The sequence below is a fragment of the Paenibacillus sp. cl123 genome, assembly GCF_900101595.1.
In the GTDB taxonomy this organism is placed as follows: Bacteria; Bacillota; Bacilli; order Paenibacillales; family NBRC-103111; genus Paenibacillus_G.
Genome location: NZ_FMYY01000001.1, coordinates 557,927 through 672,587 on the forward strand (window position 1 = coordinate 557,927; position 114,661 = coordinate 672,587).

Consider the following 114,661-nt stretch of genomic DNA (forward strand, 5'->3'; position numbering starts at 1 on the left):
TGGCGAAGTCGCTCGGGTATCACCGCACCCACCTGTCCAAGATGTTCAAGCAGCATACGGGCCTGTCGCCCATGCAGTATTTGCTGAAGGTGCGGATGGAGCGTGCGAAGCTGCTGCTGCAGGAATCGCTGACCGTGGAGCAGGTTGCGTCCTCGATCGGCTTTGCCGACCCGCTGTATTTCTCCAAGCAGTTCAAGAAATGCTACGGGCTAACGCCTTCCGAATACCGGCAGGACCTGCATAATCCGTATAATTGCTGAGCGGTCAATAGTCGATATGTAGAAGATTACAAGGAGGGATGAATGTGGCTTTCGGAGCGCGCATGCTCAAGACCGGCCTTGCCGTCACCTTGACCCTATATTTCAATTCATTCTTCCTGCATTTCCCGTCTCCGGTGATCTCCGCGGTAGCGGCGATGTTTGCCATACAGCCTACGATTTACCGCTCGTGGCGCCATTTTCTCGAGCAGCTGCAGGCCAATACGTTGGGCGCCGTTCTGGCGATGCTGGCCGGGATGTATTTTTCCAAGGACCCGTTCGCGATCGGGCTGATCTGCATCATCGTCATTATGATATGCCTGAAGCTGAAGATGCAGGACAGCATCGGACTGACCCTGGTGACCGTCATTGCGGTGATGGAAGCCTCGGGCCAATGGGAGTTTGCCCTCAGCCGCTTCGCCCAGATCCTGGTCGGGATCGGCACGGCGTCGCTGATCAATATCTTTTTTCTCCCGCCGCGTCCCCGCGAGCAGTTCGTCGCGCAGATTCAGAGCGTCTTTACGAAGCTGTCGCTTCTGCTGCGCACCGCAATCTCCAATGAGATCAAGGAAAATATTTTCCGGGACGAGAAGAAGGCGCTGGAGGATTCGCTCAAATCGCTGGCCGACAAGTTCAAGCTGGTCGAAGAGGAATACAAGTCGCTGAGAGGCAATCACTTCGGCAAAATCCGCGACCTGGTCGTGTACCAGCAGATGCTCGTCGCCCTGCGCAAAGGAGCCGATGTGCTCGACGCGGTAGAGGAGCATTACTTCCAGACGGACCGGGACAGCCGGCCTGACAGTGAATTTGACCGTCACCTGGAGACGCTGTGCAAGTTTCACGAGCATGTGCTTCTGAAGTTCGATGAGAAGCTGAAGGAAACCGACCCGCCGGAAGCCGAGCTGATGGAGGCGAAGAGCGCCCGGTTTCTGCGCGATATGATGGGCAGCGTCCATACAAGGGAGGAGGACGAGCTGCGGATCAGCATCGTTGCGTCCTCCATGTTCGAGTACAGCTACCATATCGCCCGGCTGGACAAGCTGGTTGAGCAGTATCATCGGGGCGAGGAGAAGAAGTGAGCGGAGGCGTTTTGTAGCCGTACCGGGTCCAACCGGTGCGGCTGTTTGGCGTTTCTCTTGGATGGTTGCTTTTACCCGAATCCCCCGCAAAGTTTGTATGAAATGGTCGGTGTTTGGAGTAGACGGCATCTTCGCCGCCGCGGTACAATAAGTGCGAACCCCAAGCTCACATGAAATCCCTGAAGGATTCGCACCACAGACGGGGCAAGGGATTGCGGATTGAACCCGTGGCGAGTCGGCCGATGGGTCCAACAATATGACCTTTAGTAGTTTATTCCATCTATCCGGCCGGCTTCTGTCTTGCGCAAATACGCGCCTGTAATCGAATGCTCGGCGGCAGCCAGTTGAGCGGGTGTGCCCTCGAAGACGATTTGCCCGCCCCTGTAGCCGCCCTCGGGGCCCATGTCAATAATCCAGTCCGCACGTTTGATCACATCCAGATTGTGCTCGATGACCACCACCGTGTTGCCCCCGTCGACCAGGCGGTTCATAATGTCCATCAGACGAGAGATATCGGACATATGCAGTCCGGTAGTCGGCTCGTCCATGACATACAGACCGCCTTCCTTGCGAAGTTCCCCGGCCAGCTTGATGCGCTGGCATTCCCCGCCCGACAAGGTGCTTAGAGGCTGGCCCAGCGTCATATATCCGAGGCCCACATCCTCCAGCGTCTGCAATTGGCGAAGCAGCTCCTTCCCGCTGAAGAACGCCGAAGCTTCCTGAATCGTCATGGCGAGGACGTCGCTTATGGATTTTCCATTCAGCTTGTACTCCAGCACTTCATCGTTGAACCGCCTGCCTTCGCATATTTCACAAGTCGTCCTTACGGGCTCGAGAAAAGCCAAATCCGTGTAAATCATCCCGAGCCCCTGACAGTTGGGGCAGGCCCCCTTGGAATTGAAGCTGAACAGAGAAGCGCTAACCTTGTTGGCTGATGCGAACAGCCGGCGGATCTCGTCCATCATCCCCGTGTAGGTAGCCGGATTGGAACGGATGGACGTACCCACGGCCGACTGGTCAATGACAATCGCCTCCGGATGCGCCGGCAGGAATGCTCCGTTAATCAATGAACTTTTGCCTGACCCGGCTACCCCCGTTACGACGGTCAGCACGCCTGCGGGTATATGGACGGTGACATCCTTAAGGTTGTGAAGGCTGGCGCTGGCTGCGGTCAGCCAACCTTTGGGCGCCCTGGTCGCCGTTTTCAAGGGCAGACTTTGCTTCAAGTACCGTCCAGTCAGGGTATCCGCGCGGAGCAAGCCCGCAAAATCGCCTTCGTAGACGATTTCTCCGCCGCGGGTTCCCGCATGAGGTCCGACATCGATGATGTAATCGGCGATCTCCATGACTTCGCGGTCATGTTCGACGACGAGTACGGTATTTCCTTTGTCCCTAAGCTGCCGCAGCATGCCGTTTAGACGGTGGACATCCCGCGGATGCAGCCCCACGCTCGGCTCGTCGAAAATGTAAGTCATATCGGTGAGACTGCTGCTCAGATGGCGGACCATCTTGATGCGCTGCGACTCCCCGCCCGATAAAGTTGCGGTCTGTCGGTCCAGACTCAGATACTCCAGCCCGATGGAGACCAGGTGGTTCAGCCGGGTCAGAAGCCCGTCGATCATGGGGCCGGCAATGGGATCCCTAATGGCTTCGATCATACGTACCAGCTCGCTAATCTCCATAGCCGCGCATTGGGCAATATTGTAGCCGTTAATCCGGCAGCCCAAGGCCACTTGATTGAGCCTGCTTCCCCCGCATAGGCCGCATTCGCTATAGGATAGGAAGCGGTCGAGAGTTTCGCGTTTGGCATCCGACATCTCGCTGCTGTCCCGCTTGATATACAGGCGGGTGAGCTTGGAGAGCAGACCTTCATAATCCGATTCGATATCGCCGCCTTTGGAGTGGTAGACGATCTTGCTTTCCTTACCGTGGAGGAGGGTGTTCCATTCGTCCGGCGTATAATCGGCCAGCCGCTTGTCGTTGTCGAACAAGCCGGAATAGGTATACGTATTCAGATACCAGCTTCCCACTTTAAATAAGGGGAACAGGACCGCGCCTTCATTCAGCGACTTGGACCTGTCAAGCAGCTTGTCTACATCGAACTGCACCACCTGCCCGACTCCGGAGCATTCCGGGCACATGCCGGCCGGGTCGTTAAATGAGAAAACATGCGAATTGCCGGCGAAAGGTTTGCCGATTCTGGAGAACAGCAGCCGAAGCATGGCATAAATATCTGTGACGGTGCCGACCGTCGAACGGGAATTGCCGCCGAGCCGTTTCTGGTCGATCACAACCGCCGTGGACAGGTTCTCGATGAGATCGGCATCCGGCTGGCTGAACCGGGGCAGCCGGTTGCGGATGAATGCGGTAAATGTTTCATTAAGCTGCCTCTGCGCTTCTGCGCTTATGGTGTCGAATACCAGGGAAGATTTTCCCGAGCCCGAGACGCCGGTGAAGATTGTTATTTTTCGCTTCGGTATCCGGACATTCACGTTTTTCAGGTTATTCTCGCGTGCTCCTTTGATGATGATAGCTTCCACGTTCACAGACTTCACCTCGGAATTTCATTTTCTTAGCTTTCACAGTATAACGGATTAATCACGACAACCTATGTCATAATTAGATGGCTATTTGTAGAGAGACTTCAAGGTCGCGGATGCGGTTTGTTCTGTTCGACAAACAGCCGGGGATGTGAGTAAAATGATGTTATTTCGGCCGGCCTCCGGCGAGGGAGAGATGGTGGTTCCCTGAGCGTATACAGTATGGTTTGACTGTGAGCAAGAATCGTCGATCCAAGTACCGGCAAGGCGGACTGATGACATGCAAAGAAGCTGGGCCGCAGGCGTTAAGGCCGGGAACAATTGTGATGCTCATACATCAGTAGATGGGAGGGGGTTATTGAAATGGCTAAACTGATCTACGCTGGTAACGTATCTTTGGACGGGTATATGGAGGACGGGAGCGGCCATATGGATTGGACGATCTCCGATGACGAGACGTATGCGTTCTGGACCGACTTCCAGCGGGCGATTGGCACTTACGTCTACGGGCGTCGTATGTATGAAACGATGGTGTACTGGGAGACGGCTGGCGCCAGCGGCGATCAACCGGAGGTAAAGCGGGAATTCGCGCAGATCTGGCGAGCGGCTGAGAAGATCGTGTATTCCCGGACGCTTCAGGCGGTGTCAAGCGCCAGGACTAGGCTCGAGCGCGAATTCGATCCCGATGCGATTCGGAGGCTGAAGGAGTCTTCAGAAGCTGACATTACGATTAGCGGTCCTGAGCTTGCCGGCCAGGCGATGAGCGCGGGACTGGTCGACGAATGTCATCTGCTTCTTAATCCGATCGTATTGGGTAGAGGTAAGCGAGCATGGCCGGAAACCCTCTGTATGCAGCTCGAGCTGCTCGGTGAACGCCGCTTCCGAAGCGGCATCGTTCATCTGCACTACCGTGTGATCGTCTGACCGCGGCGCACCTTCAGAATGGTGAATGTGACGCTGGACGGTTGCTGTGACCACACGCAGGTGATTGAGGTTAAGGAGCTCCACCAGTATACGGAGGAGCTGATGGACCAGGCTGACGGTCTGCTTGTCGGACGTGAAATCTACCAGCTATTTGTCGGCTGCTTCGTTTATAAATTCAGGCGCCTTCGGCGCGGCCGTCGTCCCGCCAATGCGCAGCTCGCCCTGGATGCGGATGTGCTCGCACGGCAGCGTCGGATTGGCGATACGCCAGAGCATCCGGTCAGCGGCGCGGTACCCCGTCTCGCGTACGGCGAGCAGCGGCCGGGTGAACGCCGGCAGAGAAGCGGGCTGGTCGTTGAGCATGCCGATAAGCGAAATATCCTCGGGCACGCGCAGACCGAGCTCGGCGCACAGCCGGTACACGGCCGGAACCTCGCCGTCCACGCCGCAGATGATAGCCGTAGGCGGGTCGGCCAACAGCTTCGCGCGCAGGTCGTCCAGCCAGAACGGATTGGCGATCCGCTCGTCGATCGAGTGCCTGGCGGGATCGACCGGCGCACCGAACTCGTTCATGGCGTGCTGGAACGCCTGCCAGCGGAGAATAAACCCCCGTTGGTGATGCGTATCTCCAACGTACATGATATCGGCATGACCGATTGACCGCAGATAGGCGACCGCCTGGTACGTGGCTTCATAGATGTCCCAGATGACGCTGTCGACTCTTGTGCCGAGCGGCGGGTAGCTCAGCAATATTTTCGGAACCGGCAGCTTCAGAAGCTCATCCTCCCACGACTTGGGCGTAAGACTCGGCGCAATGAAGATGCCGTCCGTGTAAGCAAGGGCGTGCTCCTCCAACCAGCCGGACATCGCCCCCTCCCGAATGGAAGTAGGCAGCAGGCACGCCTCAATATGGTGGCCGAAGGAAGCAAAGCGATCGCGCAGGCCGCCGATCAAACGTTCGTTATAGCTGACGGAGGCTTCGGTTTGAACGAGCAGGAACCTCATTTTTTCTACCGGATAAGGCGCGATGTGCTCGGCGCGTAAACTGCGGATTTGATCTTTCGTAAAATAACCGCGCTGCTCCATCGTTTCCAGGATCAGCTGCCGCGTCGATTCCGACATGCCGGGTTTGCCCTTCAGCGCTTTGGATACGGTTTGCACGGTTAAGCCCAGTTCTTTGGCGATCGTTTTCTGCGTGACTTCTTTGCGTATAGGCATTGACGGCTCACCTCTATTCAACAGGATCGGTGCATTCGTGCGATATGCTGTATCGTACCACGAACGGTTTTTAGATTAAACTAAAATTAAACTGGTTTCATCCGAAAACCGGACTATAATGAAGGTATCCGATCATGTGGAGGATGAGCTAATGGGTAACGAAGCAGGAAAAGCAGGTAAGCAAACGATTACAATAACATCTGAGCTTCCAATATCATATACGCCGGATGTCGTCGTTGTAGGCGGCGGCGCGTCAGGCGTTGCCGCTGCGATGGCGGCAGCCCGCAACGGGGCGGACACCCTGCTCATCGAGCAGCGGGGATATTTGGGCGGCATGGGTACAGCCGCATTGGTGCCGGCCTTTTGCCCCTACTCGGACGGTGAGAAGCCGATCATTCGCGGAATCGGACTCGATCTGCTGAATGAAATGAAGCGGGAGGCCGGAGAGGCGTTTCACCGGCGTTTCCAGGAGCAACTGGACTGGGTGCCGATCGATGTGGAGACGCTCAAGCGGGTTTACGATCAGCAGGTGCTGGACAGCGGGGCGAACATTTTATTCCACACGGTAGCCGATCAAGTGCTGCTGGACGGAGACCGCATCAGCGGACTGGTGATCAGCAATAAATCCGGCCGTTCGGTCGTTCAAGCCAAGCTGTATATTGACGCGTCGGGAGATGCGGATTTGGCGGCGCTGGCCGGCGTTCCGTTCCAGACGGGCGGTGAGAATGGCGAGCTGCAGCCGGGGACGATGTGCTATTTGGTGACAGGGGCGGATAAGGCGCGCTTCGATCAATTTTGCCAAGAAACCGGGCAATCCAAGCAACTGGACAAAACGATCGTGGAAGCGCAGCAGAACGGCGACCTGCCGGAAGGGCGCAAACGCGTATCCGGCATCGCATGGATAACGGATTCGATCGCCGGCTTCAACTTCGGACATATTTTCGGCATTGACGGCACGAAAGCGGAGGATTTGACCTATGCCGCTATTGAAGGGCGCAAGCTGATCGATACGCAGATCCGATTCCTGCGCAAATATGTGCGGGGCTTCGAGAACGTTCACCTCGTACACTCCGGAGACCAGATCGGCATCAGAGAAACGCGCCGCATCGCCGGGGATTATACGCTGGTCGTGGATGATTTCCTTTCCATGCGGACGTTCGAGGACGACATCGCGCGCAATGCGTATTTTATCGATATTCATCTGGCGAATGCGAGCAGCACGATGGTCATCAAGCATTTGCCGAAAGGCAAATCTCACGGCGTTCCGTACCGCTGCATGCTGCCGCAAGGCAAGTCCAACCTGATCGTCGCCGGGCGCTCGGTTTCGTCGGACCGTCCTGTCCAAGGCTCGCTGCGCGTCATGCCGAACTGCTTCGCCATGGGCCAGGCGGCCGGTACGGCTGCGGCGATGGCTAACGCCGCGGGCGGGGGCTTCCGCGAGGTGAATATTCCCGAGCTGCAGCGCAAGCTGATCGAGCAGGGAGCATGGCTAGGCGAGCATCCGGGTCAAGCGGAGGCTGTCACCGTCGCTTCCGGTCCCATTCACTACGACGAGGAAAGCAAATAACCGAGCTCAAGAAGATCGTCCTGACCCGCTGCTTGCGGTGAGGCGGTCTTCTTTTTTCCCTATCAGACGTTTACAGAATCTATGAGCATAAGGGGGCTGTGCCGTATGTTTCGACTCGTCATCATTGACGATGAACCGACTGTCCGTCATGGGTTAATGACTTATTTTGAATGGGATAAATATGGCATTGAAGTTGTAGGGGAAGCGGATGACGGCGATGTAGGGCTGGAGTTGATCGAGCGGCTCAAGCCGGATCTGGTGCTGACGGATGTCCGTATGCCGCATATGGATGGCATCCGGCTGTCCCATGAGATCAAAGCGCGCTTCCCGGCGATGAAAATCGTTTTCGTGAGCGGGCATGACGATGCGGATTATTTGAAATCGGCGCTGAAGGTCAATGCGGTCGATTATATTTTCAAGCCCGTGGACCGATTGGAGCTGGCTGCCGTTGTGGAGCGCGTCGTGAACGAGCTGCAGGAGGCGGAGCAGGAGCGCACCTATATCGTCGATATGCAGGTGAAGCTGACTGAAAGCATGCCGCTTCTGCGCGAGAAGTTTCTTATGTCCTTAATTCGCGACGGCATTAAGCACCCCGGCCGAATTCAAGACAGGCTCGACTTTCTTGGACTGGATCTGCCCCTCGAAGCGGTGTATTGGACGATCGTCGTGAAAATCGACGATAGCGCGCAGGTCGCGGCCGCCCGGAGCGAGCGAGATCAGCAGCTGTTGTCCTATTCCATATTAAATATTGTCCAGGAGCTCATCGGCAAGCATATGCGGGGTTATGTGTTTGAGAACCGGGGCGGGGAGTTTGTAGGGATTTTGCGGATGGATGAGGAGGATGCGCAGGAAGAGCTGCTGCTTGCCGTGGCCGAAGACATTCGGGACAGCTTGTTGAAATGGCTGAAAATCAGCGTAACGATCGGCGTCGGCGAGCGTATAGCCGAGCTGGCGTCTTTGCCGCAATCGTATTACCAGGCCCAGGAGGCTGCCGACCAACGATGGTATTTGGGCAAAAACCATGTCATCTCCATTGACCATCTGCAGCATGACAATGAGCATGTGTATCGTTTTGAAACCGCTCAAGCCGAACGTATTTACTCGCTGATCAAGTCGGCGGACCAAGAGGCGCTGCACGCGGAGCTGGACGATGTGTTCACCTCGCTTGCCCGGAACCGCATGATGGGGTTCGCCTATGGCCGCAACGTAAGCCTGCAGCTCATTGTACAGACGAACAGACTGCTGCAGGAGTTTAATATGCTGGGCGCGGAGATGGAGCATAAGGAGAGAGACTTATGGGAGCGTATGTTCAAGCAGGAACGGATTGCGGATTTAAGAGCGATTGTCGAAGAGCATCTGATGCAGGTGTGCAAGCGCATTGAGGAGAAGCGGAGAGGGAAACCTAAAAACGTCATCGAGCGCATCCGCGCCCTTATCGAGCAGCGCTATGCGGACAATTTGCAAATAAACGATATTGCCAAAGAGGTGTTTCTGTCCCCGACTTATATGTGCCTCCTGTACAAGCAGGAAACGGGCGAAACGATCAATGAGTTCATGACGAAGGTCCGCATCGAGAAGGCGAAGGAATTGCTCAGCGATCCCCGGAATAAGTTCTATGAGGTTTGCTTCCAGGTCGGATACGCCGACCCCAGCTATTTTAGCAAGCTGTTCAAGAAATATGTCGGACTTACGCCAAGCGCATACCGCGATCAGATGATATAAAAGAAGGGGCCAACCTCCATGAAACGGCTGCTAACGAATGGCTGGAATTACGTGCTGCTGCTTGCGAACGGAATGATGGCGGCCAAATACTGGCTGCTTGGCTACGTGCTGTTCATTCTTATTCCGGCAGCCGTGCTGCTGATCGCGCATACACAGAAATCTTCGCAGATTTTGGAAGACGAAGTCACGAACACGATGCTGCAAACGCTTAAGCAGGCGAGCATCAATTTGGATTTCCAGTTCGACTCGGTTCGCGATACGTCCAATACGCTGTTCATGAATCCGAAGCTGGGCGAATATTTAAACCGACAAGCGACGCTCGAGCAGCAGCTGGAAGCTCTGAAAGAGCTGCGGTATCTGGTGGACAGCTCGGAAGCGAATACGAACGTACACCGGGTTCGGCTGTTTGTGAACGGAGACCGGATGTTTACAGGCGAGAAGGTCAACTTTTTTACACAGGAAAGCTTGAAAAATTGGCCGTGGTACGAGAAGGTGATGAATTCGGGCGGCGCCATCGTGTGGTCGGGCGCTTACTTGGAGTCGTATATCGACCGGGGGCCGGCTTATATTTTCTCGGCAGCGAGAATGCTGAGGGACTTGCATGATTACGATCAAATTTCGGGCGTGCTGCTCATCGATGTGGCCGAGAAGACCATTACTGATATTTTGAATAAAATTAAGTTAACCAAAGAAGGCACAATTTATTTGCTTGGCAGCGACGGTTCGGTTATTTCGCACAGGGATAAGTCGCTGCTCGGCAAGAAAATGATGACGGACGAGCAGCGGGAGACAATTGCCCGCCATGATGAAGGCGTGATCAGGATGGTGGATGAGAAAGATCAGCGGTTCGCGATCTATACGAAGGTGGCTTCGACGGGATGGAAGCTCGTGGCTGAGGTGCCGCAATTGGAGATCAGCTCCCGGGCTGTCGCCCTGAACCAGTTCTCGGGCATCGCGACGATCTCGACCGTGACGATTCTGTTCCTGCTGCTCGTGTTTATTTTGCTCGCGATGATCGTGCGCATCATGAACCGGCGCATCCAAACCGTCATCCGCACGATCAAACGGGGCGGGATCGAAAGTCTGGACGATCGTGCGCTGCACGCCGGCGGCGACTTCAAGCTGCTGGAGAATAGCGTCGACCATCTCATTCACCGGGTTCACGGTTTGATGGAGGAAACGTATCAATCCAAGGTGCAGGAGCGCGAGGCCCAGCTGCGGGCTCTGCAAGCGCAAATCAATCCGCATTTCTTGTACAACACGCTGGATACGATCAATTGGATAGCCATCGGGCATAACGTGCCGGATATTTCGAACATGATCAACGGTTTGGCTAAATATTTCCGGCTCAGCTTAAACAAAGGCAGAGATTTGGTCAGTGTGACCGACGAGCTGAATCTGGCCAAGGTCTATTTGGAAATCCAGCTGAACCGTTTCCCCAAATCGTTTCAAGTCGTCTTCGATATCGAGGAGGGACTGGAAGAAGTGGAAATGCCCAAATTAACCCTTCAGCCCATCGTTGAGAATGCGCTCCTGCACGGCATCCGCAAATCCAAAAGCAAGACAGGGACGATCTATATCGGAGCCCGCAAAGAAGAAGATGTGCTGATCCTCTCCGTTACGGACGATGGGATCGGCATAGAGGAGGAGCTGGTGCAAAGCCTGCTCACAGAACCGCGGCCCACGATGAAATCCGACGGATCCGGAAGCTCCTACGGACTGTACAATGTCAATGAGCGCATCAAGCTGTTCGCCGGGGATTTGTACGGCTTGCAGATTCAGTCCACGCCCGGCGAAGGAACGACGGTTACGGTCCGGATCGGCTATCCAGTCTCCTGAATGCAAACACCGGCTTATCGCAGAAAGCGCTGCAGATGAGGCGGTGTTTTTTTTAGAACACGATAAGATTCCACCAGAAACAGAAATTTTACCACCTACATTTCATGTTGGCCACTCGATATAATTGTCCTACAAGAACACGGAGGTGAGCCATTCATGAGTACACCGCGAGCGGAGCTGGAGCTGCAAAAAGCTCACGCCAAACCAGTGGCTAAAAGCAGGGGCAGGTGGAAGCTGGTCTTAAGCAACTATGATTTGTATTTGCTGCTGGTGCCCGGATTAATATTCCTGTTGTTATTCAAATATGCGCCGATGTACGGCATTATTATCGCCTTCCAGGACTTCAATATCTTCGACGGAGTTATGGGAAGCCGATGGGTCGGACTGGACCAGTTCGAGAAGCTGATGCATTCGGAGCAGTTTTATCAAGTCTTCATCAACACGCTGCTGATCAGCTTATACAAGATCGTGCTGTTGTTTCCGATTCCAATCATCATTGCGTTATTCCTGAACGAAGTGCGCAAAATATTTTTCAAGAAAGCGATCCAGACGATCATTTTCCTCCCGCATTTCTTATCCTGGGTCATTATTTCCGGGCTGTTCATCAATATTCTGTCCCCGTCGGGCGGACTGGTCAACAACGTGATTCAATGGTTCGGCGGTGAGCCGATTTCCTTTTTCCTGGACAACGAATTTTTCCGCAGCGTCGTCGTCTTCACGGCCGGCTGGAAGGAATCGGGCTGGAACGCCATTATTTTCATTGCCGCCATCGCCGGGATCGAGCAGGAGCAATATGAAGCCGCTTCCATCGACGGTGCGGGACGCATTCGGCAAATGCTGTATATTACACTGCCGGGGATCGTGCCGACGATCATTCTCATTTTGATTCTGCGCCTCGGGTATTTGCTGGAGGCGGGTACGGAGCAAATTTTGACGATGTACAACTCGGTCGTTTATGAGACAGGGGATGTCATCGGGACCTTCGTCTATCGCCAAGGTCTTGGCCAGCAGGACTACAGCTTCAGTACGGCTGTCGGCTTGTTCAACTCCGTTGTCGGGTTCATCCTGATCGTAGGCGGCAATGAATTGAGTAAAAAGCTGATCAAGCGCAGCATCTGGTAGGAGGCGAAACTATGCATAAGAAAACCATTGGCGACAGGGTATTGGACTTCATTATTTACCTCTTTCTCATCGTTGCCGGTCTGGCTACCTTACTGCCGCTCGTCAATATTTTATCCAAAGCGGTTTCCGATGAATCCGCCGTTATCTCGGGGAAGGTAGGGATCATTCCCGTAGGCTTTCAACTGAATACGATGAAATATGTTGTGTCTTCATCCCAGTTTCTGCACTCTATCGGCATTTCGCTGCTGATTACGGTTGTGGGAACGTTTCTGGCGATTCTCCTTACCGTGCTTACGGCCTATCCGTTGTCCAAAAGATATTTGCCGGGCATTTCGTTCATCATGATCCTGTTCATTTTCACGATGATGTTCAATGGCGGCATCATTCCGAACTATCTGCTCATGAAGCAGCTGCATCTTATCAACAGCCTTTGGTCGCTTATGCTTCCTGCATTAATCAGCGTTTTCAATATGCTCGTGATCAAAAGCTATTACGAATCTTTGCCGGAGGCGCTTGAGGAATCCGCCAAAATGGACGGAGCCCGCAACTTCACGATTTTGTTCAAAATCATTATCCCGTTAAGCGTGCCTGTAATCGCCACGATCGCCTTGTTCTATGCCGTATACTTCTGGAACGATTATTTCCATCCGATGCTCTATATTAACGATGCCGGGCTTAAGCCGCTGCAGCTGTACTTGCGCGACATTGTGATGGATGCGGACAGTTCCAATGCCGTGAACAAAAGCGTGGACGATATGATGAACATTTCACCGGAAGGGATCCGCGCAGCGACTGTCATCGCGTCGATCATACCCATGCTGCTCGTATATCCTTATTTGCAAAAACATTTTGTCAAAGGCGTTTTAATCGGTTCCGTCAAAGGGTGAGTGTGCATTAACGCCCTTGCGATTAGCTGTCTCAGGGCTTAATGATATAGGATATACAATTAATCAGGGAGGTTTGCACATGTTAAAAAGACACAATAAAGCGGTGCTTTTAACGCTCACAGCAAGCTTATCGGTCACTTCTCTTGTCGCATGTTCTTCCAAAAATGAGACGCCTGCCGGCGGCGCAGCTCCGGCTAGTCCTGCACCGGCAGCGACGGCGAACGAACCGAAGCCTCAGTTGAAATCTTTGCAAATCTGGCAGAAAGACGATTACAACACCTATCCGGTCGCGAAATACCTCGAGCAGAAGACGGGTTATAAAGTGCAGTACGACATGCTGCCTCAAGACAAAGCGGCGGATAAACTGAACATCCTCATTGCTTCCGGTGAACCGTACGATGCGGTAACGACGGGCGGAGGAACTGATTTTAAAGCGTTGTTTGCAGATTATGCGAAAAAAGGCGCCTTGACGGACCTGGGACCTCTGATTGATAAATATGGACCGAACATCAAAGCAGCCGTAGATCCAGCCGTCCTGGAAGCGGCCAAGGTAGACGGCAAGCTGTACGCCATCCCGACCAAAACGATTTCCTTCGCCAGTGAGAGCTTGTATATCAGGCAGGACTGGCTCGAGAAAGTGGGCATGAAAACTCCTACTACGCTGGATGAACTGGTGGCTGTTTTGAAAGCGTTTAAAGAAAAAGACCCGGGCGGCAACGGCGACAAAAATATTCCGCTTACGATTAGAGGCGACGCGATGTTCATCAGTAACATCGTCGGTGCATTCGGCATGACCACTTTCTGGAATGATGTGAATGGCAAGCTCACGCCACGCGTATTGGACCCTGCATACAAGGATTACGTGACTTTCGCCAATGACCTCTTCAAGCAAGGACTGCTGGATAAAGAGTTCGCCGCGAACAAAGATGCAACGGCCAAAGAAAAGTTCTCCAGCGGGAGGGCCGGCATGATCATGCTGCACTGGGCTGACGTTCCGGCTGTGAACGATGCGCTGGTGAAAAACAATCCGAATGCCAAAGCGGGCTTCATCCCGGCCTTGAAAGGAAAAGACGGCAAAGCCGGCTTGAACGCAGCGGCAGGCTTCGACCGGATCACGTTTATTCCGAAAGCGTCCAAGCATCCGGAGGATGCGATCAAATGGATGAACGCCAAGCTGGAACCCGAAACTTTCAAAACGATGGCGATCGGTGAAGAAAACAAGCACTATACGCTAAAAGACGGCGCCTACTTGCCGATTCAGCCGATTTTCACCGACGAGCGAAATCAGGCGAACAACTTCTTAATGGGTACGGATGATAAAAATTATCCGACATATTGGCAGGCTCGCGTTCGTAAAGACCCTCGTCTGTTTGAGGCTTGGAATTTCATGAATACGGTTGAACCGGCTAGCACAAGAATTAAAGATCCGTTAGGCTTGGCGCCTTACTTGCCGGAATTCTCTAAAAACTTCCAACAATTGAATACGATGGTTGGAGATTATACGACGAAGCTGATTTTCGGAGCGGAACCGATTAGCGGTATTGAAGCTTTCCAAGCGAAATTCAAAGCCGCCGGCGGAGATGCAAGCTATAAGGAAGTAAACGACTGGTACGCCACAGTGAAAAAGTAAGTTGGTTCCGAGGAGAACGTGCCTGCTAGGCAGCGCATGTTCTCTTTTTTTAAGAGTAAACTCGCCGGATGGATGATTTGCCGATTGTGTTCAGGTTAGATAAAATATAGTCATGATGTATGGGTAGGGAAGGTGCAGCAAAGATGACAGGTTCATTGAAATGGCAGGGAAAAAGCTGGTGTACGCTCGGAGACAGCATTTCGGCGGCGGGCGGCTATCAGCCCTTGGTCAGCGCGGCGCTTGGCTTCGCCACTGTGCTGAACGAGGGACGAGGCGGGTGTCCGCTCACGGCTGGCAGCGACCGCGATGAAGGGGCGACGGTCCACATCGGCCGGCAGCTGGAGCCCGTGTACGATTGTGTCACCGTTTTCGCGGGAACGAACGATTTCCGGCTGGGGATGCCGATCGGCCGAATGGGGGAACGGGATATTCATACGTTCTATGGGGCGTATGCAACACTGGTAGAGGATATTCTCACCAAAAATCCCGCATGCCGTCTCAACCTGTGGACGCCGCTTCAACGGGACAAAGACGGCTACGACATTCATTCCGTGAATGCGGAAGGTCACCGGCTGGCGGACTATGTGGAGGCGATTGGGGTCATTGGCACCGAATATGCGCTTCCGGTGCTGAATTTGTACGGGGAAAGCGGATTTAACCGCTTCACGCTTGATTTTCTCAGCAGCGACCGGCTGCACCCGAACGAGGAGGGCTTTAAGCGGATTGCCGCGATGGCGATTCCTTTCCTGGAGCGTATATGACGGAACCGCCATAAGCGGAAGCTTGAAGATATGTCGTGCGTCATTTATGGAAGTAAGATCAAAGGTGTTCGTGTGAGAAGGCTCACACGAACACCTTTTCAATTGCATATGGATGAAGCGCACGGCTTTCATCCACATGCACGAAGGCGTCGTACCGCTGCGCCATAACAGAGGGAACGTAGTTCCCGCGCTCATGCGCCGGGTGGTACACGACCCCGATGGCACGATGCCCCAGCGCCTCGCGCCCGAGCAGCGGATCCTCTCTGTTCAGCATGAGGATCTGATCATACGCGCCGGCGCGATGCATGAGCTCCTCCCAGCTGCCCGGCTGGGCAGCCGGGATTTGCATCGTCGCCACCGGCGCGCCCCAAGCATTTGCGGCCAGAACCGTGCCGCGGTAGGTGCCGAAGCCGATGGCGAACACATCGGCTTCCCCGTGCGCTTCGCGCACAAGCTGGCCGACGTTGACCATGCCGTCTTCCAGCATATCTGTCGCACGCGCGTCGCCGATGTGCGTGTTATGCTCCCAGACGATGACCTTGGCGTCTGGGCCGTGGTATTCGGCGAGGCGGCGGAGCGCCTCGGTCATATGCCGGTCGCGGACATTCCACGACTCCGCGTTGTGGCGCACCATAGTACGGTAGTAGTCCTCCGCGTTCACGGCCACCAGCGCATTGAGCTCCGCGCTAAGGGCCGCTTCGCTGTCTTCGTCGTACTGTACCCTTGCGGCATGAAGCTCTTTCAGCAGCTTCACGACTTCGTCTTGACAGCTTTCACCGTAGAAAGCGGCGGATACGCCGTAATTTTGCCCATCCTTGTTGTAGGCGTCAAAACATGCGAAAGCTTTCCGCGCCAAGTCAAGCTGTTCAGGGGTGCCGCTCTCCTGCAAGTAGCGCTCGATTTCGGCCAGGGACTCCCACAAGCTGTAGACGTCCAGGCCGTAAAAGCCGACCCGCTCACGGAGCGGCTTGCGGGCGTTATGCCCCTTGAGCCAGTCAGCCAGTTCTTCGACTTCTTCATTGGCCCACATCCAGGTCGGCCAGCGGTTGAAACTTTCCAGCGCCGCGCGCGCGCTTAACTTGGCGCCTTTGTATTGCTTCACATAGCGGTTGACCTCATAGCAGGAGGGCCAGTCGCCCTCAACGGCGATGAAAGCGAAGCCTTTGTCTTCGATAAGTTTGCGCGACAGCTCCGTACGCAGCTTATAAAATTCCGATGTTCCATGCGTCGCTTCACCGAGGAGCACGTATTTCTTATCGCCGATCGCTTCGATTAGCATATCCAAATCATCATTGGAGTTAAGCCGTACAGATTGCTGCTTGATTTGTTCCACGACGGCTTCCTGCATATCGGTCTTCATATTCGTTTTTTTGTACACTTGGGCAGCTCCTATTATCAATTTTACTTTTGTAGTATGTACAATTGGCAGAAAAAAGTGTTTTGCTCAGCCCGGCGTGTCTGCGCTAATCTCGTATTTTGAGTTGGACGAAAAATGGTTATTAATTAAGGTAAGAAAATCTTAGAGAAGGCGCCCATTGCGCGGATGCCGAATTACTTATAGAAGGGGGATTGACATGGGTTTAAGCAGAAGAAAAGATTTTGTCAACGACTGTTTTGAGCTGGTGTTGTATGCTGCCACCGTTATCAGTCTCGTTTATTTCCTCTTACAAGGCAATTCGGCAAAGCTCATGCAGGCAGTTTTTATTGTAGGAACATTGCTGCTGCTGAGGATCATTTTGAAATTGACACACACCGAGTTGTTTCCCGTACTGCGGTTTTCGGTCTTGACGTTTATTTTTATCACGATGATTTTCGCCAATTTTTGGGGATTTTATGGAGTCATCCCTTACTTGGATAAGATCGAGCATTTACTCTCCGGATTCATTCTTTGCTTTGTCGGGCTTGTGATCTTCAAGAAGCTGGCAAAGAGCGAACTGCCGTCACCTCTATACGCTTCATTAGCTTCTTGGTTCAGTCTATTCTTCGCGGTAGGCATGGCCGGCTGCTGGGAAATTTTCGAGTTCACCGGGGACCGGCTGCTCGGATTTCATTCTCAAGGGGGGAGCCTCGTCGATACGATGGCCGATATCATTTGCTGCACCGTCACTGCCATTCCTGCCGCACTCTATATCCGCCTACGAGGAGCCGTAAAGGAGCCGTAATCACAATTTGTGGTAAGAGTCCATCTTGCTAGAAGAAGGGACAAATGGTTGATTAAGTGAGAAGAAGGAGAAAAGGCATTCCGTTGGGAATGCCTTTTTCTAACAGATGTTTTCTTTATTGGCAATATCCCCCACGACATCTTCCATAGTAACATTTCTTAAAACGTTCTCCATGGCTAATTGCGCGGCTGTAAATATGGGCTCAATTGTATGTTGGATGTTCCTGCCAACGAAGCAATCCGGGTGCGGACTTCCATGTATGCTAAACAACTCTTTCTCCTGCACGACATTCACTGCCTTATATACGTCGAACAGGGTGATCCGAGATAATTCCTTTGCGAGCTTAGCACCTGCGATTCCCGGCTGTACCTCTATCAAACCGGCCTTTTTTAGCATCCCCATCAGTTTTCTTATAACGGCTGGGTTCGTGTTAACACTCGCAGCTAAAAATTCAGAAGATGTTACCCCTTCATTATTTAATTCAATTAGAGCTAATATATGAATTCCCACTGAAAATCTGCTGCTGATGGACATGTTCCAACATCCCCTTATTCACTGATCTTTGTATCATTTTATTTCTTTATCATGTAATTGTTTTGATTACAAGTTTATTATACCAAAATGTGACCAAAATAATATATCATATTTAACTTGTTGACAAAGTGGTTACATGTAATTAGAATGAATACATGTAATTGAAAATGTTACAGATGAAATTTAACTGGAGGGAACGTAAATGAAAATTTTGGTAACCGGGGCAACAGGGAAATTAGGTTCAAAAATTGTAGAAACATTATTGAAATCAGTACCTGCGAGTAACTTGGTGGTGAGTGTCCGCAATCCAGAGAAAGCAGAAGGACTTCGTAATCGTGGGGTGGAAGTTCGTCAAAGTGATTATGACCGTCCAGAGACATTAGATCATGCTTATAAAGGGATTGACCGGATACTACTTATTTCTGCCGACGGTGACAATGAAACAAGAATCCAACAACATACGAATGCTGTCCAAGCCGCTGAACGTGCAGGGGTAAAATTTATCGCTTATACAAGCTTAGCCAATGCAGCAGAAAGCAAAAATTTAATGGCGCCGCCTCATGTTGCCACAGAAGCAGCTATCATCAAAACCGGGATCCCTTATTCCCTTTTACGTAACAATTGGTATTTGGAAAACGAACTTGGAAGCATTCAGGGTGCTATTGCAGGAGCTCCATGGGTAACTTCTGCCGGAGATGGGAAAGTAGGCTGGGCCCTGCAGCAAGATTACGCAGACGCTGCAGCAGCAGTTCTGGCTGGAGAGGGTCACGAAAATACAGTGTATGAGCTTTCTGGTCCACTTCTAACTCAAGAGGAATTGGCATCTGCTCTTGGCAAGGTATTGGGTAAAGAAATACCTGTACAGCAAGTTAGCGACGAAAAATATGCAGAGATCATGACAGGCTTAGGGCTGCCTGATTTTGTGATTCCGATAGTAGTAGGCATTCAAGAAAGCATTCGGAACGGTTCCCTGGAAGTCGAAAGCAATGATTTTGAGAAAATTCTTGGTCGCCCGGTTACGCCAATTAACGAAGCACTCCGCCAACTTGTTCATGTAATTTCACAAAATAAATAAAATACACGAGAGCGTGTTGTAACAGACTAAGCAGAACGCCGTACTTGTAGATGCCCTGCTGAATAACACCGAGTATCCTTCTCGGCCTTCGGTGGGGCGGAACACGGCGGCCACGACCGCGTCCCATGTATAAGTGCACGACCTCCTCCTTTGTTCTCATACTTCCGCTACAGTCGAACGACCTGCCGCTCCGTCAGCCCCAGCGCTGCTGCTCCTTCCTTGTTTGTCATGTGTCCCCTCGAAGATCTTTCCCACCGCTCTTTTTCAGTTATGCTTTCGGCAATGTCAATGTCTCCGGTCCTATAGTGACATTATCACAGAACAACGACAAGAAATGGATAATACGGTTGAAATATATCGAAACTTGTAGTAATATCGTATACTAAACCGATTTAGTAAACCGGTTTATTATACGAGGTCGCAAATAATGGGGTCCATGAGTGCGCTTTCTATCGTTCGCATTTCAATTTATTGACGGTTGAGATAACAAGACCCGAAAGCGCTCTTCCAAGTTGGCGAGTTGTTGGAGGTGGTTTCTGAAGCTTTAACATGTAGTTAGCGTTCTTGGTTGTTGAAATTATTTATCGTATTCATTAAAGGGAGGATATACAAAGAATGAAAATGTCCAAATTGGCAAAACCGCTCGTCCTGATGACAGCGTTATCCATGTTTCTTGCCGCATGCGGCGGCGGAAATAGTTCAAGCGGCTCGGCGGGTCAAGCATCTGGCGGGAATGCCGATGATTCGAGCAAGCCGGTTAAAATTACGTTTTTGAATTCAAAAGGGCAAATCCAAGCGGCAGCTGAGGAAGCTGCAAAAACGTTCACTGCGGCAAATCCTAATATTACAGTGGAAGTATTAACGGTAGCAAGCGGTCAATCTCCCTTTGAGAGAGCGTCGGTGTTATATGCTTCAGGGAATCCTGCGACACTGAATATGCTTGATGCAGGAGACATTGTTAAATTCAAGGATAAGGCACTTGATTTGTCCTCTGAGGCATGGGTAAAAGACCTCGCGCAGCCTAATCAGCTTGACGGAAAAACATTAGCTTTCCCGTTCGCAGTAGAAGGCTACGGACTTGTTTACAATAAAAAGATTCTTGATAAGGTAGCTGGCGGCACATTCGATCCGTCCACAATCAATACTACCTCTGCACTGGAGGAGCTTTTTAAGAAGATTGAGGCAGACGGAACTGCGCCGTTAATCATCGGATCCATGCCATGGTCATTAGGCAATCATTTTCTGCCGATTGCATACGCTTCTCAACCGAAAGGCGACGTCAGCGCGTTTTTGAGCGGTTTAAAAACCGGCGAGGTAAAACTGGCAAGCAATGCTCCGTTCAATGGCCTGATTGACACTCTGGAAATGATGAAAAAATATAACAAAGGAAAAAATGATCCTCTTGTTGTAACGGCTGATGATATTGCAGCGGCAGTGGCGAAAGGCGAAGTCGCGGTCACCTTTAACGGGAACTGGATGATCAGCCAGCTGGATAGCGTTCAACCGAAAGGGGAATACGGTTTCATGCCGGTTCCAATTAGCAACACTGCAGACGATAAAAATAATGCTTCAATTCCGGTAGGAGCAACCAAACAAATATTTATAGACAAATCGGTAGCTACGGAAGCTCAACAGGAAGCAGCTAAGAAATTTTTGAATTGGATCGTTTATGAGGCGGCCGGGCAAGATTTCTTGGTAAATAAAGCAAGCATCCTTCCAGCATTCAAAAATATTAAACTGGAGCCGACAGATTCGCTCGCCAAATCAATCAAAACCTATATGAATGCGGACAAAACGCTTCCATTTGCCGCCAACTATATACCGGGTGATCATTCCAAAATGATTGGTGCTTCTATGCAAAAGTATCTTGGAGGACAATCTGATCGAGCCGGGTTGGTAGCTGAAATTGAAGGGTACTGGAAGAATGTAAAGTAGTTGGCTTTTCAATTTTTAAAACGATGGATGAGAGGCGGGTTGCTTCCATCCATCTGCTTTTTGCAGCTCATATAGAAGAGGAGTAGAGTCCAATTGATCTCCGAAAAAAGCTTGGCTCGCAAAATAGGTAATCAACTTTTTTATACGGGACCTACGGTCTTGATCTTTTTCATGGTCATGATTGTCCCATTTTTGTATGGCATTTATTTAACGTTTTTTAAATGGGACGGTATTTCTTCCGATATGCCGTTTGTCGGATTGGACAACTATCTCGGAGTTTTTCGTGACGCGAAATTTTGGAGCTCGATGACAATTACGATAAAATATGTGATCGCGACCGTGTTTCTAATAAATGCAGTCGGCTTTTTACTGGCTTTTTTGGTAGTAACAGGAATCAAACGTCAAAATTTCTTTCGTGCGGCATTTTTTACGCCCAGCTTGATTGGCGGTTTGGTTCTGGGATTTCTGTGGCAATTTCTATTCAATAACTTTTTCGTGAACATCGGTAATCAATACGGAATCGCCATGTTAAGCAAATCCTGGCTAGGTAATCCGGATAAAGCGTTTTGGGCCTTGGTCGTAGTAACCGTATGGCATTATGCAGGCTATATGATGGTCATTTTTATCGCAGGTCTCATGAATGTTCCCCAAGATATTTTGGAGGCGGCTACGATCGACGGTACAAGCAACTGGCAAAAGCTCATCCACATGATACTGCCCCTGATGGTTCCTTCATTTATTATAACGATCTTCCTTTCTTTGCAGAGAGGCTTTATGGTTTATGATTTGAACTACTCCTTAACGGGAGGCGGGCCTTTTGAAAGCACCGTGTTTGTTTCTATGCATGTATTCGATAAAGCCTTCAGAAGCTATGATTACGGCATGGGACAGGCGGAGGCGATTGTGCTGTTTGTCATTGTTGCTTCTGTTACGATGCTGCAGGTGTATTTCAGCAAGAAGAAGGAGGTCGAAATTTAATGGGGTTCCGTCTTTTTGTTCGGAAGACATCGGTTTACTTCATCATGATAGCGGCGCTGATTTTGAGCATGTTTCCTTTTGCTATGCTTCTAATCAACTCCTTCAAAACGAATGCGCAAATTTTGGCTTCGCCCTTTAGTCTGCCTGGAACTATAGATTTCACGAATTTTAAAGTGGCCATTCAACAAATGAATTATTTTAGAAGCTTTATCAACACAATCATCATTACTTTCAGCAGTGTTGCCATCATTTTGCTGTTTTCGTCTATGACCGCCCATTATTTTGTAAGAAATAAATCCAAGCTGAATAACCTGTTATTCATGCTGATGGTGTCGTCGATGATTATTCCATTTCAATCGATTATGATACCACTGGTCAGTGTTTATGGAAAAATGCTGGGCTGGATAAATGTAATGCCTCAACCCACTTTAATATTCATGTATATCGGATTTGGGAGTCCGCTGGCTGTATTCATTTATCATGGATTTATCAAAAGTCTCCCGTTTGAGCTGGAACAAGCCGCGTATATAGACGGATGCAGTCGCCGTCAAACGTTTTTTAAGATCGTATTGCCTATCCTGAGTCCAACTTCAGTGACCATCGCAATCCTGCATATTTTATGGATCTGGAACGATTTTTTATTGCCGTTGATTGTTCTTCAAAATGCTGGAAAAGAGATGCTTACTTTGCCGCTGGCAATTCAAGTGTTTAAAGATATTTATTCTACCGATTACGCCAAATTTTTGCCTGGAATCTTATTAATTACACTGCCTGTGTTACTCATTTATGTATTTGCGCAAAGATATATCATTCAAGGAGTTACGCAGGGGGCCGTTAAGTAAAAGTAAAAATCAAGAAGCTACTGTACGACAATTTCGCATAGAAGAGAGAGATCATCTTGGATAAGAGCTTGGATGTCATAACAATAGGAGACGCCATGGTGACGATGAACCCTAAAAGTAAAGGGCCGTTGCGCTATGTTGCCGAATTCGAGCGCAGGGTTGGCGGAGCCGAATTGAATCTGGCAATCGGTTGTGCTCGATTAGGGCTGAGAACGGCATGGATCAGCCGGCTTGGAGATGATGAGTTCGGCAGATTCGTGTACAATTTTGCAAGAGGCGAAGGTATCGATGTATCCAATGTCAAGCTCATGGAGGGGTACGCGACATCCGTCAATTTCAAAGAGATACGGGAAGATGGTGCGGGACGAACGTTCTACTACAGGATGAATTCACCTACACTTACGTTAAATGCGGAGGATTTACCGGCGGATGATATTAAGAAATCCAGGATTCTTCATATAACCGGCGTATTCTCAGCAATCCGTCAAAACGATATGTCCGTCATTCACAAGGCGATAGAGATAGCGAAAGCAAACAATGTTTTAGTAGCATTCGATCCTAACATTCGGTTCAAATTATGGTCAAAAGAAGAAGCAAAGCACTGCCTTACGCATTTGCTGCCCTACGTCGACATTATGCTTACCGGGGAAGAGGAAGCGGAATTTTTGCTTGGCGTCCGTGATTTGGATAAAATGATATCGAAATTTACCGAATATGGTATAGGTTGCGTCGCAATTAAACAAGGATCTCAAGGCAGCGTAGGTTATTATGAAGGACGAAAAGTAAGCAAGCCTGCCATAAAAGTAAGTACGGTCGCAGATACGGTTGGTGCTGGTGACGGATTTGACGCAGGCTTCCTGCATGGAATTATTAATGGCTGGCCGCTTGAAAAAACGCTAACCTTTGCGAATCTGGTAGGCTCGATGGTTGTCAGCGTAGCGGGAGATAACGAAGGTCTTCCCTACTATGAAGAGGTTATGCAAAAGCTTGGGGTAAGCGAGTTTATCGAAAGATAAGAGGGTGCTAACATGAAGCTGCAATTGGCATTGGACCGGTTGACGCGGCAGCAATGTGTGGAGATCGTCGAAGAGGTGAAGGATCTCATCGACATCATCGAGATTGGAACCGGAGTTATTAAGCAATACGGAGTAGGACTCATCTCGGATATGAAGGAAAGATACGGCGATAAGTTAATTTTGGCTGATATGAAAACATGTGATGCCGGAAGACACGAGACGATACAAGCATTATCCGCGGGAGCCGACATTTCGACGGTTATGGCATTTTCAGATGCAAAGACGATCAAGGATGCATTGGAAGCAGCCGGTTCAATGGATAAACAAGTGATGGTCGATTTATTAGGGATCGAAGACACGAACGCCATCGCCCGGTTATACGATCTGGGAGCCCGTCTTTTCTCCGTACACATTGGAAAGGATATGCAAGAGCATCAAGGAGCAGGACTAAAGGCGGCAGAAATCATCTCGTTCCTGCATACGCTCCATGGCGTCGAGTTCGCATATGCGGGGGGAATAAATGCGGATTCGATAGGACAAGTCGTCGCCTATAAACCAGATATTGTCATTGTTGGGAGTGCGATCACGGGGGCCGTTCATCGAAGAGAAGCAGCTCATACTATCAGAGAGAAGATGATTTGATATCATGAAAAATTTGTTTGTTCAAATGAATAACGAGGTTGCCGCTGTATTGAACCGGGTGAGTGAAATCGAATTTACGGCTTTTGGTGAAGCAATTAAAGGAGCTTCACGGATTTTCGTTGCAGGCGAAGGCCGGTCCGGGCTAATGGGAAAAGCTTTCGCCATGCGTCTTATGCATGCGGGTTACAGCGCATTTGTGGTCGGAGAAACGATAACGCCGAGTATTGGAGCTGACGATGTGCTGGTGGCGATTTCTGGTTCAGGAACTACTGAAATCGTTCATTTATACGCCAATCAAGCGAAAAAAGTCGGAGCATCCGTCGTGCTTATCACCACCAATCGGAACTCGAAAATTGCGGAGTATAGCGACCTAACCCTAAGAATTCCCGCTGCAACCAAGCTTAGGCTGGAAGATGAGCCGCCAACGATTCAGCCGCTTGGCAATCAATTCGATCAAAGCTTGCATATGCTGCTTGACGCCGTGATTATCGGCATTTTAAATGAAACGGACGAGGACTCTTTTCAAGAGATGACTCGACGTCATTCGAATTTGCAATGAGGTGAACAGATGAAACTATATAATAATATAGAGTTACCGGAAGAGTGGCCGCCCAACTACAAAGAGACCACGCTGGATAAACCGCTGCCTTCCGATTACAAGGCTTACTGGCCGGAGACTGTAAATATATCGATAGGAAGACAATTGTTCGTTGATGAGTTTGTCGTTGAGGACACCAATTTAACAACAAAATACCATCAGCCTGTTCTTATGGATCAACCCGTATTTGAACCGGAAACGCCGCTTGAACTGAACGATGGTTATTGCACGTGCGCATGTCCTTTTAATGACGGCATTTTTTACGATGATACCGACAAGAAGTTTAAAATGTGGTATCAGGCAGGGTGGTTCGATGGGGTCGGATGTGCGGAAAGCGAGGATGGAATCCACTGGAAGCGGTTGTCAGAGCTTTTTCCGGACAGACAGGATGACAGGGTGATTCCCTATGAAGCCGGCGCGCTCCGCGACGGATCTGCCGTTTGGATCGATTACGAGGCTGCAGATATAAGCGAGAAATATAAAATGTTAGTATTTTTTCGAAAATACGATTTTGAAGTGAAATATTATCACCGGATGCCGAAGCATTTTCATGACATTCCGGGATCTGTTCCGCCGCTTGAAACCATCAAATTGTATAAATCGGCAAACGGCATCGATTGGACCGAGATAGGGGAAACGACTCTCGCCGGAGACAACTCCACATTCTTCCACAACCCATTTACAAAAAAATGGGCTTTCAGCTTGCGAACATTCTCGACTTTAGATAGTCGGGTAAGGACAAGAGGTTATATTGAAACGGAAGACTTTTTCAAAGGTTCAAAGTGGAAGAGTGAGGATGTCCGCTTCTGGTCACGAACCGATATTTATGATTCGCCGGATCCGAAGTTAGGTTTCTATACCCAGTTATATAATCTTGACGCAACCCCCTATGAAAGTATTATGTTAGGCGTATTCAGCGTATTTATGGGTCCGCCAAACCCCATTTGCGAGCTTACAAAAATGCCCAAAGTTAATGACTTGAAATTGGCTTACAGCAGAGACGGTTTTCATTGGGATCGACCGACTCATGACAATTTTATTTCGTCATCCCGTGAAGCGGGGAGATGGGATTATGGATATGCGCACTCACCGAACGGCGTCTGCCTCGTTGTAGGAGATGAACTATTTTTTTACGTTTCCTTTTTCTCCGGTCAATCGCCTAATTTCGGGACCCATGAATATTCGGGAGGCAGCTTAGGGCTGGCCAAGCTAAGAAGAGACGGTTTTGCCTCATTGACCGATGAAGGGAAGGGCGGGTATGTTGTAACCAAAAAGCTTGAATTTAACGGTAACTATTTGTTCGTGAACGTTGATTCGAGTGAGGGTGCAATCTATGCTGAAATCTTGGACGAAGAGTCCAACGTCATTCCTGGGTTTTCCAAATCGGAGTGCATCCCGGTTGCAGCTGACAGCACAAAAATACAAATCAGGTGGAACAATCGACAATTGGAAGAGTTGGACCTCAAGGTCATACGGATTCGTTTTCATTTGGAGAATTCGCACTTGTACTCTTTCTGGATTTCGGAGGATCCGGAAGGGCACAGCAAAGGTTATATGGCTGCCGGCGGCCCCTTTTTTCATCATGGGATCGATAGAAAAGTAGATTAAGAAAATGAATTATTGTAAGATTGGATTAAAAATTTGAATCAGGAATCTATCCGGAAAATGGATTTCAGGGGGTGACTGCCATTACTAAAAGCAAGAAAGCTACACTCCAAGATGTTGCGAATACCGCCAAAGTATCGAAAAGCACCGTGTCGCAGTATCTCAATCAAAGATACGAATATATGTCGACAGAGACAAAAATGAGAATTGAGCAGACGATAGAAGCACTCGAGTACCAGCCCAATATTATAGCAAGAAGTTTAAAACAAAAAACAACAGCAACGATCGGAGTTATTGTAGCCAATTTGCTGCATCGATTTTCGACAGAGATAACCAGGGCGATAGAAGACTACTGTCATGCGCATGATTATCATGTCATTGTTTGTAATACGGATGAAGACCCGTCCAAGGAAAAGAAATATATCGACATGTTAAAAGCTAAGCAAGTAGACGGATTGATTATTATACCTACCTGCCAGAACGATGAGGTTTACCGCCAGCTCGTGGACGAACAGTACCCTGTAGTTTTTTTAGACCGAAAAGTGGATGGTCTGCCGATCAACATGGTTGTGATGGATAACGTTCATTCCGCATACACATGCACTTCTCATCTTATAAGTCAAGGCCATAAAGAAATTGCCATCATCACGCCACCTCTTAATATAAGCACGCGTTCCGAACGAATTCAAGGATACAAAGCCGCTCTTCTGGACCACGGAATTAAGTTTTCCGACCAGTATGTAAGAAGCGTGAATCTAAGTGAAGTTGCTCGTCAGATGAATGAGCTGTTTCAAATGAAAAAACCTCCAACGGCTTTGTTAGCCGGGAACGACTTGGTTCTGATGGAGGTTTTGCCCTATCTGTTAAAAAACAACATTCGTATTCCGGATGAATTGGCGGTAGCTGTGATCGATGATGTCAGCTTTGCCGATTTTGTCAGCCCTCCTCTGACCACTTTCAAGCATCCGGCAGTAGAAATGGCCAATAAAGCCGCCGAATTAATGCTTGGCCAAATCAAATCGAGAGAACTGCCGGAAATAGGCTCGAATATCATTTCCTTTAATGGGAGATTACAAGTAAGAAAGTCGAGCGGGGGTTAGCTACGATAAGATAAACAAGTGAGCCGCAGTTTCCTTCTATTGAAGGAGGCCGCGGCTTTATGTTTTGTCTAAGAAAGTATATGAGATCCGCATATTCGTGCATGGACAGAAGCGGAAAGTTTAAAGTATCATTTAAGAATGATAATCATTATTAATTGTAATAAATCAACTAGATTCGAGGGGGACGATTTTCAATGTGTGTTGAAAGAAAGAGGCTGAGCGGTAGATCATGGTTGTATGTGGCGATGGCCGCCGTTATGCTGATGATACTCGCCGGTTGCGGCGGCAAGTCGGCAGAACCAGCTTCCGCCGGCAGCAAGCAGGATAACAAGATTGCATCTGCAGCGGATGCGGATACCCGTACGATCACAGACGCTTACGGTGAAGTTCAGATTCCGGCGCAGGCAAGCCGAATTGTTGTTCTGGACATCGGTGCCCTGGATAATCTGCTGGAGTTGGGTATCAAGCCCATCGGAGCGCCGTCTATCCTAACGGCGGGCGATCCGTTCCCGGCCTATTTGAAGGGAACGGAAGGAATCAAGAACATCGGTTCCGTCAATGAGCCTAATTTGGAAGCAATTGATGCGCTGAAGCCGGATCTGATTATCGGGAACAAAGATACGCATGACGCCATACATAAACAGTTAAAACAAATGGCTCCGACCGTCTTCGTAAATACGTTGGGGACTACATGGAAAGAAAACCTGCAGCTTCATGCCGAGGCTGTCAACAAACATGAAGCTGGCAAAAAGCTCCTGGAAACCTATCAAAAGCGTACCGATGAGCTGAGGTCCAAATACGCTGGCTCGGCTTCCAAAGAAATTTCCCTATTTCGTCCTCGGAAAGATAAACTCCAAATTTATTTGAAGAAAAACTTTTCCGGTATCATTATGGAGGATGCGGGTATCGTTCGTCCGGCAGCCCAGCGGGGGACGGACTTCTCCAAAGATATAACGGAGGAGCAAATCGCTGATTTGGATGGGGATATCATCCTTTGGTTCAACCGTGAGCCGGATGCTTTCGCCAAGCTGGAGAAAGGTTCGTTGTGGGGAACGTTGAAAGGCGTGCAGAAGAAAGCGGTTTACCCTGTAGATTGGGAATACTGGCTTAGCGGTCTTGGTATTCAAGCTGCGAATAAGGTTGTGGATGATCTGAACACGTTTGCGGCTAAGTAAGGCGGGGAGCAAGCATCCTTGCTTCATTATTAAGGATAGGGCTGATGGAGAGATCGGATCGTCACTTGTGGCGATCCCATTTGCCTGTAAAAGAGCAATGGAGGGTTAACTTTTGAGCCTAAGCACCAATGGTAAATTCGCCGGACTTATCCTAACAGGCTTGTTAGTTTTGGCTGCATTTGCAGGCAGTATCATGTTCGGCGTCGTACCTGTTTCCTTTCAATCTGTCCTCAAAGCCTTCTATGTATTTGAGGAGTCACGCGAGTATCTGATTATTCGCGACGTTCGGCTGCCCAGAGCGGTTATTGCAGCGGCAGTCGGAAGCTCGCTCGCCGTGGCAGGCTGCCTTATGCAGGCGCTGAGCCGCAATGCCCTGGCAGGACCGGAATTGTTCGGAATTAATTACGGAGCTGCGCTTACGGCTGTAGTCGCTTCGTATTGGTTCGGAACCGCGTCACTGCCATTATACGCTTGGTCCTCGCTCGTCGGGGCTGCGGCTGCAGGGGTTTTTGTATTTCTGCTCAGTTCCCGAGGCGGTGGGCCTCTATCTTCCGTCAAGTTTGTACTGGCCGGTTCTACGCTGAACCTGTTGTTTGCCTCGATGACTCAAGGTATTCTCATCGTCAACGAGCAGTCGCTTGATACGATGCGTTTTTGGCTTGCCGGTTCGCTTACGGGCAGAGATCTAAATTTATTCTTTCAGGTTCTGCCTTATTTAGTAATAGGATGGACCGGTTCGCTAGCGCTCAGCAGTCACCTGAACATTTTCGGCCTGGGGGATGAGCTTGCGCAAGGTCTGGGTCAGCGCATTCGGATGATTAAAATTCTATGCGTGGTTTTCACGGTCCTGCTAGCGGGCAGCGCAGTCGCTCTTGCCGGTCCTATCGGGTTTCTAGGGATGGCCGTTCCCCACATAGCAAGGCTTGTGACAGGCAGCAATTATCGTTGGATCGTACCGTACTCCGCCTTGCTGGGGGCGTTATTGCTGCTTGCGGCAGATATAGGAGCACGATTTATACTGATTCGTCAAGAGATGCCAGTGGGCGTTGTCACCGCCTTTTTTGGCGCGCCGTTTCTTATCTATCTGGCCCAGAGAAAGGAGAGATAACCATCGTCTCCGCTCGTAAATACAGTCGTTCGATCGCAATTATGGTGATCCTGCTTATTCTGAATACATGTATGCTTGTTCTGAACGTCATGCTTGGAGAGCGGACGATCCCCTCTGCGGAGGTTTTCCGGAGCTTGGCGGGAGTAGGAGATGAGGCATACCGGTTTACGATTCATCAACTGCGGCTTCCTCGCGTATTAACCGGGTTCCTGGTCGGATGCGGTCTGGCGCTGTCCGGCACGATTTTGCAGGTCATCACACGGAACCCGCTTGCATCTCCCGGCGTAATCGGTCTAAATTCGGGGGCCGCCGCCGCAGTAGTTGCTGTTATGGTACTGGTTCCTTCTTTTCCTATAAGTCAGTTCCCCTGGGTTGCTTTCGGCGGAGCGCTCATCGCTACAGCGGTCGTGTATACGCTCTCCTGGAGAAAAGGAGGGGGAAGCTCTGTTGTGCGCCTGCTGCTTATTGGAGCAGGTATATCGGCTATGGCCGGTGCGCTCATTACTTATTTGTTAACCCTCGGGGAGATATTTCGCGTATCTCAGGCCACCGTATGGATGGCGGGAAGTTTATATGGCAGGACGTGGGAGCATTTTTGGCCATTGCTGCCCTGGCTGCTTATTTTATTTACTTGCTTGATCGGATTGGCCCGATATTTGGATATATTCCTGCTGGATATGGAATCGGCTGCCGGCCTTGGGCTTCGTGTGGAGCTGATGCGAGTTCTGTTTATTCTGATGAGCGCGGGTCTGGCCGGATCGGCTGTTGCCATGGCGGGAACGATTGCTTTTGTCGGTTTGATGGCTCCGCACATGGCTAAGCATCTGGTCGGCAGCCGAAGCCTTGTCCGTTTGCCTGTGGCCGCATTGCTAGGAGGCTTGATCGTGATGGGCGCAGATCTTACAGGACGGAATGTGTTCTCCCCTTTTGAAATTCCGGCCGGCTTGATTACTGCTTTTATCGGCGCGCCTTATATGGTTTATTTGTTGTTGCGCCGCCGAGCGATATACTAGTAGAAGATGCTCGTTGTTTCCGGAAAGGCTGGTGGAACTTTTTCATGTCGTCTCAAGAAAACATAACCTATCTTCTATCATCAGTCCGCAAAAGGACGTTTTCCAAGCGCGGAGTCAGGCATATCCGTATTCCTGCTTACATCCTCTGCTTTATTACAGAGGGGGAGGGGGTTATCGTACTCGATGGCGAATTGCATAAAGTTCGCCCTTTTCAGCTTTATTTGCTCGCTCCTGGCATGCATATGGAGGTTCCTGAGCAATATGGGGAATTTGACTATTATGCCGTTTTTTTCGAGTCAATCCGGCTTAAGAAAGTAAGAGGGAGCTATGAGGCCATGCCCGCAATGTCTTTGTCCGGTCTGCTACCCACAGGGTTGATTATGGTGCATCATCCGCAGCAGCTGCTGCAGCGGATGATCAGGCTCTACGAACATAGCCAACAACCGCACAGTAAGGGAGCCTTGGCGCTGCGGCTTCAGTTCGAAGAGCTTCTTCATGATATTTCCAGCAATGAACCTAAACCGCCTCTTATGCGGGATGAACGTGTAGAGAAAAGTATCACATATATCGAACAACATTATACGGAAAAAGTAAGCATTGAGAAGCTGTCGGAAGTGGCCGGCGGCATGCCGGCAGTCGCTTTTTCGCGTTTGTTCCGCGATGAAACGGGCATGCCGCCTTTGGAATATGTGGCGAATGTCCGTGTGAACCAGGCGAAATTGCAGCTCGACCGGAAGAACAGCCGGGTGAAAGAAGTCGCAGCCGCGGTCGGCTTTCGCAGCGAGTTTTATTTTAGCCGCATATTCCAGCGGCTGGTAGGCGTCTCTCCGACCTTATACATGAAGCGTGGCACATTAAAGGTTGCGGTGGCTTCCTCTCTTGGTTTTGAGGATCATTTGAAGTCAATAGGACTAGAGCCCGTGTGTGTGGTCGATTTATTCCATTATCCCGGACAGAGCAAGGAGCAACACAGACAGCGTCTTCACAGCCAGCTCCTGGAACTGAAGCGATCACGACCTGATCTGATCATAGCGGATGAATATCATTCCGAATTTAGGGATCCGTTCAAGGGGATCGCAGCGTCAGTATTTTTAGATTTCTCCGTATGGGACTGGAAACGCAATTATGAGAAGATTGCCGAGCTGGTTAACCGGGAACATGAGGCAGCCGAGATGCTGACACGTCTCGAACTTCAAACCGAAACAACCGGCCAGAGGCTGCGCCGGGTGCTGGGTCAAGAGCGGGTTGCCGTTATGCAAGTCAGCCACCGGGCGATTGGCCTACAGGGGATAGCTAATCATCCGCTGAATGAACTGCTTTACAAAGAACTTGCTTTAAGGCCGTGCGAGCAAGCTCCGGCAGAGCAATGGCGAATGGAGGTGCAGCCGGAGTCACTGCCCGTGCTGGAGACCGAGCATCTGTTCATCCACCAGCATCATATTCAAGCAGGCAGCGAGCGGCTTTATCGTGAAATGACCACTCAGAGCGTTTGGCGGCAAATTCCTGCCGTAAGAGACGGCAGGTACAGGTTAATTAACAACTGGTGCGCCATGAGCTGGACGCCTCTAGGCCGATTGCTTATTATGAACGAGCTGCTGGCTGCAACCGGTGATTCGCAGGCTGTTAGCAGGCAGTATTAAGGTTTATTCCGAATAAATAGGTTATCTTTCAAAATTTTCCATAATACAATGTAACAAACACCAATATATTCCTTTTAAAGGCAATGATGAGAAAGAGTAATTGGACTGCACCCGTTAAAGTGCTAGGGGATAAGCCACAAACATAATTTTGTTGCCGTGCCTGAAATGAGACCGATAGGCAGTCATTGGCGAACTTGGGTGGTAACACGGAGTATTAACTCTCGTCCCTTTACGGGCGGGAGTTTTATCTTTTATTAAACCATATAGGGAGGATATTTTAAATTTCACGGCTGGCGAAACATATAAAGATAAGCCAACTGTCAAAATAATTAATTCGGCGTTTGAAACATGGCAAAGTGAGAGGAGAGATTTCGATTTAGCAATATCAGGAACAGCCTTTCATTTCATTCAGACGCAAGAAAACGGCTATCTCAATTTTTGACATATGCTCCACAGCTGGATGACTCAAAAAATCCTTCTATTGAACAAATTATTACCGAACGGTCACATCTAACTTTAAAGGATGGCTTGTTTAAAGAATTAGAGGTAAAGCAATACAAATGGGGGGATACTTACAAAGCCGATGAATATATCTCTTTGTTAAACACTAATTCCAGACATAGACTGATTCCCGAAGAAGTACGTTGTAAATTATTTGGGGAAATCAAAGAAACAATAGAACAACATGGTGGAGCGGTTATTAAGCCTCAAGCTGTCATATTGTACCTTGCCAGAAAAAATAAAAAGTAACTATTTTTTCGTTGAAGGAGGGTTGGCCGCGTATACACTGCTGTCTTATTCATATGAAAAATCCGACTATGTATCCTATTTACTCGAACAAGCTAAGGACAGTATGGCATAGGGGGCGGACAGAATAACAGTAGTATTAAACTATAAATTTCAGCCATGTGCCATCGCGCCGGGTACGAGGTGCGAGATGGCCGCGTCTATCGCGTTGGCATCAGCCGGCAGTGACGATCGCCGCGGCAGCGACAAGCCCGGAGGCGACGCCATAGGCGGCGATCGACTTTGCGAAGGAAAAGTTGAAGGGACTGATCGCCGGGGCAGCATACGCGGTGGATGGAGTCGGCAAGTCGGCCATCCGACTATTCCTGTCAACCAAATACGGCTTCCTGCTGGAACGCTCGTCATCGTAATCGTTTTTAGAACAGTCGCAGCGGCAACAATGGGAATCGCTGAACTGCCGGAAGTATTCGGTTTTCTGATACCTGAAACTGTTGAAAAATACCAGTGGCCCCGGTAGGTCCGGTGGCTCCGGTCGCTCCGGTTGCCCCAGTTGCTTCATGGCAATGACAACAAGAAAAATGCGAATCGGCGACATATATTTTCCTCGTCATAAAAGATCACCACCTTTAAGTGGTTTATTTATTATTAGATGCCGAAACTATTAGTTTGGGACACGCACTAGTACCAAGAAATTAGCATATTTTTATCGGTCGGTTATCCGATGCAAGTGATAAGGCAATAACCGTCAGCAATATTAATCGGCGAGAGCAAACTAGACGAGAGGGAAAGCTAATCGATGAACGATACTTCATCCCGTTAAGCTGTTGAGCAGGCTTCTATAAACATCGTGCGGAATATATTTACTTTAATCGAATATCGGTAAGGAGGCTGTTATGAAAGTTAGGCTAAGTGAGTTCAATGAGGATTGGATTAGGCTTTTTCACGAGGAAGCTAATTTCCTGAAAACTATATTTAACGACGAGATTATGCGATTTGAGCATTTTGGAAGTACCTCGGTTCCTGGAATGAAAGCTAAACCTGTAATTGATATGATGTGTATGGTAACAAACATCAGTAAGATTGATTTGTTTAACGACAAATTGCGTTCCCTTGGTTACGATGTTGCCGGAGAATGGGGGATCCCGGGTAGAAGGTTATTCCGCAAGGGCGGAGAGAACAGAACTCACCACATCCATTTCTATGAAATGACTCATCCCCAAATCGAACGGCATCTCGTATTCAGAGATTATTTAAAAGCTCATCCCCAGGAGGTTGTAAGATACAGCAGCTTTAAGGAAGAATTAGCTCATCACTTTGAAAATACAAGCGAATATAGCCCAGCCAAGAAAGCGTTTGTGAAGGAGATGGAGCAGCTTGCTCTTGCATGGTTTACAGATGTTCAACAAAAAGGTCATGCGCCCTAATTCATGCAGCAAAATAGATTGACAACGTTTATGTCCTTTTCATAAAGCAGAAGAATTTATGAAGATAGAAGGTGCTGCCTCTTGCAAGTGCCTACCGATAATACTGTTAGGGTGTGAGGATATCTCGGAAGAACGTATGATCGAAGATTGCCAGGCCATGCACATTCATGACTTTATCGCAGGACTGTCGGAAGGATATGAAGTGCTCATTGGCGAACGGAGTTTTACGCTGACAAGCGGGCAGAGGCAACGGTTGGACCTTGCGAGAGCCTCTGAACGAGGGGATCTCCTCGCTTGACCTGGAGACGGAGCGCCAAGTGCGAGAGAGTCCGGATCAGCTTCAAAGAAACCGAAAGTACTTGTACAGCCACGAGGATCTGATTAAGGCATCCCTGGCCATCATCCAGGCGGACCTTCAAGTAAAGGTGCTGGACCGGACGAAGCGTTTGGAGAGGTGATGGAGTACAGTTGAGTATACTAAAGTGAATACATGTCTGACCCGGTATTCACGTCGTTCTCGGCGAATATGGGGTCTTTTGGGTGCGTAACGAGCATTGTGCTGCTCCCTTGTTCGTCGCAGTACATCTTGGGATTCAGTTGTGTTAAACTCATAGATACAAATAGCGCTACCCGTGTGGGAGGGTGGATTTAAACACAGCGCGGGCACGTTATTTCTGGAATATTATCCATGGTGGATTGGATGGAGGAGGGAACATTGCGTATGAAACGAAAGCTGCCCATTGGTCTCAGTGATTTTAGGGAGGTCATTGAAGACGGATATTATTATATCGATAAAAGTTTGTTTATTCGCGAGCTTATAGATATCGGAAGCAAATCCATTCTCCTGCCTCGTCCCCGACGTTTCGGAAAGACGTTAAACCTTTCCATGCTGCGTTATTTCTATGAACGAACCACTGAGGATACTAGCAAACTCTTTCAACATTTGAGCATTTGGCGTGAAGGCGAGGCTTATACGGCTAAGCAAGGCAGGCATCCCGTTATCTTCCTGACCTTTAAGGATGTGAAGTGGGAAACCTGGCAGGCATGTGCGAATGAAATGAATCGAGTGATTGGGGAAGAGTACCGGAGGCATCGTGCCATACTTCAAACAGACATGCTTGACTCGGATGAGAGGGAAAGATATCTCGCCATTATTGAGCAGAGAGCGGATATGTCCTCTTATAGCAACAGTCTCAAGCAATTGTCACTATGGCTGAACCGGTTTTATGGCGAGAAAACCGTCATCTTGATTGACGAATACGATACGCCTATCCAACAGGGCTTTCTGCACGGCTACTATGACGAGGTAATTACCTTTATGCGCAATTTGCTGAGCGGAGCGCTTAAAGACAACGTCAGTCTGGAAAAGGGCGTTCTCACGGGGATTCTTCGGGTTGCCAAGGAAAGCATCTTCTCTGGGCTGAATAATCTGGAGGTATGTACGCTTATTCAGAAGCCCTTCAGCACCAGGTTTGGGCTAATGGAGGGCGAGGTTGAACAGCTATTGGCCGATTGCGATGTGGAGACAGAAGCCGATGAAGTGAAAAGCTGGTACAATGGCTATCGTTTTGGCGGGACTACCATATACAATCCGTGGTCGATCATTAATTTTTGCTCTAAGTGGAGAGAGGGCCTGCAGCCTTATTGGATCAATACGAGCAGCAATGATTTAGTTCGTCAGCTCATCACAGAAAGCAACGGAGAGTTGAAGGAAGAGTTGGAGCAAATGCTTGGCGGAGTACCGATCCGGAAACCGATTGACGATAATATGGTATTTCGGGACATTCATCTCCGTTCACACTCTGTTTGGAGCTTTCTGTTATTTAGCGGATATTTGAAGGTTGAGCGGCAGGACTTGATTGAAGGCATTCACTATGGGGAGTTGATGATCCCTAACAAAGAAGTTGAGGTGCTGTACAAGCAAATTATCTCAGGCTGGTTTGAGACGGGCTTGACGGAACGCAGCCATCAACAGATGCTGAATGCTCTGGTGGGCGGCGATATGATGACATTTGAAAGTATTTTCCGCGACTTCGTTACTCATGCCTTTAGTTTGTTCGACACCGGCGGTGGAGAGCCTGAGAAGGTTTACCATGCTTTCGTGCTGGGCCTGTTGGTCAGTCTTCGGGATTCGTATGAAGTGAAATCGAACCGAGAGAGCGGATACGGACGGTATGTTGTGATGTTGATTCCCAGATCACCGCGGCGGCAAGACCGGGTTCAGAATGGGGTTATTATTGAGTTCAAGAAAGCCCGCGGTGGAGAAACGCTGGAGCAAGCTGTAGCTGCAGCCTTGAAGCAAATTGAGGACAAGGACTACGCAAGCGAATTGCGTGAAAGAGGCGTCCAGCATGTGATCAAGCTGGGGATTGCGTTTGAGGGGAAACGGTTGTTTATGAAGGCGGAGTAGGGCGTGTTGTGCTCCGCTGGCTTAGTTGATGTGGGAGAGTAAGATTTATGAACAATAGACACAGCCTGTATCACTTAGCACATCGGTTAGTTCGATGGTTCGATTATGGCTTGGATAGGATAAGTATATAGATGAATGGGAAACAACGAAACGTCTCCCGACCCGAAAGGAGTGATTCATTTGACACCAATATCGAAAAAACTCATTCAGTTCCTAGCTGTGATCTTTTTATTTGTGCTTATTTATGTAAGTGTACATATTTGGGGATTTTTCGCTATTCAAAAGAAAACGGAAAGCTTTCTGGCTGCTGTGCAGGCATTGGAGTTTGAACGAGCGGCACAGTTGTATAGCGGGACAGAGGATAAGCAGGCATGGGTTCGCGGAATGGAGCAGCTGCATGAAGAGGGACAGTTTCGTCTGATATCTTACGCAAAGGTGAAGCCTTATTATAATGACGGAGGTTTTCATACCGGACATGCGGAGCTAAGCTTTGATATGGAAGGAGAGCAATTGAACGTAAACGCGGTCCTCACCTTCGGTGAGAATGATCAGCCCGGGCAGGTGTGCGCCATTCACCCACCCGAGGTTCCGAGAGGCTCGATTCCGGGGCTTGTTTCCTGGAACCGGCTAACCTGCGGCGGCTCCTTCTAAGCTCAATTCTCCCCCTGACGCCCCGCAAATACAATATACCTCTGCCCCGCATAATTCAGCAGCGTATACAACCCGTTCCCCAGCACGACAGCGAGCGTATGGCCCAGCTCCGCGGACAGCGCGGGGAAGAAGCCGCCCAGCAGCTTCGCTGCCAAGCCGCTCGCAGCATAGGCCAGCATATAGCAGCAGGCGAGCACGGCGACAAATTTCAGTACGGCGGTTCCGTGGGAGCTGCTGCTGCGGAATGTAAAGGTCCGGTTAAGCAGGTAGCTGACGCAAGCCCCGATCACCGTCCCGGCTGCTGTGGAGAGCCAGTAATTCAGCCCGGCCGCGTGGAGCAAGAGCAGCATGATCGACAGACCGATCAAGGTGTTTAATACGCCGACCAGCAAAAAACGGGCCAGGCTGGACCGGGCCCAATTCCGCATAACTTCGATCATTCCAACTCCAGCCTCCTATAAGGAAGAAATCTTCCGGCTATGTCCCGCATGCTCTGCCCGTTCGTCGAGCAATTGGTTGACCTCAATGGTGTACAAGGGCCTGCCCTTGACTTCCAAATATATTTTGCCGATGTATTCGCCGAGCAAGCCAATGCTCATCAATTGCACGCCCCCGATAAACCAGATGGACAAAATAAGCGAGGTCCAGCCGGATTCGGTATGGCCCGACAGATGAACGACCAGGGAGTAAATCGCGGCTACTATGCTTAGAATAAAGATAATAAACCCTGAGGCGGTAACCATGCGAATCGGAGTTACGCTGAACGAGGTTATACCTTCCAGGGCAAATAAAAGCATTTTGCGCAGATTATATTTCGAATCTCCGGCATACCGTTCATGACGGTCATAACGGACGATTGCCGATCTGAAGCCGACCAGCGGCATGATGCCCCGCAAAAACAGATTGACTTCCTTGTAATCCGCGAGGGCAACGAGCGCCCGGTGACTGAGCAGCCGATAGTCCGCATGGTTGTAGACGATATTGACGCCCAGCAGCTTCATCATCCGATAGAAAGCGACGGCGGTATTTCTTTTGAAGAACGTATCCGAGCGCCGGTTCTCCCTGACCCCGTATACCACATCATATCCTTCGTGAAACTTATATATAAAGGAGCGTATCGCCGTTACATCGTCCTGAAGATCGGCATCGATGGAGATCACGCAGTCGGAGCAGGCACGCGCAGCATGCAGTCCCGCCAGCAAAGCGTTCTGATGGCCCGCATTGCGGGAAAGCTTCAAGCCGCGAACGAACGGATGAGCGCGGCTCAACTCGTCGATGACCGTCCATGTGCCGTCCTTGCTTCCATCGTCCACATACAAAATGATGCTGGATGGCGCAATCCGTTGTTCCTGAACCAGCCGGTCGAAGACAGCGGCCAGCCTTGCGGTCGTTTCGTGAAGTACGCTCTCCTCATTATAGCAGGGCACGACTACCGTCAAAAAAGGCGCTTCTCCTCCGAATGTATACATAAATAACCTCCTGAGAGAATGAACCATTATGGTAAACTAGCATTATAATCTACGATAACATAGCTTTTGCAAGATGTCGATTAAAATCGACAAGATTCTCTTGACATAATCTTAACTTGTAGTCCTTCTGGATTGGGTATAAAGTACTATTACATTCATCTTTCCTTGTTCAATCTGCAGCATTACATTCAGGGGGATGTGCATGAATGCCAACGACCAAAAGCTATCTTCTTCTATTAAACCATTTCATCCTGGCTGCCGCGCTGACGGCCTGCGGAGCTAAGGAGATGCCGAAGTCCTTTGACGGCATCGCTCTCCTTTCCCAGCACGATTATGGTGATGAAGCTCAGACGACGGATCGCCGCAGCTCTTTGCTGCAATTTATCGAGACACGGTTGACCGGAACGAGCGGCGTTTATACCAATCTGCGGGATACGGCTCAAGCTGCTGCCGAGGCTACCGGGCATGAGATTCTGAGCGAATCGGCGGGACTGCTGATGCGCTACTATGCGCTCACCGGGCAAAAGCAGAGATTTGACGAGGAGTGGAGGCGAACAAAGCAAATTTTTGAGTTGTCGACCGGCTTCAGCTACCGGTACAGTCCCAAGCATAACCGGAAGTATTCGGTGAACGCGGCGGTCGACGATCTTCGCATCATACGCGGCTTGTACGAGGCGGGCAAAGCCTTTGACGAGCCAACTTATACCGAGGAGGCGAATTTATACGGACGGCGGTTTTACGAGCATAATGTCAAGGATGGATTTTTGTATGATTTTCACGACGCAGAGTACCGGACAACCAATGACTTCATCACGCTGTGCTACATCGATCTGAAGACGCTGGCCCTGCTGCCGCTGGAACGGAAGCAGAGAGATGCTTTCCTGGAGGGAATGCTGGGTATTAGTAAGAAGGGGTATTTGTCGGATGAATTCCCTTTCTATGAAACCCGGTATGAGTATAAAACGGCTTCCTACCGCTCGGATAAGATCAATACGGTGGAGTCGCTGCTGACGATTCTGGCGCTTGCGGAGGTGCGGCAGCATGAAGCGTCCAGTATCCGGTATGTGAAGGAACAGGTGTCGGCAGGCACCTTGTATGGCCAATATACGAAGGAAGGGAAGCCTGCAACCGACATCCGGTCGACGGCCATCTATGCGATAGCGGCCATGATCGGCTCGGAGCTTGGGGACAAGGGGCTGTATGAGGACAGCATCCGCAGGATGAATGAGCTTCAGGTTCTGAACGGCTCCAGCGAGCTGAACGGAGGCTTCGGGGACCCGGGTTCCGGGCAGGCGTATTCCTTTGACAATCTGATGGCCTTGCTGGCGTACGCCTACTAACTTCGGAAAGAGGGCTTTGATCATGCTTGAGCCAGGCGGTAAAGCTCTGTCTGCTATCGCCCGATGGGTGTCGCCCGCATGGGCGGCCGCCGCCGGGGTGTTCTTAATAACGGTCTTGGCGCTGTTCGTTCCTCCTTTTATCGGTATGGCGGATAACGGAGACTATTTTCGGATACTGTACGGAAACGGGCTGTATTTCAGTGAACCGGACTATAACAGCCAGTACCTCGGCTACTTCGTAAAGCAGTACGGAATCTTGCAGTATTACAATGAAAACGCCGCCGCGCTGTTTTCGTCGCAGTCCTTGTTTATTCGTCTGGCGCTGCTGCTGAATGTTTGGCTGTATGACCACCAGGTGTTCGATCTGCGGGTTCAGGCCGTTATTTACACCTTGATGTACACGGCGGCCGTCTACTTGCTGGTCGAAGCGGTGACGTGGAAGCTCTCCGCGAAGCTTGGGTATCCGATTGCGGCAGCAGCGGTGTTTATGTTCGGCGACACGGGGTATACGGCGTACTTCAACTCGTTTTACAGCGAGGCGCTTGTGCTGGTTATGGCGATGCTTTTATTTGCTTCGGGCTTGCTGCTGTACCGGCGAAGGTACAATGATTATGCGCTGCTGGCTTTGTTTGCGGCAAGCGCCCTGCTTCTGACCGCCAGCAAGCAGCAGAACGCGCCTGTCGGAGCTATTGTCGCTGTGGCGGGAGCCGTCCTTGTCTTCATACGGACGGGCAGGGCATACCGGATTCTCGTAACCGGCGTGCTGGCGGGCCTGCTGGCCGCAGGCGTCGGCATCTATGCGCTGATCCCGAAGGAGTTTGTCAATATCAATAAATATCATGCGATGACGCGCGGCGTCCTGATGGAATCCCGTGATCCCGAAGCTGCGCTTAGATCCTTCGGCATCGACGAGCAGTTCGCCGCGCTTAACCGCAGCATTTACTATAAGCCGTACTCGACGGTGGATGTCGACTCCGAGCTGCTGGAGCAAGCGTTCTATAGCAAGTACGGCTTCGGCTCCATTCTTGGGTATTATGTTACGCATCCCGATCAGGCCGGCCAGATGCTGAATCTGGCTGCGCGCAGCGGATTTACGATACGGCCTCCGGCGATGGGCAATTACGAGCGGACAGAAGGCAAGCCGTTCGGGGCCCAGACGACCTTCTTCTCGGGCTACAGCCTGCTGAAGGATGCGCTCGCTCCGAAAACTTTCGGCTTCGTCATCATCTGGATGACGGTTGTTCTGGGAATTTATATGCCGTCCTTTATAGCGGCTGTGCGAGCCAGGCGGGCGAGATCGATATGGCGGCTTCCGCTGGTCGCGATGATGATGATGATCGGGCTGTCCGGCATATTCGTTTCGATTATCGGGGCGGGCGACGCGGATTTGTCCAAGCATGAATTTCTGTTTACAGCAAGCTTCGATCTCGTTACTTTCGTGATGGCGGCTGATTTGTGGGGACGCCGGCTATGGGGGGAGAGGACGGTCGAAGGCGCCGACGAGCCGGCCGAATAACTAGGGGGGATGGGCGATGGACGTCAAGAAATGTTGGCCGATTCTGATCATAGCCGGTGTGCTGGCTGTATTTCCGCTGTCCGCGGTCACGACTGCGCGCAGCGTCCCGGCGACTGCCGGTGCATCGCCCAGCGTGCTTCTGATCTATGACAGCCTGGGGCGGGGCACGCCGAAGGAAGGCAATATGGAAGCGCTGCAGCGTCTTCTCGCCGCATTCGGAGCCGAGGTGACGGTCACGACCTTCGAACGTTATGCGCCTGGGACATTAAGCCGGTACGAGTATGCGGTAGCGGTACGAAACGCCCGTGATCTTCCAAGCTCGTATCCCGAGTTTGAGCACGACTTCACCTCATATGCTGGCCGGTATATGCATGTAGGGATGCATCTGCCGGAGCGGGTGGTCGAAGCGTTGGAGCTTAGAGAGGAGCAAGCGAGCGGCGGTTCGTTGACGCTGACGGTCGGGCAGCTCTCCGAGGCATCTATCCGGGTGGAAAACATCGGATGGATCAGGCAGGCGGCAGGAGAGTCTTACGGCAGCTGGAGCTCATCCGCAAGCGAACGGCCGGCGCCGTTCGGCGTAATGAACGGGGGGTACGCTTACATCCCCTATGTGGTCCCCGGCAACCTGACCGAGCTGGGAAGCTCGTATGTGCTGAAGGACTGGCTGTCTGTGCAAGGGCAAAGCCGATATTACGCCGCATTTCGCGAAATATATCCTTTCTCCGATCTGGATCGTTTGAAGCGGCTGTCGGACCGGCTGTACGAAGCGGGAATTCCGTTCATTGCCAGCGTCCAGCCTGTGCTCAGCAATCTCGACTATCCGGCGGTGCAAAGATATTTGGAGGCTCTGAAGCATATCCAGTCCAGGAACGGCAGCATCGTCGTCAATGCGCCTGTCGTCGCCTCGACGATCAGCCAGGATATTACGACGCTGAAGGATGAGCTGAGCGCGTTCGTGGACGCCTTGGCCGATTATGGCATCGCGCCGCTCGGGATCGGGGCCGAGATGTACTGGACTTACGACCGCCATTATAAGGAGAACGCGCTGTCCTCCTTCGACTCGATCCTGATGTTCCCCAACAAGCGGATTATGCACCGGGAGCGGACGGACACGTCTCAGCCCTTCGCTTCTTCCTTGTACACGCTGTCTCTCGAAGACTTGCAGAGCTTTCGGGTAAATGGGAAGGTGCCGGAGCCGCTGCCCATGGATACGGCGCTGCTGCTCGAGCTGCCGGGCAGCGAGAAGCAGATGGAGGAGACCGTGCAGGCGCTGCGCAGCGACTGGAGGGCGTTTGCCGACTACAAGACCGACGCCCATACGGTGCGTACGGCTGCGAACGAGATCCGCTCCAGAGGCGGACTGCTGCAGGTGAACGGCCGGACGCTGGCGCTTGGCAGCGCGGCCGCGAGCATTGAAGAGCAGCATACGTACATACAAGAGGGACCGAAGAGCTTCGCTTCCTTGTTCACGGTACAGAATAATATTTTCATCGTGCTGATCGCGCTCACACTCTTGATATTCGGCGGGTTCCTGATCCTCGGATACCGGCTGTACAAGCGCAAATATATGCATCAGGAGAAACGCCCATGACCGCCGCCGATATTCTGATGCTCGTATCCGTCATCTGCATCTGGTCCTTGCTGCTGGTCAATGTGGTGCTCATTATCGCCGGCTATCTGTATTATATCCAGGTGGAGAATCAGCCGGCTCCGGAGCTCCGGGGGGAAGCGCCCTTCGTATCGATTCTGGTGCCTGCGCATAACGAGGGGAAAGTGATTGTCAAGACGGTCGAGTCGCTGCTGGCGCTGCAGTATCCCCGGGACCGGTATGAAATTATCGTCATTAATGACAATTCGTCGGATAACAGCAGCAGCCTGCTGGGCAAACTCCAGCTAAAGCATCCGGAGCGCAACCTGATCGTGCTGAATACGGACGCCGTGACCGGAGGCAAAGGCAAATCCAATGCGCTGAATCTCGGCTTTGCCAAAAGCAAGGGCGAACTGATCGCCATCTACGATGCGGATAACACGCCGGAGAAAAAGGCGCTGCTGTACCTCGTATCGGAGATTGCTCAAGACCCGAAGCTGGGGGCCGTGATCGGCAAATTCCGGACGCGCAACCGGGATACGAACTTGCTCACGCGGTTCATCAATATCGAGACCTTGTCCTTCCAGTGGATGGCCCAGGCGGGCCGGTGGAAGCTGTTCAAGCTATGCACCATCCCCGGTACGAATTTTATCATGAGACGCGAGATAATCGAGCGGATCGGGGGCTGGGATGTGAAGGCGATCGCGGAGGATACCGAGATCAGCTTCCGCATTTATAGGATGGGTTACAGGATCAAGTTTCAGCCGAAAGCCGTCACCTGGGAACAGGAGCCTCAGACCGTCAAGGTCTGGTTCAAGCAGCGGACCCGCTGGGCCAAAGGAAACATCTATGTCATCGTGAAAAATCTGAAGCTGGTGGCGGACCCCGCGGCGAAGCTTATCCGTTTCGATATTTTGTATTTTCTGTCGATCTACTTCCTGCTGCTCACCTCGCTGATTATGTCCGATATGCTCCTGATCCTCAATGCGCTGGGGTATGTGACGACGACGATCGCGGGCTTCAGCTCCTTTCTGTGGCTGCTGGCGATCACGCTTTTTGTAGTGGGCACCTTCGTAACCCTGGTTACGGAGAAGGGAGAAATGCGCTTATCGAATTTATGGCTGATTCTGCTGATGTATATCTCGTATTGCCAGTTGTGGATGGTGGTGGCGGCTTACGGGCTGTATACTTATTTGAAAGACCTGGTGTTTCGAAGGGAAGCCAAGTGGTACAAAACCGAACGTTTTTGAGGCGGGTGAGGAGCTTATGAACAATCGAATGCTGATGATGGTGGGCGTCATCTGCGTTTGCCTGCTGCTGCCTTGGCCGATTCCTGCCTGGGCGGAGGAAGGAGGGGCAGCCGGCAGCAGCTACGGTACGCCGCTCGGAGAAGCTTCGGTGCAGGGGAGATACGGCGCAAGTCAGCAGTATTTCCGGATCGAGGACTATTGGAAGGTGGAGAAGGTCGATATTGTTCTCGACTACAAAGCTTCTCCGCTCACTCAAAGCGAGCTGTCCAGCATGACGCTGCTGCTAAACGGCACCCCTTTCCATTCCTTTCGCCCTGCCGCCGGCAACGGGGACAAGCAGCAGGTGAGAACAGCCGCGCCGGTTCCGCTGCTGACTGCGGGCGTCAACACATTGACGATTCAAAGCAATCTGGAAACGTCCGATCCGAAGCTGAATCTGCAATTGGCCTGCTTGCCGACAGACAGCCGGGACAGCTGGTTTCAGGTGCTTGGAAGCTCTGAAGTGACCGTGAGCTACAGCCAGGAGGCCATGAAAAACAGCATCCGCGACTTTAACCGGCATTTTACCGGGATTGATACGGTCAGCAAGGGGCAAAATGCCGTGGCCGTCCCGGCATCAGCCGAAGCGGAGGAGCTGGAAGCGGCCGTCTATGCATTGTCCGGGTTTGCGAAGCGCAATGAATTAAAGGAACGGATGATTCCGCTCGTCGAATACGGAGCGGACCAACTGAAGGACAAACGGGCCGTGGTGCTCGTTTCCTTGTTCGATCGTTTGCCTGCTGAGCTGAAGGCACAGCTGGAGACGGACGCGCTGCAGGAGAAGGCGCTGCTCCAACTGGTGAATATGAACGCCCAGCCTACGCTGGTCGTGACCTCGCGCAATGCGGAGCTCCTGATTCAGGCAGGGCGGCTTGCTGCCAATCAGATGCTGCTCGATCAGATTGAGGCGGGCTCCAAAGTCGTGGATGCCGCAACAGCGGTGCAGACGCCTGCCGTCAGCATCAGCCGCAACATCAGCCTGACCGAGACCGGAGACAAGCTTACGGGTCCGCAGCACCGCGAGAAGTCTTATTTTATTTCACTGCCGGGGAATCGGTCTATTGCGGACGCCAGCAAGCTCAGCTTGGACTTCCGCTACGCGAAAAATCTGGATATGAGCCGTTCCATGGTGACGGTATATGCGGATAAAACGCCGATCGGCAGCAAGCGGTTGTCCTCCGAGCTGGCGGATGGGGATCATCTCACGCTGCCGGTTCCGAAAAACCTGCAAATATCGGGCAACTTCACGATAACGGTCGCCTTCGAGCTGGAGCTGGACGGCTATACGGGATGTATGGAGAATCAGGATCAGATGCCATGGGCGTTCATCGATAAACAATCCTTGCTGCAGCTCAATACGAAGGACAGGGCCGAGCTGCTGCTGAACAACTACCCGTATCCGTTTCTCCGGGACGGGAGCTACAACCAGGTGGCCGTCGTCCTGCCGGACAAGCGCGATCCTTATTTATATGCATCGTTAACGAATTTGTTCAACCTGCTCGGCCAATACGCTCAGACCAATACGGGGGAGGTACGGTTTTTCCCGGGGAACGTGAGCGCGGCAGAGCTGAAGGGACGGCAGATCATCGCCATCGGCGGCTACATGGACAACCAGGTGATCCGCGACAGCAATGACAAGCTGTATTTCCGCTACGACACGGCCGGAGGAGGATTTGTATCCAATGAAAAGCTGAGCATCGAAGCGGAATACGGTAAGCGGATCGGCGCGCTGCAGCTGATCGAATCTCCTTACGATCCGGGCAACGGGCTGCTGGCGGTAACGGGGGCCGGACCGCAGTACGCCTACTTGGCCTCCAAGCTGGTGGCTGCGGAAGCCATGCTCTGGAAAGTATACGGCGACGGCGTGGTGGCGGATGCGGACGGGAAGGTGCAGGCATTCCGCTTCAAGAAGCTGGCGGAGCCCGAAGCCCCCTCGGTCGTCGGCGAAGTGCTGGGACGCAAGGATGTGCTGAGCTTTACGGTAGCTTCGCTGCTGGTGGCTCTGCTGGTGCTGGTCTCATTGATCATGATGCTGCGCAAGCATACCACGAAGAAGTCAAGCCGCGGACGGAGGCGGGGACGATGAGAAGGCTGCAGAGCGGTACGATATCGGACGGCGCGTTTTTGCTGCTGTTTATCGCTTGCTTTATCAGCATCGTATTTACTGCGGCCGATCCGAATCTGTATGTCCAGAATATCATTTTCTTGAATCTGGCTTTCCTGATCGCGGTGATTACCTATTTTACGACCGTGACGACAGGCTTGATCCTGAACGTCGTATTCGTATTCGGCTACGGTACCTTCACCTTGTTCCAGACCGTGGTGGCGGGAGGGGTCGTCGGGACGCAAAATTACTTCTGGCTGATCATGACTCCGGTGTTCACGATCGCGACCTGGCTGTTCACGCTTGCCAGCAAGGAGCTGCAGCGGGAGAACGAGCAGCTGCGCAAGGTGAATGACTCCTTGGCCACGATGGACGAGAAAACCAGCTTGAAAAACAGTCTCTCCTTCCAGAACGATGCGACCGTATTCATGGCTTTGTCGGTACGTTATAAGATGCCGCTCACTCTGCTGGTGCTTAGCGTGAAATATTGGGATGAGATCAGACGCATGATCGGCGAGGAGAAGCTGATGGAGGCCGTGCATGATTTATCCAAGCTCAGCCAGACCAGCATCCGGACCAATGATTCCCTGTATTTGCTGAACCGGGACAACCCGACCTGGGGTATGCTTCTGTTCACCGACCGGGATGGAGCCAGCTTCGTCATCGACCGGCTGAAAAATAAAGTGGACGTGTTGAACGATACGGAGTATGCACAGAAATACAAGGTCGAGCTGGTTCTGAAAATCGGAGCCCTGGAGTATGACCAGGAGACGATTCCCACGCCGCTGGAGTTTATCGCGCAGGCTAAGAAGCAACTGGAATATGATGTGTGAGCGGGAGGAACTGGCCATGCAGCCCGTGAAGGCAGCCGGTCCGGCCATGCAGCCGGGCTGTCAGGAACGGCCGCGGCCCGGCCTGAATAGGATGGTCCCATAGAGGAGGGACGCCTATGTCGGCCATTGTCCAAATTGCCGCAGTCGGAGATATTCTAATCCCCGAGTCCATCATCCGTTCGTCGCGCCGCGGAGCATCGGAGTACAGCTTTGCCCCGGTCTTCCGCTACGTCGCTCCGCTGCTGCGGCAAGCGGATCTGACGATTGGAAATTTGGAAGTGCCGCTTGTTGACGCTGGCGGCCACGAACGTTTTACTTACCGTCACCCGAAAACGGGCTTCTACTCCTTTCACGCGCCTGGGCAGCTCGCCCGGGATCTGCAGGAAGCGGGCTTCGATGTGCTCGTTACCGGGAACAATCACTGCCTGGACCGGGGAACGGAGGGTCTCATCCAGACCCTGGATACGCTCGATCACGCGGGCATCGCCCATACGGGCACCTTCCGGACCAAGGCCGAAGCGGGCAAGCCGCTGCTGATGGAGGTGCAGGGCATACGCATCGCGGTGCTGTCCTACTCCAAGAGCACGAATAAGCTTCCGCTGCCTGCAGACCGGGCCTGGATGGTTAATCTGCTGGATGAGGAGCAGATGCTGCGGGAGCTGGCGGAGGCCCGTCAGCAAGCGGATTATACGATCGTCTGCCCGCATTTCGGGCGAGAATATACGCATGTGCCGGTCGCGGTGCAGAGGCGTCTGGTCAGGAAGCTGCTTCAGGGCGGGGCCGATCTGGTGCTGGGCTCGCATCCGCATGTCGTGCAGCCGGTAGTCCGGACGCCGGGCGGGCAAGCCGCTGCTTACTCACTGGGCAATTTCGTCTCCACGACGCTGATGGGGCATGCGGCGACAAGGCACGGGCTGATGCTGCTCGCCACCATCAAGAAGGATGACAGCGGGGTCCGGCTGCAGCGGATCGACTACGTGCCGACCTGGGTCCGCCGTATCCGGTCTGCCGGACGGATTTCCTATCAGGTGCTGCCCGTTCCGGAAATCGCCGTTTCCAGCCATTTGCTGCCCGCGAAGCTGAAGGCAGGAGAGAGAAGAGCTATGCGGCTCGCCGCCAAGCGAACGCTGGAGATCGTGCGGCGTCCTGTCCAATCATGACTCCATTGCCTTGCTTGATATACCTATAGGGGGTATGTTATATTGGATATATAACCTACAAGGAGGTTTTTCCTGTGGATACCCCTACGAACAGCAACGAAACCTGCACAGCGGAAGCGGCAGGATGCGCACATGAAGATGCAAGGAAAAGCCATCATTCGAATAAAACGAAGGCAACGCTTACGGCGCGCCTGAACCGTATCGAGGGACAGATTCGCGGTGTCAAAGGCATGATCGAGAAGGATGTTTATTGCGATGATGTATTGAACCAGATCTCCGCCATTCAATCGGCTCTCAATGGCGTAGGCAAACTGCTCCTGGAGGGACATATGAAATCCTGTGTCATCGACCGCATCCAGTCCGGAGATCATGAAGTGATCGACGAGCTGCTGGTGACGGTCAACAAGCTGATGAAATAACAGGCAGCCAAGCCGGATAAGAGAGGGAGTCGACTGTGAAAATTGGCTTGGTCGTTTTGACGTATGCCGCCATGTTAGGAGCGGCATACGTTTATAAGGGGGAGCTCCTTGGCTGGCTGGAGAGGGATGGCGGCGGCGCGGAAATCCCCCTTATGCTGCTGTTGTCCCTCTTGTTCGCTTTGGTGCCGGTCATTCCCTTCGGGGTGATCGGAGGCGTTCTGGGCGCCAAATACGGCATTCTCGTCGGCAGCCTGCTGAATGTGGCAGGCTCTTCGCTTGCCGCTGTCATAATGCTGCTGACGGTACGCTATTTATTCAGCCAGCAGGGAAGGCGATACTTGGCCCGCTTCCGCAGGGTGGAGGCGTTCACGGAGCTGTATGAGCGCCGCCCCTTCCTCAGCGTGCTCGCCGCGCGGCTGATTCCGGTCATGCCTGCCCCGGCTGTCAACGTATACTCCGCTCTGACCCGCATCTCCTTGCCGGCATTCGCTGCGGCTACTCTTCTGGGGAAAATACCCGTCATGCTGGTTTTTGCCGTGGTCGGCGACACGGTTCTGTCCGATCCGGCGCTGACGGCAAAGGCCCTGCTCATCTATGCGGCATTTCTGGCCGCTGTATTCATCGGGTACAAGCTTCTGCTGAAACAATCGGCTTCGCGTCCGGCCTCCAGGGAGGCGGCGGGTGCGCGGGAGCTCGAATAAACGTCCGTCCACTTCCGCTTGCTTTCTTGATAGTGGCTGCTTATTGCGCGCGGCAAGTTAATTAGAAATCGAAAGCTAATTGCACCGGACGCTGTTCGGTGCTGTTGGCGTTGCAGGCGGCTGGATTCTCGCGGCTCGACTGCTCCCCGGGCTGGTACCGGTAGGAGGCGAGGCCATGCTGGCGTAGCAGTGCATCCAGTCTGGCCGCCAGCTCGGCGCGGAACGGCTTCGGAACGGAAGGGCCGGCGGCATACAAGCTGGCGTACCGCCCGACAAGCGAAGGATAATGCTGGCGGAGGGATGAGAAAAACCAGGACTTCACGGCAGCCGAATTCAGCCGCAGCGCCGAACCCATCACGAAGGAAGCTCCCGCATCGGCAACCGCCTGAACGAGCGGACCGAGCTGTTCGTCGCTGTCGGTTATAAACGGCAGGATCGGGGCGAGGAACACCCCCGCTTCGATGCCTTGCCCGCGCAGCGCTTCAACCGTGCTGAGCCGCTGCGCCGGAGCCGGAGACATCGGCTCGAAGCTGCGCCAAATGGAGGGGCTCAGCGTGTTCAGGCTGATATGAACCGTACACGCCGGCAGCCGCTTCAGCAGCTCCGCGTCCTGAAGAATAAGCGGAGAGCGGGTCGTGATGCTCACCGGAATCCGGTAAGCTGCGAGCACCTCCAGGCATTGGCGGGTGATGCGCTCCTTGGCCTCGACCTGCTGATACGGGTCGGTGGCCGTACCGAGCGCGACCTGGCCGATTCGCTCGCGGCCGTTTTTCGCCTTCAGCATGCGCTGGAGCTGGGCCTCCAGAGCCTCTGCGGCGTTATGCTTGACGAGGATGCGGCGCTGGAACGTATCGTCCGTGTCCAGCCCCAGAAATGTATGAGTTGATCTCGCATAGCAGAAACTACATCCATGCTGGCATCCCCGGTAAGGGTTAATCGACCAGTCGAACGGCATGGAGGGACTTTTCACCGCATTCAGCACTTGCTTGGCGCGGATCGGTTCATAGGTTGTTGGCGTGGACATACCGGACACCTCGATTGGTCATAAATTTAAGAACAAATGTTCTTATTTTATCTTACATGACCTTCGAGAATTTAGCAACCGAACGATCAAGCCGCCGCGGCTGGACCGGACTCTCCGTTCCACGATAAACAAGCAAAGGAGCTGCTGGCATGGCCAGAAGAAGAAACAGGCATCCTCTCGTTCCCGGAGCCGGTCAAGCGCTTGATGCTTTTAAAGCTGACGTTATGCGGCGCGCCGGCTATACTTCGGCAGCCGGTCAGCCGGAGCAGGTCAAATATGAAGTTGCCAGCTCCCTCGGCATCCCGCTTCAACCCCGAGGCAACGGCGCATTATCGACCGAGCAGGCCGGAAAAATCGGCGGCCGGATCGGCGGCACGATGGTCCGCGAGATGATCCGGATGGCGCAGGAACAGCTGTCGCGACAGCCGCGTCCGTAGTCGGCACGAGAGCAAGGCCAGCGGCTGTCGCCCGGCTTGCTCTCGTACGGCGACTGCTCGCGCAGCGGCCGAAACTTCCGGCAGGCAAAAATATTCGGCAAGCAGCCGCAGGCCTTGGTTTGCGGTTTTTTGGCGTTTCAAAAGGGGAGCTTCCTTTACATAACTAAAGCAGCAGGCGTATTTTCAAGCGAATAGCGCGGATGACCATGCAGGAAGGAAAAGGGTGTGCGCAGCGGCGAGCAGAGCACTATTTGCGGGGGTGTGGCGAATTTGCGTCGAGTGATTTAGCTCACAGTGAAAGTTGTCGCGGGGGGTTACAATAAGGATAATTCCAAATCAAGGAGGACCCCCGCATGCAACAATCTACGGTTGAAATATTCGAGCAGAGCGCCCGGCCGACTCAATTCATGGAGGCCATCGAGAGGTTGAAGGAAGAACATAACGAACTTCGCGCGCGGCTATCGGACATTCGTGGCCAGGGCGAGCGAGTAAGCAGGCTGCGGTCAAGTCGCGAGGCTGAAGTCAAGCTCAAGGAGCTGCGCGACTCGGTTGGTCTGCTGATGGAGTCGCTGGACGCGCATGCAAGCTGGGAGGAGCGGGAGCTGTTCCCTATGCTGACCCGGTATTTCAACAAGATGCAGGGCCCTTCGATTATGCCTTCCATCTGGGTGATGGAGAAGGATCATGAGCTCGCTCACATGTTTGTTCAGTCTTTCTATGAAGCGGTGGATGGTTGTGTCGAAGAAAGTGAAAACATTCACGTGAAAACGGCCGCTTCGCATCTGATTCAAGCTTGCATGATCTTATCCGAGCATCTGAATCTGGAGGAAGAGGTCGTCTACCCGATGGCGGATCAGATTTTGACGGATATCGACAGCTTGTTCTCATAAACAGCTTGCCCGGTTCAGGCATCCCGCCTGTCCGGATCTATTCTGACAAGGAGGAGAATCCAGTGACTCAGCATAAAGCCATTAATTGCAATAACTGCGGCAAGGTCCAGGGCCATGGCGAATACGGCAGCGAGTGGATCTGCGAGGACTGCCGCGTCTCGCCGGCGACCGAGGAGAAGCGCGCGGAGCAGGCCGACTGAAGGCGCTCGCCGGCTGAAGGGGTCTGCTTTCCGTCCCGGCGTCGCGCCTGAGCTGCCCTAAGGCAGGACGGCGAAATCAGAGCGCTCCGGCTTCGCCTAGAGCAAGTCAAACCGTCTATATAGGAGGAGAAAACCATGGCTGTGAAGGAAACGAAAGTACAGGCGCAACAGGTATCGGCACAAGAGGAAGTCAATCGATTGGTGACTCAAGCTCAGCAGGCCCAGCAAGCTTATATGCTGCTCGATCAGGAGCAGGTCGACCGGATCGTCCAGCAGATGGCGCTGGCCGGTCTTGACCGTCATATGGAGCTGGCGAAGCTGGCGTTCGAGGAAACGGGCCGAGGCGTGTATGAGGATAAGATCACGAAAAACATCTTCGCCACCGAGTACATCTATCACAGCATCAAATCCGCCAAGACGGTCGGTACGATCGAGGTAAACCGGTATGAGAACTACCGGCTTGTCGCAGAGCCGGTCGGCATCATCGCAGGCGTCACGCCCGTTACGAACCCGACGTCTACGACGATGTTCAAATCGCTGATCGCGGCCAAAACCCGCAACCCGATTATTTTCGCCTTCCATCCGTCGGCACAGAAGTCGAGCGTCGCGGCGGCTTGGACTCTCCGCGATGCGGCCGTATTGGCAGGCGCTCCCGCTTCGTGCATTCAGTGGATCGAGCATCCTTCGGTGGAGGCGACGCAGCTGCTCATGAATCACCCGGATGTGGCGCTCGTGCTGGCGACGGGCGGCTCCTCCATGGTCAAGTCGGCATACAGCACCGGCAAGCCTGCGCTTGGCGTAGGTCCGGGGAACGTGCCCTGCTTTATCGAGAAGACGGCGGATCTGCAGCAGGCGGTCACCGACCTTATCTTGTCCAAAACCTTCGATAACGGAATGATCTGCGCATCGGAGCAGGCGGTCATTCTCGAAGAGCCGATCTACGAGCGCGCCAAAAAGCTGATGACGGAATACGGCTGCTACTTTCTGAACAAGGAGGAAACGGAGGCGGTCTCCAAGCTGGTCATCAATCCGGAGAAATGCGCGGTCAATGCCGTCATTGTCGGACAGCCGGCGCATACGATCGCCAAAATGGCGGGACTCAGCGTGCCGGAGCAGACGAAAATTTTGGTCGCCGAGCTGGAGGGCGTAGGCGAAGCCTATCCGCTCTCAGCCGAGAAGCTCAGCCCTGTGCTGGCCTGCTATAAGGTGCCGAATGCCGAGCAGGGCATCGCGCGTGCGGCAGAGGTCGTCGCCTTCGGCGGGATGGGCCATTCCTCGGTCATCCATTCGAAGAACGATGAGGTGGTGCATGCATTTGCTTCCAGGCTGCAGACGGGCCGCGTCATCGTGAACTCGCCTTCGACGCATGGGGCGATCGGCGATATTTACAATACGAACCTGCCTTCGCTGACGCTTGGCTGCGGCTCTTACGGACATAATTCCACGACGGCGAACGTGACGGCGGTCAATCTTCTGAATCTGAAGCGGGTCGCTGAGCGAACGGTTAATATGCAGTGGTTCAAGATGCCGCCGAAAGTTTATTTCGAGAAGGGAGCGACGCAATATCTGGAGAAAATGCCCGACATTTCGCGCGTCATGATCGTGACGGACCCGATGATGGTCAAGCTGGGCTATGTCGAGCGGGTCGAATATTACCTGCGCAAGCGCCGGACGCCGGTTCATATCGAGGTGTTCAGCGATGTGGAGCCCGATCCGTCCGTCGATACGGTCGACCGCGGGACGGCGCAGATGAGATCGTTCCAGCCGGACTGCATCATCGCGCTCGGAGGCGGCTCGCCGATGGACGCGGCGAAGGCCATGTGGCTGTTCTACGAATATCCGGATACCGACTTCCAGGCGCTGAAGCAGAAGTTCATGGATATCCGCAAGCGTGTCTACAAATATCCGCGTCTGGGCCAGAAGGCGAAATTCGTGGCGATCCCGACGACCTCGGGGACAGGCTCGGAGGTAACGAGCTTTGCCGTTATCACGGATAAGAATAAAGGGAATACGAAATATCCGCTCGCCGATTACGAGCTGACGCCGGATGTGGCGATCATCGATCCGGAATACGTCTACACACTGCCGAAGACGGCTGTCGCCGATACCGGCATGGACGTATTGACTCATGCGATCGAGGCTTATGTATCGGTGATGGCCAATGACTATACCGACGGTTTGGCGATGAAAGCGATCCAGCTCGTATTCCAATACCTGGAGGAATCGTACCGGACCGGAGACCCCGTAGCGAGGGAGAAGATGCATAATGCTTCCACCATCGCAGGCATGGCCTTCGCCAATGCGTTCCTGGGCATCAATCATAGTCTGGCGCATAAATGGGGCGGTCAATACCATACGGCGCATGGCCGGACCAACGCCATCCTGATGCCGCATGTCATCCGGTACAACGCCCAGAAGCCGACCAAGTTCGCTTCATTCCCGAAATACGATCACTTTATCGCGGATCTCCGCTATGCCGAGATCGCTCGTGTGCTCGGTCTGCCGGCGCGCACGACGGAGGAGGGCGTGAACAGCCTGATCGACGCCATCCGCAAGCTGAACAAGGCGCTGGGCATTCCCGAAAGCTTCCGGGCGCTCGGCTTCGATGCCGCGGACTTCGAAGCGCGGGTCAACTACCTCGCCGACCGTGCGTTCGAGGATCAATGTACGACGGCGAATCCGCGAATGCCGCTGGTCAAAGAGCTGGCCGACGTGTACCGCAATGCCTTTTACGGTAAATTTTAACAGAACCAGGCAGGAGGGTTTTACCATGGCAAATGGACAAACAGCCGTTACGACGGACGGTAAGGCCGGGACGGCCGAATGGCGCGGCTTCAAGGCAGGCAAGTGGCAGTCACGCATCGATGTGAAGGACTTTCTGGACCGCAATCTGACGCCGTATACCGGGAATGAATCGTTTCTCGCCGGGCCTACGGAAGCTACGGAAAAGCTGTGGCAGCATATTATGGAACTGACGCGCAAGGAACGGGAGAACGGAGGGGTGCTCGACGTCGACGTCGGCACCGTCTCCACGATCGTCTCGCACGGCCCCGGTTATATCGAGAAGGAGCTGGAGCAGATCGTCGGTCTCCAGACCGACGAGCCGTTCAAGCGGTCCGTACAACCGTTCGGCGGCATCCGCATGGTGGTGGATGCGTGCAAGGCGTATGGCTTCGAGGTGCCGGAGGAGCTCGTCAAGCTGTTCACCGATATCCGCAAAACGCATAACCAGGGCGTATTCGACGCTTATACGACGGAGATGAAGCTGGCGCGCAAGGCAGGCATCATCACGGGGCTGCCGGATGCTTACGGCCGCGGCCGGATTATCGGCGACTATCGCCGCGTGGCGCTGTACGGCGTGGACCGGCTGATCGAGGACAAGAAGGCCGACCTGGTACAGCTCGAAGTCGATGCGATGACCGAGGAGGTCATCCGCGACCGGGAGGAGCTGTCCGAGCAGCTCCGCAGCTTGGCCGAGCTGAAGGCCATGGCTTTGTCCTACGGCTACAATATCGCCGCTCCGGCGAGCAGCGCGAAGGAAGCGATCCAGTGGGTGTATTTCGCTTATTTGGCCGCGATCAAGGAGCAGAACGGAGCGGCGATGAGTCTGGGCCGCGTCTCGAGCTTCCTGGATGTTTACATCGAGCGCGATCTGCGCGAAGGCGCGCTGACCGAGCAGCAGGCGCAGGAGCTTATCGACCATTTTGTCATGAAGCTGCGTATCGTGAAGTTTCTGCGCACGCCGGACTACAATGAACTGTTCAGCGGCGACCCGACCTGGGTGACGGAGTCCATCGGCGGTATGGCGCTGAACGGGACGACGCGGGTGACGAAATCGTCGTTCCGCTTCCTGCATACCTTGTACAACCTAGGGCCGGCTCCCGAGCCTAACCTGACGGTGCTCTGGTCGACCAAGCTGCCGGACGGCTTCAAGAAATACTGCGCCAAGGTATCCATCGAGACCAGCTCGATTCAATACGAGTCCGACGATCTGATGCTGCCGCAATACGGCGATGATTACGGAATCGCCTGCTGCGTATCCGCGATGCGGATCGGCAAGCAGATGCAGTTTTTCGGAGCGCGGGCCAACCTGGCCAAGGCGCTGCTCTATGCGATCAACGGAGGCGTGGACGAGAAGCTGGGCGTTCAGGTCGGTCCGCAGACGCTGCCGGTCGAAGGGGATACGCTTAGCTATGATGAGGTGTACGCCAAGTTCGATCAAGTGATGGAATGGCTCGCAAGACTGTATATGAACACCTTGAACGTCATCCATTTCATGCATGACAAATACAGCTATGAGCGCATCGAAATGGCGCTGCACGACCGCGAGATTTTGCGGACGATGGCTTGCGGCATCGCGGGTCTATCCGTCGTCGCCGATTCGCTGAGCGCGATCCGCTACGCCAAGGTCCGCCCGATTCGCAATGAGAAGGGGATCGCCGTCGATTTCGAGATTGAAGGCGATTATCCGAAGTACGGCAACAATGACGACCGCGTCGACCAGATCGCCGTAGGACTCGCCGAGACGTTCATGAACAAGCTGCGGAAGCACCGGACTTATCGGAACGCGCTGCCGACCATGTCGGTGCTGACAATAACTTCGAATGTCGTGTACGGCAAGAAGACGGGCACGACGCCTGACGGCCGCAAAGCGGGCGAGCCGTTTGCGCCGGGGGCGAACCCGATGCACGGACGCGATACGAAGGGCGCGCTTGCTTCGTTGAACTCGGTGGCCAAGCTGCCGTATGAAGATTGCCTGGACGGCATCTCGAACACCTTCTCGATCATTCCGAGGGCGCTGGGACGCGAAGAAGATGTGCGGGCGCAAAACCTGGTGGCGATGCTGGACGGATACGCGGAGAGCGGCGGCCATCATCTGAACGTCAACGTGTTCAACCGCGAGCAGTTGCTTGACGCGATGGAGCATCCGGAGCAATACCCTCAGCTGACCGTCCGCGTGTCGGGGTATGCCGTCAACTTCATCAAGCTGACCCGGGAGCAGCAGCTTGATGTCGTGAACCGGACTTTCCACGGAACGATCGGATGAACGGGCGGATTCACTCCCTCGATACGTTCGGAACCGTAGACGGTCCCGGTATCCGGTTCGTGCTTTTCATGCAGGGCTGCGCCCTGCAGTGCGCATTTTGCCACAACCCGGATACCTGGGACAACAGCGGCGGCCGCGTGACGGATGTCGACGCGGTCCTCAAGGAGATCGAGTCGTTCCTGCCTTATTACCGCAGCTCCGGCGGCGGACTTACCGTCACTGGCGGTGAACCGACCTTGCAGGCTCCCTTTGTCGCCGAGCTGTTCCGCGAAGTGAAGCGCCGCTGGAATCTGCACACGGCGCTCGATTCATCCGGCTTCTGCGAGCCTGAGCATGCCGAGGCGCTGCTGGCTCAGACCGATCTGGTGCTGCTCGACCTGAAGCAGATCGACGGCAGCAAGCATCAGGAGTTGACGAGCCAGCCCAATGACCGGGTACTGCGCTTCGCCCGCCGGCTGTCCGAGATTAAGAAGCCGATGTGGATTCGCCACGTTCTCATCCCGGGCATTACCGATGAGGCGCGCGATCTGATGGAGCTGGGTCGGTTCATCGGGACACTGAGCAGCGTGGAGAAGGTCGAGGTGCTTCCGTATCACCGGATGGGTGTATACAAGTGGCATCAGCTCGGCAGGAAATACCCGCTGGAGCATGTGCGAACGCCGGAGGAACGGGAGGTGGCGCGGGCTCGCCAGCTGATCGATCAAGGCCGCGCGGAGAGCGAGTCCCGGCTTAGCCCGCAGCCTGGCAGGTAAGAGGCTGGGCAGCGCTCGCTCCCGTACAGTGCGCGTGGCTGTATGCCGACGTGCCGCTGTGCCGGCAGACAGCCCGATATGACAAAACCCCGCCCGTGGGGACGGCGGGGTCTTTTGCTGCATTCACTTGTTCGGATGCTGGGCATCATATTCGTCCGAATATTCGGCAAGCGACTTGATCTTGCCATGAGGGTGCGGGGACTGCTTGCGGATTTTCCACTCGTTTTCCTGACGGCGTTTGGATTGGCTCATCGGGGTTCACGTCCCTTCTCGGATATAGATTGCAGATCGGATACAAGATAATGCTCCTATAGCTTGCGTGGGAGCGGCCCCTCTTATGACAGCGGCAAGCCCGGGGCGGCTGGCATATTCAGGAACACTTCAGGCTGCTCCGCCGACGGTTGCAATCTGCGGGCCTTTCCAGTAAAGTGGACTCCAGATCAATCGCCTGTTTCGCCGTACAGGAAGGAACAGTGGGAAGAAGACGGAGGCCGGATGTGAGAAATTTTTTATGGACGGGTTGTTTATCCTATTTACTGATCGGTCTGGCGCATGTGATTGTCGGCGCGGTTCTGCCTGAGCTGCTGGCTCATTACGGCAAAGACTACAGTGCGGGAGGCCAGCTCGTTTCTTTGCAATTTTTCGGATTTCTTATTGGTGTACTTGCTGGCCCTTGGCTATCGGCCAAGCTGGGCAAGCGGGGGGCGCTGATGCTCTGCCTGTTTTGTCTGGCCGCCGCCGAGCTGGTATTTTTTACGCTCCCGGCCTGGTCGATCGTGCTGCTGACGGCTCCGTTCGCCGGCTTTGGCTTCGGGATGGTGGAGACGATTATCGGCGGCGTAATCATCGGCTATTTGGAAGAGCCGAAAAAAACGTCTTCCATGGCGCGTCTTGAAGTGTTTTTCGGAGTCGGAGCACTGGTTATGCCGCTGATCGTGGCCGCATTCATCGCCGGCGGGTGGTGGAGGGGCGCCTTTCTGACGCTTGCTCTGATGTCAGCTGCCGTATTGGCGTTGTGGATGCTGCTGCCTATGGGCAAAATGGTTGAAGTAATGAGCAAGGCTGCCTCAGCCCAGGTGAAAGAGGCGGTGTCCGTTCAGGCGGCTAAGGCTCCCCGGACGGGTCGCTCCTTGATGTGGCTGGCTTTGTTTATCGCCATGTTTACCTTATACGTCGGAGCGGAGATGAGCATTGCCAATTTCCTGCCTTCCATTCTGCTGGAAAATGCAGGCGTCAGGCCGGAGCTGGGCGCCTTGTCCGTCACCTGCTTCTGGGGCGCTATGGCAGTGGGCCGGCTGTTCGCCGCCCAACTGGCCGGGCGGTGGGGGCATGCGCGTTATATGATCATCAGCTGTGCCGGCGGCACGCTGGCCTTGCTGGCATTTGCTTCGATAGAAGGCATCGGGGCAAGCTTCGCTATCATTCTGCTGCTGGGCCTTTTGATGTCGGGGATGTTTGCCGTAGCTCTTGTCTTCGCCAACTCGTTTTTTCCAGGCAAAGAAGAGCGTGTCACCAGTATTCTTATAGCTTCGGGCGGCATAGGCGGCGCGTTGATCCCTCTCTTGACCGGCTGGTGCATGGACCATCTGTCGTTGAAGGTTACTTTGGGCGTGCTGGTGTCGTTCTACGCGCTGCTGCTGGTTCTCGTGCTGGCCGCATCGAGGCTGCGCCGGCATTCCGTGCCGGGACACTCGGGACAGGCCCATTACTGATGCCGGTCCCGAGGACGGATTGGGCGGACGGAGTCCTGGCTTGGCTAGCTAGTCTCGCCCCAGATCCAGATGCAGTTCTTGTAATGTGTATGAATGGTTCCATAGATGCTCCATGTCGTATTGCACTGTATCTGCGGAGACAAAGTCCAGAAGCAGAATCATAAAGGCCAGCGTTATGGAGGCGAACAAGAAAAGCCACATGAACAGCTCGATCCATTCGGCGTTCATCGCAACCCGCTCCTTTCTTCCTGGGCTACTAGTATGCTATGAACGCATCGCTAGAAAGATGACAGGCGAGAGGGAAAACAGGCGGCTTGGGTAAAGGAGCAGGGTCAACCTGAAGGCCGCATCGCACGCGAGTCGGCCTGGGGAGAGGGCTGGGGGAGCTGACCAGTCGGTTGCGGTGCAGCTCGCGGACTCCGGCAGGCCTCACGGGAAGATAGCGAGGACCGCGAGTTGCCCGGCCCGGCCTACCTCACGAAGCGACGATCGACATCATCGAGCGCTCACGGACTCAGGAGGGCCTCACGGAGAGCTCGCGAGGACCGGAAATCGCCAGGCTTTAGCCCGGAGGAGCTTCGCTGCTCCTGACGATGCGTACATATTCCCGCGGCTGAAATGAAAGCGGCTGCTGTGCCGAGGAGGCCCGATTGGCGGTGAGGCGCGGGGCAGACGGATCATCCGATGAAGAGGAGGCTTTCCCCGATCTCCAGCGATCCGACTGTACATAGGAATTCAGCAGCCCTCCTCCGAGGAGCAGCAGGCTGAACAGAACGAGACAGACAAGCGATTTGTACAACGGCACGCGGTATCACTCCTTGTACTAGAGTCATTCCCTGCGAGCGGACATTTCATTCGTTCTATCTCTCTGTTCCAGCACCGGGTATGACGAAGAATGTTACCCATGTCAGCTGAGATCGCTACTAAGTCATGCGGACGGCTGTTTTGTACTGGTGATAAGCTTTGACAATCCTGCGGCGGCGCGATATACTTATTCAGTCGCACTAGTCTCTTGACGCCTCTGGCGCGCCTAGTCGCACTCTGACAACAAAATACGCAAGTTAACGGAGGAGCCTGCCAAACGCGGGCTCTTTTTGCGTTTTTTTGGAAAAGATAGTGCAAGAACCGACTTATAGAGAGGGTGAACCCGTTGTCTTTGCTGCATCTTGCTATTATGCTTCCATTTTTGTATGCGGCGATCAGTCCGGTTTTGCTGAGGCCGCTGCGCCGCGTCCATGCCGGCTGGCTCGTCCTGCCTGTGCCCGCGCTGCTCTTCGCTTATTTCTTGACCGAGCTTCCGCTGATCAGCGGCGGGGGAGCCAGAGAGCATGCGGTTCCATGGATTCCTTCGATCGGGATACAATTCACCGTATACTTGGATGGCCTCAGCCTGCTGTTCGCTCTGCTGATCTGCGGGATCGGATCGCTGGTCGTGCTGTATTCGATCTTTTATCTGGATAAAGAGAGAGAGCCTCTGCACACCTTTTATCTGTACCTGCTGTTGTTTATGGGGGCGATGCTGGGGGTAGTGCTCTCGGACAATATGATCGTGCTGTACGGGTTCTGGGAGCTGACAAGTCTCTCCTCCTTCCTGCTGATCGCCTTCTGGCATTATCGGGAGAGATCCCGGTACGGTGCGCTGAAGTCGATGCTGATCACCGTGCTTGGCGGACTGGCGATGCTGGCCGGGTTCGTCATGCTGTATGTCATGAGCGGAACATTCAGCATAAGGGAAATTGTCCATAACGCCGATCAGCTGGCGGCTCACAATTTGTTTCTTCCGGCACTGGCGCTGATCCTGCTGGGAGCCTTCACCAAGTCGGCCCAATTTCCGTTTCACATCTGGCTGCCGGATGCGATGGAAGCTCCGACTCCGGTAAGCGCCTACCTGCATTCGGCTACGATGGTCAAGGCGGGCTTGTACCTGGTGGCCCGGCTCAGCCCGGTATTCGAGGGCCAGCCGCTCTGGTTCTGGGCCGTCTCGCTGACCGGACTGCTGACGCTGGTCTACGGATCTTTCCGGGCGCTGAAGCAAACCGATCTGAAGGCGATGCTGGCTTACTCCACGATCAGCCAGCTCGGACTTATTATGAGCCTGCTGGGTCTCGGCTCGGCCTCGGCTTTCTTCACGGGAGCGCCGGCTTCCTTGCTGTATGCCAAAGCCACGATGGCCGCGCTTTTCCATCTTATGAATCATGCAGTGTTCAAAGGAGCCTTGTTCATGGTCGTCGGCATCGTGGACCATGAGACGGGCACCCGCGATATCCGCAAGCTCGGCGGGCTTCTGACCGTCATGCCCGTCACCTTCTCGGCGGCGGTTATCGGAGCTTGCTCCATGGCCGGTTTGCCGCCTTTCGGGGGCTTTCTGTCGAAGGAGATGTTTTTTACGGCGATGCTGCAAATCTCGCAGCTGGATGTCCTGAACATAGGAGCATTAACCGTTCTGTTTCCCGTTGTCGCATGGCTGGCAAGCATTCTGACCTTCGGTTACAGCATGATCCTGCTGCTGCGAACCTTCACCGGCCGGTATAAGCCGGAGCAGCTGGCGAAGGCCCCGCACGAGGCTCCGCTCGGGATGCTGATTTCTCCCGTCGTGCTTGCCTCGCTCGCCGTTGTATTCGGGTTATTCCCCAATCTGCTGTCCCAAACCTTGATCGGGCCGGGGATGGCTGCGATTCATCCGGGGCTGCTGCTGCCGGGGGACAGGTTCGCCGTGTCGATCCAGATGTGGCACGGGTGGACGACGGAGCTGTATATGACGATCGGCGTCGTGATTATCGGCAGCATCGTCTACAAGCTCCATCCCCGCTTCGGGATGCTGAACAGCCCGCTGTTTCGCAAGCCTTCCCTGAACCTGGCTTATGATCAGGGACTGAAGCTGCTGCATCGGGGCTCACGGCGTCTGACCGGCACCTACATGACCGGTTCGGTCCGGCATTATGCGATTTATGTATTCCTGTTTTTAATTCTTTCGCTGAGCTGGTCGCTGCTTCGCTCAGGCGCCTTGTCGTTTGACATGTCGGGCTTCGCGCCGGTTTCGGTATACGAAGCGCTGATCAATGGGGCGCTGATCGTATCGGTTCTGGCGGTCCCTTTCGCGCGAACGCGGCTGACGGCTATTATATGGACGGGAACGGCCGGCTATATGGTAACGTTGTTCTTCGTTATCTTCCGCGCGCCTGACCTGGCTCTGACGCAGATGATTGTCGAGACCGTCTCTGTGGCGCTGTTCCTGCTCTGCTTCTACCATCTGCCGAAGCTGAAAAAAGAAGTCGTCAAGCTTCCGTTCAAGCTGACCAATGCGCTGATCTCAGTGGGCGTGGGCGTACTCGTGACGCTTATTGCCTTGAGCGCAAGCGGCAGCAGGCCGTTCGCGTCCATCTCGGATTATTTCCTGAAGTCGAGTTACGAGCTGGCGGGGGGCAAAAACGTCGTAAACGTCATTCTTGTAGACTTCCGGGGCTTCGATACGATGCTGGAGATTGTCGTGCTGGGCATCGCTTCCTACGGGATCTATGCATTGATCCGGCTGAAGCCTGCTGAGGAGGAAGAGCCGCTGTCCGCCGCCGTCCGGCAGACTTCTATTACGCTGCCCCAGGTACGGAAGGCGGAGCCCAAACCGGACGACAGCCGTCCCGCGGCGCAGCATCCGCGCAGCAATGACGTCATCTTGAGAACGATCTCCAGAGTGGCTGTTTTCATCATTTTGACCTTCTCGCTCTATTTGTTCTTCGCAGGTCATAATCAGCCGGGAGGCGGGTTTATCGGAGCGCTGATGACGGCCGCCGCGCTCATTTTGCTCGCCATCAGCCATGGCGCTGCGGCGATCCGCAGCATCATCCCTCTCGATTTCCGTCGGATGACGGCCATCGGCCTGCTGATCGCCGTGCTGACCGGAGCAGGCTCCTTCTTGTTCCGGGAGCCGTTCCTGACGCATGCTTTCGGGTATTTCGAGCTGCCGCTGCTCGGCAAAACGGAGCTGGCCACGGCCGTGCTGTTCGATCTCGGCGTCTACCTGACCGTCATAGGGATTACGATGACCATTATCTTCACCATCGGGAGTGATAAAGACTAATGGAGCTCTACATGTCCATATCCATCGGAGTGCTGTTTACGGTCGGGGTATACCTGATTCTCTCCAGAAGCCTGCTCCGCATCATCTTGGGAACCTCCCTGCTGACCCATGGCGTCCACCTGCTGCTGCTGACGATGTCCCGCCTGAAGACAGGAGCGCCTCCGCTCCTGGGAGAGCAGGCGCAGGCATACGTCGACCCGCTGCCGCAGGCGTTAATTTTAACCTCCATCGTCATCAGCTTCGGCGTTACGTCCTTTTTCTTCGTGCTGGCTTATAAGGCGTACCAGCGGCTGGGGACGGACGATATGGAGCAGTTAAGGGGGCGGGAGGATGAATAATCTGCTGGTGCTTCCGCTGCTGATTCCTCTGGGGACGGCTATTTTGCTCTTATTCCTGAACCGACGTGTCTCCGCTCAGCGCTGGGTGAGCATGACCGGCCTGCTCGGGACCGCCGCGTCCTCCTGCCTGATCGTGTCCCAAGTGCACAGCCAAGGGATTCAAGTGCTGCGCATGGGCGGCTGGCTTCCTCCGTACGGCATCGTGTTTGTCGCCGATATGCTCGGCGCGCTGCTTGTGCTTACGACCTCTGTCGTAGGAGCCGCCTGCTTATGGTATGCGTTCGGCACGATCGGGAGCGAGCGGGAGAAGCATTATTTTTACCCGCTCACCCAATTCCTGCTGGCGGGCATCAACGGTTCCTTTCTCACCGGCGACCTGTTTAATCTGTTCGTCTGCTTCGAGGTGCTGCTGATCGCTTCTTACGCCCTGATCGTGCTGGGAGGAACGAGAAGACAGCTGCGCGAGACGTTGAAATACATGCTGATCAATATATTGTCCTCCACATTGTTTGTAGCGGCTGTGGCCTATCTGTACGGAGTCGTAGGCACGCTGAACATGGCGGATCTGTCTCATAAGGTGGCGGAGGTAGGCCAATACGGGATTCTTCAGGTGATCGCGGTATTGTTCCTGATCGTATTCTCCTTAAAATCGGGATTGTTCCTGTTCTTCTGGCTGCCCGGCTCGTACGCCGCCCCTCCGCCGGCTGTAGCCGCTTTATTCGCCGCACTTCTGACGAAGGTCGGCGTCTATGCGCTGCTTCGTACCTCCACGCTGCTGTTTGTGGCGGAGCCGGTCGCCATCCAGGGCTGGATTCATGGCCTGGCAGCCGTCACTATGGTTCTGGGCTCCCTGGGGGCGGTCGCTTATCGGGATATCCGGCTTATTCTGAACTACAATGTAGTCGTCAGCGTGGGGTTCATAGCGCTGGGGCTTGCCGTCTCTTCGCGGGAAGCGCTGGACGGGGCGGTATTTTACTTGATTCACGACATGGTGGCGAAGGCGCTGCTCTTTATATTGGGCGGCTGGATTGCCGGGACGGCAGGGACTTATGACATTAAGGAGATGGGCGGACTGATGAAGCGGTATCCGCTGCAGGGCTGGCTGTTCTTCGCGGCTGTGCTCGCTATCGCAGGCATCCCGCCGTTCAGCGGCTTCGCCGGCAAGCTTCTGCTGATCCAGGGCGGTCTGCGCGAAGGATATTACGGCCTCACAGCCGTTGCGCTTGCCAGCAGTTTAATCGTGCTCTATTCCCTGATCCGGGTATTTATGCATGCGTTCTGGGGAGAAAGAAAGCCTCTGCCGCCGATGCCGAATACTCGGCCGGTGAGCCGTATGACTGTGGTGCTGCCGGCAGCCGGACTTGGACTTCTTGTCATAGGGATGGGGCTCGGTTCGGAGTTTGTATACCGGCTGGTCGCCGAAGCAGGTCAGACGCTGGCAGATTCTGCAGCTTATATCGATGCCGTATTACGGAAGGAGTAGCTGAGATGGCCTTGCAACTATTGCTGAATCTGATGATCGCCGCCGTCTGGATGTTTCTCCAGAATGAATGGTCCGCCGCGCAGTTCATAGTCGGCTTTCTTGTCGGAGCCGGCTGCATCGGCTTGCTTCGCCGGTTCTGGCCTCATGATTTTTACCTGAGAAGGCTGTGGGCGGTCTTAAAGCTGCTTGCGCTGTTCGCCAAGGAGCTGATCGCCTCAAGCATCGCCGTCAGCCTGCAGCTGCTGCGTCCGAAGCTTGCCATCCGGCCGGGAATTTTCGCCTATAAGACGGAGCTCAAATCCGACTGGGAGATCACTGTGCTTTCCTGCCTCATCTGTCTGACACCGGGCACGCTGACTTTGGACGTCTCTCCGGACGGCCAAACCTTGTATATTCATGCGCTGGATATCGAAGATTCGGAGCAGCTGTCCGGGCAAATTAAAGAAACGTTCGAACAAGCCATCATGGAGGTGACCCGGTCATGATTTCTTATTTTATTATCCTGGCGCTGGGTATTCTGGCGCTCTCGATTCTGGGCTGTATGTACCGGCTGCTCAAAGGCCCAACGATTCCCGATCGCATTATCGCCCTCGATACAATCGGGGTCATGCTGCTCGCTATGATGACGCTGCTTTGCGTTTTGTTCAGGACGACCGCTTATTTTGACATCGTGCTGCTGATCGGCATTTTAACCTTTATCGGGACTACGGCATTCGCCCGTTATATCGAGAGGGGGGACATTCTTGAATAAGGAATGGCTTGAACTGGCGGGAGAGGTGCTGATCGGTACTCTGATCGTGGCTGGAGCGTTGATCAGCGCTCTCAGCGCATGGGGATTAATCCGGCTGCCCGACGTTTATACAAGATCGCATGCCGCGGCCAAAAGCGCAACTCTTGGCGTTCTGCTCGTACTGGCCGGCGCTTTCTTCTACTTCATGCTGGTGCTGGAGCATGTCAGCGCCAAGCTGCTGCTTGGCATCGTCTTCGTCTTCCTGACGTCGCCGGTGGCCGGCCATTTAACCGGCAGAGCCGCTTACCGCTCGGGCGTCCCGCTTTGGAAGCGGAGCGTGCAGGATGATCTTAATCCTTCGGCCAAGCGGGAGAAATCAGGCGGCTCCTGAGGGCCGGGGAGAGGAGGGCGGAGGCATGCAGGAAAGCCGACTTATCGCTGAGCATCCGTATTACAAGGCGGTCAGAACGATATCTTCAACTTGCCAGACGACAGAGAGGGAGCTTCGCGTGCTGCGCCTGTTTGCGACGAGGATTACGACCCGCTTCCGTGAATTCCCGCTCGGGCATGTGTATGATATGTCCTATCGCCGATTGGGAGGCGAAGAGGGGATTTTGTACCTCCATACCCGGCAGGGGGTATATCCGTTCAACGTGAGCGCCGATCCCGGCGCGTTTATCGCCGCCTTCAAGCGGCTGCGGAGCGAGCGGGGGAGTGAGTAAACAAGGCAAGGGCTCTCGTATTAACTAATTCAACTCTTTTATTTGAACATATGGTATAAATAGTTTTAATATTTATTTTTGATGGTGTCGATCCGAGAATTTATCTGGTTAGAATTAGGATCGATTAGTGGAGCAGGTAGAAGAGGCGTTAAACGAGAATTAAGCTGGAGAGGAGCTTTCCCAACATGACGGAAGACAATTCAGGCATTCGGCTGCGATCGATTGCGATTTCAACGAAGAAAACCACCCTACGTCTGGACGAAGCCGCATGGATTTTTGTCAGCGGCACGATGAGCGACGGCACGGAAGCGAATTTTACCGATACGGTTATCACCTATGCGTGCAGCGATCCGGATGTGTTGTCTACGGTAGCGAGGATGGGGGCGGGCGCCTATGTGCGAGCCGGCACACGGACGGACGGCACGGCGACTGTCACGGTGAAAGCTGTGACAGCCGATGGAAGCACTGTTACGGATTCGGTTGTTTTCACCGTTATCCCTGCTCCTGCGGTGCCCTTTATTCACCCGTACCACCAAACCTTGACAATGAAGATCACCTCCTGCGAATCGGACGGCACGGTACGGAGCACCTTCGAGCAAAGCCTGGAGGTGATCAAGAAGCTGGATCACTTGACCAGGGGCATGCCCAAAATCATCTATTTGGTAGGCTGGCAATACGATGGCCATGACACAGGTTTTCCCGCCTGGGACATCGTGAATCCGAAGCTGAAGCGGGCGCAGGACGCGACTGCGGCGGACAGTTTGCGATGGCTGATGAACGAAGCGTTCCGGTATCATACGGTCGTCAGCCTCCATATCAACATGCTGGATATTAAGCCGTCGAGTCCGATGTGGAGCGCCTACCTGGAGCATGATCTGATCGCCAAAAATGTAGACGGCACGCCGAAAACGTATCTGTGGGGTACCCCGATCAGCTATACCCGGGAGTGGAATAAAGGCTTCACCCAGCTGCGGATCGACCAGCTTCTTGAGCTGCTGCCGCTGCAGAGGGCCGGCACGGTCCATATCGATGCTTTCCATCAGCTCATCCCCCGGCTGGAGCAGGAGACAATCAGCCCTTATCATGGGATCACTCTGGAAGAAGAAGCCGAAACGCAGAAAAAAATATTCCGCTATTGGAGGGAGCGGGGAGTGGACGTTACTTCGGAATTCGACAGCAAATTCCGTATCGATCCTTTCCTTGGCCTGCAGCCGCTGGCCTGGCATTTCGGGCAGCTGGACCCTATGAAGGTGCCGGCCTCCTTATATGTCGGCGGCGAAGGCGGGGATCAGCGCTTCGGCGTGTCCATGCTTGGCCAGAAGCTCATTCAGGCGGACCCGATTGAGCTGCGTGGGTTTCTGGACGAGTTTTGCCGCAAGACCCTGCTCTGGTATTACCTTAACCGCCTGGAACGGTTATCCGATGCAGACGGCATCGTGACGTTCTCCGAAGGCGTTATCAGCTACCTGGACCAAGGCAAGCCGGTCGTTAAGCAGGGGGAGCGGGTGCTGAGGGACGGAGGCGATCTGTTCGTCCCGGCGCAGTGGCTGGAGCAGGAGCATGCGGAAATCATCGCTTACAGCCGGCAGGGCTATGAGGATCGCGTGTGGAAGATGCCCGAGACGTGGCGGGATGTGGAAGCGGCGGACGTTTATACGATCACGCCAAGCGGCTTGACTGCCTATGCGCAGGCGCTGCCCGTGCAGAACGGGGAGATTGCCTTGCGTTTGCAGGCGGGCCAGGCGGTGTCCGTTGTTCCGGCGGGTACGACAGTTCGGTAACACAGAGGGACATGCTTGCAGGGGATACCCGTCTCATGAAAACAAATCATAAGCTGCCACAATGCGGTCACCGTCGTATTGTGGTTTTTTTGCGGGGAACCGGGCTTGCCATGGAATTTCTTGCCCGCTTATAATAGGGACGATACCAGCAAGCTACTTACGATAGAAGGGTGAATTCCGGCATGCAAACTATTGAATTAACCGAAGCTTGGCTTCGGGGGGCCGTCTCCGTAGAAGCGAATGAGGCGGGACTTCGTCCTTGGCGTCTGCCTCATCATCAGCTTGACTTGTTTTTTCCTGAGTTGGTTGATAAGGCGGGAGAAGCGGCAGGCGTTCGAGTTGCTTTTGCAAGCGATTCCGCTACCGTAGAGCTGCAGGTCACCGCAGCGGATCAAGACCGGCAGTTTGATCTTGTGATTGACGATGAGTTCGTCAGTACCGGCACGCTGGCAGCGGGGGAAGAGCGCTGTTTATTTACAGGCTTGCCTGCCCGTATGAAGCGGGTTGAGCTGTATTTGTCGCAGCAAGCCGCCGTCACGGTGAAAGCGCTGAAGATCGACGATGGGGCATCGGCCTCTCCCTTGCCGAACGACCGGCCGCGATGGGTCACGTACGGCAGCTCCATCACCCAATGCGTCGCAGCCGAAAGCCCGGCTCAAACCTGGCCGGCGATCGTAGCCCGCAGCAAAGGCTGGGATTTGACATGCATGGGCTACGGGGGACAATGTCATCTGGAGCCGATGGTTGCCCGCGTCATCCGCGACCTTCCTGCCGACCTCATCTCTATGTGTCTCGGCATTAATGTCATGGGCCGAGGCAGCTTGAATATCCGGACGTTCCGTTCGGCCGTCATCGGGATGGTGTCGATCATTCGGGAGAAGCATCCGAACACGCCGCTGTTCTTGATCTCTCCGATCTATTGTCCACACAGGGAAACGGATGAAAATACGGCAGGGATGAATTTGGTTACGATGAGGGACGAAATCCGGGAAGCGGTCCGGGTTCTGACTTCGTACGGGGACGAGCATCTTACCTATGTAGACGGCTTGGAAGTCTTCGGACAAGCCTTCGCGGATAAGCTGCCGGACAACCTGCATCCGAACGCCGAAGGCTATAAAATAATGGCTGATCGCATGCTGAACCAAATAACGTTATAGCTTGCAGGAGCCCTTGCTCCCCGGATGGTTGAATCCAGGGGGTGAGGGCTTTTTTCTTAAACAGAAAAAGTCATGTCGGCGCAAATCAGCATAATGCCTGCACTAACGTATTGCGCTATGCTTAAGGAGGTTTAGAAGACAAACTGTTCAAGGAACAGATTCGTTTAGTAAAAAGAGATACGGGGAGGTTAGCGCATGAAAAAACGTTTTATGGCTGCAGTGGCGCTCACAACATCTTTGGCGCTTCTGAGCGCTTGCGGCGCAGACACGGAAGCGGACCGGAAGGAAGCCGCCAGCAAGGCCGAAGCGAGCAGCGACGATCAAGTTACGGGCCCGGGCGAATTCCCGATCACGAAGGAAAAGACGACGTTAAAGGTGATGGTCAAAGGCTCAAGCGTCGTCGAAAACTTCGCCACCAACGAGTTTACCAAATGGCTGGAGGAAAAAACGAACATTCATATCGAATGGGAAGTCGCGCCCGAGAAAACATTTGCGGAAAAGCTCAACGTATCTCTGGCAAGCGGCGATTACCCGGATGTCTTGCTGAGCATGAGCGTTTCCCCGATTCAGCAATCAATTTACGGCAAGGACGGCGTGTTTATTCCGCTGAACTCGTACATCGATAAATACGGTGTGGAAATGAAAAAGATGTTCGGTCAAATTTCTTATGTGAAAGACCTGATCACACTGCCCGATGGCAAAATCTATTCCGTTCCGCAAGTAAATGATTGCTATCACTGTTCGCTCGGCCAAAAAATGTGGATTTATCAGCCATGGCTGGATAAACTGGGATTGAAGATGCCGACCACGACCGAAGAGTTCTACCAGGTGCTTAAGGCATTTAAGGAAAAGGACCCGAACGGAAACGGCAAAGCGGATGAGATTGCGCTTGTCGGCGCGACTAACGGTCCGTCCTCCACCCTGGATCTTTTCTTGACCAGCGCCTTTATCGAGAAGGACTTCAACTTGAAATACGTAAAAGACGGCAAAGTTCAAGTGGCCTATAACCAACCGGAGTGGAAGGAAGCATTAAAGTATATCAGCAAGCTGTATGCCGAGGGCTTGGTTTCTCCGCAAACGTTTACACAGGACCGGGCCAAGCTGAAGCAGATGGGCCTCAATCCGGAAATTCCGATTGTCGGAGCAATCGCTTCGCAAAACCAGACGGTGTTCAGCGATGTCGACAACCCGAGATTTAAAGATTTCGTCGCTGTCCCTCCGCTCCAAGGACCTGGCGGCGTGCGTTCTACGGCGTATAATCCGTATGCAGTCTCCACGGGTCAATTCGTCATCACCAACAAGGCTAAAAATCCGGCTGCCGCGTTTCGTCTCGCCGATCTGCTGCTTTCGCAAGAAGCGACACTGCGCAGCACGCAGGGCCGACCCGGTCAAGAATGGGACTGGGCGGCGCCGGGAGAGATTGGCGTCAACGGGAAGCCGGCGGTATGGAAAACAATCGCCCCGAACGGCAAGCTGCAAAACGTACACTGGGCGCAGGCGGGTCCGTCGCTGCGGACCAATGATCTGCGGTTAAGCGTGGCAGCCGATCCCAAAAATTCGCTGGAGCTCATCTTATTTAATGAAACCAAGAAGTACGAGCCTTACAAGCTGGCTATGGATAAAATTGTTCCGCCCGTGTTTTTCACCAACGAACAGGCCGAGGAGCTGTCTAACCTGGAGAAGTCGCTTACTGACTACAGAACCGAATTTTTTGCCAAAACGGTTACGGGCTCGCTGGACGTCGAGAAGGAGTGGAACAACTATTTGAACACCTTGGAGAAAATGAACATCAAACGTTACCTGGAAATTTATCAGGATGCTTACAAACAGTATCATGCGAAAAAATAGTCCGGGATAACCTGGCGGAAACAACCCTTGGAGCATCAAGGGTTGTTTCCGGTCTTGTATCGGCGGTACGGGCATAACCTATGGAAAAGAAAATAAACGGGTTAGATCTAAGGAGAGGATTCGCATTGATTGATATTCATTGCCACCTGTTAGATGGAATCGATGATGGGGCCAAAACCTTTGAGGAATCTGTGGAAATGGCCAGACTCGCATACGATGACGGCGTTCGTCATATTATCGCTACGCCTCATTTCTGCAATAAATTTATGACCGATAAAAGCGTCCAGCTGAAAAAAATCGAACAGCTGCAGCGGGAGCTAGACCGGGAAGGGATCGCCGTTACCGTCCATCCGGGCAGCGAGGTGAGGCTGGAGAGCGCAGCTTATGTCTATGATCATGCGGAGCAAGACCGTTTTTTTTATTTGGACGCCGCTCGGCGGTTTATTTTGCTGGAGCAGCGCTGGGGCGAATATTCTCCGGATACGGAGCAAGTGGTGAAATGGTTTCTGGATCAGGGGACCACGCCTATTATCCCGCATCCGGAACGCCATCCTTTTTTCAGAGACAATCCTGAGCTGCTGACCAACCTGATCTCATTGGGCGCTTGGGTGCAAGTAACAGCCGATAGTTTGGTCGGCAAGAACGGAGCGGAAGCCGAGTCGTTCGGCCGCTGGCTCCTTGCCCGTAATCATGTGCACCTATTGGCCACGGACGCCCACAGCACCGTGCGGCGGTCGAACTTAACCGAAGGTCTGCGCGTAGTCAGAGAGGCGGCAGGGGAAGAGCGCGTCCAGGCAATTATATCGCGGATCAACTCCATCTTGGCGGGCTAGACGTTGGTGCTGCCAGGGGAAAAACTAAGTTGTCACGGCTGGATGCCGGAAAGCTGCTCCATTGAGAGCGGCTTTTTTGTTCCTTTCGCTATGCGCAGAGATACAGAAGGGGAGAAGAAAGGGGGATGCCGATATGGAGTTAACTGGAAGAAACCGCTTCCGTGGACCTTATCAGGGCCTTCCGTAAGCGGCTTCTAACTGTATATAGAAGAGAACGTACCCTCAAGCCATACGGCTGCCTGGACCTACGAGTTCCAAGCCGATTAGCGGGTCCGCGTGAAATCTAGGACTGGGGCGGATCGGTCTCATCAAGAATCTGATTAAAGATGCGGATCAGATGCCTGGAGTCCTCCTCCGACAAAATGCCGAAAAATTTCTTCACTACTTCCTCGCGATGGGTACGGAATGTTTGCAGCACCTCCCGCCCTTTGTCGGTAATCTCCAGGTAAACGACACGCCTGTCTTCTTCCGAACGGGAGCGTTCGGCGAAATGTCCGGCTATAAGCTTATCGGACAAGGAAGTGACCGCACCGGCGGTGATCCAAAGCGCGTCGGCGAGCTGGGAAACCTTAAGCGGCCCATCGGTATACAGTTTTTCCAGTATGGAGGCTTGCGAGGAGGAAACACCCTCAAACTCGAAGCGAGTCCAGCTCGCTTTGATGCGCCGGAATAACTGGCGGAATGATTCTTCAAGTTCGTATAGATCCTGACCGTTTGGCATGGCAACCCCCTGAGAGCATCGTTGAACGGTAATTGCGGCGGACAGAGATCCGCTTCTAATATAATACGCAATCGTTGGCAGTTGGTTTCAAATGAAAGATGTCAGGCAATATTTGATTGATATCGTCAAAAAAATGATTTAAAATTTGATAAAAGCGAGCGAACGCACAGCACTCGAAGGAGGAGAATTCATGGTTGATCGAGCTCCCAGCAAGGGAGACAGGCGGCGCGAGCAGATTATGAACCTGCTGAAAAGGCAGGGACGCGTGACGATTCAGGAAATGATCGAGAAATTCGACTGCTCGGAAGCAACCGCCCGCCGGGATCTCGATGTGCTGGAGCGGCAGGGCGGCATCATCCGCAGCCTGGGCGGCGCCCAACTGGAGAGTCCTGCCGCCTCGGGCAGGGAGATCTCGTTTTTCGAGAAGAAGCAGCTGCTCTGGCTGGAAAAAGAAGCGATCGCAGCTCAAGCTGCGAAGCTGGTCGAGGAAGGCGATGTCGTAGGTCTGACCGGCGGCACGACTACCTTCCTGATCGCGCGCGAGCTGAAGCTGCGCCGAGGGATTACCGTGGTGACCAACGCGGTCAATATCGCTATGGAGCTGTCCGAGAGCGACGGCGTGCAGGTGGTGCTGACCGGGGGAGTGATGCGCCGCAACAGCTTCGAGCTGTGCGGACCGCTGGCCGAGCGGATCATCGAGGGCATCAATATCGGCATCATGTTCATGGGGATCGACGGCATTGCCGAGGAGCAGGGCCTGACAACGTTTTCCGAGCAGGAGGCGGACATTGCCCGGCTGATGCTGAAGCGATCTCTCCGTTCGTATGCGGTATTCGATCATACCAAGGCTGGGCGCACCTCGCTGTTCAGTATGGCGCCTCTGACTACGCTTACAGGCTGCATCACGAACAAAATTCCCGATGAGCCGCTGCGAGCCTTCCTTGAGGCCAACGGCATTGCCCTGCATCTGGCCGAGACAGGGCTGGACTCATGATGGCGCGCCAAGACACGCCGGGCTTGCGGCCCGGCTGCAGCTACGCAGGATAATAGAAACAGAAAAGAGGAAAACCGGTGAAACATTATGCAGGCGTCGATATTGGCGGAACAAATATGGTCATTGGCATTGTCGATGAGACGGGAAAAACCCGGAAGATGGTCAAGATTGCAACGCAGGTGCAGCGCGGGGGAGAAGACGTCGTTGCGCGGCTGGCCGAAGCGATCGAGCGTGTGAAGCAGGAGGCGCAGGTAGAGATCGAAGGTGTTGGCATTGGTGTCCCTGGTTTTGTGGATCATGTGAAGGGAACGAGCGTTTTTGCAGCCAATCTGGGCTGGAGAGACTTTCCGCTGGCTGATCTGCTGAGCGCCCGTATCGGCGGCCTTCCCGTCTTCGTCAATAACGACGTACGGATGTATGTCTATGGGGAAGCGACGGGGGGAGCGGGACGCGGCTTCAACCATGTGCTCGGCATTACGGTAGGCACCGGGATGGCGGCTGCGATGTTCAACGAAGGCCGGCTGTATTACGGCAGTGGCGGGCGTGCCGGAGAGCTTGGACATATCGCGCTGGAGGGCATCGATTACGTTTGCAACTGCGGGCTGACCGGCTGCCTGGAGACGGTCGCTTCGGCGACAGGAATCGCCAGGCAGGCTCGTGAAGCGGTGGAGCGCGGAGAGTCGACAGTGCTCGCTGAGAAATTCCCCGGCGAGAAGGCGGCGAACATAACGGCTGCTGACGTATCCAGAGCTTATGATGCCGGAGATCCGGCGGCGATCGCTGTGCTAAACAGGACGGGAACGCTGCTTGGGCGGGGACTCGCGACGGCCATCACGCTGTTCAGCCCCGATCTGATCGTAGTCGGGGGCGGAGCGGCTCAGGCAGGCGAGCGGCTGCTGAAGCCGATGCGCGAGGAGATGGAGCGCGCGGCGCTGTCTTTCTATTGGAAGGACCTGCATATCAAGCCGGCGGAGCTGCTGGAGGATGCCGGAGTCGTGGGCAGCGCGTTATATGCAAAAGGCCGTTTGGAAGCAGGGGTCATTTTGTAGCAGCACGGGGCCGGGCCTGAAACGGACAAAAAGAAATGGAACCTTCGCTCGTATAAGACGAATGCTTCCATTTCTTTTTGTGCTTATTATCCTGCTTGTTTCGGGTTTCCTGGTAGGTGGGAGTCAGACGTTCTACCGGCAGACAGCCACCCCAACTTTTCCGGCCCATCGCGGGGTCCAGCTTTCCTTCGCGAATCAGCTTGCTGCGCTGCTTCATGGCTTTGCTGCGTGCCATCACGGCACCTCCTTTATCCGGACCGCTTCAGCCGTGCGCTTAGGCTTCCTGCCGGCGATTATTCCGGCTATCATGCCAAACTAGGCTGGGCTCTCCTGTACTTCTTTCCATTATACCCGATCAACGTATCCGGTTGCCAGCACAATAGCATTTGACAACTTTGAGGCAGATTGCCCAAACGGTTGTCCGGAACCAGTTATTCATGATACTCTGATGAAGGAATTTACGCAGGAACGGTGGGAGCGTGAGGGGAAGCCTTGACGTATGATACGATTTTTTGGATAATCCTGGGCGCCGGTTTTGTGCTGACCGGCATTGTCGGCATCTGGCCGATGTGGAAAACCGAGAAGCTGGGCCTCTCTTTTCTGGCCGGCTCGCTTGTCAATACGCTGATAGCGACGGGAGCCATCTGGTGGTGGGCCTCCGTATTTGCCGGGGAGGAGCAGAGCTTTTCCCGGATGTTCGGCATCTTCGGGCTGGGCGTATCGTATGTGAACAACGAAGTGCTGTTGTTTTTTGCGCTGCTGGCGATGAAGCGCAAGATCGGAGGGGATCATCCGCCGGTGTATGAGGCGCACCCGGATGATGATGACTGAGGGCTAAGTGGCAGGCCGGCCGGCGGGTTGGCATAACGGGTGAATTTGTCACGGAATTGTAATCTGTTCTTCATCATTCTTTAATGCTGGGCGCCTATAATAAGCAGTGACCCCCTTTTTGATTATATATTCCCTTGATGCCTGCGATCGTTCGTTACGATCGCAGGTTTTTGTAACTTTGAGCAAGTATAAGCCCCGGTGGCCGCCGATACTGCCCACCTTACGCGGACAATTTCCGGTTCCCCGTTGCCGCAGCAGGCGTCGCGGGTTTAGAATGACTCTATTACTGGTTTGTGAAGCACGCACCGCTATGATCCTTTCCCGCAGTGTCTCCGCCACAGAGCTGCCGGCTTATTTCCGGCCGTCTTTGCCTGCAGGCTTCTTCCCGCCGCGTCCCGACTGCTTCCCCTGCTCATACGCCGCATAACCGCGTTCGTTGCCATCCCATTGGAAATTGGCTGCGAAGAAGCCGACGATTCCGAACACCAGCAGTCGGACCGTCAGCCATGAGGATAGCAGCGTCTGCTGCGAGAACCATTCGATAGCTGTGAAGACGGCTGTCAAGGATAAGCTATACAAAAGCACGCCCCGGATCATGACGAATTTGGCTTTTCCCATTTGTCTTGTGCGGCTCCATGCGGCTGCTTTGGCTTCATTCATTTCGTAATCGTTCCCCCTGTTTGTTGGCTAAACTAAACTATTCATTCGTGCTGCAGCCCGTCAATTCCTGCCTTCGCGCTCCAACTCGCGCTTTTCTTTCTCGCTCATTAACCGGGTGTGTCCAAATACTGGGAGCTTATGATACAATCGGCTAGAGATCTGCTAGAGGGGAAAGGAAGGCGTGCCGGTTTGAGTAAAGTTTTTATTTTTATCTTGTTAACCTGGTTATTGGGCAATCCGTTTATTGCCTTGATCGTCCTGCTGCTTATCGTGTACATGCTGGACCGCCGCTTCATCGGGCTTACGCCCAGCTTCCTGAAGCCGCTGAAGCGGGGGAGCAGGCTGAGAAAGCTGCGCGACGAGCTGAGGCTCAGCCCGCATCATACGTCCACCAAGCATGAGATCGCCCGTATCCTGATGGAGCAGAAGAAGTACGACGCGGCCTATGAGCTGCTGACCGAGGTCCACCGGGTGATGGACGATTCTGCGGATGTGCTCAGCGAGTTGGGGATTTGCCAACTGATGCGAGGGCACAGGGACGAAGGAGAGACGCTCATCCTGCAGGCGGTTGCGATCAATCCGCGTGTGAAATACGGCGATCCCTTCTTGAAGCTGGGAGAGGCTTACGCCGGGACCGATCCGGAGCGCGCGATCGGGTATCTGGAGAGATTCAGGGAGGTCAACTCCTCGTCCTGCGAAGCTTATTACCGTCTCGGCCAGCTGTATCAGCAGCTCGGACGTGCAGAAGAAGCCCGCCGTTCGTTCCGTGAGACGGTGGAACTGTATCGGGGGCTTCCGAAGTACAAGCGGCGTCATGAGCGCCGCTGGGCGCTTATGGCCCGCTTCAAGGGCTGAGCTTTCACAACGGGAGCGGATGCTCCTGATCCTGATGAGGAGCTGTCAGCGTCCGGCTTGGGGCAAAGGGAGCCAGATCAAGCTCGGTAGCGAGGCCCTGCGCAAGCTGGGCCACCAGCCGCCCGGTCACAGGAGCGAGCAGGATGCCGTTGCGGTAATGACCGGTCGCCACGATGAGGCCGGGGGCTTGCTCCCATTTCCCGATGAACGGCAACCCGTCCTCCGTGCCGGGACGCAGACCCGTCCAGGTGTCGACGAATTCGGCATCGGCTATCCGCGGCAGCAGCGCTGCCGCTTTTTCATGCAGCTCGGCGATTACGGCCGCGGTGGCCCGCTTGTCGAAGCCGACCTGCTGCTGGGAGGCTCCTATGATGGAAGTGCCGTCGCTCTTCGGCACGATATAGCAGCCTTTTGTGAACACAGTGGAACTGATCAACGGCATGTCTGTGCGTACGGAGATGCATTGGCCCTTAACCGGGAACATCGGCAGCTTCAGCCCGAGAGGTTCTGTGAGCGGGGAGCTCCAGGCCCCCGCGGCCAATATGACAACGTCCGCATGCAGCTCATGCTCCGGCGTCGCGGCTCCGATTACGCGTCCGGCGCAGTCGGTCAGCAATCGGGTTGCCGGGGTCCACTCCCGGATGACGCAGCCTTGGCGCAGGATGGCGGCCTTCAGTGACTTGGCCAGCCAGTGGGGATGGACTTGATGATCCGCAGGCAAATACAGGCCGCCCCGAATAGCCGGGCTGAGCTCGGATTCGATGCGGAGCAGCTCCTCGGCAGTCATCCATTCCGCATCCTGCATCCAGGGCAGACGGCTGAGGAGCTCGGCCTCATCCTCGTCCGTCATCGCAGCCCGGACGATACCTTCGGCTATGTATTGTGCAGAGATGCCGCCCGATGCCTCCAGCTCGCTTGTCCAATTCCGGTACATACCGAGACTTGCGCGGCATAGCTCATAGAAAGGACCGGCTTGATGGATCTCCACCTGCGCGCCCAGCATGCCGGCAGCGGCGGTGGAAGCCTCCCGGCTCCAGCCGCCCTTGTCGAGCACGGTGCAGGCATAACCGGCTTTGCCCAGCTCATAGGCGGACGCAGCTCCGATCACGCCTCCGCCGATGATGAGCGCGGAGGGGCCGGATTCCCGATACAGGCTGGCGCTTAAGTTAGTAATCATTGGCAATCTCTCCTTGAGTGAGGTACTTAGTTGTCCATCGCCCTGCGAAATCGCTCTGTCTGTAGGGCGGGGTCGTCATGCAGCAGAATACCGGACAACACCGCGATGCCCGCCGCGCCTGCCGCGAGCACTTCCCCGGCCCGCTCGGGACTGATCCCTCCGATCGCGATCACCGGCACCGGGGAAGCTTGAACCGTATGGGCGAGCGCTTCGAGTCCCCGCGCAGCCAATCCGGCCTTGGATCCGGATTCGTAGATATGGCCGTATACGACAAAATCAGCCCCCTGCAGTGCCGCTTCCGCAGCCTCTTCCGGCGCATGAACGGACCTGCCGATCCGCATGCCGCGCGGGAGCAGGGGACGGGCTTCGGCTGGAGTCAGGCTGCCTCCTCCGAGCTGCACGCCATCGGCTCCGGCGGCGAGAGCAGCGTCCACCCGGTCGTTCAGCAGAACAGCCGAGTCCGGGAGCAGCGGCTTCAATGTTTCCACCCAGCGGATCAGCTCGCGGGCGGAGCGGTGCTTCTCGCGAATATGCAGAGCATCGATCATCCCGACGGGGAGACGGCGCAGGATGGCGGTCACTTCTTCCAGCTCCTGGCGGCCGGTCGTCACGATATGAAGCTGCTTGCTTCTATTTATCATCAGCGCTGAACCGACCCTTTCCGCTAATAAGTAATATATAAGTCTCATCATACCCCCGTGTCCTTCACCCGTCAAAGCGTTTGCGCAAGTTGTCAAAAAATGCTCACGAAAGCAGCCCCTTCAAAGGCGTCAACCGCCTTGACTGGAGAAGCGGTAGAGGACTACACTAGAGGGAAGGCTTGGCATGCGGAGAGGATTGAGAAATGGATGAAAGTATATAAGGCGTTGACCATTGCGGGATCGGACAGCGGAGGCGGAGCAGGCATCCAGGCCGATCTGAAGACATTCCAGATGCTGGATGTATACGGGATGTCTGCGATCACAGCCATTACGGCGCAGAACACGCTTGGGGTTCATGGCATCTACGATATTCCGCTCGAAGGCATCGAGCTGCAGATCGAGTCTGTGCTGTCCGATCTTGGCGCGGATGCCGCCAAAACCGGCATGCTGTCGCAGCCTGAGGTAATCGAGCTGGTAGCCCGCTGTATGCGCAAGGCGGGCTTGACGAAGCTTGTGGTGGACCCAGTGATGGTCGCCAAGGGAGGAGCCAGTCTGCTGGCCGCTTCCGCGCAGCAGGCGTTGAGAGAGCTGCTGTTTCCTGTGGCGGCGGTCGTGACGCCGAATATCCCGGAGGCCGAGGTGCTGACCGGGCTAACCATCGATTCGCTGGACGATATGAAGCAAGCGGCGGTCAAGCTCGTCCGGGAGTATGGGGCGGGAGCGGCCATCGTTAAGGGCGGTCACCGCAGCGGAGAGCCGATCGATGTCGTATTTGACGGCGAGTCGCATCATCTGCTGCATGGCGAGCGCTACGAGACCCGTCATACGCATGGGACGGGCTGCACCTTCTCGGCGGCCATCTGCGCGGAGCTGGCGAAGGGCCGTCCTCTGCTGGAGGCGGCGCATACGGCCAAGCGTTTTATTACTTCGGCGATTCGCAACGAACTGGGCATCGGCGGAGGCCACGGACCGACGAATCATTGGGCATATGCCCGCGAGCTAGCCGCGAGCCGGGTGCACGACAAGAAGGAGTGACGATAGCTTCATGAGTTATGAATATTTAATGCAGGCGGTTCTGCTGATCGTATTGCTGATCGCCGTGTTTCCGGCTATAATTCTATGGTCCAAATGGAAAAAGAAGAAGCGGGGATAAACGAATGTACTATGTAGATCAAGAACAGATCGACCTTCGGCTTTCATTCATTCCGACGCTGCTCCAGGCTTGCCGGGAGCTGCAGGAGGAAAGCGAAACCTTGGAGTTCGGCGACGGATCGCTGCTCTTCCATCTGGCCCAGGAGCGAACGCTCGTTTTGGCCATTGAGACGGTGACGGATGTTGGCAGTCTGCTGATTGACGCATTTATGATGAGGGACGCCAGCAGCTATGAGGATATTGTGGATATTTTGATCGGTGAGAATGTAATCGGGGAAGAGGTTGCCCGGGTTCTGACCGAGCTGGTGCAGATGAGACGTTTCCTGACGCAGGATTATACCGAGATCTCTCGTACGGGACTCCATCCGCTGATCCGCAGTCTTCCGGAGGCGCTGGGGCGCTTTGCCGCCGACGTGCCCGTCTTCATCAGCAAGGAAAGGATATAAGCTAGCAGCGGATAGCTGTCTTCCGAACGCTCAGGCGTTTTAGGAGGCAGCTATTTTTTTATCCGAGGCAGCGGTTCCCTGCAATAGTATTTTACATACATTTTAGTATACTAATTTACTTATACCTGTTTTTCGTTTACAATGAATATATTCAGACGGGATTTTACTTGGCTTGTCGAACTATGGCGATCTGTGCTGAAAGGACGGTGAGACCGGATGAATCACCAAGAACCAGACGTGCCTACGCGCAAAGTTATCGTGACGCTGCTTAAGACCAAAGGACCACAAAGCGTCGGCGAGTTATCCAGGCAGCTCGGCATTACCGAGATGGCCGTGCGCCGTCACTTGAATACATTGGAGCGCGACAGCCTGATCGAATCGAAGCTGGTGCGTCAGGCGATGGGCAGACCCACTCATCTATATTCATTGGCCCCGGCGGCCGATGATTTATTTCCTAAGAAATATCAGCATCTGACGCTGGATCTGCTGGAGGAATTGGAAGCGATCGCGGGACAGCAGCAGGTGGATTTACTGTTCGAGCGGCGCAAGGAACGGCTGATCGGACGGTATGAGGACAGGATGAAGGGCAAGCCACTGGCCGATAAGGTCAGGGAGCTGGCAGATATCCAGCATGCCAATGGCTATATGGTCAATCTTGAGACGACAGAGAACGGCGTCTTTTTGCTTCAAGAGCATAACTGCCCGATCTCGCAGGTGGCGAATCAATATACCTATGCGTGCAGCTGCGAGCTGGCGATGTTTCAAGACCTGCTGGGCTCCGGGGCGGCGGTTGAACGCACCGAGTGTCTGGCCAAGGGCGGCAATAAATGCACATATGTCATTCAGCAGCTGGAAGAGCGATAGTCTCTTGCATAATAAACCGTTCGGTCCTTAAAGGGCAGAGCGGTTTTTTGTCATTTTCTCGCGCATAGCCGCGCCGCCGTCCCGGGCATACTGATGCTTGAAAGCTTATGCTTATCCATGGGGAGATGGGAGGTCTTGATGCCATGTATAACGACAGAAACGCAGCATTCGGACAGCCGGGATCGGAGCATGAAGCGCCGGATTACTGGTTTGACGCCATACCGGATGCCGAGGACGGGTGGTTTGCCATGGAGGAACAGTCGGAACTGGAGCAGCAAGCGGAAGCGGAACGGAGGGGAAGACTATGAGTCGGCTGCATGATATTGTTGAAAATCACGAGCAGTTGGGCCAGCTGAACGCCGTTCTGACCCATTATGGCGTCAACGCTGCATTTGTAGCCGCGTCGCTTCTTCAGGCATTCGAGCAAGAGAAGGAGAATGAAGAGCAGCCGGAGCCCAATCAGGATTTGATCACGGACTTGAAGCAATTGGTCGCTACCTATTAAGTCCGGCGATCTGTGAAGAGAACCCCCTGAGCGAAGCCTGTTTAACAGGTATTTTCACTCAGGGGGTTGTTGGAAATTACCGCATCACACCTCATAAACAAGCTGCTGAAGCACATCGGACAGCTTAAGCTCAGCACAGGCCACAGACGTATCCGCTACGCCGTAGTACATCCGAATCGTATCTCCATCAAGCAATACGCCGCAGGAAAAAACGACCCCGCCGAAAAATCCGTTCAGCTCGTACTCGGTTTCCGGCTCCAGGATCGGCCCCGGTGTCCGTGCGAGCACTTGGGAAGGATCGTCGGCATCGAGCAGTACGGCTCCCATGCAATACCGGTCCTGGCGGTCTGCAGCATGATACAGCTCCAGCCAGCCGGCCGGCGTGCGCAGGGGGACGGCTCCTCCGCCGATTCGCCCGTTATCCCAGCTTCCTTCCCGAAGTCCCATCAGGAAGCGGTGGTTGCCCCAATGCAGCAGATCGGGAGACTCGGCTATCCATATCTCCGGCAGCCCGATCGCTTTGGGAACAGGGCGGGTCAAGGCGTAATAGAGTCCCCCGATGCGTTCGGGAAACAGGATGACATCCTTATTCTCCGGCGCAAAGATCAGACCGTGCCGGGAAGCCTGCGTAAAATCGCTTGTAGAAGCCAGCCCGACTCCAACGCCCTTGGGAGAGACGGCGCTATAGGTTATGTAGTAGGTTTCTCCGATCTGCGTGATCCGCGGGTCTTCGATCCCGAAAGTTTCCAGCTCTGTGGCAGGGAGGAGGAAGGCGTGATCCGCTATGGAAAAATGCCTGCCGTCCAGGCTTCGGGCCAAGCGGAGATAGGAGATGGAGGTCAAGTACACGGTACTGCCCGTATGAGCGTCTTTCACTACCCGGGCATCGGAGAAATCGTATCTGGCATCCGCGCGATCCAGCCGGACGGAAACGGCCTTTCCGGCCGCCAGGTCGAAATAAGCGGTAGAGACGAAAGGACTGTCTTCTTGCACCGGTCGCTCCGCCACCCGGAGCAGCATCAGCACTTCATCGCCCAGCCGGGCGATCCCCACATTGAAAGCTCCGATGACCTCGAAGCCTTCCCAGAGAGGCGTAATGTCGGCCGGGGTTACGAGCGGATTCTCCTCATACCTGTATACATGAGCCACCAGGCATCACCCCTGCTTGGATAACCGGATCAGATCGAACACGTTGATCGGTTTATCCGTCGATTCGTCGTACAGATCTCCTTGCTTCACATGGTCGATATACAAAATGCCATCGAGATGATCAATCTCATGCTGCATGCATACGGCAACATGGCCTTCGGCCTCCAGCACCGTTTCTTCGCCGGTACGGGTCAGCGTCTTGACCTTGACAGACTGGGCGCGCTTCACGAAGCCGTATACATTCGGAATGGACAAGCAGCCCTCCGCCCCTTCCTGACTTCCGCTGCGCTCCACAATCTCGGGATTGATCAGCTCGATAAGACCGGAGCCGCAATCGAGCACCGCCACTCGCTTGGCGATGCCCACCTGGGGAGCGGCCAGACCTGCGCGCCCGGGCGAAGCATACAGCGTCTCTTGCAGATCGTCCAGCAGCTTGATGACCGTGGGGTTGATCGCGCCGATCGGGCGGCATTTCTCACGTAGTACAGGATCTCCGATGTTTCGTATGAACTTTTCAGCCATTATTCTCACCTTTTCCCTTGCTTTGGTATCCCTTAGTATACACGATGGGACTGGCAGTAGGGAAGCAGGAGCAGGGAGCGCAGCCGGTGTTTAACGGCTCCGGGTGAAAGAATCTTCGCCCGCGCTGCCGGAGCCGGATGTCGTGTTCAAACGGTTGGTGCCGCCGGTCGCGCCGCTGCCGCTCGAGCCGCCAGTTTTGCCCACACTGCCGTTTGTGCCCGAGGTGCCTGAGCCGCCCGTATTGCTCTCGGAACTCGATTTTACAGGAGGTTTTTTTGGCGCAGGGTCGATGCCGAACTTGGTTCTCAGCACGCTGTACGTCGAGCCGGTAACCGTTGAGCCGGAGGCTGACGATTCGGCCGGAAGTCCCAGCTGAGTCCGCAGCGCCGCGATGGCGGCCGTCAGATCCTCTTCCTTCGGAACGATATAAGGGCTATCCCAGCGGCCATCGATATGAATAAATTCGATATGATCGGGCTTCAGCTTCTGGAAGGACAGGATGAACTTGCGCAGCGTCTCGGCCGGTATGTCCGTCTTGACATTGCGGCCCGCGATGTCAAGTATGCCGCCCCATTGGGTGATGCCGCCGAGGGAGGTCATCTTGTTAAGCAGCTTGTCGAGTACAAGCTGCTGCCGCTCATTACGCGCGATATCGGAGGATTCCTCCGTCCCGCGGTTGGATTTGCGATAGCGCAGGAAATCAAGCGTGTTTTTCCCGTCGAGTCTTTGAAGGCCTTTCTTCAGGTTAATATTCGTTCCGTCCCAGTTATCCACATATCGCATATCCATATCGACATTGATGTCCAAGCCGCCGAGCTCATCAACGACCTCCCGGAATCCGTCGAAATCGATTACCGCCATATAGTCCAGGGGCACGTCGAACATGCTGCCGAAAAACTCGCGGGTTTTCGTCAGAGAGGTGATTTTGTCCTGATTGTTGTAATAGGCATAATAATAGTTGGCTTTCTGATTGGAAATGCCGAAGGCCTTGGGCTTCAGCTCGAAATCCCGCGGGATCGAGACGATCGTAGCTGAACGCCGCTCCGGATTCAGACTGACCATCATCAGCACATCCGTATTCATGGAGCCTCCGCTGCCGTCCCGGCTGTCGACTCCGGCTAGCAGGAAGCTCATCGGCTTCAGCAGCTTGCTGTCTGAAGCGGAGTTCGAAGCGGAATCCGAAGGCTTCGAGACCGCCGATTCTATCGGCTGGGACATCTGTTTGAGTGCCGTATCCGCTTTATGGAGAAGGTAACCTGCGTAGCTTAACGCTCCGGCCCCGATAACAGCTAATGTGATGAGGGTGTTGCGAAGGGTCTTGCGGTTCTTGGGTTTACTCAGTCGCGACATGGACATCGGCCATCCTCCCGTAAGTTGTCGAATTCAGTCACACTGTTAGACGAAAGATGTTCTGGAAAAGTTTTAATTTTTAAATACCGTTTCGAAGAAAATCCTTAAGTTCCATTACCCACCCAGACATCCGTTCACCCAAATTGACAACACTTGGGATTAAATAGATAATGAAGGTTGTACGATCTTGCGAAAGGGGAAATGAAATCATGTCCTTTGAAGTCGCTATTATCGGAGCAGGTCCCGCCGGCGCCAGCGCAGCTTTATTTACGGCCAAGGCCGGGAAGAAGACGGTGCTGCTGGACAGTGATCAAAGCATCACCAAGCGCGCCTGGATCGAAAATCATTACGGAGTCTCAGAAATCACAGGTCCCGATCTGGTAGAGATCGGCAAGAAGCAGGCGGCCAAATTCGGCGCCGAGCTCGTGCAGACCAAAGCGGCAGCCATCGTAAAGACGGAAGAAGGCTTCCGGATCGAGACGGAGGCAGGATGCTTTGACGCTAAGCATGTTATTCTCGCTACGGGGCTTTCCGTCGATCTGGCCGAGAGTGCCGGGGTCCGGACCAAGCCGGGCACGGAGCCGCGCATTAAGACGGTTGTCGACGCTCAGCATGATGGAAGAACCAATGTGCCGGGCATCTGGGCGGCAGGAACGGTGGCAGGGGTGAGCGTACATACGATCGTGACGGCAGGAGACGGAGCCAAGGTGGCCATCAACGTCATCAGCGAGCTGAACGGTGAGCGGTACGTCGACCATGATGTGCTGAAAGCATAGGGGGAAGCGGCCTTAGGCCGCTTCTTTTTTTAAAAGTCAAGAAAGTTTACCTTCACAAAAAGCGATAAAGCGAGATGGAACTTTCTGCTCTTCCTCGAATCGGCTCCGATCAGGAGCTTTTCTTATTCGACCGAGCGTTCGACCAGCCTTGCCGCTTTATCCCGAATCCAATCGAAATTTCCTGCGGCAATTTCCTTGAGATTAATCAACGAACCGCCGATGCCCACTCCATAACAGCCGAGCTTCATATAATCGCGGATATTGTCCTCCTGGACACCGCCCACAGCCATCATCGGAATGTGATTCAGGGGCCCCATCAATTCTTTCATATAGTTGTAGCCGAGGCTGGCATTGGGGAAAACCTTGACGGCAGTCGCTCCCGCCTTGTACGCTCTAACGATCTCAGTCGGGGTCATCGCCCCCGGAAAGATCGGTAGTCCCCGCTTGCAAGCATAGTCGATGACCGCTTCATCCAGATTGGGCGTCACGAGGTAAGAAGCGCCTGCATCGAAAGCTCGACGGGCATCCTCCAGATCCAATACCGTTCCGGCCCCGATAAACATCTGCTCGCCGAGCTCCTCCTGCAGCCTCTCAATCATCGAGAGCGCCCCCGGGGTGTTCAGCGTAATCTCCATCACGGGGATGCCGCCTCTCAGCAACGCATCCGCTACCTGCCTAATATGCTTTTCCTCCACGCCTCTGACGATCGCCATAATTTTCACGGCCTTCAGCATCTGCACTCCCTGTTCCTTATTCATACTTCGCCTCCTGCAATAGTTGTTGTCATGCTTCTATTATACCTGTCCAGGAGTTGGACGAACAGCGCGCTTCGACAAAAAAATGAGCGGCGGCAAGCATTTACGGGAATAGCTTGGACCTTTTTGGCGAAAAGTGTGTCAAAAAGACTCTTCCTTACCTATACTGTACTATCTCATAGGCATTCGTCTAGGAGCGAGGACATGACGGAGGTGAGAGCCCGTGGTGTGGTGGCAGTGGGGAGTAGCGTTTTGCATGGTCGCTTTTGTGGCGGCTTCGGTCTGTTTTGTCCGGTTTTTGCTCTATACCCATGCGTTATTACGGCTCGGTGAAACGTCAATCGATCGCTTGCAAAGACAGGCACTGCGCACAGCCAAGGAATCGGAGAAGATGATCGAAGCTTCGGTTCTACTGATTGATGATCTTCAGCAGAAGCTGGAGGCGCTGGATGCCTGGTTCCAAGCCGCGAACGAAGCCGGTGAAGCCGTGCGGCGGGCTACACGCTCTGTCAGCGTGATTTCCCAGACTGTTGAGGATACGGTCCAGGAAGCCAAGCGCGCGGTACATACCCGTCAGGATGCTGTAAACGACCTGATGGAGTGGACCATGAGAGGCATTACGCTCGCATCACGTTTCCAAGCTTCGAGACAACCCAAAACCAAGGAGTGAGCAGCCATGGCAAATGAAAGCAAAGGGAAGGAATTTTTGGTCGGAGCGGTTGTCGGGAGCGTGTTGGGCGCTATCACGGCGCTGCTGCTGGCCCCCAAGTCGGGGAAAGAGCTTCGTTCGGATATTGCGGAAGGCTATCAGCAGGCCAGCGAGAAAACACAGCAGGTGGCCAGCGAGGTAGGAGAGAAGACGAAGCAGCTTGCCTCCGACGTCTCCGCCAGAACGAGCACCGCCGCCAAAACGATAACCCGCCAAACATCCGAATGGGCAGAGAAGGCCAAAGACTTCGCTATTCAAGCCCGCGACGGGGTAAAGGCTTGGCGCAAATCCCATGAAGAGGAAGAGCTGGCCGAGGCTCCGGTTGCGGCTACGACGGCAGAGCCGGATGCGGAGATCGGTACTGATTCCGGGGCTGCCGTTCAATTGGCGGAAGCAAGCACGCAGCAGGACGTATTGATCAAATAAGCCAGCCTAAAAAGAAAGAAGCAAGGACAGCCGGCGAAGAGCGGCATGTTCTTGCTTCTTTTAATTACCACTTCGACGGATCGATCTTGGCTGGGTCAAGTCCTTGCCAGATGTTTGTAATCCGAGCGTTCTCCGGCTCTTCGAACACAAGCCACGCGGTAGGCAAATACCGCTCGCCATATTCGCTGGAAGGCTTGTTGACGATCTTGTCGTCCACAACGAGCACACTGGAGGAGCCGCCGTCCAGGTTGGCCGCCGTAACGGCGCCGTGCTCCAGGAATATGTTCTGGATGTCGTATAAGGTAGCGCCGATGCTATGCGCCGGCTGCCGGCCGTCGATGATGGCGAACATGATGGTGCCGTCGGCCTTCTGCGCCATTGCGGTACGCGGGGCGATGCCCCAACCGTCGGCCTGATTTTTGATCATGCCCACTCCGTTGACGATAAACTTCGGAGCGAAGGTGACCGCCTCCTGCACGCCCATGTCCATCAGCTGCTTAGGCGTATATTTGCCCGCGACCATCCGGCCTTCTTTATCTATGCCAACGATATGATTAGAAGTATTCATCGAGCCGTCATTGTAAAAGATCTTGCCGCCGGACATGACAAGCCCTGTCGGCTGGAAGCCGTTCCCCTTCCACTCGGGATCGACAAATCCTCCGGCATTGACGCCGGCCTTGGCCCCCAGCCGCTTCACCATGCTGGATACCTTCTCGCCCTTGCCAGCAGTGCCGGGAACGGCGATGCGCAGCATTTTGGGATCATGTACGATGAGCAGCTTGCCCTTGAAGTTCGTACCCTGGATATCCTCGATCTCGATCGCGGGTTTCTGCGCTTGGACGACGGCGGCCGGTTTTTCCTCCACGTTCACGAGCTCTTCCTTGTCCTTGACCTCGGAATACACATCAAACTGTGCCCAATAGCGGTTCACGCGCTTCTCCAGCTCTTCTTGACCTATCAGATATTGAGCCCAATGGCGATGCTGGGTCGTAATCAGAGTATCAGCCATCATAAAGCGCAGATCAGAGCCGGGTTTGGTGAGGAAAAACCAGCAGCTGAACGCTGTACCGAATAACAGGAGGAAGAAGACCGTGTAGTAAAATAGAGTCAGCAAAGCGGAGGAGCGGCGCTTGCGGGCGGATTTCTTGGGCCGCGACACGAGAGGCTTGGCCTGAACGCCGGTATTGCTTGGCACTCTTGAAGACATGATTCCAATCCTTTCCCTTATAAACTAAAACTGTTTGGTTGAATCATCAAGTTTGCAGCTACACCGTATACAACGAAAAAAAAGAGGAAAGGTTGCAGTACGCACCTTGTCCTCTAGTTCAGATACAGCTGCTTGTTGTTCTGGATCATATATTCGAACTCCTGAGCGGGCATCGGCTTACTGAACACATAACCTTGAATCTCATCGCAGCCCTGCGAGATCAGAAATTGCAGCTGGTCCTGCGTTTCGACACCTTCCGCCAGAGACTTGATCTTGAGCCTGTGGCTCATCGCGATGAGAGCCGTCACAATTGCTGCATTGTCTTCATCGGACGTAACGTCGCGAATGAAGGATTGGTCGATCTTAAGGGTATGAACACGGAATCGCTTCAGATAGCTGAGCGAGGAGTAGCCGGTTCCGAAATCGTCGATGGAGATGCGCACCCCAAGCTCCTTCAGCTTATGCATGGTGTCGAGGATATAAGGAATATTATTCATGGCGATATTTTCTGTAATCTCCAGGCACAGCTGATCGGCAGACAATTCGGATTCCTGAAGAGCATCCATCACGACCTGTACGAAGTTCATCTGATGGAACTGGATGGCCGAGATATTCACGGACACGACTAGGGGCGGATGTCCCAACAGCTGCCATTCCCGGTTCTGCTTGCATGCCTGCCTGAGCACCCAATTGCCGATAGGCACGATCAAGCCGGTTTCTTCGGCCAGCGGGATGAATTCCCCCGGAGATACCATACCCCATTGAGGATGATGCCAGCGAACCAAGGCTTCCATGCCAAAAACCGAACCGTTTTTCAAATCGACGATCGGCTGGTAATACACGACAAATTCACCTCGTTCGAGCGCTTTGCGGAGGTGGATCTCAAGGTTCAGTCGATGCATGGAGCGCTTATTCATATCCGGGTGGTAATAATGAAACGAGTTGCCTCCCTTCTCCTTGGAGCGGTACATCGCGATATCGGCATTTTTAAGGAGAGTATCTACCTCAAGTCCATCTTGGGGATATAAGCTGATGCCGATGCTTGCCGTCACGAACAGCTCCTGTTCTTCAAGCACGAAAGGTTCCTTCAATAGCTCGGGAATCCCTTCGGCAAAGCGCGCGGCTTCTTCCGTATGGGCAATATTTGTAAGCAATATAATGAACTCGTCCCCGCCGAAGCGAGCTACGATATCTTTGTCGTCCACATAGCCTTGCAGCTTCTGGGCCAGGCGCTTCAACAACTGGTCGCCTACATGATGCCCGAGTGTATCGTTAATGACCTTGAAGCGGTCGAGGTCGAAAAAGATGACGGCCATCTTGCTGCCACTTCGTTCAGCTTCGGCGAAGCAGGCTTTCAGCTTCTCATCGAACATCAGACGGTTAGGCAGATTTGTCAAGGCGTCATGGTACGCCATGTGCTGGATTTTCTCTTCCGCGCGTTTGCGCTCATTAACAGCCCGGATCGTGGCATAGGACCTAAGCAGCTGGTAATCATTCGTTTCGCTGATAATCCGGGAAAATAGTTCCTCGTATATTTCGGGATTATGGCCCATAGCCGAGCTGTCGGCAGTACGGATCAATTGTAGAGCATTGTCGAGATGTTCTCTGTGAATACGAGCGGCAGATGCCGTCTTGGAACGGTTGCCATGGTCGTTGCTGAGGTAAAGTACGCCTTTCCTGGAGTCGTACTCCTTAACATGATTCATGTTAACGATATTGGCGCTGTCTAATTGTCGAAATCCGTCCTCGAATAGCCACTCTTCTAAGTTGTCAAAGGAGAAGTCCAGGTAATATTGTTCGTCTTGAGTGTGAATGATAATTTCCCGATCGCGTATGCGATCGATCTTCACAACATCATTGGCATCAATAATAAGAACCTCGGAACCTCTCTTACCGTCGCGAGTAACGGGAATTTTCTGCATACAAGATCAGCTCCATGATGAAGATTCGGCTGACAAGCAGAGCCTGTCAGCCTTGGACGTAATAACGAACATTATTTTTTGAGAAGTTCTGCTGGGGTTTCTGGGCGATGACCTAAGACAGAGTTAGTGCCTACAAATAATGCTGCCACAGCAACAAGGATAGTGTTAGCAACAATAGCGAGCTTTGTCTTCACAAAGTAACCCTCCTTTCTAAGTAGTCTAAGAAGTAATAGGCAACCTTTGTAGTTAGGAACGCTTGAATTAAAAATATTGCGGCTAAAACCGAAGATTCAAAGTAAAGATTTGATAAAACTACCAGTCCAGAAATTACTTTAAGCAGAGGATAGTAAGACTTTGGAATCCTACTGATACCTTCAATACCGTTAGGAGCAGTTATTAACACAATTATAAATGCTAGGAGTGTTAGAACTAATCCAAGGGTATGAAAATCGAAATTAACATGGCTTGAGACAATAATAACAAAAGTAGAAAAAATACAGCATCCAAGTGATGAACTTAAATGTAGTCCTCCACTAAAATACCTTAAGATCAAAAATCCAGTAATTGATAGCATTGTGGAAACCAGGTTTCCGGTAATAAGAGAAAACAATAATGCTATAACAATTGCAGCTAGTAAATTAATAGATAAGCTTAATGAATAGAATAAAACCTGCTCAGAACTAGCATTGGGGTTATGAGATCTTATCAATTGAGCTAAATAAAGAGCGGAGCGGTCAATGATATTTCTTCTATTATTCATCTTTTTTTCTCAAGTCGTTCTCTGCGTTCTTTCCATAGTTTTTTATTATGTTTATATGAAAGAAAAATAGCAAGAACCAGTATTATACTTATGATTGATGGGATTAAAAGGTTGTAACTGGAATTATTATTCACAGAGTAAGTAGCAAATTGTATTAACATTACTGAAATAACTAAAATGGCGGATAAATAAAAATTGTAACCTTTTAGAGAATCCTGCATGGTAAAGTGAAATCCAATTTTTCTCCGTTGTAAAAAAGCAGTAAGCAACAACAGTACGACGGTAGTTGGTAGCTGAACATAGTAATAATGGTCCATAATATAATTAAGCGAAGCGATTTTCAAAGAAGTTTCGATATAAAGAATTAGAGCCTCGATAGCGCCTGATGTTAAGACGCCTATGATAACTACTAAAAAAGAAAATATTAAGGGGAGTCTGAAAAACAACATGAGTAAAATCATTTCGACAGTAAAAGTAGGTAATAATGCAAAATCACTCTGAATATGACGAATATAGATATAAACTACAGACATAGCGGTTGCAATAAATAAAATTTTATGCAGTGAATACCTGATGGGCAACCTAAAAGCAGAGAGTGTTAGTAATAAAATCGCTATGTATTCGATAAGAAAAAACGGAAACTCATTCCAGGAACTCATCGCTGTTTGTTCTCCTCCTTGAGGAAATACCATAAAGAATGCTTCGACAAAAACTTTAATTTAAGTTTAATACACAAAGTTTAGGGACACAAGCAGAAAGTTGTCGAATTAACTTTTCTCTTCTTTTAACTTCTAATAGTTAAGGACACTAGACCGATTATATTTATAAAAATGTGAGTGATAATTGGAACGGCTAGGGTATTTGATTTTTTATATAAAAAGCAAAATATCATTCCGACAACAAGAAAGGAAATAAAGCGAGTTAGATTAAAATGATATGCAGCATAAATAGATGAGGAGATTAGTGAGCTGGTCCAAAAGGGGAGCTTGCTCATCATACTTAAAAGGATTTTTCTGAAAACTACTTCTTCTATAAGGGCTCCGGTAACAATATATACAGGCATAATAACATATTGTACGCTTGCCAGTTCTGCTGAAGTCATTTCAAAGCCGAAAAGTAATGTAAACAAAGCTTGTGTGACAACACAATAAGTTATTCCTCTTCCTACCCAGCCATACAAAGTGCTGGATTTTAAAAGATTTAGATCATAGGCTTTTAAATCTTTAATTGAAAGGAGGATGATACTAACCGTCACTAGCATGGGAATAAGAGTAGCTAAATATTTATTTCCAAAGGAAGCATTAGGAAATGCTCCAACAAAAAAAATAAACAAGATCAATAAGTGGTTTTTATGAAACGAGCGTGAATTTTTTTCTGTCATTCGTAACCTCTGAGTTAAAGAGCCAAGTTTAAGTGTACTATCTTGCTTGAAGGTTAATTTTAGTAAAGGAGATAAACAACTTGTACAGAAAATGAAGTTAGTTTAAAAAGGATGTTAATGATGGATCATTTACCACTTAAATAAGGGCATTGTATTAGGTTCGAGAATCCTCCTTACCATCTTAAATTATATCTTCATAGATTACCCAATTATCATATCCTCATACAGCTATTCTATAAGAGTGGTAAAAGAAAAGAAATAGGTTTTTCTAAAAATTTTTTTATAATTACTACTAATCATTGACATTTTGTTGTATATACATTACAATTTTTTTGTTTTTTTTTTCTAAATATGATGATCATTAACTTAGCTCCCTTCTTACTTAGAATAAATATATTGCTACAAAAAAGTTGTCTGATTTGATGTTGACAATCCATATAAATGTTCTAAAGTTTATGTCACTTTATTAACCTTTTTGAGAGTTGAAAACACCTCCCTAACTAAGGGGTCTCATATTTAGCCTAATAATTCTCTTTTTTTAGGAAAAAACTAATAATACCTACTAAACAAAATAAAAGTACACACGTAACTAAGGTGATTATCGATAAATCAAAAAAAAGCAACACACTTATTGAAGAAGTAGTAATTATAGAAGTAATAAATAGCAATCTTTCTCTTTTGTTTGTAGAAATACTAGTTACAATCAGTGGATGAAAGAGGGAAAAACCGAATCGGGTCCGGCTCAAAACATAACATGATATCCACCCAATTCCTCCAATAATAATCAATGGCGATAGAAGTGACTCTTTAATTATTGTTATAAGTTCTATTTTTTGGGAGTAACTCATCACGATAAACAAAATATGCTCAAGAATCACGTAATAAGCGTAGGATATTAAAGTAACCGACAGGGAGTGAAATGCTTTAAACCTAAAAATAAAAAGTAAACAAATAAAAAATAAAATGGGTTGCAACGTGGTAATTAAAAATAGTTGTTTGCTTAATTGAATATAATATGTCGCCGTACCCATTATTATGGAACTAATTAAGAGTGATACAAGATACGGTTTGATTTTATATCTTGAAAGAACTAAACAGAAAACGAATTGAGAAGGCCATCCCCACGCAATTGTAAGTATGTAAATCCAAATTGTCATACATTCTTCGAGATAGTCGATACCACGCAGGATAATGCTTCTCGAATCCTCCCTTTCATTTAAACATTCGATAAAGTTATGTCAATTTGTTTTATTATCAGTAAAAATCGAGTACCAAAGTGGAATAGAAATCAGATAAAGCATGAAGAAATACAAATTTTTCTTCCTTTTTGCGAGCTAATGCTCAAGCTCTTTTCGATAAGAAAGTATAAGTACTATAGACCAGCATACAATAAATGAAATTGTAATAGGAACTAGTAGATGATTGTTAAAATAAACAGAAATGTTGAACATGATCAAAAAGAAAAGAAGTCCTGAGGCTATTATCACCCACGTTCTAGAAATTGCCTCCAGTTTTGCTTCTTGTCGGACAATCGGAGTAATAAAAGAAAAGCCGATTCGCAGTCGATGTAGTAAAACATAAAGGCCAAGATGATGAAGTGTCATCAAAGTAGATGTGATGGCCGTGTCGTGTTGTTGATAAAACAGCGTTTGTTCAAAGTGAAAGCCTGTGATTATGCTGTTGTATAGGATTTCAGACAGGACCCCACTAACAAAAATGGTTAAAGCTATTAAAAACGCATGAAAAAGTCGCAGCTTATAAAAGCACCAAAAACAAAGAGTTACACCAACTGGCTGAAGAATGCCAAATAAGTAGGCTAGTTCATAATGTTGAGCAGTTACACACATAATACTTAGTAATATGATAGCAAGCACAAGCTTGGACTTATGCTTGGATATGCGCATTCTGCAAAAAGCCAGTCCAAATGAAAGTAAGCCAAACCATAAAAAAGGATAGGTCATGATGTATAAGGTAGTGGTCATGAAGAATTCTCCCTTGCCCGGTGCTTAATCATGGATTTCTTTGATGTAAGAAATATACAATACGACGAGCCAACAAATGATACTCAGGGTCACAAAAACAAAATATAAAGTCTTTGAAAAATAGATGGCAAGATTAAATAACCCTAGAGAACAAAGAAACCCCAGGTTCAAGTATAGCCAACTGCGCGGGTACGTCTGTTGATTTATGGAAGGCAGTCTGGAAGGAGCTATAAACGAAAAACCGATACGATAGTGTTGTAGGATAAAGTATAGCCCTACATGATAACCGGCCATTAGTACAGCCATAATGCCACGATCTGTTTGCTGGTTAAGGAGAGATTGCTCGATATGAAAGCCGGCCATGACCCAGTTAAAAAAGGTTTCCGAAAGCCCTCCGCTCGCAAATACGCTCAAACCCACCAAAAAAGCGTGAAATAGGCGGAAGTTGAAGATTTTCCAGTAACAGAGAGTCAAAGCAATGGGCTGCAAAAGCCCAAACCAATGAGCTTGTTTAAAATATTGAGTAACGACCGCCATGATTGGGAGAGGTATGGTGGACAACATAATCTGATACTTATAATTCGATACTTTAAGTCTGCATAATGCTAAGCCAAATGCTAAGACGGAGGTCCATAGGGTGAGATAGGAAATTATATAAGCACTTATTGACACTTAATAAACTCCTTCATTTTGCTGATTAATCCAAAATTATATATTTCTGTTCTGAGTTTAATGGATTTCCAAGAGTTTGCCAATATTTGCTTCTCCAAATTTCGCTAGTCCTGGATTTCTTTGCGGTATGAAAGATATAGCAAGGCTCCCCAACTTATTATGCTGAACATAGCAAAAATGAGCATCAGTTGCCCAGAATTAAATAAATCCCATACCGCTAAAAAAAAGAAAATGAGACAGCTTAAGCTAAGAAATTTCCATGAAAGGGAATAGGTAGTCCGTAACGAGGTTCTGGATGGAGATTTAAATGTGAAGCCGAGACGAAGTTTATGGAGCAAAAAATATAACCCTATGTGATAAATACATATAAGCAATGGTGTTAATAGAATGTCATTATGTTGATAGAAGAGCGAGCGTTCTAAATGGAACCCGAAAATAAACCAATTAAAGAAAATTTCCGAGCATGCGGAGCTAGAAAAAATGCTTAGACTGACCAAAAAAGCATGAAAAAGCCGGAACCGGAATACTCCCCAGAAGCAAAGGGCTGAAGCCAGTGGATGAAGTAGTCCAAGCCATTGGGCCAGATTGTAGAACTGTATTCCAACTCCGAATATAGTGAGAGGCACGATAGATAACAAAAGTTGGGTTTTATATACAGAGGCTTTGAGTCTGCATAGAGCCAGACCAAAACAGAAAAGGGAAATCCACATAAAAGGATATCCAATCATATATTGAATGAGATGAGACATAACGGAACCCCTTCTATTTATAAATATCTGGAAAATGATTCTGCATTAGTCTACTCGGTCTAATTTCATTTGCCAATTCCTAAAAACAAACAAAGCTTTCCTTCCTTAAGCAAGGAAGAAAGGCTTTAATGCAATCTGACGTCTTATTCTCGGAGTTCCCGCCGATAACTGAGAAGCAGAAGCGTCCCCCAAATAGCTGTGTGGCCAAATATAGATGGGACTACCCAATGAGAATAAAAGTAGATGCTAAAGGCCAGGTTGGCAGACAAGAAGGCCGTCAGCAGCAGGAAGAGCATCCATCTGGCCGATAAAGAGCTGGTAAGAAGCTTCGAAGGGGCAGGTGAAACAAAGGTAAACCCCCAGCGATAGTAATGAAGGAGCTGATAAAGCAAGAAGCCGCTCGCAAAAAGCAAGAACGGAGTGATGAATAGATCGGTTTGGTAGTATAACAAAGCTGTATGAGGATCAAATTTGGCCAAAACAAGGTTGACTACATACTCCAGAACTCCTATGCAGAAATAGGAGATGAAAAGGATCAGGATGGAATGAGCAAGCCTGAATTTAAATAAGAGCCAAAGACATACGATGGCACATACAGGCTGGACTATTCCAGTTAAATAAGTCAGATCATTGAGCTGAAGCGCAACGGAAACCATCGACAGCAGCATAGTAGAAACCAGCAGAGGCTGGATTAGGGCTCGAAGCCTCAGCCGGCTTAATCCAAGCACCAGATAAAAAATCCCCCACCATACGAACGGATAGGATATCAGGTATAGCACGGGTGTCATAGAAATCATGGTCGCACACGATCCTTTTTTGGGCGGACCCGCCGGTTCGTTTCCGCATGTACATAGCCCTCTCGTCTCCATAGGTATGGACACTAGAGGGCTATTTGATGATCCATAGGTCCGGGACCTATTCGCTGAGTTCTCTCCGATAGCAGAGAAACCAAAGTGTCGCTCCAATACAAGCGTAACCAAGCATCATCGGAAGAACGAAATGAGAATGAAAGTAAAGGCTGATCCCGATGTTGAGGGACATGATAAATCCAAGGAAAAATAAAGGCACCCAGCGTCTTGGAATCTGATGATTTTCTGATCGGGCAAGCTGGGCTGCTGTGAATGAGAAACCCCAGCGGAACCGGTGAAGAATCATGTAGAGAAGAAACCCGGTCGCTGGCAAGAGAAATAGCACGATCAGCCTATCGTTCTGATAGTAAAATATCGTTTTTTGCAAATCAAAACGAGCGATCATGAGATTATAGACATACTCCAAAACCACGAAATAAACATAGATGACAGCGATAACAAGTACGGAGTATACGAATCGAAACCGGAAAATAATAAGCCGAGTGTCAAAGTGAGAAAGGCCCACCATACAAACGGGTAAGAAATCATATAGAGAACAGGAGTCATGGGAATCATGACTGCACGTGATCCTCGATAATCTGAGCCAGCTTTCCTTTTGCCGTCTTGCCAAGCGTAAATTCCAGGCTCTTGTTCGTATTATTGGCGACATAGCGCATCAGCAGAGCATGATATTTCTTCTGCCGCAGAGCGGAGATGGTGACCTCGGGACCCGTCCCTTGTTCATCGAAATAAAGCTTGCCCCGCTTCTCGTCATATTTGCGGATATGATGGAAGTTCACGTACAGATCCGCGTCCAGCTTGCGAAATCCGTATTCTTCCAGCTTGTCCATGAACGTGCTGAAATCCAGCAGAGAATCCACCGTGCGTGTCACAAGGCAGTCTTCCGTGTGGTAAATAATTTCCTTAATTCCTATCTCGATATAGTGGACATGCGAGAGATCGAGCTCTTCCCGGAAGTTTGTTCGGCTTGACACGACGTCACCGTCTTTTAGATGCCCGGCTTTAATCATGAGCTCGGTGTACGGATAGCTGTAGGCGATGGACAGCTTCTGCAAGGTATCGGGAGAAGGAGTGATCCGATCGTTGGTAGAGCGGTTGCGCTCCAGTTCCAGGTCCCGTATGTAAGCATGAGAGAGTCCGCTTTTTTTGGCGGCCTCACGAAGCGACATGGAGCCGCGGAGTGATTCAAGAAACTTTCCAAAATCAGCAATAGGTTGACCCATGAGTAATGCCCCCTTTCCAATCATTGTAAATGACGGGTTGTCATAAATAAATAGGAATTCCCTTGCAGCGTTCAATTTTTTTTTGCGCCGGGCGGTCGTATATATTTGTGTGAGCCGGATAGGTATAATTCCTAATGAGCGACGTAAAATTTACTAGAGTCCGCTGCTAGCGACAGCAGTCAGCAGGTAGGGAAGGAAGGCGGCAACGAATCATGTCATCCTTTAAGGAATTTGGCCGCATCAGGTAAAGATTTACCCGTCCTGAGGCACTGCTTTCACACCTATTGTAAAGGAGTATAACATGAAAATAAATAGCAATTCTAAAAAAATGTTAATCTAGTTAAATAGTACTTGACTGCATGTAATACCAATAATACGATAAATAATAGCAACCTTTATAGGTCTGAAGGGGGAGAAATGATATATGAAAGACAAGGTGATGAATCGTTGGAGCACTTATGAACCCTTCTACGTACCTTTCAACGGGTATAAGGTGGCGGATATTGTCATCACCAGTCATGCAATTAGCAGATGGACGGAACGTGTGGAATCCGAGGAAGCGACCATAGAACATATTTGCGCCTTTCTATGGGATAAGTTAAAAACGAATCGTATTCAGCCCTATTATGCCAATGAGAAAGATGTGTATACCATTGACGAAGATCTGGTGATGGTCGCCGAGTTTATGGAACTCAAGCAGGAGACCGATATTGCAGGCAACCCCCTTCACAAGCTGATCGTGGTGACCTTCTTGGGCCGAATCTCGCAGGATATCCAGCTTCGCGATCTGAAGGCTTACTATTCATGGCTACGGCACTCCAGGCGTATGACGCTCGTCAAGCACGGCCGCAAGCATAAATAATCATGTCCGAAAATAAAGCAGCCGGTTCCTTAAAGGACCGGCTGCTTTATTTTCATTTGCGGACAGATGCATAAATCGATTCCGGCTGAGGGGAAATTAGGTAGAGCAGGAAGGAGATGAGCCGACGATGGCTAGAGATTTGCCGATTGGCAATGGGAATGTACTGATGAATTTCGATGCGCATTATAACTTGCGTGATATTTATTTTCCTTATGTGGGCCAAGAGAATCAAGCGATTGATCATTTGTCGCATTTTGGCGTGTGGACGGCTGAGGATTTCTTCTGGATCGATCATCCCGAGCTGCGCAAGCAGGCCGGATATTTAAATGATTCGATGATCACGAATGTCGAGTGCAAGCACGAACGCCTGGGGCTGAGTCTGCTGCTGCGGGACGGAGTGGACAAGCAGGACAATGTGTTTGTTCGCAAGGTCACGGTGGCGAATCAATGGAACCGCGAGCGTCAGGTGAAGCTGTATTTCCATCTGGACCTGCATCTGTACGGCAATGGAGTCGGCGACACGGTCTACTATGACCCGGATCTGAACTCTCTGGTGTTCTACAAGGGACACCGGTATATGACGCTTTCCTGCAGAGGAGCGGAAGGAAAAAGTTCTGCGCCCTCCTCCTACGCCACCGGACAAAAGGAAATGAACAGGCTGGAAGGGACATGGAGGGATGCGGAGGACGGCCAGCTCGGACGGAATCCGATCGCCCAAGGCTCCGTAGACGGCACGATTGAGCTGGAGCTGACGCTCCCAGCCGAAGGGACGGCTGAGGCCTGGTTCTGGGTCTGCTTCGGACAAAGCGCAGCCGAGGTGAACAAGCTGGAGCGGCAGGTTCGCGAGGCAACGCCTCATGCGCTGCTGCAGCGCACCTATAATTATTGGAAGCAGTGGCTGGCCCAGGATCGTCATGAGCTGGATCTGCTTGACCCGGAGCTTGCTTCGTTCTATAAGCGCAGTCTGCTCATCATCCGGGCTCACACGGACAACCGGGGAGCGATCGTAGCGGCTAACGATTCGGACATAATGAAGTTCGCCCGGGATACGTATTCCTATATGTGGCCGCGCGACGGCGCCCTGATCTCGCATGCGCTGGACCGGTCCGGTTATTTTACGCTGACGCGGCGTTTTTTCAACTTTTGCCGCAAGGGGCTGACGGAGGATGGCTTTCTGCTGCATAAATACAACCCGGACGGCTCTCCCGGCTCCAGCTGGCATCCTTGGATCAACGCGCGTGGGGAAAAGCAATTCCCGATTCAGGAGGATGAGACGGCCTTGGTGCTGTATGCGCTGTGGCATCATCACCGGTTGGCCGGCACAATCCAGGAAGCGCGCAGCGATTACGAGTCCTTTGTTATTCCCGCCGCCAACTTTATGGCTGGCTACAAGGATGCGTCCGGCCTTCCTCTGCCGTCCTATGATCTGTGGGAAGAGAGATATGGGGTACATCTGTTTACGGTTGCGAGCGTATACGGCGGGCTGATGGCCGCGGCTGCATTCGCGGAATATTTCGAAGACAAGCTGCGCGCGCTCCGGTTCCGTGAGGATGCCCTCCGGATCAAGCAAGCGGCTGAAAAGCATCTGTACTCGGAGGAAGCGGGCCGCTTTATCCGTTCGCTGTATTGGAATGCCGAGAGAGAAACCTATGAGCCCGATCTTACTTTGGATGCCAGCATGTATGCGGTGTTCGACTTCGGCCTGGTCCAGGCGGACGATCCGGGAGTGGCCGCCACGATGAAAGCTATTCGCGAGAAGCTGTGGGTTCAAACGGAAGTGGGCGGCCTCGCGCGGTATTCCAATGATTATTATCATCAAGTGACGAAGGATATAGAGCGAGTGCCCGGCAATCCATGGTTTATCTGCACGCTGTGGTACGCGGAGTACGTGATCGCCGTTGCCAAAGATGCCGCCGGGCTGAAGGAAGCCGAGGAGCTGCTGCGCTGGACGATGGCACATGCACTTCCTTCAGGAGCGCTCGCTGAGCAGGTGCATCCCTTCACGGGAGAGCCGTTGTCCGTATCGCCGCTGACCTGGTCGCATGCTTCATTTGTCAAGGTCACGCAGGAGTATGTGTCAAAGCTCAAGTGGTTCCGGCACCAGCGCAAGGGGCAGGAGGATCAGAGCGATGAGAAGCTGCTCACCCCTTCCGGGAGGCAGCAACCATGAAAGCAGTCAGGGTAACAGGGCTGAACGCGGCCTCTGAAGCGACGCATGGGGAGGGGCCGAAGCTGGCGTACGGCGACATGGAGAAGCCCCGGCGGAGCACGGCATCGGATGTGCTGGTGCGAGTCCTCTGCGTCGGCCTTGACGGTACGGACCGCGAGATCATGACGGAGAAGTACGGCTTGCCGCCGATGGGCGAAGATTCGCTCGTGATCGGACACGAGTCGTTGGGCGTCGTCGAGGAAGCCGATCCAGCTACGGGGCTGCATCCCGGAGATGCGGTCTCCGCGCTGGTGAGGCGGCCCTGCGCAGAGCCGTGGTGCGTCAACTGCCGCAATGGGAAGCAGGACTATTGCGAGAGCGGCCATTATCTGGAGCGTGGGATCAAGGGAGCTCACGGGTACATGTCCGATTATTATGTAGAGGATGCGCGTTATCTTGTAAAGGTCCCTTATGCACAGCTCCGCCATGGCGTTCTGACGGAGCCGCAAAGTATTGTGGAGAAGGTATGGGATGAGGTGCAGCGCATCCAGCAGCGACTGGTGTGGCAGCCTAAGACGGCGGTCATCCTGGGCTCCGGCCCGCTTGGTCTGCTGGCCGCGCTCACTTGCCGCTGCTTGGGGCTGGAGACGCTGGTCTGGTCGAAGACCCCTTCTGACTCTGCAGCAGCTGATATTGTCAGGCGGTGCGGAGCCACGTACCAGCAAGCGGATGTCTGGCAGGCGGGTAAAGAGCGGGGAGAAGCAGGAGGAGGCGGGAAGGGAGCGCGGCCGGATCGTACGGCTCGTGAAGTGGAAAACGCCTATGACGGGGAGACGGCTTCTCAACTGGCCGCCTTTCTTCAGACGCAAGGAAAGCGGGCCGATCTGATCGTGGAATGCACCGGATACAGCCCGCTCGCCTTCGATGCGATGAGCGCGCTCGGACCCAACGGCGTATTGGCGCTTCTCGGGGTTACGCCGGGAAGCGCCAGCATCAAGATACCGGCCGATCAGATCAACCGGGAGCTGGTGCTGGAAAATAAGTGCATCGTCGGTTCGGTCAACGCTTCGCGCAAAGATTTCGAGACCGGTCTGTACCGGCTGAAGCGGATGGAAGAATTATTCCCGGGCGTATTGGATCAGCTGGTGACGGAACGGCTTACGCTGGAGCAGCTGCCCGGACTGGACTTCAGCCGGATCGGCATCAAGGCGGTTGTCGACTTCGTCTCGCCTGAGCAGTGGGCAACGCTGGCGAAGCCTGCTGCGGCTGAAGTCGATTACAGCTTCTCCGTTTGAACCCGAATGCCCCGATTGGACGATAGGTCCAATTGGGGCTTCGGCATTCTTTCATGGAGCCAATCAATAGTGATATAATAGATTGATTCCATAGGATATGAAAGATAAGGGAGCGAAGCTATGAACTGGAAACCTTTCATTCGTGAAAACGGCTTGCATCTATCTTGGGTAGTCGCGCTTGTGGCGATGCTGGGAAGCCTCTATTTCTCGGAGATTCTTCATTACGCACCTTGCAAGCTGTGCTGGTATCAACGCATTTTGATGTATCCGCTGGCTGTCATTCTTGGTATCGCGGCCGTACGGAAGGACAAGCGAATCTATTTGTACGTGCTTCCTTTGTCCGTCTGGGGGCTTGGCATCTCTCTTTATCATTATCTGATGCAGAAGACAGGACTATTCAAAGACGGGGCCAAAGCCTGCGGCCTGGTGCCTTGCGATGTCGATTATATCGATTGGTTTGGTTTCGTGACGATCCCTTTCCTGGCTCTTGTCGCATTCGCGCTGATCAGCGTGTTTATGCTGCTGCTGTGGGCTGCCGGACGGGAAGAGGCCGGCAAAGGGGTTCGCTCGGAAGGCTAGATCGCCCGCCGATACGAAGCTGTCATACATTTGGAAATGCGCTTGGATGAGAGACAATCCGGACTACGGGTCCATCAGGCTGCCGTGAGCCAATCATCATTCGCCGCGGCCGGACGCGTCTAGTATACTGGTACATAGACTAACCCGCTTACATAATCCGTATCGCCTTCTCCGTCTGGAGTCAAGGCTTTCGCGACTGGAGGAGACATCATGACCGGATACCGCACCTTGGCGATAGGCATTGTGCTCGCATGCGGCTTGACCGCTTGCAGCGGTGACAACGGAGAGAAAGTCAAGGAAGGGGATCGCCTGGGAGCAGTCTCCGAACAGCCGGCGGCGACGCCGGATACGGACAGCGCTATCGTGCCCGGCCCGCCGGCTAACCCTGTCACTTCGGGGAGCGCTGAGACGGAGCCGGGACGGCCGCCTGCGCAGGCCGAGGCTTCTTCCGAGCCTGTCCCGACTGCGGACAAAAAAACGCCCGCGCCCAAGGCAACTGATAAGGAAACGACGACCGGCTCCGTATATGGTGGCGGGGCTTCCGGAGCAACCGGGTCCGGTGCGGGGACCAGTGTGAAGAAGCCGCAAGGGCCGAAGAGCGGCGATCGCAAGGAGCTTTCCTGGTATTATATGAAGAAAAACAAAGGCCAGGTCCCCGGATTTCCCGGCGAAACCAAGACGTTTACGGACGATATGAAGGCGCTGTGGGTCGGCACGGGCAAAAAGGTATATTTGACTATCGACACGGGCGGAGACCTCGGCGATATCGCTACGCTGGTGAAGGCTCTGAAGGATAACAACGCCAAAGCCAATTTTTTCATCGCGGGCTACAATGTGAAGAAGAATCCTGATTATATCCGCCAGCTGGTGAAGGACGGTCATCTGGTTGCTAACCACACGATGACGCATTCCGACATGAATACGCAGACGGACGAAGAAGTACGCAATGAAATCCGGGATTACGAGAAGCTGTACAAGGAAGTAACGGGGGAAGACATGCGGCCTTTCTTCCGCTTCCCCTACGGCAAATACAGCAAGCATCTGCTGGAGCTGGTGTCGGACATGGGCTATACGTCGGTGTTCTGGTCCACGGCCATGCGCGATTGGGAGCCGCGAAAGAACGGCGCCGACGATCCTTATAACGACATCATGAATAATCTGCATGACGGCAATATTATTCTGATGCACCAAGGCTCTCCGGAAAATATCGAGGCGCTGGACCGGATTATCAAGGCCATTCAGAAGGCCGGTTATACGCTGGCGCTGCTGGACGATATCGAGCCGCCGCAATAACAGAGGGTGGGGAGAGGCATGACGTGACACCCGTTCACCGGGCAAGTCCATGGTGACCTTTCCTCACCCGCATACATATTCTAGAAGAAGAGCATCAAGTCTTACAACATCCTATGATGAAGGAAGCGAACACACGTGCAGCAAGCGATTGCCATATTGGATTCAGGGGTCGGCGGACTAACGGTGGCTAAGGAGATCATGCGTCAGCTGCCTCAAGAGAAAATCCTTTACTTCGGCGATACGGCCAGGACGCCTTACGGACCGAGGCCGGCTGAAGAAGTCATCAAGTTTACGCATCAAATCGTCGATTATTTGCTCCAATATCAGCCCAAGATGATCGTGATCGCTTGCAATACGGCGACAGCTGTTGCCATTGATGAAATCAGGGCCCGGCTGCCGATCCCCGTTATCGGCGTCATTCATCCGGGAGCGCGGGCGGCTATCAAATCAACCAGAAATCAATTCGTCGGCGTCATCGGCACAGAAGGAACGATACGTAGCGGCGCATATGAGCAAGCGCTTCGCCAAATATCGCCCAGCATCCAGGTGGTGAGCCAGGCTTGTCCCCAATTCGTACCGCTGGTGGAGCGGGGCCTGTTCCGGTCGGATCAGACTACCCGGGTTGTGACGGAAGCATTGGCTGAGCTGGGCAAGCTGCCGCTGGATTGTCTGATTCTCGGCTGCACGCATTATCCCTTCCTCGCCGATGCGATCTCTGAGGTGATGGGACCCGGGGTGAAGCTGATCAGCTCGGCGGATGAGACGGCGCGCGAAGTGAGTACGATTCTGTACCACAAGGGCATGCTGGCCAACAGCCCCTTGATACCGGTGCATCAATTTTTCTGCAGCGGCGATCCGGCCATGTTCCGCATGATCGCCCAAAGCTGGCTGAATGAACAGATCCGGGTAACGCCGGTCGTCTGGCAGGTTCCGAATATTATATAAACCTGCGGCATATGCTCGGATATACGTGCCGCTTGCGGCACGGACAGGATGCCGGGGGTGTATGCAGGATATGACTTTCCCTTACGTAGTCAGGCGCGGAGACACTTGGGAACGCATCGCGTTGCGGTATGGGCTGACGGTCGAGCAGTTGATGCAGGTGAACAACGAACCGGGTGGACCGGTTGAGACGGGGATGAAGCCGGGGGCTGCCGTCCGTATTCCAATCTTGCCTGCATGCAGCTACGCGGTGCAGGCCGGGGATACGCTGGAGGAGGTAGCCCGACGGTTTCGTCTGGAGGTCGATGAGCTGCTCGGGGCAAATCCGGGCGTTCATCCGCGTCGTTTGCGCATCGGACAACCTCTTGCCCTGCCGCAGTCTTATTGTCTCGTACGAGCGGTGGAAGGCGTATATGGTTACAAGGAGCTGACTGGGCAGCTGGAGCAGCTTCAGCGGGAATACCCGCTGCTCGAGACCGGGACGATCGGCTGCAGCGCGCTCGGAGCTCCTATCCCTTATGTACGGATCGGTCGTGGCGAGCGGGAGATTCATTACAATGGCTCATTCCATGCCAATGAATGGATCACCTCGCTGCTTCTTATGCGGTTTGTGGAACAGTTTGCTTCTGCGGCTGCAAGCGGGAGGCCGTTGGCTGGGCGCGATGCGTCGCGGCTGATGGAAGAGGTGTCCTTATGGGTTGTGCCGATGGTTAATCCGGATGGCGTCGAGCTTGTTGTACGCGGGGCTTCCCCTGATCATCCGTATTACGAGAGGCTGATCGCCTGGAATGCAGGGTCGGCGGATTTCTCGGGCTGGAAAGCGAATATCCGCGGCGTGGACCTGAACGATCAATTCCCGGCTTATTGGGAGACGGAGCGTGATCGCAGGGATGTGCCGGGCCCCGGACCGCGCGATTATACAGGTCTGTGCCCGCTCTCCGAGCCGGAAGCGATCGCAATGGCCGACTTTACGGCAGAGCGGAACTTCCGTCTGGTCATGGCCTTTCATACGCAAGGCAGGGAAATTTATTGGAATTACCGGGATTACGAGCCGGAGGAGTCGGCAGCGCTGGCGCTGCGGTTCGAGGAGCTGAGCGGATACCAGGCCGTGAAGCTGACAGGCAGCGACGCGGGCTACAAGGACTGGTTTATCCGCGAGTACGGGAGGCCGGGATTTACAATTGAAGCAGGCTATGGCGTTAATCCGCTGCCGCTTCAGCAATTCGGATTAATCTATCAAGAGCTGCTGCCGCTGCTCGTTGAAGGGCTGCTTGTCTGAACAAGGAAAACCGCCGGGATATTGCGTACCGGCGGTTTTTGCGCTCTCAAGAAGGCGGGAGGCAGTATGATAACGTTGCGCCGCCCTTGGAACGAGTTTAGGGTAAGATAAGTATAGTAAAATAAAAAGGAGGTTTGAGAACCATGCTGAAACGTATCTGGTCGCTGCGTGAGTGGGGTCATGTGTTCCGCCGGATTATTCCGCTGATGCTCTCTTCCCGGGTGCCCTTGGGAGAAAAGCTGCTCTTCGCCTTGCCGGCGCTCATCTATTGGATAGCGCCGGATCTGCTGCCGTTCATGCCGATCGATGATATCGCGTTTACGCTGCTGCTGATGAACGGCTTCACAAACCGTGCGGAGCGCAAGTACGGCGGATAGCGAGACAGGCTGACAAGCTATTTGATGGCGGCCGGATCGGACTCATATTCTTCCGCAGGCATGCGAATCCATTTCTTCAGGTAACCTTGCTCGTAAAGTGCCTTGATCAAGATGATCAGCACGGGTGACAGAATAAGCCCGGCCACTCCGAACAGCTTGAGCGAAATGATCATAAACGACAGCATCGTGAAGGCGGACACGCCCAGCGAATCGCCCGTAATTTTGGGCTCCAAGATCTGCCGGGTGCCGATGACGACGGCTAGCAGCACGGCCAGCCAGATCGCAAGCGAGGTTTGACCTACGACGAGCAGGTAGATGATCCAAGGAATGAACAGTGTCGATACGCCGAGCAGCGGCAGTACATCGAAAATGGCCGACAGCAGGGCGATGGAGAAGGCGTTGCCGACGCCGAGCGCCAGCAGGGCGATGAAGATGACGACAAAGGTGATGCCGATCAGCTTGGCTTGGGCCTTAATATACGTCACGATGCCGAGCAATACGTTTTCCCGCAGAAACTGGAACGCCTTCTTGAAGGTTTTCGGCGTTTTCTCCGACGCGATCCGTTTCCAGGACTGAATCTCGATGCTGAGGAAATAAGCCAGAATAATGCCGATCGCGAAGTTGACGACGAACGTGGAAAACGAGGTCAGCATACCGAACAGACTGATCAGGAACGTTCTTGCGAGCGCCGTAGCCTTCTGTATGATATCGACGGAGTATTCCTTGGCCTTCTCTACGAGATTCAGATCTACCGGCAATGTGCCGATCAGGTTCTGCAGCTGTCCCGTGCGGTTCATGATCTCCTTCTCCAGCACGACCGCATAATCCGGCAGCTTGTCGGCCAGCCAGATGATCTGCGTGGTGAAGATGGCTCCGGTTCCGACGATGACTCCGAGGATGACGATGACGAATACAAGCGTCGAGATGGCAGCCGCAATCGATTTGGGCAGTCCCCGGCGATTGAGGAAGCGCGCCAGCGGCTCATTGATCAGATAAATGACGAACGCGATAAAAATAGGCTTGGCTATGTTGTACACGTGGCTGAATACGAACATAAACAGGTACACGGTCAACACAAGCAGCGCCATATCGAAGATCGTCTTGTAATATTTGCGATAAAACGAAATCATCCGTTCACCTTAGCCTTTCCGGTCAAGCGCGTCTCTGACGGCAGACCATAGCTTTCTTACACTTTTCAGAACAAGTTTGCATCCATTTCCTTCATATTAAAAGACTCCTGGGTTCTGCGCAAGTCACTGTGCAATACGGGGAGCGCGCGGAGGTGGTTTCAACGCAGAGGCGGTTGCTTTCGGCGCAAGGTTTTTATACAATAAGGGGAAACGCAGAGTGGGAGAAGTGACTGAACGATGAAATGTAAAATATCGCGCAATGCGGCTAAAGTATTGCTGGCCGAGATCGACAAGGAAGAGAACAAGGAATTGAAGCTTCGTGTTTATATCACGCACAAGCATGGAGATCATGCTCACTACGGCATGGGGATGGACACGCCTACCGACAATGACGAGGTTGTAGCGACGGACAGCGGTATCGAAGTCATTCTCCAGAAGGACGAGCCCTTGCTCGACGGCGTTCGCGTCGACTATTTTTATGTGCCGGAAGAAGGCTTTGCCGTTACGAATCCAAGCAAGGGTAATCACGGGGACCATTGATCAGGCCGCGCTAAGAAAGGGATGGCCGCATGGCTAACGATATACGCGTTTGCGACAAGTGCAAGCACATGAAGATGAAGACAGCGGTGTCCAAGCTGCAGAAGCTGGCGCCCGACGCAGATGTTAAAGTAGGCTGCAAGTCATATTGCGGCCCGTGCTCTCGTTTCGCTTTCATTTTTATCAATGGCAGGTATGTGACGGGTGCAACCGAGGACGAGGCTATCGAGAAAGCCAGCAAGTATATAAAATAGCATGGCTAGCCGCCGTCAGCCCTGGGATTCAGACCCAGGGCTGTTTGCGTGGGAAGAAAAACGTACAAAAGGTCCTTTTCATCCGAGAAATGATCCAAAAGTCCTTATTTATTACGAAAAAATAGTCACAAAGAATTATGTATACTCTTCTTCGTATCTTTTATTCTTAGTAAAGAACAATATGGTGCGAAAATGGACTCGAACGTACTCGAATAAAGGCAAACCGGGCGAAAGCCTGAGGACGCAAAGCTACAGGGGCTTAGACGCTTAGAACGAAGCGTGATGCCAGCCAGTTTCCGAAGGACGGAGCGAATGTTGGGCTGTATGCCGAGGCGACTCCAGTACTGAGGGCGGGAGTCGTTTTTGCCGTAAATTGCAGGGAGGCCTAACCGATGGTTAATCAGGAACGCAGCATCATGAGCAAGCAAGGCTTTTACACGAAAATCGGCGGTAATTTCATCGGCGTATTTTTGTCTTCGGAAGGACCGAAGCTGTTTGTCAATAAAGAAATCTATGAACTGACCAGCCCTCATTGGGATGTTGAAATGATCCGGGGACGCAGCCGCCAAATGCTGACCTTTTATTGGAAGGGCGAGGTGAAGCTTTCCGTTCAATGCGAAGCGGAGCAAGACCTGTTCCTTCCGTTATTCGATTATTTGCTTTGCCGCCCGCAGAAGCTGAAGCATGCTTGATTTTGGCTAACGCAGATACGGCCGCTCCGTGCAGTAACGCTTCGTTCGGACGCCTTTTTTAAGCAAGAGGCGGCCGCGCGGCCGGATGTATGAGACGGCCGTTTCTGACGTTACAGCATTTATGAGCTGGAGCTGGGCTCCGCAAAGTACCTGGAGTCGGCTTCGAAGCAAACGCCCGCTTTGCAGGGCTTTTTTTGCTGTCTGAACAAGGACTGGCTATTGTGCGCCAAGGAGGCAGCGATTATAATAAGATCATATTACATCTAGTTCTTGCGGACTATAAGCGGGAGGATTTGCATGCGGCTGATTACGCGTTCGGATTTCGATGGATTGGTATGTGCGATGCTATTCAAAAAACTTGGCATGATCGACGGGATGAAGTTCGTTCACCCCAAGGATATGCAGGACGGTCTTATCGAGGTAACTTCCGATGACATTCTGGCTAATGTTCCTTATGTGCCGGGCTGCGGACTTTGGTTCGACCATCATTCCAGCGAGCTTGAGCGGAACGGGGAACAGGCTGAGTTCGAGGGAGAGGTTAGGGTTGCGCCGAGCGCCGCTCGCGTCGTGTACGACTATTACGGAGGCAGGGAGCGGTTCGGCGCCGGACTGGATGACATCATGGCCGGAGTGGATAAAGCCGATGCCGCCCAGTTCAGCGCACAGGACATCCTTCACCCGCAGGGCTGGGATCTGCTTTCCTTTATCATGGATGCGCGGACAGGTCTGGGGCGTTACCGGGATTACCGGATCAGCAACTATCAGCTGATGGAAGAGCTGGTCGATCACTGCGCACATATGGGCATCGAAGAAATTCTTCAGCTGCCCGACGTGCAGGAGCGGGTTAAGCGGTATTGGGAGCTGGATCAGGAATACAGAGCGATGCTCGCTCAGTACACGCGCACGGACGGCAACGTGATCGTAACGGATCTGAGAAATGTAGAGACGATCTACCCGGGCAACCGGTTTATGGTGTATGCCTTGTACCTGGATCAGAACATCTCGATCTGGGTCGTGGACGGACGCAATAAACAGAACTGCGTATTCGCTTGCGGCCACAGCATCGTCAACCGCACATCGCAGACCAATGTCGGAGCGCTCATGCTGGAGCATGGAGGCGGTGGCCATCAGGCCGCCGGCACATGCCAGATCGCATATGAGCAAGCGAACGAGGTGCTTGCGAGCTTGATCGAGACGATGAAGCGTAACGGCTAGCCGAGGCAAAGAAACAGCCTTGATCGATCCGGAGCAATCCGGCATAGATCAAGGCTGTTTCGCTGTAAGCCGCGGACCGCTTCATGCGGGAAGTCGTGGTTTGGAGCTATGGCCTCCGGTCGTTCTTGCCCTCGTCCGGCTGGCTCGACGATTCCTTGCGCCAGCCGTACAGGCCGCCTGGAGCGAAAAACTGGAACAGGTTGCACTCGATGCGTCCGTTGAAAAGCTTGCGCTTCTTGTCCGCCGGCCGGCCGAGATAGTGCTCGAGCTGTTTGCTTGGACTCAGCATATACGCAGACCAGGTCGGCAGCTGCTTGTACATCTGGCCGAATTGACGCAGCGCCCGTTCCGCTTCGCTGTGATCGCCGAGCCGCTCTCCGTATGGAGGATTCGTCACGATGCAGCCATAATCGCCGGCCGGAAGCGCCTTGGCTACGGGAATTGTCTTGAAGGACAGATCATTGCCCAGTCCGGCGGCTTTGGCCGAAGCCAAGGCGACTTCGATCGCGCTGCTGTCGATATCGGAGCCTCCGATCTGGAGCGGGATATCGTCCTTGACGGCGTCATAGGCTTCTTCGCGGGCCTGCTCCCACAGCTCTTCGCCGATGATAGGCCAGCTCTCGGCGTTGAAGCTGCGCCGCAGGCCAGGAGCCAGATTCCACCCGATCATCGCCGCCTCGACAGGAATGGTGCCTGAGCCGCAGAACGGGTCGTACAGCGGCTGCTGAGGCTGCCAGCGGCTGAGCAGCACCATCGCGGCAGCCATCGTTTCCTTGAGCGGAGCTTCGGTCGCGAGCTTGCGGTACCCCCGCTTGTGGAGACCTGGCCCCGTCGTATCCAGCGTAATGGTCGCGATGTCATTGAGCAGGGATACCTCGATGACGTAACGGCCGTCCGTCTCGCGGAACCACTCGGTGCCGTAGCGCTGCTTCATGCTTTCGACGACTGCTTTCTTCACGATGCCCTGGCAGGCAGGGACGCTGGAAAGCTGAGATTTATGGGAACGTCCCTCGACAGGGAATTCGCCGTCCTCGGGAATCCAGTCGGCCCATGGAAGCGCTTTGACGCCTTCGAACAAGTCATCGAAGGTTTTGGCTTCAAACTGGGCCATCCGCACAAGCACCCGGTCCGACGTGCGCAGCCAAAGATTGGAGCGGCAAATCGCAAGAAAATCGCCGGTATAGCTCACGCGGCCGTTTTCCACGTTGACCTGCTCATATCCGAGTTCCCGCACTTCGCGGGCGACGACGGCTTCGAGACCCATCGGCGAGGTGGCAATCAATTGAATAGGTGAAGAGGAAGACATAATAGGTTTCACTCCGAATCGGACGAGTTGAACTGCTTGGCATAAAGCCATACAATAACCTAGTATAGGCGATTCCCGCTGAATATACAACGCGGAGGCGCAAGCCCTGAGAGAAGGAGCCGTAGAAGATGAAGCATGAGATGTCGCAAGAGCAGTATGCAGAGAGCTTGTTTGAATCGGATGCCGTGCTGGAGAAAGTAAAGGCGTCTCTCCTGGAGCGGGGCATCCGGGACATATCGATCGCGCCCGGCTACGGCAGATTGCTGACGCTGCTCGTGAAGTCCGCAAGGGCGGCCGACGTGCTCGAGATCGGCGCGCTAGGCGGCTACAGCGGCATTTGTCTGGCTCGCGGGCTCTCTCCGGCGGGCAGGCTCGTGTCCCTGGAGCTGAAGCCGGAGCTGGCTGAACTTGCCCAGTCCAATCTGAGCATGGCAGGATTCGGCGACCAGGTGGAATACCGGGTCGGCGAGGCGCTGGATAGTCTCCAGCGGCTGCAGGAAGAGGGCTGCCGGTTCGATTTCTTTTTTATCGACGCGGACAAAGGGAATTATCCGAATTATTTGGATTGGGCGCTGAAGCTTGCCCGCCCGGGGGCGCTGATCGTCGGAGACAACACCTTTATGCGAGGCAAGACGACGGACCCGGCGGAGAAAGGTCATGGCGTGACGAGGATGCGCGAGTTCAATGAGCGGATGGCCGGCGATCCGGGATTGGACAGTGTGATGCTGCCGGCCTATGACGGTCTTGCTATCGCC

At 52.8% G+C, this 114,661-nt stretch carries 115 protein-coding genes and 1 riboswitch (2 of these 116 cut by a window edge); of the genes, 82 read left to right on the top strand and 33 right to left on the bottom strand.

Annotated features, from left to right (window positions below; genetic code table 11):
• Both BLR08_RS02395 and BLR08_RS02400 read left to right on the top strand, forming a co-directional pair.
• Positions 1-260: the final stretch of an AraC family transcriptional regulator gene (locus BLR08_RS02395; RefSeq protein WP_072328018.1), read on the top strand. The gene continues 595 nt to the left of window position 1, outside the view; 260 of the gene's 855 nt are visible here — the last part of the coding sequence; its start codon lies beyond the left edge, outside the window; its stop codon occupies positions 258-260.
• Positions 261-304: 44 nt separating this feature from the next.
• The gene (locus BLR08_RS02400; protein WP_072328366.1) at positions 305-1,336 is read left to right on the top strand and encodes an FUSC family protein; all 1,032 of its coding nucleotides are present in this window, start codon (positions 305-307) and stop codon (positions 1,334-1,336) included.
• A 263-nt stretch (positions 1,337-1,599) separates the two neighbouring features.
• Here BLR08_RS02400 and BLR08_RS02405 read toward each other — a convergent pair whose 3' ends face one another.
• Positions 1,600-3,891 (bottom strand): ATP-binding cassette domain-containing protein, encoded by a 2,292-nt coding sequence (locus BLR08_RS02405; protein WP_371117066.1) that lies wholly within the window; start codon positions 3,889-3,891, stop codon positions 1,600-1,602.
• Positions 3,892-4,239: 348 nt separating this feature from the next.
• On the opposite strand from BLR08_RS02405, the gene BLR08_RS02410 reads away from it, so the two are divergent.
• Positions 4,240-4,800, top strand: coding sequence for a dihydrofolate reductase family protein (locus tag BLR08_RS02410; RefSeq protein WP_072328022.1), 561 nt, complete (start codon positions 4,240-4,242; stop codon positions 4,798-4,800).
• Positions 4,801-4,947: 147 nt separating this feature from the next.
• On the opposite strand, the gene BLR08_RS02420 is transcribed toward BLR08_RS02410, so the two are convergent.
• Entirely contained in the window at positions 4,948-6,018 is a 1,071-nt protein-coding gene (locus BLR08_RS02420; protein WP_072328023.1) for a LacI family DNA-binding transcriptional regulator, read from the bottom strand.
• 151 nt (positions 6,019-6,169) lie between these two features.
• Between BLR08_RS02420 and BLR08_RS02425 the strand changes: the two genes are divergently transcribed.
• The 7 genes from BLR08_RS02425 to BLR08_RS02455 all read left to right on the top strand — a co-directional run bounded on the left by BLR08_RS02425 (position 6,170) and on the right by BLR08_RS02455 (position 15,546).
• Complete coding sequence (locus BLR08_RS02425) at positions 6,170-7,585, top strand: FAD-dependent oxidoreductase (protein ID WP_072328025.1); 1,416 nt, start codon at positions 6,170-6,172, stop codon at positions 7,583-7,585.
• A 105-nt stretch (positions 7,586-7,690) separates the two neighbouring features.
• Positions 7,691-9,307 carry a response regulator transcription factor gene (locus tag BLR08_RS02430; protein WP_072328027.1) on the top strand — a complete coding sequence of 539 codons (1,617 nt, stop codon included), beginning with the start codon at positions 7,691-7,693 and terminating at the stop codon, positions 9,305-9,307.
• Between the two features lie 18 nt (positions 9,308-9,325).
• A complete protein-coding gene (locus tag BLR08_RS02435) occupies positions 9,326-11,146 on the top strand; it encodes a sensor histidine kinase (protein WP_072328029.1) in 1,821 nt (606 codons plus the stop codon).
• Between the two features lie 156 nt (positions 11,147-11,302).
• Positions 11,303-12,268, top strand: a complete 966-nt coding sequence (locus tag BLR08_RS02440) for an ABC transporter permease (RefSeq protein WP_072328031.1) — start codon at positions 11,303-11,305, stop codon at positions 12,266-12,268.
• Between the two features lie 11 nt (positions 12,269-12,279).
• Complete coding sequence (locus BLR08_RS02445; RefSeq protein WP_072328033.1) at positions 12,280-13,155, top strand: carbohydrate ABC transporter permease; 876 nt, start codon at positions 12,280-12,282, stop codon at positions 13,153-13,155.
• Positions 13,156-13,234: 79 nt separating this feature from the next.
• On the top strand, positions 13,235-14,785 hold the full coding sequence (locus BLR08_RS02450; protein ID WP_072328035.1) for an extracellular solute-binding protein: 1,551 nt from the start codon (positions 13,235-13,237) through the stop codon (positions 14,783-14,785).
• Between the two features lie 143 nt (positions 14,786-14,928).
• A complete protein-coding gene (locus BLR08_RS02455; RefSeq protein WP_072328037.1) occupies positions 14,929-15,546 on the top strand; it encodes an SGNH/GDSL hydrolase family protein in 618 nt (205 codons plus the stop codon).
• A gap of 82 nt (positions 15,547-15,628) precedes the next feature.
• Here BLR08_RS02455 and BLR08_RS02460 read toward each other — a convergent pair whose 3' ends face one another.
• Positions 15,629-16,924 (bottom strand): erythromycin esterase family protein, encoded by a 1,296-nt coding sequence (locus BLR08_RS02460; RefSeq protein WP_371117071.1) that lies wholly within the window; start codon positions 16,922-16,924, stop codon positions 15,629-15,631.
• 196 nt (positions 16,925-17,120) lie between these two features.
• On the opposite strand from BLR08_RS02460, the gene BLR08_RS02465 reads away from it, so the two are divergent.
• Positions 17,121-17,708 (top strand): DUF2238 domain-containing protein, encoded by a 588-nt coding sequence (locus tag BLR08_RS02465; protein ID WP_072328038.1) that lies wholly within the window; start codon positions 17,121-17,123, stop codon positions 17,706-17,708.
• Between the two features lie 99 nt (positions 17,709-17,807).
• Here the strand turns inward: BLR08_RS02465 and BLR08_RS02470 are convergent, their stop codons facing one another.
• On the bottom strand, positions 17,808-18,242 hold the full coding sequence (locus tag BLR08_RS02470) for an Rrf2 family transcriptional regulator (protein WP_072328040.1): 435 nt from the start codon (positions 18,240-18,242) through the stop codon (positions 17,808-17,810).
• A gap of 202 nt (positions 18,243-18,444) precedes the next feature.
• On the opposite strand from BLR08_RS02470, the gene BLR08_RS02475 reads away from it, so the two are divergent.
• The 14 genes from BLR08_RS02475 (at position 18,445) to BLR08_RS30530 (ending at position 33,719) form a co-directional block, all read left to right on the top strand.
• On the top strand, positions 18,445-19,317 hold the full coding sequence (locus tag BLR08_RS02475) for an SDR family oxidoreductase (protein ID WP_072328042.1): 873 nt from the start codon (positions 18,445-18,447) through the stop codon (positions 19,315-19,317).
• Positions 19,318-19,932: 615 nt separating this feature from the next.
• Positions 19,933-21,252, top strand: coding sequence for an ABC transporter substrate-binding protein (locus BLR08_RS02480; protein WP_072328044.1), 1,320 nt, complete (start codon positions 19,933-19,935; stop codon positions 21,250-21,252).
• Positions 21,253-21,345: 93 nt separating this feature from the next.
• On the top strand, positions 21,346-22,230 hold the full coding sequence (locus tag BLR08_RS02485; protein ID WP_072328046.1) for a carbohydrate ABC transporter permease: 885 nt from the start codon (positions 21,346-21,348) through the stop codon (positions 22,228-22,230).
• The gene (locus BLR08_RS02490; RefSeq protein ID WP_072328048.1) at positions 22,230-23,072 is read left to right on the top strand and encodes a carbohydrate ABC transporter permease; all 843 of its coding nucleotides are present in this window, start codon (positions 22,230-22,232) and stop codon (positions 23,070-23,072) included. Before BLR08_RS02485 ends, BLR08_RS02490 begins: the two co-directional genes overlap by 1 nt.
• A gap of 56 nt (positions 23,073-23,128) precedes the next feature.
• The gene (locus tag BLR08_RS02495) at positions 23,129-24,088 is read left to right on the top strand and encodes a sugar kinase (protein ID WP_256257385.1); all 960 of its coding nucleotides are present in this window, start codon (positions 23,129-23,131) and stop codon (positions 24,086-24,088) included.
• A 12-nt stretch (positions 24,089-24,100) separates the two neighbouring features.
• Positions 24,101-24,730: a 3-hexulose-6-phosphate synthase gene (gene hxlA, locus BLR08_RS02500; protein WP_072328050.1), complete on the top strand. Its 630-nt coding sequence runs from the start codon at positions 24,101-24,103 to the stop codon at positions 24,728-24,730.
• 4 nt (positions 24,731-24,734) lie between these two features.
• The gene (gene hxlB / locus BLR08_RS02505) at positions 24,735-25,289 is read left to right on the top strand and encodes a 6-phospho-3-hexuloisomerase (RefSeq protein ID WP_072328052.1); all 555 of its coding nucleotides are present in this window, start codon (positions 24,735-24,737) and stop codon (positions 25,287-25,289) included.
• 9 nt (positions 25,290-25,298) lie between these two features.
• Positions 25,299-26,936: a hypothetical protein gene (locus BLR08_RS02510; protein ID WP_072328054.1), complete on the top strand. Its 1,638-nt coding sequence runs from the start codon at positions 25,299-25,301 to the stop codon at positions 26,934-26,936.
• Positions 26,937-27,007: 71 nt separating this feature from the next.
• Positions 27,008-28,033, top strand: coding sequence for a substrate-binding domain-containing protein (locus BLR08_RS02515; protein WP_256257387.1), 1,026 nt, complete (start codon positions 27,008-27,010; stop codon positions 28,031-28,033).
• A gap of 194 nt (positions 28,034-28,227) precedes the next feature.
• Positions 28,228-29,208 (top strand): ABC transporter substrate-binding protein, encoded by a 981-nt coding sequence (locus tag BLR08_RS02520; protein WP_083536681.1) that lies wholly within the window; start codon positions 28,228-28,230, stop codon positions 29,206-29,208.
• Positions 29,209-29,320: 112 nt separating this feature from the next.
• On the top strand, positions 29,321-30,316 hold the full coding sequence (locus tag BLR08_RS02525; protein WP_072328055.1) for a FecCD family ABC transporter permease: 996 nt from the start codon (positions 29,321-29,323) through the stop codon (positions 30,314-30,316).
• Positions 30,317-30,387: 71 nt separating this feature from the next.
• On the top strand, positions 30,388-31,329 hold the full coding sequence (locus BLR08_RS02530) for a FecCD family ABC transporter permease (RefSeq protein ID WP_218131557.1): 942 nt from the start codon (positions 30,388-30,390) through the stop codon (positions 31,327-31,329).
• A 44-nt stretch (positions 31,330-31,373) separates the two neighbouring features.
• Positions 31,374-32,969 (top strand): helix-turn-helix domain-containing protein, encoded by a 1,596-nt coding sequence (locus BLR08_RS02535; protein ID WP_072328056.1) that lies wholly within the window; start codon positions 31,374-31,376, stop codon positions 32,967-32,969.
• A 528-nt stretch (positions 32,970-33,497) separates the two neighbouring features.
• A complete protein-coding gene (locus BLR08_RS30530; protein WP_143151528.1) occupies positions 33,498-33,719 on the top strand; it encodes a hypothetical protein in 222 nt (73 codons plus the stop codon).
• A gap of 211 nt (positions 33,720-33,930) precedes the next feature.
• Here the strand turns inward: BLR08_RS30530 and BLR08_RS30955 are convergent, their stop codons facing one another.
• Positions 33,931-34,311 (bottom strand): hypothetical protein, encoded by a 381-nt coding sequence (locus tag BLR08_RS30955; RefSeq protein ID WP_072328057.1) that lies wholly within the window; start codon positions 34,309-34,311, stop codon positions 33,931-33,933.
• A 298-nt stretch (positions 34,312-34,609) separates the two neighbouring features.
• Here BLR08_RS30955 and BLR08_RS02545 point away from each other — a divergent pair, with 298 nt between their 5' ends.
• The 4 genes from BLR08_RS02545 (at position 34,610) to BLR08_RS02560 (ending at position 38,201) form a co-directional block, all read left to right on the top strand.
• Entirely contained in the window at positions 34,610-35,140 is a 531-nt protein-coding gene (locus BLR08_RS02545; RefSeq protein ID WP_072328059.1) for a GrpB family protein, read from the top strand.
• A gap of 260 nt (positions 35,141-35,400) precedes the next feature.
• Positions 35,401-35,598, top strand: a complete 198-nt coding sequence (locus BLR08_RS30535) for a hypothetical protein (RefSeq protein WP_143014320.1) — start codon at positions 35,401-35,403, stop codon at positions 35,596-35,598.
• A 263-nt stretch (positions 35,599-35,861) separates the two neighbouring features.
• A complete protein-coding gene (locus BLR08_RS02555; protein WP_072328062.1) occupies positions 35,862-37,550 on the top strand; it encodes an AAA family ATPase in 1,689 nt (562 codons plus the stop codon).
• Positions 37,551-37,730: 180 nt separating this feature from the next.
• Positions 37,731-38,201 (top strand): hypothetical protein, encoded by a 471-nt coding sequence (locus BLR08_RS02560; protein ID WP_143014321.1) that lies wholly within the window; start codon positions 37,731-37,733, stop codon positions 38,199-38,201.
• 2 nt (positions 38,202-38,203) lie between these two features.
• On the opposite strand, the gene BLR08_RS02565 is transcribed toward BLR08_RS02560, so the two are convergent.
• Positions 38,204-38,641 carry a GtrA family protein gene (locus tag BLR08_RS02565; protein ID WP_083536685.1) on the bottom strand — a complete coding sequence of 146 codons (438 nt, stop codon included), beginning with the start codon at positions 38,639-38,641 and terminating at the stop codon, positions 38,204-38,206.
• A gap of 15 nt (positions 38,642-38,656) precedes the next feature.
• Positions 38,657-39,670, bottom strand: a complete 1,014-nt coding sequence (locus tag BLR08_RS02570) for a glycosyltransferase family 2 protein (protein ID WP_072328066.1) — start codon at positions 39,668-39,670, stop codon at positions 38,657-38,659.
• A 206-nt stretch (positions 39,671-39,876) separates the two neighbouring features.
• Between BLR08_RS02570 and BLR08_RS02575 the strand changes: the two genes are divergently transcribed.
• The 9 genes from BLR08_RS02575 (at position 39,877) to BLR08_RS02615 (ending at position 50,620) form a co-directional block, all read left to right on the top strand.
• Complete coding sequence (locus BLR08_RS02575; protein ID WP_083536687.1) at positions 39,877-41,010, top strand: glycosyl hydrolase family 8; 1,134 nt, start codon at positions 39,877-39,879, stop codon at positions 41,008-41,010.
• Between the two features lie 22 nt (positions 41,011-41,032).
• The gene (locus tag BLR08_RS02580) at positions 41,033-42,526 is read left to right on the top strand and encodes a glycan biosynthesis hexose transferase WsfD (RefSeq protein ID WP_072328068.1); all 1,494 of its coding nucleotides are present in this window, start codon (positions 41,033-41,035) and stop codon (positions 42,524-42,526) included.
• A gap of 16 nt (positions 42,527-42,542) precedes the next feature.
• Positions 42,543-44,117, top strand: a complete 1,575-nt coding sequence (locus BLR08_RS02585) for a hypothetical protein (RefSeq protein ID WP_072328070.1) — start codon at positions 42,543-42,545, stop codon at positions 44,115-44,117.
• Positions 44,114-45,364 (top strand): glycosyltransferase family 2 protein, encoded by a 1,251-nt coding sequence (locus tag BLR08_RS02590; RefSeq protein ID WP_072328072.1) that lies wholly within the window; start codon positions 44,114-44,116, stop codon positions 45,362-45,364. Before BLR08_RS02585 ends, BLR08_RS02590 begins: the two co-directional genes overlap by 4 nt.
• Before the next feature lie 16 nt (positions 45,365-45,380).
• On the top strand, positions 45,381-47,489 hold the full coding sequence (locus BLR08_RS02595) for a cellulose biosynthesis cyclic di-GMP-binding regulatory protein BcsB (RefSeq protein WP_072328074.1): 2,109 nt from the start codon (positions 45,381-45,383) through the stop codon (positions 47,487-47,489).
• A complete protein-coding gene (locus tag BLR08_RS02600) occupies positions 47,486-48,340 on the top strand; it encodes a diguanylate cyclase domain-containing protein (protein ID WP_072328076.1) in 855 nt (284 codons plus the stop codon). The genes BLR08_RS02595 and BLR08_RS02600 overlap by 4 nt, the downstream gene beginning before the upstream one ends.
• Positions 48,341-48,456: 116 nt before the next feature.
• The gene (locus BLR08_RS02605; RefSeq protein ID WP_072328078.1) at positions 48,457-49,500 is read left to right on the top strand and encodes a CapA family protein; all 1,044 of its coding nucleotides are present in this window, start codon (positions 48,457-48,459) and stop codon (positions 49,498-49,500) included.
• 74 nt (positions 49,501-49,574) lie between these two features.
• Positions 49,575-49,919: a metal-sensitive transcriptional regulator gene (locus BLR08_RS02610; protein ID WP_072328080.1), complete on the top strand. Its 345-nt coding sequence runs from the start codon at positions 49,575-49,577 to the stop codon at positions 49,917-49,919.
• A 35-nt stretch (positions 49,920-49,954) separates the two neighbouring features.
• Positions 49,955-50,620 (top strand): TVP38/TMEM64 family protein, encoded by a 666-nt coding sequence (locus BLR08_RS02615; protein WP_083536689.1) that lies wholly within the window; start codon positions 49,955-49,957, stop codon positions 50,618-50,620.
• Positions 50,621-50,681: 61 nt separating this feature from the next.
• On the opposite strand, the gene BLR08_RS02620 is transcribed toward BLR08_RS02615, so the two are convergent.
• Positions 50,682-51,644: an SPL family radical SAM protein gene (locus BLR08_RS02620; protein ID WP_072328082.1), complete on the bottom strand. Its 963-nt coding sequence runs from the start codon at positions 51,642-51,644 to the stop codon at positions 50,682-50,684.
• Between the two features lie 149 nt (positions 51,645-51,793).
• Here BLR08_RS02620 and BLR08_RS02625 point away from each other — a divergent pair, with 149 nt between their 5' ends.
• The 6 genes from BLR08_RS02625 to pflA all read left to right on the top strand — a co-directional run bounded on the left by BLR08_RS02625 (position 51,794) and on the right by pflA (position 58,970).
• Entirely contained in the window at positions 51,794-52,081 is a 288-nt protein-coding gene (locus tag BLR08_RS02625; protein WP_072328084.1) for an alpha/beta-type small acid-soluble spore protein, read from the top strand.
• A gap of 353 nt (positions 52,082-52,434) precedes the next feature.
• Complete coding sequence (locus BLR08_RS02630) at positions 52,435-52,971, top strand: hemerythrin domain-containing protein (protein ID WP_072328086.1); 537 nt, start codon at positions 52,435-52,437, stop codon at positions 52,969-52,971.
• A 62-nt stretch (positions 52,972-53,033) separates the two neighbouring features.
• Positions 53,034-53,171, top strand: a complete 138-nt coding sequence (locus tag BLR08_RS30960; RefSeq protein WP_176835396.1) for a hypothetical protein — start codon at positions 53,034-53,036, stop codon at positions 53,169-53,171.
• A 135-nt stretch (positions 53,172-53,306) separates the two neighbouring features.
• Positions 53,307-55,916, top strand: a complete 2,610-nt coding sequence (adhE, locus tag BLR08_RS02635) for a bifunctional acetaldehyde-CoA/alcohol dehydrogenase (RefSeq protein ID WP_072328087.1) — start codon at positions 53,307-53,309, stop codon at positions 55,914-55,916.
• A gap of 25 nt (positions 55,917-55,941) precedes the next feature.
• The gene (gene pflB / locus BLR08_RS02640; RefSeq protein WP_072328088.1) at positions 55,942-58,218 is read left to right on the top strand and encodes a formate C-acetyltransferase; all 2,277 of its coding nucleotides are present in this window, start codon (positions 55,942-55,944) and stop codon (positions 58,216-58,218) included.
• On the top strand, positions 58,215-58,970 hold the full coding sequence (gene pflA / locus BLR08_RS02645; RefSeq protein WP_072328089.1) for a pyruvate formate-lyase-activating protein: 756 nt from the start codon (positions 58,215-58,217) through the stop codon (positions 58,968-58,970). The genes pflB and pflA overlap by 4 nt, the downstream gene beginning before the upstream one ends.
• Positions 58,971-59,093: 123 nt before the next feature.
• On the opposite strand, the gene BLR08_RS31560 is transcribed toward pflA, so the two are convergent.
• On the bottom strand, positions 59,094-59,222 hold the full coding sequence (locus BLR08_RS31560) for a DUF6254 family protein (protein WP_256257389.1): 129 nt from the start codon (positions 59,220-59,222) through the stop codon (positions 59,094-59,096).
• Between the two features lie 245 nt (positions 59,223-59,467).
• On the opposite strand from BLR08_RS31560, the gene BLR08_RS02650 reads away from it, so the two are divergent.
• A complete protein-coding gene (locus tag BLR08_RS02650; RefSeq protein ID WP_072328090.1) occupies positions 59,468-60,682 on the top strand; it encodes an MFS transporter in 1,215 nt (404 codons plus the stop codon).
• 48 nt (positions 60,683-60,730) lie between these two features.
• On the opposite strand, the gene BLR08_RS02655 is transcribed toward BLR08_RS02650, so the two are convergent.
• Both BLR08_RS02655 and BLR08_RS02660 read right to left on the bottom strand, forming a co-directional pair.
• Positions 60,731-60,910, bottom strand: a complete 180-nt coding sequence (locus BLR08_RS02655) for a hypothetical protein (protein ID WP_072328091.1) — start codon at positions 60,908-60,910, stop codon at positions 60,731-60,733.
• Between the two features lie 334 nt (positions 60,911-61,244).
• On the bottom strand, positions 61,245-61,487 hold the full coding sequence (locus BLR08_RS02660; RefSeq protein ID WP_072328092.1) for a hypothetical protein: 243 nt from the start codon (positions 61,485-61,487) through the stop codon (positions 61,245-61,247).
• A gap of 345 nt (positions 61,488-61,832) precedes the next feature.
• Here BLR08_RS02660 and BLR08_RS02665 point away from each other — a divergent pair, with 345 nt between their 5' ends.
• From BLR08_RS02665 to BLR08_RS02715, 11 genes are all read left to right on the top strand, one after another.
• A complete protein-coding gene (locus BLR08_RS02665; protein ID WP_072328093.1) occupies positions 61,833-64,757 on the top strand; it encodes a Na+/H+ antiporter subunit A in 2,925 nt (974 codons plus the stop codon).
• A complete protein-coding gene (locus tag BLR08_RS02670; protein WP_072328094.1) occupies positions 64,757-65,095 on the top strand; it encodes a Na(+)/H(+) antiporter subunit C in 339 nt (112 codons plus the stop codon). The genes BLR08_RS02665 and BLR08_RS02670 overlap by 1 nt, the downstream gene beginning before the upstream one ends.
• Positions 65,088-66,578 carry a Na+/H+ antiporter subunit D gene (locus BLR08_RS02675; protein ID WP_072328095.1) on the top strand — a complete coding sequence of 497 codons (1,491 nt, stop codon included), beginning with the start codon at positions 65,088-65,090 and terminating at the stop codon, positions 66,576-66,578. The genes BLR08_RS02670 and BLR08_RS02675 overlap by 8 nt, the downstream gene beginning before the upstream one ends.
• A 5-nt stretch (positions 66,579-66,583) precedes the next feature.
• Positions 66,584-67,063, top strand: coding sequence for a Na+/H+ antiporter subunit E (locus BLR08_RS02680; RefSeq protein ID WP_072328096.1), 480 nt, complete (start codon positions 66,584-66,586; stop codon positions 67,061-67,063).
• Positions 67,060-67,329 carry a Na(+)/H(+) antiporter subunit F1 gene (locus BLR08_RS02685; protein ID WP_072328097.1) on the top strand — a complete coding sequence of 90 codons (270 nt, stop codon included), beginning with the start codon at positions 67,060-67,062 and terminating at the stop codon, positions 67,327-67,329. Before BLR08_RS02680 ends, BLR08_RS02685 begins: the two co-directional genes overlap by 4 nt.
• Positions 67,322-67,699: a monovalent cation/H(+) antiporter subunit G gene (mnhG, locus tag BLR08_RS02690; RefSeq protein WP_072328098.1), complete on the top strand. Its 378-nt coding sequence runs from the start codon at positions 67,322-67,324 to the stop codon at positions 67,697-67,699. Before BLR08_RS02685 ends, mnhG begins: the two co-directional genes overlap by 8 nt.
• 25 nt (positions 67,700-67,724) lie before the next feature.
• Complete coding sequence (locus tag BLR08_RS02695) at positions 67,725-68,030, top strand: hypothetical protein (RefSeq protein ID WP_072328099.1); 306 nt, start codon at positions 67,725-67,727, stop codon at positions 68,028-68,030.
• Positions 68,031-68,215: 185 nt separating this feature from the next.
• On the top strand, positions 68,216-69,811 hold the full coding sequence (locus BLR08_RS02700; RefSeq protein WP_072328100.1) for an endo-alpha-N-acetylgalactosaminidase family protein: 1,596 nt from the start codon (positions 68,216-68,218) through the stop codon (positions 69,809-69,811).
• A gap of 182 nt (positions 69,812-69,993) precedes the next feature.
• On the top strand, positions 69,994-70,968 hold the full coding sequence (locus BLR08_RS02705) for a GDSL-type esterase/lipase family protein (RefSeq protein WP_072328101.1): 975 nt from the start codon (positions 69,994-69,996) through the stop codon (positions 70,966-70,968).
• Positions 70,969-71,163: 195 nt separating this feature from the next.
• Entirely contained in the window at positions 71,164-72,816 is a 1,653-nt protein-coding gene (locus BLR08_RS02710; protein WP_072328102.1) for an ABC transporter substrate-binding protein, read from the top strand.
• Positions 72,817-72,941: 125 nt separating this feature from the next.
• Positions 72,942-73,649: a tyrosine-protein phosphatase gene (locus tag BLR08_RS02715; protein WP_072328103.1), complete on the top strand. Its 708-nt coding sequence runs from the start codon at positions 72,942-72,944 to the stop codon at positions 73,647-73,649.
• Positions 73,650-73,932: 283 nt separating this feature from the next.
• On the opposite strand, the gene BLR08_RS02720 is transcribed toward BLR08_RS02715, so the two are convergent.
• Positions 73,933-74,370 carry a MarR family winged helix-turn-helix transcriptional regulator gene (locus tag BLR08_RS02720; RefSeq protein WP_072328104.1) on the bottom strand — a complete coding sequence of 146 codons (438 nt, stop codon included), beginning with the start codon at positions 74,368-74,370 and terminating at the stop codon, positions 73,933-73,935.
• Positions 74,371-74,560: 190 nt separating this feature from the next.
• On the opposite strand from BLR08_RS02720, the gene BLR08_RS02725 reads away from it, so the two are divergent.
• Both BLR08_RS02725 and BLR08_RS02730 read left to right on the top strand, forming a co-directional pair.
• The gene (locus BLR08_RS02725; RefSeq protein WP_072328105.1) at positions 74,561-75,364 is read left to right on the top strand and encodes a DeoR/GlpR family DNA-binding transcription regulator; all 804 of its coding nucleotides are present in this window, start codon (positions 74,561-74,563) and stop codon (positions 75,362-75,364) included.
• A 77-nt stretch (positions 75,365-75,441) separates the two neighbouring features.
• Positions 75,442-76,413, top strand: coding sequence for an ROK family protein (locus BLR08_RS02730; RefSeq protein WP_072328106.1), 972 nt, complete (start codon positions 75,442-75,444; stop codon positions 76,411-76,413).
• Here BLR08_RS02730 and BLR08_RS02735 read toward each other — a convergent pair.
• Positions 76,403-76,648, bottom strand: coding sequence for a hypothetical protein (locus BLR08_RS02735; protein WP_072328107.1), 246 nt, complete (start codon positions 76,646-76,648; stop codon positions 76,403-76,405). The genes BLR08_RS02730 and BLR08_RS02735 overlap by 11 nt on opposite strands.
• Positions 76,649-76,905: 257 nt before the next feature.
• Here BLR08_RS02735 and BLR08_RS02740 point away from each other — a divergent pair, with 257 nt between their 5' ends.
• A complete protein-coding gene (locus tag BLR08_RS02740) occupies positions 76,906-77,244 on the top strand; it encodes a hypothetical protein (RefSeq protein WP_072328108.1) in 339 nt (112 codons plus the stop codon).
• A gap of 351 nt (positions 77,245-77,595) precedes the next feature.
• Here BLR08_RS02740 and BLR08_RS02745 read toward each other — a convergent pair whose 3' ends face one another.
• Complete coding sequence (locus tag BLR08_RS02745) at positions 77,596-77,904, bottom strand: hypothetical protein (RefSeq protein ID WP_072328109.1); 309 nt, start codon at positions 77,902-77,904, stop codon at positions 77,596-77,598.
• Positions 77,905-78,093: 189 nt separating this feature from the next.
• Between BLR08_RS02745 and BLR08_RS02750 the strand changes: the two genes are divergently transcribed.
• Positions 78,094-78,759 carry a tetratricopeptide repeat protein gene (locus tag BLR08_RS02750; protein WP_072328110.1) on the top strand — a complete coding sequence of 222 codons (666 nt, stop codon included), beginning with the start codon at positions 78,094-78,096 and terminating at the stop codon, positions 78,757-78,759.
• 4 nt (positions 78,760-78,763) lie between these two features.
• Here the strand turns inward: BLR08_RS02750 and thiO are convergent, their stop codons facing one another.
• Positions 78,764-79,936: a glycine oxidase ThiO gene (gene thiO / locus BLR08_RS02755; protein WP_072328111.1), complete on the bottom strand. Its 1,173-nt coding sequence runs from the start codon at positions 79,934-79,936 to the stop codon at positions 78,764-78,766.
• A 26-nt stretch (positions 79,937-79,962) separates the two neighbouring features.
• Entirely contained in the window at positions 79,963-80,628 is a 666-nt protein-coding gene (locus BLR08_RS02760; RefSeq protein WP_256328277.1) for a thiamine phosphate synthase, read from the bottom strand.
• Between the two features lie 156 nt (positions 80,629-80,784).
• Between BLR08_RS02760 and thiD the strand changes: the two genes are divergently transcribed.
• From thiD to BLR08_RS02780, 6 genes are all read left to right on the top strand, one after another.
• Positions 80,785-81,612: a bifunctional hydroxymethylpyrimidine kinase/phosphomethylpyrimidine kinase gene (gene thiD / locus BLR08_RS02765; RefSeq protein WP_072328112.1), complete on the top strand. Its 828-nt coding sequence runs from the start codon at positions 80,785-80,787 to the stop codon at positions 81,610-81,612.
• Between the two features lie 10 nt (positions 81,613-81,622).
• Positions 81,623-81,730 (top strand): FeoB-associated Cys-rich membrane protein, encoded by a 108-nt coding sequence (locus tag BLR08_RS30965; RefSeq protein ID WP_176835397.1) that lies wholly within the window; start codon positions 81,623-81,625, stop codon positions 81,728-81,730.
• 4 nt (positions 81,731-81,734) lie between these two features.
• Positions 81,735-82,175 (top strand): DUF86 domain-containing protein, encoded by a 441-nt coding sequence (locus BLR08_RS02770; protein WP_072328113.1) that lies wholly within the window; start codon positions 81,735-81,737, stop codon positions 82,173-82,175.
• Positions 82,176-82,391: 216 nt separating this feature from the next.
• Positions 82,392-83,039: a helix-turn-helix transcriptional regulator gene (locus BLR08_RS02775; protein WP_072328114.1), complete on the top strand. Its 648-nt coding sequence runs from the start codon at positions 82,392-82,394 to the stop codon at positions 83,037-83,039.
• Positions 83,040-83,182: 143 nt separating this feature from the next.
• The gene (locus tag BLR08_RS30970) at positions 83,183-83,347 is read left to right on the top strand and encodes a hypothetical protein (RefSeq protein ID WP_176835398.1); all 165 of its coding nucleotides are present in this window, start codon (positions 83,183-83,185) and stop codon (positions 83,345-83,347) included.
• Positions 83,344-83,544, top strand: coding sequence for a hypothetical protein (locus BLR08_RS02780; RefSeq protein ID WP_072328115.1), 201 nt, complete (start codon positions 83,344-83,346; stop codon positions 83,542-83,544). The genes BLR08_RS30970 and BLR08_RS02780 overlap by 4 nt, the downstream gene beginning before the upstream one ends.
• An 84-nt stretch (positions 83,545-83,628) precedes the next feature.
• On the opposite strand, the gene BLR08_RS02785 is transcribed toward BLR08_RS02780, so the two are convergent.
• From BLR08_RS02785 to BLR08_RS02795, 3 genes are all read right to left on the bottom strand, one after another.
• On the bottom strand, positions 83,629-84,696 hold the full coding sequence (locus tag BLR08_RS02785; protein ID WP_072328116.1) for a BtaManbiosPhlase: 1,068 nt from the start codon (positions 84,694-84,696) through the stop codon (positions 83,629-83,631).
• Between the two features lie 3 nt (positions 84,697-84,699).
• Positions 84,700-85,215: a peptide deformylase gene (def, locus tag BLR08_RS02790; protein WP_072328117.1), complete on the bottom strand. Its 516-nt coding sequence runs from the start codon at positions 85,213-85,215 to the stop codon at positions 84,700-84,702.
• A gap of 90 nt (positions 85,216-85,305) precedes the next feature.
• On the bottom strand, positions 85,306-86,571 hold the full coding sequence (locus BLR08_RS02795; protein ID WP_072328118.1) for an LCP family protein: 1,266 nt from the start codon (positions 86,569-86,571) through the stop codon (positions 85,306-85,308).
• A 203-nt stretch (positions 86,572-86,774) separates the two neighbouring features.
• Between BLR08_RS02795 and BLR08_RS02800 the strand changes: the two genes are divergently transcribed.
• Positions 86,775-87,341, top strand: a complete 567-nt coding sequence (locus tag BLR08_RS02800) for an FAD-dependent oxidoreductase (protein WP_072328119.1) — start codon at positions 86,775-86,777, stop codon at positions 87,339-87,341.
• A gap of 122 nt (positions 87,342-87,463) precedes the next feature.
• On the opposite strand, the gene BLR08_RS02805 is transcribed toward BLR08_RS02800, so the two are convergent.
• Entirely contained in the window at positions 87,464-88,099 is a 636-nt protein-coding gene (locus BLR08_RS02805) for a bifunctional 4-hydroxy-2-oxoglutarate aldolase/2-dehydro-3-deoxy-phosphogluconate aldolase (RefSeq protein WP_072328120.1), read from the bottom strand.
• Between the two features lie 253 nt (positions 88,100-88,352).
• Here BLR08_RS02805 and BLR08_RS02810 point away from each other — a divergent pair, with 253 nt between their 5' ends.
• Complete coding sequence (locus BLR08_RS02810) at positions 88,353-88,766, top strand: DUF948 domain-containing protein (protein WP_083536694.1); 414 nt, start codon at positions 88,353-88,355, stop codon at positions 88,764-88,766.
• Positions 88,767-88,772: 6 nt separating this feature from the next.
• Positions 88,773-89,231, top strand: a complete 459-nt coding sequence (locus BLR08_RS02815; RefSeq protein ID WP_072328121.1) for a YtxH domain-containing protein — start codon at positions 88,773-88,775, stop codon at positions 89,229-89,231.
• Between the two features lie 64 nt (positions 89,232-89,295).
• Here the strand turns inward: BLR08_RS02815 and BLR08_RS02820 are convergent, their stop codons facing one another.
• From BLR08_RS02820 to BLR08_RS02875, 11 genes are all read right to left on the bottom strand, one after another.
• Positions 89,296-90,438: a phosphodiester glycosidase family protein gene (locus tag BLR08_RS02820; protein ID WP_072328122.1), complete on the bottom strand. Its 1,143-nt coding sequence runs from the start codon at positions 90,436-90,438 to the stop codon at positions 89,296-89,298.
• Between the two features lie 113 nt (positions 90,439-90,551).
• Positions 90,552-92,360, bottom strand: a complete 1,809-nt coding sequence (locus BLR08_RS02825; RefSeq protein ID WP_072328123.1) for a putative bifunctional diguanylate cyclase/phosphodiesterase — start codon at positions 92,358-92,360, stop codon at positions 90,552-90,554.
• Between the two features lie 71 nt (positions 92,361-92,431).
• The gene (locus tag BLR08_RS02830; protein ID WP_090585837.1) at positions 92,432-92,554 is read right to left on the bottom strand and encodes a cyclic lactone autoinducer peptide; all 123 of its coding nucleotides are present in this window, start codon (positions 92,552-92,554) and stop codon (positions 92,432-92,434) included.
• Positions 92,551-93,120 (bottom strand): accessory gene regulator B family protein, encoded by a 570-nt coding sequence (locus BLR08_RS02835; protein ID WP_072328124.1) that lies wholly within the window; start codon positions 93,118-93,120, stop codon positions 92,551-92,553. The genes BLR08_RS02830 and BLR08_RS02835 overlap by 4 nt, the downstream gene beginning before the upstream one ends.
• Positions 93,117-93,779 (bottom strand): hypothetical protein, encoded by a 663-nt coding sequence (locus tag BLR08_RS02840; protein WP_072328125.1) that lies wholly within the window; start codon positions 93,777-93,779, stop codon positions 93,117-93,119. Before BLR08_RS02840 ends, BLR08_RS02835 begins: the two co-directional genes overlap by 4 nt.
• A gap of 125 nt (positions 93,780-93,904) precedes the next feature.
• Positions 93,905-94,501: a CPBP family intramembrane glutamic endopeptidase gene (locus BLR08_RS02845; RefSeq protein ID WP_072328126.1), complete on the bottom strand. Its 597-nt coding sequence runs from the start codon at positions 94,499-94,501 to the stop codon at positions 93,905-93,907.
• Between the two features lie 1,334 nt (positions 94,502-95,835).
• Entirely contained in the window at positions 95,836-96,483 is a 648-nt protein-coding gene (locus BLR08_RS02850; protein WP_072328127.1) for a hypothetical protein, read from the bottom strand.
• Positions 96,484-96,507: 24 nt separating this feature from the next.
• Positions 96,508-97,155: a hypothetical protein gene (locus BLR08_RS02855; RefSeq protein WP_072328128.1), complete on the bottom strand. Its 648-nt coding sequence runs from the start codon at positions 97,153-97,155 to the stop codon at positions 96,508-96,510.
• Positions 97,156-98,047: 892 nt separating this feature from the next.
• Entirely contained in the window at positions 98,048-98,701 is a 654-nt protein-coding gene (locus BLR08_RS02865) for a hypothetical protein (protein ID WP_072328130.1), read from the bottom strand.
• Positions 98,702-98,819: 118 nt separating this feature from the next.
• Positions 98,820-99,158 (bottom strand): hypothetical protein, encoded by a 339-nt coding sequence (locus tag BLR08_RS02870; protein WP_143014323.1) that lies wholly within the window; start codon positions 99,156-99,158, stop codon positions 98,820-98,822.
• 166 nt (positions 99,159-99,324) lie between these two features.
• The gene (locus tag BLR08_RS02875; protein ID WP_072328132.1) at positions 99,325-99,996 is read right to left on the bottom strand and encodes a helix-turn-helix domain-containing protein; all 672 of its coding nucleotides are present in this window, start codon (positions 99,994-99,996) and stop codon (positions 99,325-99,327) included.
• Positions 99,997-100,420: 424 nt separating this feature from the next.
• Between BLR08_RS02875 and BLR08_RS02880 the strand changes: the two genes are divergently transcribed.
• The 8 genes from BLR08_RS02880 (at position 100,421) to BLR08_RS02915 (ending at position 108,772) form a co-directional block, all read left to right on the top strand.
• Positions 100,421-100,858: a hypothetical protein gene (locus tag BLR08_RS02880; RefSeq protein WP_072328133.1), complete on the top strand. Its 438-nt coding sequence runs from the start codon at positions 100,421-100,423 to the stop codon at positions 100,856-100,858.
• A 127-nt stretch (positions 100,859-100,985) separates the two neighbouring features.
• The gene (locus BLR08_RS02885) at positions 100,986-103,028 is read left to right on the top strand and encodes a glycoside hydrolase family 15 protein (protein ID WP_072328134.1); all 2,043 of its coding nucleotides are present in this window, start codon (positions 100,986-100,988) and stop codon (positions 103,026-103,028) included.
• Positions 103,025-104,302: a glucose 1-dehydrogenase gene (locus BLR08_RS02890; protein WP_072328135.1), complete on the top strand. Its 1,278-nt coding sequence runs from the start codon at positions 103,025-103,027 to the stop codon at positions 104,300-104,302. The genes BLR08_RS02885 and BLR08_RS02890 overlap by 4 nt, the downstream gene beginning before the upstream one ends.
• A gap of 120 nt (positions 104,303-104,422) precedes the next feature.
• The gene (locus tag BLR08_RS02895; protein WP_072328136.1) at positions 104,423-104,881 is read left to right on the top strand and encodes a disulfide oxidoreductase; all 459 of its coding nucleotides are present in this window, start codon (positions 104,423-104,425) and stop codon (positions 104,879-104,881) included.
• Positions 104,882-105,091: 210 nt separating this feature from the next.
• On the top strand, positions 105,092-106,174 hold the full coding sequence (locus tag BLR08_RS02900) for a polysaccharide deacetylase family protein (protein ID WP_072328137.1): 1,083 nt from the start codon (positions 105,092-105,094) through the stop codon (positions 106,172-106,174).
• Positions 106,175-106,309: 135 nt separating this feature from the next.
• A complete protein-coding gene (gene racE / locus BLR08_RS02905) occupies positions 106,310-107,119 on the top strand; it encodes a glutamate racemase (RefSeq protein WP_072328138.1) in 810 nt (269 codons plus the stop codon).
• A gap of 61 nt (positions 107,120-107,180) precedes the next feature.
• Complete coding sequence (locus BLR08_RS02910) at positions 107,181-108,395, top strand: M14 family metallopeptidase (protein ID WP_371117072.1); 1,215 nt, start codon at positions 107,181-107,183, stop codon at positions 108,393-108,395.
• A 143-nt stretch (positions 108,396-108,538) separates the two neighbouring features.
• On the top strand, positions 108,539-108,772 hold the full coding sequence (locus tag BLR08_RS02915) for a hypothetical protein (protein ID WP_072328139.1): 234 nt from the start codon (positions 108,539-108,541) through the stop codon (positions 108,770-108,772).
• Between the two features lie 17 nt (positions 108,773-108,789).
• Here the strand turns inward: BLR08_RS02915 and BLR08_RS02920 are convergent, their stop codons facing one another.
• Positions 108,790-109,902, bottom strand: a complete 1,113-nt coding sequence (locus BLR08_RS02920) for an AI-2E family transporter (RefSeq protein ID WP_072328140.1) — start codon at positions 109,900-109,902, stop codon at positions 108,790-108,792.
• A gap of 237 nt (positions 109,903-110,139) precedes the next feature.
• Here BLR08_RS02920 and BLR08_RS02925 point away from each other — a divergent pair, with 237 nt between their 5' ends.
• The 4 genes from BLR08_RS02925 to BLR08_RS02940 all read left to right on the top strand — a co-directional run bounded on the left by BLR08_RS02925 (position 110,140) and on the right by BLR08_RS02940 (position 112,600).
• Positions 110,140-110,442 carry a heme biosynthesis protein HemY gene (locus BLR08_RS02925; protein WP_072328141.1) on the top strand — a complete coding sequence of 101 codons (303 nt, stop codon included), beginning with the start codon at positions 110,140-110,142 and terminating at the stop codon, positions 110,440-110,442.
• 29 nt (positions 110,443-110,471) lie between these two features.
• On the top strand, positions 110,472-110,693 hold the full coding sequence (locus BLR08_RS02930) for a YuzB family protein (RefSeq protein ID WP_072328142.1): 222 nt from the start codon (positions 110,472-110,474) through the stop codon (positions 110,691-110,693).
• Between the two features lie 207 nt (positions 110,694-110,900).
• A riboswitch (cyclic di-GMP riboswitch) is annotated at positions 110,901-110,994 on the top strand.
• Positions 110,995-111,085: 91 nt separating this feature from the next.
• Positions 111,086-111,385: a hypothetical protein gene (locus tag BLR08_RS02935; RefSeq protein ID WP_072328143.1), complete on the top strand. Its 300-nt coding sequence runs from the start codon at positions 111,086-111,088 to the stop codon at positions 111,383-111,385.
• A gap of 297 nt (positions 111,386-111,682) precedes the next feature.
• A complete protein-coding gene (locus BLR08_RS02940) occupies positions 111,683-112,600 on the top strand; it encodes an exopolyphosphatase (RefSeq protein ID WP_072328144.1) in 918 nt (305 codons plus the stop codon).
• 106 nt (positions 112,601-112,706) lie between these two features.
• On the opposite strand, the gene BLR08_RS02945 is transcribed toward BLR08_RS02940, so the two are convergent.
• Positions 112,707-113,906, bottom strand: a complete 1,200-nt coding sequence (locus BLR08_RS02945; RefSeq protein WP_072328145.1) for a THUMP domain-containing class I SAM-dependent RNA methyltransferase — start codon at positions 113,904-113,906, stop codon at positions 112,707-112,709.
• Positions 113,907-114,034: 128 nt separating this feature from the next.
• Between BLR08_RS02945 and BLR08_RS02950 the strand changes: the two genes are divergently transcribed.
• Positions 114,035-114,661: the 5' portion of an O-methyltransferase gene (locus BLR08_RS02950; protein WP_072328146.1), read on the top strand. Its footprint extends 21 nt past the window's final position; 627 of the gene's 648 nt are visible here — the first part of the coding sequence; its start codon is at positions 114,035-114,037; its stop codon lies off the right edge, out of view.

What these genes read in the sequence shown, in the direction of transcription:
- BLR08_RS02850 (WP_072328127.1), bottom strand. Translation starts at nt 96,483, where the DNA reads ATGACCACTACCTTATACATCATGACCTATCCTTTTTTATGGTTTGGC.
- BLR08_RS30965 (WP_176835397.1), top strand. Translation starts at nt 81,623, where the DNA reads ATGAGTTATGAATATTTAATGCAGGCGGTTCTGCTGATCGTATTGCTG.
- BLR08_RS02865 (WP_072328130.1), bottom strand. Translation starts at nt 98,701, where the DNA reads ATGATTTCTATGACACCCGTGCTATACCTGATATCCTATCCGTTCGTA.
- BLR08_RS02680 (WP_072328096.1), top strand. Translation starts at nt 66,584, where the DNA reads ATGGCCTTGCAACTATTGCTGAATCTGATGATCGCCGCCGTCTGGATG.
- BLR08_RS02925 (WP_072328141.1), top strand. Translation starts at nt 110,140, where the DNA reads ATGAAATGTAAAATATCGCGCAATGCGGCTAAAGTATTGCTGGCCGAG.
- BLR08_RS02820 (WP_072328122.1), bottom strand. Translation starts at nt 90,438, where the DNA reads ATGTCTTCAAGAGTGCCAAGCAATACCGGCGTTCAGGCCAAGCCTCTC.
- BLR08_RS02735 (WP_072328107.1), bottom strand. Translation starts at nt 76,648, where the DNA reads ATGGCACGCAGCAAAGCCATGAAGCAGCGCAGCAAGCTGATTCGCGAA.
- BLR08_RS02795 (WP_072328118.1), bottom strand. Translation starts at nt 86,571, where the DNA reads ATGTCCATGTCGCGACTGAGTAAACCCAAGAACCGCAAGACCCTTCGC.
- BLR08_RS02565 (WP_083536685.1), bottom strand. Translation starts at nt 38,641, where the DNA reads ATGATCGAAGTTATGCGGAATTGGGCCCGGTCCAGCCTGGCCCGTTTT.
- hxlA (WP_072328050.1), top strand. Translation starts at nt 24,101, where the DNA reads ATGAAGCTGCAATTGGCATTGGACCGGTTGACGCGGCAGCAATGTGTG.
- BLR08_RS02410 (WP_072328022.1), top strand. Translation starts at nt 4,240, where the DNA reads ATGGCTAAACTGATCTACGCTGGTAACGTATCTTTGGACGGGTATATG.
- BLR08_RS02445 (WP_072328033.1), top strand. Translation starts at nt 12,280, where the DNA reads ATGCATAAGAAAACCATTGGCGACAGGGTATTGGACTTCATTATTTAC.
- BLR08_RS02600 (WP_072328076.1), top strand. Translation starts at nt 47,486, where the DNA reads ATGAGAAGGCTGCAGAGCGGTACGATATCGGACGGCGCGTTTTTGCTG.
- BLR08_RS02585 (WP_072328070.1), top strand. Translation starts at nt 42,543, where the DNA reads ATGGACGTCAAGAAATGTTGGCCGATTCTGATCATAGCCGGTGTGCTG.
- BLR08_RS02720 (WP_072328104.1), bottom strand. Translation starts at nt 74,370, where the DNA reads ATGCCAAACGGTCAGGATCTATACGAACTTGAAGAATCATTCCGCCAG.
- BLR08_RS02930 (WP_072328142.1), top strand. Translation starts at nt 110,472, where the DNA reads ATGGCTAACGATATACGCGTTTGCGACAAGTGCAAGCACATGAAGATG.
- BLR08_RS02845 (WP_072328126.1), bottom strand. Translation starts at nt 94,501, where the DNA reads ATGACAGAAAAAAATTCACGCTCGTTTCATAAAAACCACTTATTGATC.
- BLR08_RS02570 (WP_072328066.1), bottom strand. Translation starts at nt 39,670, where the DNA reads ATGTATACATTCGGAGGAGAAGCGCCTTTTTTGACGGTAGTCGTGCCC.
- pflA (WP_072328089.1), top strand. Translation starts at nt 58,215, where the DNA reads ATGAACGGGCGGATTCACTCCCTCGATACGTTCGGAACCGTAGACGGT.
- BLR08_RS02580 (WP_072328068.1), top strand. Translation starts at nt 41,033, where the DNA reads ATGCTTGAGCCAGGCGGTAAAGCTCTGTCTGCTATCGCCCGATGGGTG.
- BLR08_RS02840 (WP_072328125.1), bottom strand. Translation starts at nt 93,779, where the DNA reads ATGAGTTCCTGGAATGAGTTTCCGTTTTTTCTTATCGAATACATAGCG.
- BLR08_RS02450 (WP_072328035.1), top strand. Translation starts at nt 13,235, where the DNA reads ATGTTAAAAAGACACAATAAAGCGGTGCTTTTAACGCTCACAGCAAGC.
- BLR08_RS02455 (WP_072328037.1), top strand. Translation starts at nt 14,929, where the DNA reads ATGACAGGTTCATTGAAATGGCAGGGAAAAAGCTGGTGTACGCTCGGA.
- BLR08_RS02625 (WP_072328084.1), top strand. Translation starts at nt 51,794, where the DNA reads ATGGCCAGAAGAAGAAACAGGCATCCTCTCGTTCCCGGAGCCGGTCAA.
- BLR08_RS02870 (WP_143014323.1), bottom strand. Translation starts at nt 99,158, where the DNA reads ATGATCGCTCGTTTTGATTTGCAAAAAACGATATTTTACTATCAGAAC.
- BLR08_RS02915 (WP_072328139.1), top strand. Translation starts at nt 108,539, where the DNA reads ATGCTGAAACGTATCTGGTCGCTGCGTGAGTGGGGTCATGTGTTCCGC.
- BLR08_RS02425 (WP_072328025.1), top strand. Translation starts at nt 6,170, where the DNA reads ATGGGTAACGAAGCAGGAAAAGCAGGTAAGCAAACGATTACAATAACA.
- BLR08_RS02630 (WP_072328086.1), top strand. Translation starts at nt 52,435, where the DNA reads ATGCAACAATCTACGGTTGAAATATTCGAGCAGAGCGCCCGGCCGACT.
- BLR08_RS02605 (WP_072328078.1), top strand. Translation starts at nt 48,457, where the DNA reads ATGTCGGCCATTGTCCAAATTGCCGCAGTCGGAGATATTCTAATCCCC.
- BLR08_RS02810 (WP_083536694.1), top strand. Translation starts at nt 88,353, where the DNA reads ATGGTCGCTTTTGTGGCGGCTTCGGTCTGTTTTGTCCGGTTTTTGCTC.
- BLR08_RS02900 (WP_072328137.1), top strand. Translation starts at nt 105,092, where the DNA reads ATGACCGGATACCGCACCTTGGCGATAGGCATTGTGCTCGCATGCGGC.
- BLR08_RS02655 (WP_072328091.1), bottom strand. Translation starts at nt 60,910, where the DNA reads ATGAACGCCGAATGGATCGAGCTGTTCATGTGGCTTTTCTTGTTCGCC.
- BLR08_RS02725 (WP_072328105.1), top strand. Translation starts at nt 74,561, where the DNA reads ATGGTTGATCGAGCTCCCAGCAAGGGAGACAGGCGGCGCGAGCAGATT.
- BLR08_RS02710 (WP_072328102.1), top strand. Translation starts at nt 71,164, where the DNA reads ATGAAAAAACGTTTTATGGCTGCAGTGGCGCTCACAACATCTTTGGCG.
- BLR08_RS02430 (WP_072328027.1), top strand. Translation starts at nt 7,691, where the DNA reads ATGTTTCGACTCGTCATCATTGACGATGAACCGACTGTCCGTCATGGG.
- BLR08_RS02760 (WP_256328277.1), bottom strand. Translation starts at nt 80,628, where the DNA reads ATGATGAGACTTATATATTACTTATTAGCGGAAAGGGTCGGTTCAGCG.
- BLR08_RS02520 (WP_083536681.1), top strand. Translation starts at nt 28,228, where the DNA reads ATGTGTGTTGAAAGAAAGAGGCTGAGCGGTAGATCATGGTTGTATGTG.
- BLR08_RS02530 (WP_218131557.1), top strand. Translation starts at nt 30,388, where the DNA reads ATGCTTGTTCTGAACGTCATGCTTGGAGAGCGGACGATCCCCTCTGCG.
- BLR08_RS02435 (WP_072328029.1), top strand. Translation starts at nt 9,326, where the DNA reads ATGAAACGGCTGCTAACGAATGGCTGGAATTACGTGCTGCTGCTTGCG.
- BLR08_RS02705 (WP_072328101.1), top strand. Translation starts at nt 69,994, where the DNA reads ATGCAAACTATTGAATTAACCGAAGCTTGGCTTCGGGGGGCCGTCTCC.
- def (WP_072328117.1), bottom strand. Translation starts at nt 85,215, where the DNA reads ATGGCTGAAAAGTTCATACGAAACATCGGAGATCCTGTACTACGTGAG.
- BLR08_RS02620 (WP_072328082.1), bottom strand. Translation starts at nt 51,644, where the DNA reads ATGTCCACGCCAACAACCTATGAACCGATCCGCGCCAAGCAAGTGCTG.
- BLR08_RS02465 (WP_072328038.1), top strand. Translation starts at nt 17,121, where the DNA reads ATGGGTTTAAGCAGAAGAAAAGATTTTGTCAACGACTGTTTTGAGCTG.
- BLR08_RS02835 (WP_072328124.1), bottom strand. Translation starts at nt 93,120, where the DNA reads ATGAATAATAGAAGAAATATCATTGACCGCTCCGCTCTTTATTTAGCT.
- BLR08_RS02800 (WP_072328119.1), top strand. Translation starts at nt 86,775, where the DNA reads ATGTCCTTTGAAGTCGCTATTATCGGAGCAGGTCCCGCCGGCGCCAGC.
- BLR08_RS02920 (WP_072328140.1), bottom strand. Translation starts at nt 109,902, where the DNA reads ATGATTTCGTTTTATCGCAAATATTACAAGACGATCTTCGATATGGCG.
- BLR08_RS02770 (WP_072328113.1), top strand. Translation starts at nt 81,735, where the DNA reads ATGTACTATGTAGATCAAGAACAGATCGACCTTCGGCTTTCATTCATT.
- BLR08_RS02470 (WP_072328040.1), bottom strand. Translation starts at nt 18,242, where the DNA reads ATGTCCATCAGCAGCAGATTTTCAGTGGGAATTCATATATTAGCTCTA.
- BLR08_RS30955 (WP_072328057.1), bottom strand. Translation starts at nt 34,311, where the DNA reads ATGTCGCCGATTCGCATTTTTCTTGTTGTCATTGCCATGAAGCAACTG.
- BLR08_RS02890 (WP_072328135.1), top strand. Translation starts at nt 103,025, where the DNA reads ATGAAAGCAGTCAGGGTAACAGGGCTGAACGCGGCCTCTGAAGCGACG.
- BLR08_RS02535 (WP_072328056.1), top strand. Translation starts at nt 31,374, where the DNA reads ATGTCGTCTCAAGAAAACATAACCTATCTTCTATCATCAGTCCGCAAA.
- BLR08_RS02805 (WP_072328120.1), bottom strand. Translation starts at nt 88,099, where the DNA reads ATGAATAAGGAACAGGGAGTGCAGATGCTGAAGGCCGTGAAAATTATG.
- BLR08_RS02475 (WP_072328042.1), top strand. Translation starts at nt 18,445, where the DNA reads ATGAAAATTTTGGTAACCGGGGCAACAGGGAAATTAGGTTCAAAAATT.
- pflB (WP_072328088.1), top strand. Translation starts at nt 55,942, where the DNA reads ATGGCAAATGGACAAACAGCCGTTACGACGGACGGTAAGGCCGGGACG.
- BLR08_RS02480 (WP_072328044.1), top strand. Translation starts at nt 19,933, where the DNA reads ATGAAAATGTCCAAATTGGCAAAACCGCTCGTCCTGATGACAGCGTTA.
- BLR08_RS31560 (WP_256257389.1), bottom strand. Translation starts at nt 59,222, where the DNA reads ATGAGCCAATCCAAACGCCGTCAGGAAAACGAGTGGAAAATCCGCAAG.
- BLR08_RS02745 (WP_072328109.1), bottom strand. Translation starts at nt 77,904, where the DNA reads ATGAATGAAGCCAAAGCAGCCGCATGGAGCCGCACAAGACAAATGGGA.
- BLR08_RS02670 (WP_072328094.1), top strand. Translation starts at nt 64,757, where the DNA reads ATGGAGCTCTACATGTCCATATCCATCGGAGTGCTGTTTACGGTCGGG.
- BLR08_RS02885 (WP_072328134.1), top strand. Translation starts at nt 100,986, where the DNA reads ATGGCTAGAGATTTGCCGATTGGCAATGGGAATGTACTGATGAATTTC.
- BLR08_RS02825 (WP_072328123.1), bottom strand. Translation starts at nt 92,360, where the DNA reads ATGCAGAAAATTCCCGTTACTCGCGACGGTAAGAGAGGTTCCGAGGTT.
- BLR08_RS02895 (WP_072328136.1), top strand. Translation starts at nt 104,423, where the DNA reads ATGAACTGGAAACCTTTCATTCGTGAAAACGGCTTGCATCTATCTTGG.
- BLR08_RS02815 (WP_072328121.1), top strand. Translation starts at nt 88,773, where the DNA reads ATGGCAAATGAAAGCAAAGGGAAGGAATTTTTGGTCGGAGCGGTTGTC.
- BLR08_RS02775 (WP_072328114.1), top strand. Translation starts at nt 82,392, where the DNA reads ATGAATCACCAAGAACCAGACGTGCCTACGCGCAAAGTTATCGTGACG.
- BLR08_RS02685 (WP_072328097.1), top strand. Translation starts at nt 67,060, where the DNA reads ATGATTTCTTATTTTATTATCCTGGCGCTGGGTATTCTGGCGCTCTCG.
- BLR08_RS02935 (WP_072328143.1), top strand. Translation starts at nt 111,086, where the DNA reads ATGGTTAATCAGGAACGCAGCATCATGAGCAAGCAAGGCTTTTACACG.
- adhE (WP_072328087.1), top strand. Translation starts at nt 53,307, where the DNA reads ATGGCTGTGAAGGAAACGAAAGTACAGGCGCAACAGGTATCGGCACAA.
- BLR08_RS02490 (WP_072328048.1), top strand. Translation starts at nt 22,230, where the DNA reads ATGGGGTTCCGTCTTTTTGTTCGGAAGACATCGGTTTACTTCATCATG.
- BLR08_RS02910 (WP_371117072.1), top strand. Translation starts at nt 107,181, where the DNA reads ATGCAGGATATGACTTTCCCTTACGTAGTCAGGCGCGGAGACACTTGG.
- BLR08_RS02940 (WP_072328144.1), top strand. Translation starts at nt 111,683, where the DNA reads ATGCGGCTGATTACGCGTTCGGATTTCGATGGATTGGTATGTGCGATG.
- BLR08_RS02510 (WP_072328054.1), top strand. Translation starts at nt 25,299, where the DNA reads ATGAAACTATATAATAATATAGAGTTACCGGAAGAGTGGCCGCCCAAC.
- BLR08_RS30970 (WP_176835398.1), top strand. Translation starts at nt 83,183, where the DNA reads ATGTATAACGACAGAAACGCAGCATTCGGACAGCCGGGATCGGAGCAT.
- BLR08_RS02780 (WP_072328115.1), top strand. Translation starts at nt 83,344, where the DNA reads ATGAGTCGGCTGCATGATATTGTTGAAAATCACGAGCAGTTGGGCCAG.
- BLR08_RS02555 (WP_072328062.1), top strand. Translation starts at nt 35,862, where the DNA reads ATGAAACGAAAGCTGCCCATTGGTCTCAGTGATTTTAGGGAGGTCATT.
- BLR08_RS02420 (WP_072328023.1), bottom strand. Translation starts at nt 6,018, where the DNA reads ATGCCTATACGCAAAGAAGTCACGCAGAAAACGATCGCCAAAGAACTG.
- BLR08_RS02880 (WP_072328133.1), top strand. Translation starts at nt 100,421, where the DNA reads ATGAAAGACAAGGTGATGAATCGTTGGAGCACTTATGAACCCTTCTAC.
- BLR08_RS02700 (WP_072328100.1), top strand. Translation starts at nt 68,216, where the DNA reads ATGACGGAAGACAATTCAGGCATTCGGCTGCGATCGATTGCGATTTCA.
- thiO (WP_072328111.1), bottom strand. Translation starts at nt 79,936, where the DNA reads ATGATTACTAACTTAAGCGCCAGCCTGTATCGGGAATCCGGCCCCTCC.
- BLR08_RS02875 (WP_072328132.1), bottom strand. Translation starts at nt 99,996, where the DNA reads ATGGGTCAACCTATTGCTGATTTTGGAAAGTTTCTTGAATCACTCCGC.
- BLR08_RS02945 (WP_072328145.1), bottom strand. Translation starts at nt 113,906, where the DNA reads ATGTCTTCCTCTTCACCTATTCAATTGATTGCCACCTCGCCGATGGGT.
- BLR08_RS02545 (WP_072328059.1), top strand. Translation starts at nt 34,610, where the DNA reads ATGAAAGTTAGGCTAAGTGAGTTCAATGAGGATTGGATTAGGCTTTTT.
- BLR08_RS02595 (WP_072328074.1), top strand. Translation starts at nt 45,381, where the DNA reads ATGAACAATCGAATGCTGATGATGGTGGGCGTCATCTGCGTTTGCCTG.
- BLR08_RS02590 (WP_072328072.1), top strand. Translation starts at nt 44,114, where the DNA reads ATGACCGCCGCCGATATTCTGATGCTCGTATCCGTCATCTGCATCTGG.
- BLR08_RS02695 (WP_072328099.1), top strand. Translation starts at nt 67,725, where the DNA reads ATGCAGGAAAGCCGACTTATCGCTGAGCATCCGTATTACAAGGCGGTC.
- BLR08_RS02440 (WP_072328031.1), top strand. Translation starts at nt 11,303, where the DNA reads ATGAGTACACCGCGAGCGGAGCTGGAGCTGCAAAAAGCTCACGCCAAA.
- thiD (WP_072328112.1), top strand. Translation starts at nt 80,785, where the DNA reads ATGAAAGTATATAAGGCGTTGACCATTGCGGGATCGGACAGCGGAGGC.
- BLR08_RS02575 (WP_083536687.1), top strand. Translation starts at nt 39,877, where the DNA reads ATGCCAACGACCAAAAGCTATCTTCTTCTATTAAACCATTTCATCCTG.
- BLR08_RS02675 (WP_072328095.1), top strand. Translation starts at nt 65,088, where the DNA reads ATGAATAATCTGCTGGTGCTTCCGCTGCTGATTCCTCTGGGGACGGCT.
- hxlB (WP_072328052.1), top strand. Translation starts at nt 24,735, where the DNA reads ATGAAAAATTTGTTTGTTCAAATGAATAACGAGGTTGCCGCTGTATTG.